The 115343-nt window shown below is 58.7% G+C and carries 102 protein-coding genes, 1 tRNA gene and 5 pseudogenes (1 of these 108 cut by a window edge); 59 read left to right on the top strand and 49 right to left on the bottom strand.

Annotated features, from left to right (window positions below):
• The 10 genes and pseudogenes from BLW22_RS14870 to BLW22_RS14825 form a co-directional block, all read right to left on the bottom strand.
• A protein-coding gene (locus tag BLW22_RS14870; protein WP_074846908.1) for a PIG-L deacetylase family protein crosses the window boundary here: on the bottom strand, nt 1-76 show its 5' end (the start). 683 nt of this gene lie to the left of the window's left edge; the window shows 76 of its 759 coding nt (coding positions 1-76); its start codon is at nt 74-76; its stop codon lies off the left edge, out of view.
• The gene (locus BLW22_RS14865) at nt 73-1071 is read right to left on the bottom strand and encodes an acyl-CoA dehydrogenase family protein (protein ID WP_065948302.1); all 999 of its coding nucleotides are present in this window, start codon (nt 1069-1071) and stop codon (nt 73-75) included. The genes BLW22_RS14870 and BLW22_RS14865 overlap by 4 nt, the downstream gene beginning before the upstream one ends.
• Nucleotide 1072: 1 nt before the next feature.
• Nucleotides 1073-3232 carry a glycogen debranching protein GlgX gene (glgX, locus tag BLW22_RS14860; RefSeq protein ID WP_074846907.1) on the bottom strand — a complete coding sequence of 720 codons (2160 nt, stop codon included), beginning with the start codon at nt 3230-3232 and terminating at the stop codon, nt 1073-1075.
• Nucleotides 3233-3362: 130 nt separating this feature from the next.
• The gene (locus BLW22_RS14855; RefSeq protein ID WP_065925222.1) at nt 3363-3632 is read right to left on the bottom strand and encodes a DUF2934 domain-containing protein; all 270 of its coding nucleotides are present in this window, start codon (nt 3630-3632) and stop codon (nt 3363-3365) included.
• A gap of 24 nt (nt 3633-3656) precedes the next feature.
• The gene (locus BLW22_RS14850; RefSeq protein ID WP_074846906.1) at nt 3657-6407 is read right to left on the bottom strand and encodes a malto-oligosyltrehalose synthase; all 2751 of its coding nucleotides are present in this window, start codon (nt 6405-6407) and stop codon (nt 3657-3659) included.
• Nucleotides 6404-8488 (bottom strand): 4-alpha-glucanotransferase, encoded by a 2085-nt coding sequence (gene malQ, locus BLW22_RS14845; protein ID WP_065948304.1) that lies wholly within the window; start codon nt 8486-8488, stop codon nt 6404-6406. The genes BLW22_RS14850 and malQ overlap by 4 nt, the downstream gene beginning before the upstream one ends.
• Entirely contained in the window at nt 8485-10230 is a 1746-nt protein-coding gene (gene treZ / locus BLW22_RS14840; RefSeq protein ID WP_074846905.1) for a malto-oligosyltrehalose trehalohydrolase, read from the bottom strand. The genes malQ and treZ overlap by 4 nt, the downstream gene beginning before the upstream one ends.
• Before the next feature lie 19 nt (nt 10231-10249).
• Complete coding sequence (gene glgA / locus BLW22_RS14835; RefSeq protein WP_074846904.1) at nt 10250-11806, bottom strand: glycogen synthase GlgA; 1557 nt, start codon at nt 11804-11806, stop codon at nt 10250-10252.
• A 467-nt stretch (nt 11807-12273) separates the two neighbouring features.
• Nucleotides 12274-13227, bottom strand: a complete 954-nt coding sequence (locus BLW22_RS14830) for a D-2-hydroxyacid dehydrogenase family protein (RefSeq protein WP_074846903.1) — start codon at nt 13225-13227, stop codon at nt 12274-12276.
• A 24-nt stretch (nt 13228-13251) separates the two neighbouring features.
• Nucleotides 13252-13521 (bottom strand): annotated as a pseudogene (locus tag BLW22_RS14825) (alpha/beta fold hydrolase); the annotation flags it as partial.
• Between the two features lie 74 nt (nt 13522-13595).
• Here BLW22_RS14825 and BLW22_RS14820 point away from each other — a divergent pair.
• From BLW22_RS14820 to BLW22_RS14725, 20 genes are all read left to right on the top strand, one after another.
• Nucleotides 13596-15203 carry a recombinase family protein gene (locus tag BLW22_RS14820; protein ID WP_074846902.1) on the top strand — a complete coding sequence of 536 codons (1608 nt, stop codon included), beginning with the start codon at nt 13596-13598 and terminating at the stop codon, nt 15201-15203.
• Between the two features lie 45 nt (nt 15204-15248).
• Nucleotides 15249-15836, top strand: a complete 588-nt coding sequence (locus tag BLW22_RS14815) for a hypothetical protein (RefSeq protein WP_074846901.1) — start codon at nt 15249-15251, stop codon at nt 15834-15836.
• Between the two features lie 655 nt (nt 15837-16491).
• Nucleotides 16492-17436 (top strand): hypothetical protein, encoded by a 945-nt coding sequence (locus tag BLW22_RS14810; RefSeq protein ID WP_074846900.1) that lies wholly within the window; start codon nt 16492-16494, stop codon nt 17434-17436.
• 59 nt (nt 17437-17495) lie between these two features.
• Complete coding sequence (locus BLW22_RS14805) at nt 17496-18332, top strand: hypothetical protein (protein WP_074846899.1); 837 nt, start codon at nt 17496-17498, stop codon at nt 18330-18332.
• Nucleotide 18333: 1 nt separating this feature from the next.
• Nucleotides 18334-18750 carry a hypothetical protein gene (locus BLW22_RS14800; protein ID WP_074846898.1) on the top strand — a complete coding sequence of 139 codons (417 nt, stop codon included), beginning with the start codon at nt 18334-18336 and terminating at the stop codon, nt 18748-18750.
• A 19-nt stretch (nt 18751-18769) separates the two neighbouring features.
• Nucleotides 18770-19219, top strand: coding sequence for a hypothetical protein (locus tag BLW22_RS14795; RefSeq protein ID WP_074846897.1), 450 nt, complete (start codon nt 18770-18772; stop codon nt 19217-19219).
• Nucleotides 19216-19683: a hypothetical protein gene (locus tag BLW22_RS14790; RefSeq protein ID WP_083381371.1), complete on the top strand. Its 468-nt coding sequence runs from the start codon at nt 19216-19218 to the stop codon at nt 19681-19683. The genes BLW22_RS14795 and BLW22_RS14790 overlap by 4 nt, the downstream gene beginning before the upstream one ends.
• Nucleotides 19680-19988 carry a hypothetical protein gene (locus BLW22_RS14785; protein ID WP_074846895.1) on the top strand — a complete coding sequence of 103 codons (309 nt, stop codon included), beginning with the start codon at nt 19680-19682 and terminating at the stop codon, nt 19986-19988. The genes BLW22_RS14790 and BLW22_RS14785 overlap by 4 nt, the downstream gene beginning before the upstream one ends.
• Before the next feature lie 131 nt (nt 19989-20119).
• Nucleotides 20120-20857 (top strand): phage baseplate protein, encoded by a 738-nt coding sequence (locus BLW22_RS14780; RefSeq protein WP_074846894.1) that lies wholly within the window; start codon nt 20120-20122, stop codon nt 20855-20857.
• Nucleotides 20858-21770: 913 nt separating this feature from the next.
• Nucleotides 21771-22775: a hypothetical protein gene (locus tag BLW22_RS14775; RefSeq protein ID WP_074846893.1), complete on the top strand. Its 1005-nt coding sequence runs from the start codon at nt 21771-21773 to the stop codon at nt 22773-22775.
• 1288 nt (nt 22776-24063) lie between these two features.
• Nucleotides 24064-24201: a hypothetical protein gene (locus BLW22_RS35130; RefSeq protein WP_218023881.1), complete on the top strand. Its 138-nt coding sequence runs from the start codon at nt 24064-24066 to the stop codon at nt 24199-24201.
• Nucleotides 24202-24302: 101 nt separating this feature from the next.
• Nucleotides 24303-24518: a hypothetical protein gene (locus BLW22_RS14765; RefSeq protein WP_143045139.1), complete on the top strand. Its 216-nt coding sequence runs from the start codon at nt 24303-24305 to the stop codon at nt 24516-24518.
• Nucleotides 24519-24558: 40 nt separating this feature from the next.
• The gene (locus BLW22_RS14760) at nt 24559-25146 is read left to right on the top strand and encodes a hypothetical protein (protein WP_074846890.1); all 588 of its coding nucleotides are present in this window, start codon (nt 24559-24561) and stop codon (nt 25144-25146) included.
• A 2-nt stretch (nt 25147-25148) separates the two neighbouring features.
• Nucleotides 25149-25385 carry a hypothetical protein gene (locus tag BLW22_RS14755; RefSeq protein ID WP_074846889.1) on the top strand — a complete coding sequence of 79 codons (237 nt, stop codon included), beginning with the start codon at nt 25149-25151 and terminating at the stop codon, nt 25383-25385.
• A complete protein-coding gene (locus BLW22_RS14750) occupies nt 25382-25726 on the top strand; it encodes a phage baseplate plug family protein (RefSeq protein WP_074846888.1) in 345 nt (114 codons plus the stop codon). The genes BLW22_RS14755 and BLW22_RS14750 overlap by 4 nt, the downstream gene beginning before the upstream one ends.
• Before the next feature lie 73 nt (nt 25727-25799).
• A complete protein-coding gene (locus tag BLW22_RS14745) occupies nt 25800-26090 on the top strand; it encodes a hypothetical protein (RefSeq protein ID WP_074846887.1) in 291 nt (96 codons plus the stop codon).
• Nucleotides 26091-26242: 152 nt separating this feature from the next.
• On the top strand, nt 26243-26620 hold the full coding sequence (locus tag BLW22_RS34495; protein WP_143045138.1) for a hypothetical protein: 378 nt from the start codon (nt 26243-26245) through the stop codon (nt 26618-26620).
• Nucleotides 26621-26685: 65 nt separating this feature from the next.
• On the top strand, nt 26686-27135 hold the full coding sequence (locus BLW22_RS14740; protein WP_074846886.1) for a hypothetical protein: 450 nt from the start codon (nt 26686-26688) through the stop codon (nt 27133-27135).
• A gap of 6 nt (nt 27136-27141) precedes the next feature.
• Entirely contained in the window at nt 27142-29451 is a 2310-nt protein-coding gene (locus BLW22_RS14735; protein ID WP_074846885.1) for a hypothetical protein, read from the top strand.
• Nucleotides 29452-30028: 577 nt separating this feature from the next.
• The gene (locus BLW22_RS14725; RefSeq protein ID WP_074846883.1) at nt 30029-30781 is read left to right on the top strand and encodes a Gp138 family membrane-puncturing spike protein; all 753 of its coding nucleotides are present in this window, start codon (nt 30029-30031) and stop codon (nt 30779-30781) included.
• Between the two features lie 33 nt (nt 30782-30814).
• Here the strand turns inward: BLW22_RS14725 and BLW22_RS14720 are convergent, their stop codons facing one another.
• On the bottom strand, nt 30815-31150 hold the full coding sequence (locus BLW22_RS14720) for a hypothetical protein (protein ID WP_074846882.1): 336 nt from the start codon (nt 31148-31150) through the stop codon (nt 30815-30817).
• A 216-nt stretch (nt 31151-31366) separates the two neighbouring features.
• On the bottom strand, nt 31367-32440 hold the full coding sequence (locus BLW22_RS14715) for a ParA family protein (RefSeq protein ID WP_224795902.1): 1074 nt from the start codon (nt 32438-32440) through the stop codon (nt 31367-31369).
• 1655 nt (nt 32441-34095) lie between these two features.
• Here BLW22_RS14715 and BLW22_RS14710 point away from each other — a divergent pair.
• From BLW22_RS14710 to BLW22_RS14695, 4 genes are all read left to right on the top strand, one after another.
• Complete coding sequence (locus BLW22_RS14710) at nt 34096-34803, top strand: recombinase family protein (RefSeq protein ID WP_074846880.1); 708 nt, start codon at nt 34096-34098, stop codon at nt 34801-34803.
• A gap of 784 nt (nt 34804-35587) precedes the next feature.
• Nucleotides 35588-36019, top strand: a complete 432-nt coding sequence (locus tag BLW22_RS14705; RefSeq protein ID WP_074846879.1) for a hypothetical protein — start codon at nt 35588-35590, stop codon at nt 36017-36019.
• A 198-nt stretch (nt 36020-36217) separates the two neighbouring features.
• Nucleotides 36218-36877 (top strand): hypothetical protein, encoded by a 660-nt coding sequence (locus BLW22_RS14700; RefSeq protein ID WP_074846878.1) that lies wholly within the window; start codon nt 36218-36220, stop codon nt 36875-36877.
• Nucleotides 36878-36890: 13 nt separating this feature from the next.
• Nucleotides 36891-37616 (top strand): hypothetical protein, encoded by a 726-nt coding sequence (locus BLW22_RS14695; RefSeq protein ID WP_074846877.1) that lies wholly within the window; start codon nt 36891-36893, stop codon nt 37614-37616.
• 23 nt (nt 37617-37639) lie between these two features.
• Here BLW22_RS14695 and BLW22_RS14690 read toward each other — a convergent pair whose 3' ends face one another.
• Complete coding sequence (locus BLW22_RS14690) at nt 37640-38311, bottom strand: hypothetical protein (RefSeq protein ID WP_074846876.1); 672 nt, start codon at nt 38309-38311, stop codon at nt 37640-37642.
• Nucleotides 38312-38372: 61 nt separating this feature from the next.
• On the opposite strand from BLW22_RS14690, the gene BLW22_RS14685 reads away from it, so the two are divergent.
• Complete coding sequence (locus BLW22_RS14685; RefSeq protein WP_074846875.1) at nt 38373-38654, top strand: hypothetical protein; 282 nt, start codon at nt 38373-38375, stop codon at nt 38652-38654.
• Between the two features lie 96 nt (nt 38655-38750).
• Here the strand turns inward: BLW22_RS14685 and BLW22_RS14680 are convergent.
• The 7 genes and pseudogenes from BLW22_RS14680 to BLW22_RS14650 all read right to left on the bottom strand — a co-directional run.
• Nucleotides 38751-39491: pseudogene (locus BLW22_RS14680) on the bottom strand (alpha/beta fold hydrolase); the annotation flags it as partial.
• Between the two features lie 44 nt (nt 39492-39535).
• Nucleotides 39536-39973 (bottom strand): YqaA family protein, encoded by a 438-nt coding sequence (locus BLW22_RS14675; protein ID WP_027606736.1) that lies wholly within the window; start codon nt 39971-39973, stop codon nt 39536-39538.
• 9 nt (nt 39974-39982) lie between these two features.
• Complete coding sequence (locus BLW22_RS14670; protein ID WP_065927328.1) at nt 39983-40429, bottom strand: DUF411 domain-containing protein; 447 nt, start codon at nt 40427-40429, stop codon at nt 39983-39985.
• An 81-nt stretch (nt 40430-40510) separates the two neighbouring features.
• Complete coding sequence (locus tag BLW22_RS14665; RefSeq protein WP_065948308.1) at nt 40511-40969, bottom strand: SRPBCC family protein; 459 nt, start codon at nt 40967-40969, stop codon at nt 40511-40513.
• 78 nt (nt 40970-41047) lie between these two features.
• Nucleotides 41048-43042, bottom strand: coding sequence for a methyl-accepting chemotaxis protein (locus BLW22_RS14660; protein ID WP_074846874.1), 1995 nt, complete (start codon nt 43040-43042; stop codon nt 41048-41050).
• A gap of 189 nt (nt 43043-43231) precedes the next feature.
• Nucleotides 43232-44794: a M91 family zinc metallopeptidase gene (locus BLW22_RS14655; protein ID WP_083381370.1), complete on the bottom strand. Its 1563-nt coding sequence runs from the start codon at nt 44792-44794 to the stop codon at nt 43232-43234.
• 164 nt (nt 44795-44958) lie between these two features.
• A complete protein-coding gene (locus BLW22_RS14650; RefSeq protein ID WP_065927331.1) occupies nt 44959-45954 on the bottom strand; it encodes an aldo/keto reductase in 996 nt (331 codons plus the stop codon).
• Between the two features lie 116 nt (nt 45955-46070).
• Between BLW22_RS14650 and BLW22_RS14645 the strand changes: the two genes are divergently transcribed.
• Nucleotides 46071-46982, top strand: coding sequence for a LysR family transcriptional regulator (locus BLW22_RS14645; protein WP_065927332.1), 912 nt, complete (start codon nt 46071-46073; stop codon nt 46980-46982).
• On the opposite strand, the gene BLW22_RS14640 is transcribed toward BLW22_RS14645, so the two are convergent.
• Nucleotides 46979-47884 (bottom strand): AraC family transcriptional regulator, encoded by a 906-nt coding sequence (locus BLW22_RS14640; protein ID WP_074846873.1) that lies wholly within the window; start codon nt 47882-47884, stop codon nt 46979-46981. The two genes, BLW22_RS14645 and BLW22_RS14640, sit on opposite strands and share 4 nt — an antisense overlap.
• Nucleotides 47885-47985: 101 nt before the next feature.
• On the opposite strand from BLW22_RS14640, the gene BLW22_RS14635 reads away from it, so the two are divergent.
• From BLW22_RS14635 to BLW22_RS14610, 6 genes are all read left to right on the top strand, one after another.
• Nucleotides 47986-48546 carry a carboxymuconolactone decarboxylase family protein gene (locus tag BLW22_RS14635; protein WP_065927334.1) on the top strand — a complete coding sequence of 187 codons (561 nt, stop codon included), beginning with the start codon at nt 47986-47988 and terminating at the stop codon, nt 48544-48546.
• 40 nt (nt 48547-48586) lie between these two features.
• Complete coding sequence (locus BLW22_RS14630; RefSeq protein ID WP_074846872.1) at nt 48587-49648, top strand: acyl-CoA dehydrogenase family protein; 1062 nt, start codon at nt 48587-48589, stop codon at nt 49646-49648.
• Entirely contained in the window at nt 49645-50448 is an 804-nt protein-coding gene (locus tag BLW22_RS14625) for an ABC transporter ATP-binding protein (RefSeq protein ID WP_074846871.1), read from the top strand. Before BLW22_RS14630 ends, BLW22_RS14625 begins: the two co-directional genes overlap by 4 nt.
• Nucleotides 50435-51634, top strand: a complete 1200-nt coding sequence (locus tag BLW22_RS14620; RefSeq protein ID WP_065941680.1) for an ABC transporter substrate-binding protein — start codon at nt 50435-50437, stop codon at nt 51632-51634. Before BLW22_RS14625 ends, BLW22_RS14620 begins: the two co-directional genes overlap by 14 nt.
• Complete coding sequence (locus tag BLW22_RS14615; protein ID WP_065927338.1) at nt 51631-52398, top strand: ABC transporter permease; 768 nt, start codon at nt 51631-51633, stop codon at nt 52396-52398. The genes BLW22_RS14620 and BLW22_RS14615 overlap by 4 nt, the downstream gene beginning before the upstream one ends.
• A gap of 180 nt (nt 52399-52578) precedes the next feature.
• On the top strand, nt 52579-52767 hold the full coding sequence (locus tag BLW22_RS14610) for a hypothetical protein (protein ID WP_027606724.1): 189 nt from the start codon (nt 52579-52581) through the stop codon (nt 52765-52767).
• 8 nt (nt 52768-52775) lie between these two features.
• Here BLW22_RS14610 and BLW22_RS14605 read toward each other — a convergent pair whose 3' ends face one another.
• Nucleotides 52776-53156 (bottom strand): fe2+ zn2+ uptake regulation protein, encoded by a 381-nt coding sequence (locus BLW22_RS14605; RefSeq protein ID WP_074846870.1) that lies wholly within the window; start codon nt 53154-53156, stop codon nt 52776-52778.
• Nucleotides 53157-53392: 236 nt separating this feature from the next.
• On the opposite strand from BLW22_RS14605, the gene pvdQ reads away from it, so the two are divergent.
• Complete coding sequence (pvdQ, locus tag BLW22_RS14600; protein ID WP_074846869.1) at nt 53393-55681, top strand: bifunctional acylase PvdQ; 2289 nt, start codon at nt 53393-53395, stop codon at nt 55679-55681.
• A gap of 212 nt (nt 55682-55893) precedes the next feature.
• Nucleotides 55894-55967: transfer RNA gene (locus tag BLW22_RS14595), tRNA-Cys, on the top strand.
• A 156-nt stretch (nt 55968-56123) separates the two neighbouring features.
• Here BLW22_RS14595 and BLW22_RS35375 read toward each other — a convergent pair.
• Nucleotides 56124-56273: pseudogene (locus BLW22_RS35375) on the bottom strand (tyrosine-type recombinase/integrase); the annotation flags it as partial.
• Nucleotides 56269-56997, bottom strand: a pseudogene (locus tag BLW22_RS14585) (DNA primase); the annotation flags it as partial. The pseudogenes BLW22_RS14585 and BLW22_RS35375, both read right to left, overlap by 5 nt.
• A gap of 201 nt (nt 56998-57198) precedes the next feature.
• Here BLW22_RS14585 and BLW22_RS34860 point away from each other — a divergent pair.
• Nucleotides 57199-57729, top strand: coding sequence for a hypothetical protein (locus tag BLW22_RS34860; protein WP_159440247.1), 531 nt, complete (start codon nt 57199-57201; stop codon nt 57727-57729).
• Nucleotides 57726-58115 (top strand): tail fiber assembly protein, encoded by a 390-nt coding sequence (locus tag BLW22_RS35595; RefSeq protein WP_083381369.1) that lies wholly within the window; start codon nt 57726-57728, stop codon nt 58113-58115. Before BLW22_RS34860 ends, BLW22_RS35595 begins: the two co-directional genes overlap by 4 nt.
• 124 nt (nt 58116-58239) lie before the next feature.
• On the opposite strand, the gene BLW22_RS14575 is transcribed toward BLW22_RS35595, so the two are convergent.
• The gene (locus BLW22_RS14575; RefSeq protein ID WP_268876190.1) at nt 58240-59109 is read right to left on the bottom strand and encodes an SGNH hydrolase domain-containing protein; all 870 of its coding nucleotides are present in this window, start codon (nt 59107-59109) and stop codon (nt 58240-58242) included.
• A 132-nt stretch (nt 59110-59241) separates the two neighbouring features.
• A pseudogene (locus BLW22_RS35365) lies at nt 59242-60219 on the bottom strand (acyltransferase family protein); the annotation flags it as partial.
• A gap of 238 nt (nt 60220-60457) precedes the next feature.
• On the opposite strand from BLW22_RS35365, the gene BLW22_RS14565 reads away from it, so the two are divergent.
• Together BLW22_RS14565 and BLW22_RS14560 are read left to right on the top strand one after the other, a co-directional pair.
• Nucleotides 60458-60883 (top strand): cell wall hydrolase, encoded by a 426-nt coding sequence (locus tag BLW22_RS14565; RefSeq protein WP_074846866.1) that lies wholly within the window; start codon nt 60458-60460, stop codon nt 60881-60883.
• Nucleotides 60883-61398, top strand: coding sequence for a lysis system i-spanin subunit Rz (locus BLW22_RS14560; RefSeq protein WP_074846865.1), 516 nt, complete (start codon nt 60883-60885; stop codon nt 61396-61398). The genes BLW22_RS14565 and BLW22_RS14560 overlap by 1 nt, the downstream gene beginning before the upstream one ends.
• Here the strand turns inward: BLW22_RS14560 and BLW22_RS14555 are convergent.
• Both BLW22_RS14555 and BLW22_RS14550 read right to left on the bottom strand, forming a co-directional pair.
• Entirely contained in the window at nt 61379-61735 is a 357-nt protein-coding gene (locus tag BLW22_RS14555; protein ID WP_074846864.1) for a hypothetical protein, read from the bottom strand. The genes BLW22_RS14560 and BLW22_RS14555 overlap by 20 nt on opposite strands.
• Nucleotides 61736-62569: 834 nt before the next feature.
• Nucleotides 62570-62854 (bottom strand): hypothetical protein, encoded by a 285-nt coding sequence (locus BLW22_RS14550; protein ID WP_065927382.1) that lies wholly within the window; start codon nt 62852-62854, stop codon nt 62570-62572.
• A 177-nt stretch (nt 62855-63031) separates the two neighbouring features.
• On the opposite strand from BLW22_RS14550, the gene BLW22_RS35000 reads away from it, so the two are divergent.
• The 3 genes from BLW22_RS35000 (at nt 63032) to BLW22_RS14540 (ending at nt 65402) form a co-directional block, all read left to right on the top strand.
• Complete coding sequence (locus BLW22_RS35000) at nt 63032-63190, top strand: hypothetical protein (RefSeq protein WP_162844265.1); 159 nt, start codon at nt 63032-63034, stop codon at nt 63188-63190.
• A gap of 281 nt (nt 63191-63471) precedes the next feature.
• Nucleotides 63472-64080, top strand: a complete 609-nt coding sequence (locus BLW22_RS14545; protein WP_065927383.1) for a LysE family translocator — start codon at nt 63472-63474, stop codon at nt 64078-64080.
• Nucleotides 64081-64394: 314 nt separating this feature from the next.
• On the top strand, nt 64395-65402 hold the full coding sequence (locus BLW22_RS14540) for a GlxA family transcriptional regulator (RefSeq protein ID WP_074846863.1): 1008 nt from the start codon (nt 64395-64397) through the stop codon (nt 65400-65402).
• Nucleotides 65403-66169: 767 nt separating this feature from the next.
• Here the strand turns inward: BLW22_RS14540 and BLW22_RS14535 are convergent.
• The 3 genes from BLW22_RS14535 to BLW22_RS14525 are packed head-to-tail and all read right to left on the bottom strand — an operon-like array spanning nt 66170 to nt 69338.
• Nucleotides 66170-67429, bottom strand: coding sequence for an FAD-dependent oxidoreductase (locus tag BLW22_RS14535; protein WP_074846862.1), 1260 nt, complete (start codon nt 67427-67429; stop codon nt 66170-66172).
• A gap of 3 nt (nt 67430-67432) precedes the next feature.
• On the bottom strand, nt 67433-68371 hold the full coding sequence (locus BLW22_RS14530) for a dihydrodipicolinate synthase family protein (protein ID WP_074846861.1): 939 nt from the start codon (nt 68369-68371) through the stop codon (nt 67433-67435).
• 40 nt (nt 68372-68411) lie between these two features.
• Entirely contained in the window at nt 68412-69338 is a 927-nt protein-coding gene (locus tag BLW22_RS14525) for a 4-hydroxyproline epimerase (RefSeq protein WP_065927387.1), read from the bottom strand.
• 211 nt (nt 69339-69549) lie between these two features.
• Here BLW22_RS14525 and BLW22_RS14520 point away from each other — a divergent pair, with 211 nt between their 5' ends.
• Both BLW22_RS14520 and treS read left to right on the top strand, forming a co-directional pair.
• Entirely contained in the window at nt 69550-70311 is a 762-nt protein-coding gene (locus BLW22_RS14520) for an AraC family transcriptional regulator (protein WP_027606712.1), read from the top strand.
• Between the two features lie 633 nt (nt 70312-70944).
• Nucleotides 70945-73008, top strand: a complete 2064-nt coding sequence (gene treS, locus BLW22_RS14515) for a maltose alpha-D-glucosyltransferase (protein ID WP_074846860.1) — start codon at nt 70945-70947, stop codon at nt 73006-73008.
• 47 nt (nt 73009-73055) lie between these two features.
• Here treS and BLW22_RS14510 read toward each other — a convergent pair whose 3' ends face one another.
• Together BLW22_RS14510 and BLW22_RS14505 are read right to left on the bottom strand one after the other, a co-directional pair.
• Nucleotides 73056-73751 carry a response regulator gene (locus BLW22_RS14510; protein ID WP_065946925.1) on the bottom strand — a complete coding sequence of 232 codons (696 nt, stop codon included), beginning with the start codon at nt 73749-73751 and terminating at the stop codon, nt 73056-73058.
• A 3-nt stretch (nt 73752-73754) separates the two neighbouring features.
• Nucleotides 73755-75173: an ATP-binding protein gene (locus BLW22_RS14505; protein WP_065927390.1), complete on the bottom strand. Its 1419-nt coding sequence runs from the start codon at nt 75171-75173 to the stop codon at nt 73755-73757.
• Nucleotides 75174-75287: 114 nt separating this feature from the next.
• On the opposite strand from BLW22_RS14505, the gene BLW22_RS14500 reads away from it, so the two are divergent.
• The 3 genes from BLW22_RS14500 to BLW22_RS14490 are packed head-to-tail and all read left to right on the top strand — an operon-like array spanning nt 75288 to nt 80955.
• The gene (locus BLW22_RS14500; protein ID WP_074846859.1) at nt 75288-76457 is read left to right on the top strand and encodes an efflux RND transporter periplasmic adaptor subunit; all 1170 of its coding nucleotides are present in this window, start codon (nt 75288-75290) and stop codon (nt 76455-76457) included.
• Between the two features lie 2 nt (nt 76458-76459).
• Complete coding sequence (locus BLW22_RS14495; protein WP_083381366.1) at nt 76460-79573, top strand: efflux RND transporter permease subunit; 3114 nt, start codon at nt 76460-76462, stop codon at nt 79571-79573.
• Nucleotides 79570-80955: an efflux transporter outer membrane subunit gene (locus tag BLW22_RS14490; RefSeq protein ID WP_074846857.1), complete on the top strand. Its 1386-nt coding sequence runs from the start codon at nt 79570-79572 to the stop codon at nt 80953-80955. The genes BLW22_RS14495 and BLW22_RS14490 overlap by 4 nt, the downstream gene beginning before the upstream one ends.
• Nucleotides 80956-80976: 21 nt before the next feature.
• Here the strand turns inward: BLW22_RS14490 and BLW22_RS14485 are convergent, their stop codons facing one another.
• The 10 genes from BLW22_RS14485 to BLW22_RS14440 form a co-directional block, all read right to left on the bottom strand.
• Nucleotides 80977-84300: an SMEK domain-containing protein gene (locus BLW22_RS14485; RefSeq protein WP_074846856.1), complete on the bottom strand. Its 3324-nt coding sequence runs from the start codon at nt 84298-84300 to the stop codon at nt 80977-80979.
• Between the two features lie 158 nt (nt 84301-84458).
• The gene (locus tag BLW22_RS14480) at nt 84459-85661 is read right to left on the bottom strand and encodes a dipeptidase (RefSeq protein ID WP_074846855.1); all 1203 of its coding nucleotides are present in this window, start codon (nt 85659-85661) and stop codon (nt 84459-84461) included.
• A 2-nt stretch (nt 85662-85663) separates the two neighbouring features.
• On the bottom strand, nt 85664-87952 hold the full coding sequence (locus BLW22_RS14475; RefSeq protein WP_065927396.1) for a TonB-dependent receptor: 2289 nt from the start codon (nt 87950-87952) through the stop codon (nt 85664-85666).
• 26 nt (nt 87953-87978) lie between these two features.
• Entirely contained in the window at nt 87979-89013 is a 1035-nt protein-coding gene (locus BLW22_RS14470; protein WP_074846854.1) for an ABC transporter substrate-binding protein, read from the bottom strand.
• Nucleotides 89010-90212, bottom strand: coding sequence for a cystathionine beta-lyase (gene metC / locus BLW22_RS14465; protein WP_143045136.1), 1203 nt, complete (start codon nt 90210-90212; stop codon nt 89010-89012). Before metC ends, BLW22_RS14470 begins: the two co-directional genes overlap by 4 nt.
• Nucleotides 90209-90886: an amino acid ABC transporter permease gene (locus tag BLW22_RS14460; RefSeq protein WP_074846853.1), complete on the bottom strand. Its 678-nt coding sequence runs from the start codon at nt 90884-90886 to the stop codon at nt 90209-90211. Before BLW22_RS14460 ends, metC begins: the two co-directional genes overlap by 4 nt.
• On the bottom strand, nt 90876-91619 hold the full coding sequence (locus tag BLW22_RS14455) for an amino acid ABC transporter permease (RefSeq protein WP_065946930.1): 744 nt from the start codon (nt 91617-91619) through the stop codon (nt 90876-90878). Before BLW22_RS14455 ends, BLW22_RS14460 begins: the two co-directional genes overlap by 11 nt.
• On the bottom strand, nt 91612-92409 hold the full coding sequence (locus BLW22_RS14450; RefSeq protein WP_074846852.1) for a transporter substrate-binding domain-containing protein: 798 nt from the start codon (nt 92407-92409) through the stop codon (nt 91612-91614). The genes BLW22_RS14455 and BLW22_RS14450 overlap by 8 nt, the downstream gene beginning before the upstream one ends.
• Before the next feature lie 98 nt (nt 92410-92507).
• The gene (locus BLW22_RS14445) at nt 92508-93167 is read right to left on the bottom strand and encodes a class II aldolase/adducin family protein (RefSeq protein WP_065927401.1); all 660 of its coding nucleotides are present in this window, start codon (nt 93165-93167) and stop codon (nt 92508-92510) included.
• An 18-nt stretch (nt 93168-93185) separates the two neighbouring features.
• Nucleotides 93186-95870, bottom strand: coding sequence for a TonB-dependent receptor (locus tag BLW22_RS14440; protein ID WP_083221149.1), 2685 nt, complete (start codon nt 95868-95870; stop codon nt 93186-93188).
• Nucleotides 95871-96270: 400 nt separating this feature from the next.
• Here BLW22_RS14440 and BLW22_RS14435 point away from each other — a divergent pair, with 400 nt between their 5' ends.
• The 8 genes from BLW22_RS14435 (at nt 96271) to gbdR (ending at nt 105552) form a co-directional block, all read left to right on the top strand.
• The gene (locus BLW22_RS14435; RefSeq protein ID WP_027606696.1) at nt 96271-97281 is read left to right on the top strand and encodes a ScbA/BarX family gamma-butyrolactone biosynthesis protein; all 1011 of its coding nucleotides are present in this window, start codon (nt 96271-96273) and stop codon (nt 97279-97281) included.
• Nucleotides 97278-97955 (top strand): HAD family hydrolase, encoded by a 678-nt coding sequence (locus tag BLW22_RS14430; protein ID WP_074846851.1) that lies wholly within the window; start codon nt 97278-97280, stop codon nt 97953-97955. Before BLW22_RS14435 ends, BLW22_RS14430 begins: the two co-directional genes overlap by 4 nt.
• Nucleotides 97955-99172: a cytochrome P450 gene (locus tag BLW22_RS14425; protein ID WP_141691310.1), complete on the top strand. Its 1218-nt coding sequence runs from the start codon at nt 97955-97957 to the stop codon at nt 99170-99172. The genes BLW22_RS14430 and BLW22_RS14425 overlap by 1 nt, the downstream gene beginning before the upstream one ends.
• A 14-nt stretch (nt 99173-99186) precedes the next feature.
• On the top strand, nt 99187-100734 hold the full coding sequence (locus BLW22_RS14420; protein WP_065927403.1) for an MFS transporter: 1548 nt from the start codon (nt 99187-99189) through the stop codon (nt 100732-100734).
• A gap of 228 nt (nt 100735-100962) precedes the next feature.
• Nucleotides 100963-101472 (top strand): sigma-70 family RNA polymerase sigma factor, encoded by a 510-nt coding sequence (locus tag BLW22_RS14415; protein WP_065927404.1) that lies wholly within the window; start codon nt 100963-100965, stop codon nt 101470-101472.
• A complete protein-coding gene (locus BLW22_RS14410) occupies nt 101469-102404 on the top strand; it encodes a FecR family protein (RefSeq protein ID WP_074846850.1) in 936 nt (311 codons plus the stop codon). The genes BLW22_RS14415 and BLW22_RS14410 overlap by 4 nt, the downstream gene beginning before the upstream one ends.
• Nucleotides 102405-103066: 662 nt before the next feature.
• The gene (gabP, locus tag BLW22_RS14405; protein ID WP_074846849.1) at nt 103067-104476 is read left to right on the top strand and encodes a GABA permease; all 1410 of its coding nucleotides are present in this window, start codon (nt 103067-103069) and stop codon (nt 104474-104476) included.
• Nucleotides 104473-105552 (top strand): choline metabolism transcriptional regulator GbdR, encoded by a 1080-nt coding sequence (gbdR, locus tag BLW22_RS14400; RefSeq protein WP_074846848.1) that lies wholly within the window; start codon nt 104473-104475, stop codon nt 105550-105552. Before gabP ends, gbdR begins: the two co-directional genes overlap by 4 nt.
• Nucleotides 105553-105619: 67 nt before the next feature.
• Here the strand turns inward: gbdR and BLW22_RS14395 are convergent, their stop codons facing one another.
• The 5 genes from BLW22_RS14395 to BLW22_RS14375 form a co-directional block, all read right to left on the bottom strand.
• Complete coding sequence (locus tag BLW22_RS14395; RefSeq protein ID WP_074846847.1) at nt 105620-107128, bottom strand: amino acid ABC transporter permease/ATP-binding protein; 1509 nt, start codon at nt 107126-107128, stop codon at nt 105620-105622.
• A gap of 106 nt (nt 107129-107234) precedes the next feature.
• Nucleotides 107235-108038 (bottom strand): ABC transporter substrate-binding protein, encoded by an 804-nt coding sequence (locus BLW22_RS14390; protein WP_074848160.1) that lies wholly within the window; start codon nt 108036-108038, stop codon nt 107235-107237.
• Between the two features lie 77 nt (nt 108039-108115).
• Nucleotides 108116-109183, bottom strand: coding sequence for an isopenicillin N synthase family dioxygenase (locus tag BLW22_RS14385; protein WP_065927451.1), 1068 nt, complete (start codon nt 109181-109183; stop codon nt 108116-108118).
• Between the two features lie 13 nt (nt 109184-109196).
• Nucleotides 109197-110048, bottom strand: a complete 852-nt coding sequence (locus tag BLW22_RS14380; protein ID WP_074846846.1) for a sugar phosphate isomerase/epimerase family protein — start codon at nt 110046-110048, stop codon at nt 109197-109199.
• Nucleotides 110049-110291: 243 nt separating this feature from the next.
• Nucleotides 110292-111332: a zinc-dependent alcohol dehydrogenase family protein gene (locus BLW22_RS14375; RefSeq protein WP_065946949.1), complete on the bottom strand. Its 1041-nt coding sequence runs from the start codon at nt 111330-111332 to the stop codon at nt 110292-110294.
• A gap of 143 nt (nt 111333-111475) precedes the next feature.
• Here BLW22_RS14375 and BLW22_RS14370 point away from each other — a divergent pair, with 143 nt between their 5' ends.
• From BLW22_RS14370 to BLW22_RS14350, 5 genes are all read left to right on the top strand, one after another.
• A complete protein-coding gene (locus tag BLW22_RS14370; protein WP_065927454.1) occupies nt 111476-111958 on the top strand; it encodes an Lrp/AsnC family transcriptional regulator in 483 nt (160 codons plus the stop codon).
• 139 nt (nt 111959-112097) lie between these two features.
• Nucleotides 112098-112637, top strand: coding sequence for a kinase inhibitor (locus tag BLW22_RS14365; protein ID WP_074846845.1), 540 nt, complete (start codon nt 112098-112100; stop codon nt 112635-112637).
• Nucleotides 112638-112642: 5 nt separating this feature from the next.
• The gene (locus BLW22_RS14360; protein WP_074846844.1) at nt 112643-113461 is read left to right on the top strand and encodes a helix-turn-helix transcriptional regulator; all 819 of its coding nucleotides are present in this window, start codon (nt 112643-112645) and stop codon (nt 113459-113461) included.
• Between the two features lie 130 nt (nt 113462-113591).
• Nucleotides 113592-114224 carry a hypothetical protein gene (locus BLW22_RS14355; RefSeq protein ID WP_074846843.1) on the top strand — a complete coding sequence of 211 codons (633 nt, stop codon included), beginning with the start codon at nt 113592-113594 and terminating at the stop codon, nt 114222-114224.
• Between the two features lie 227 nt (nt 114225-114451).
• Nucleotides 114452-114649: a hypothetical protein gene (locus BLW22_RS14350; protein WP_074846842.1), complete on the top strand. Its 198-nt coding sequence runs from the start codon at nt 114452-114454 to the stop codon at nt 114647-114649.
• 86 nt (nt 114650-114735) lie between these two features.
• Here the strand turns inward: BLW22_RS14350 and BLW22_RS14345 are convergent, their stop codons facing one another.
• Nucleotides 114736-115341 (bottom strand): cysteine hydrolase family protein, encoded by a 606-nt coding sequence (locus BLW22_RS14345; RefSeq protein ID WP_074846841.1) that lies wholly within the window; start codon nt 115339-115341, stop codon nt 114736-114738.
• Nucleotides 115342-115343 lie beyond the last annotated feature (2 nt).

Below are 115343 nucleotides of genomic sequence, written 5' to 3'. Positions count from 1 at the left end.
GCAGTTCGGCCATCAGCGGCGAGTCCTGCCAGCGCTGCAGGGGCGTGCCCTGGCCGACGATCGGGTTGGGTTTCATAACTGCCACCTCCCTGTGGGTTCCCCTGCGACCAGTTCGCCGAGGCCGGCCAGGTCGCGTTCGGCATGGCTCTGGCGGACATACACCGGCAGGTCCGCCATCAACTGGGCGAAGTGCGGATCCTTGCAGTACGGACCCGCGCCCACGGCTCTGCCCACGTGCCGCATGACCTGCTCGACGGTGTCCTCGATGCTCGCGCGCACCTGCTGGGCCAGGTGCCGGGCATCGGCCCTGGGGTAGCGGTCGATCTGCTCCGCACTGGCCCGCAGCACGCAGGCAGCGCTGTTCAAGGCGCTGTCGACCGCCCCCAGATGGGCGAGGGCGTGAGGCTCCGAGCGCTTGCTGCAGTGATCGCGCAACACCTCGGCCAGGCGTTGTGCCGCACCGTACCAGCAGGCGGCGATACCGATGCCGCCTTGCCAAAATCCGGGACGCCCGAGGTAGTCGCCGGGGCCGCCCACGGCAAGGCCATGGGCGCCGTCAAAGACGACCTCGACGCTGCCGGTGGCGGCCATGCCCACGGCATTCCAACCGTCGTGGGTGACCGTGATGCCCGGTTGGTCCATCTGCACCGCCACCAATTGCTGGCCGCCTTGTTCATCCCACGCCGTCAGCAAACCATGGCTGAGCACCGCCGCCCCGGAACACCAGGCTTTACGCCCGTCCAGACGCAGGCGATGGCCCTCGCAGCGCACCTGCACCTTGGCATTCGGCGGTTCTGCGGCCCACATGCCCCACAGACTGCCCAAAGGCGGCGCCGGGCTACGCAGCTCGGCAATGATGGCCAACGCATCGGTGTGGCCTTCGAACAGCTTGCACAAGCGCAGGTCATGACCCGCCACTTGCGCCAGGCGGCTGAACCGCCCCAGGGTGTCGCCGCTGCCAGGCAGCGGCAACTGATCGAGGCCTTCCTCCTGAAATGCCCTCAGGGCCTTGGCCAGGTCCTGCGTGTCCGCATAGCCCTGGAAGCCTTGAAGGAATCCATGCAGTGCCATGTCACACCTCGTCGTCACGCTGCAGTTCGAACAGCAGCAGCGAGCGGCCGGTCACACCGTACTCGTGGTCGAACTCGAAGCGTTCCTGGCCACGTACCGCCGGCTCGTTGGTGTCGAGCATGCAGGTCCAGAACTCACCCTCCGGCACCGGCGGCAGGCGGAAATTGACCACGTCGTGGTGGGCGTTCACCACCAGCAACAGGGTGGCGTCGGCACCGGCGCGGCGAATCCCGGTTTCCTGGGCGCGGCCATCCATCAGCATGCCCAGGCAACGGCCGTGGCTGTCTTCCCACTGTTCGGTGGTCATCTCGGTGCCAACCGGCGACAACCAGGTGACGTCCTTGACGCCGATGTCTTCGTTGTAGTCGCCTACCAGGAAGCGCCCACGACGCAGGATCGGGTAGGCCAGGCGCAGCTTGATCAGGCGCTTGACGAACTTGAGCAACGCCTTGCCATCCTCGTCCAGGTCCCAGTTGACCCAGCCGATCTCGCTGTCCTGGCAGTAGGCATTGTTGTTGCCGTGCTGGGTCCGCGCGAACTCGTCACCGGCCACGATCATCGGCGTGCCCTGGGCCAGCAGCAGCGTGGCGAAGAAGTTGCGCATCTGGCGCAGGCGCAGTGCGTTGATTTCCGGGTCGTCGGTGGGGCCCTCGACGCCGTGGTTCCAGGACAGGTTGTTATTGCTGCCGTCCTGGTTGTTTTCGTCGTTGGCTTCGTTGTGCTTGTCGTTGTACGACACCAGGTCATGCAGGGTGAAACCGTCATGGGCGGTGATGAAGTTCACCGAACTGTACGGGCGGCGGCCACGGTGGTTGAACATCTCGCCCGAGGCGGTCATGCGCCCGGCGAAGTCCGCCAGTTGGCCGTCATCGCCTTTCCAGAAAGCCCTTACGGTGTCACGGAAGCGGTCGTTCCATTCAACCCAGCCTGGCGGGAAGTTGCCCACCTGGTAGCCACCGGGGCCGCAGTCCCAGGGCTCGGCAATCAGTTTCAGCTGGCGCAGCACCGGGTCCTGGCGGCAGGCCACGAGGAAGCTGTGGCGTTCATCGAAGCCATCGCGGTAGCGGCCCAGGATGGTCGCCAGGTCGAAGCGGAAGCCGTCGACGTGCATCTCGTTGGCCCAGTAACGCAGGGAGTCGGTGACCATCTGCAGTACGCACGGGTGGCTCAGGTCCAGGGTGTTGCCGGTGCCGGAGTCGTTGATGTAGAAGCGCTTGTCATCGGGCATCAGCCGGTAGTACGAAGCGTTGTCGATGCCGCGCATGGACAGGGTCGGGCCGCGCTCGTTGCCTTCGGCGGTGTGGTTGTAGACCACGTCGAGGATCACTTCCAGCTTCTGCTCGTGCAGGTGCGCGACCATCTCCTTGAACTCGGCGATCTTGCCGCTGGCCAGGTAGCGCGGGTCGGGGGCGAAGAACGCAATGCTGTTGTAGCCCCAGTAGTTGGTCATGCCTTTTTCCAGCAGGTGCTGGTCGTTGACGAAGGCGTGCACCGGCAGCAACTCCACCGACGAGATGCCCAACTGGCGGATGTGCTTGAGCACATCATCTTCCATCAACCCGGCACAGGTGCCGCGCACGTCTTCGCCCACCGAAGGGTGGCGCATGCTGATGCCGCGCAGGTGGGTTTCGTAGATGATCGTACGGTCCCACGGCACCCGCACCGGCTGGTCGTTGCCCCAGGTGTGCGCCGGGTCGATGACCTTGCACTTGGGCACGAAGGGCGCACTGTCACGCTCGTCGAAACTGAGGTCGTCGTCCGGGTGGCCGATGGTGTAGCCGAACAGCGCTTCGGACCATTTGAGTTCGCCCACCAGTTGCTTGGCGTAGGGGTCGATCAGCAATTTGTGGTGGTTGAAGCGATGACCATTGGCCGGGTCATAAGGCCCGTACACACGGTAGCCGTAGATCAGCCCAGGGTGGGCGTCGGGCAAGTAACCGTGGAAAATTTCGTCGGTGTATTCGGGCAGTTCGATGCGCTCGAGTTCCACTTCGCCGGTGTCGTCGAACAGGCACAGTTCGACTTTCTCGGCGTTGGCCGAGAACAGCGCAAAGTTGACACCCAGGCCATCCCAGGTAGCGCCGAGGGGGAAGGGCAAACCTTCACGAATCCGCGACGGCTCGCTGCCCGGCGTCGAAGGGGTCTTATGGGGTTTGCTCATTGAGTTGCTCCTGCAAGGCTATTTTTTCGGGCCGAACGCGGCCGTGCTGACGAGTTTTCAGCTGATGATAAGAAGAGTGAAGTCACCTTTTGCCGACCGCGCCGGCAAAAGGTTGATGGCGCCGTGCGCGTTAAGCCTTGGGCTTTTTCGGCGCGGGTGGCTTCTTGGCCGCCGGCGGCGCCGGCTTGCTTGCGGCTGGCGCCGGTGGCTTGGCCTTCGCCGCCGGCTTGGGTGCGGTCTTGGGCTTCGCGGCGGGTTTGGGTTTGCTCGGCGTCAGCGCTTCGGCTTCGGCCAGCTTGCGCGCCATCTCCCAGTGGCGCGCGTCTTCCCCGTGGGGTTTGCCTTCAGACTCCCAGATCTGATGCGCCAGTTCGCGTATGCGTTTGTCTTCAGTACTCATCACAATGCTCCTCACAGAAAATTTTCAGCTTTCTTGATCATCAGGATTGATAAAGACATTGACCGGGAAATCCCCCAGGGCAGTGCTGATCAACAGCTCCTTGTCTGGTGTGACTGCGCCTGTATGAAAAAGTCCCTTCCAGTTTTGCGTTGGTGCGGCGAACGGTAATTTCACCCGTGTATCGCCCCAAACCCGCGCATTGATCTGGGGACGCACACCGTTTTCAAGCAGCTCATGGGACCAGCGTGGCACCACCACCAGCACGCGTTTGCCTTGGTGTTCGCGGCAGAATGCGACCACCCGCTCGGCGTGTTGGCCGACCACTTCCAACGCTGTATAGCGGCCGCTGCGGAACACCTGCGGATGGGCCTTGCGCAAGGCCAGTACGTGGGCAATCAAGGTTTGCTTGATACGCCCATCACGCCAGTTGAACAACAGTTCGCCGATGTCCGGCGGGGTATTGAGTGCCTGTTGCCGCGCGGTGAAATCCACCGGGCGACGGTTGTCCGGATCCACCAGGCTGAAGTCCCAGAACTCATCGCCCTGGTACAGGTCCGGCACACCCGGCACGGTAAGGCGAAGCAAGGTTTGCGCCAGTCCATTCAGTGCGCCGGCGGGGGCGATGGCCTGGGCTGCGTTATTGATCGCACTGCGCAGGGGCCGACCTTCCTCCGTGAGCAGCAGGCGCGTGAGGAAGGCCTCGACCCCCTGTTCATAGGCTTCGTTGGGCGCGCTCCAGCTGCTCTGCAACTTGGCTTCGCGCAGGGCTTTTTGTTGCCACTGCCACAGGCGCTGGTGATAGCCCTCGAAGTCCTCGGCCTGGTCCAGCGGCCAACTGCCCAGCAACACCTGGTACAGGATCAGTTCATCACCGGCCGACGGTGTGGCCGCGTCGTCGCGCAAGGGCGCCGCCAGGGTACGCCAATGCTCCACTTGCTCGACGTACCACGGCGCGCACTCGCTGAGCACGGCCAGGCGTGCCCGGGTGTCTTCGCCGCGCTTGTGGTCATGGGTGGCGGTGGCCAGCAGGTTGTCGGGGAAGGCCTGCAAGCGCTGTTGGTTGATGGCATGAAACTCGGCCAACGGCGCGCTGAACTGCTCAGTACTGAAGCCCACATCGTTGCGCGACAGCAGCACGGCCGAGCGGTAGAACGCGGTGTCTTCCACGGCCTTGGCCGCTGCCGGCGAGGTCAGTTGCTGGAAGCGCACACAGGCATGCTTGAGCATCTTGCGCTCGCGGCCCACCGGACGATTGCGCCAGGGCTGGCCGCCGAGCCAATTTTCCAGATGCTCGAGCACCGGCCAGTCGCCCTCGCCAAGGGTCGTGCGGGCGCCGTCCAGGGCCTGCTGGAACACCTTGTCGTCATCTGCGCTGCGACCACGGGCACTGATATAGGTGCGGTACACCGGGAAGTGCACGATCAGTTCCTGCAATGCGCGACGGATCGCGCCGAGGGTCAGGTCGCGGGTCATCACGTCGTCGCGGGCCACCTGCAACAGGGCCTGGGCCACGCTTTCAAAGTCGCCGCCCAGGGAGCCGTTGAGGATTTGCTGGCGGGCCAGCCGTGCCTCTTCGATAAACGCCGAGGGCCGTTCGCTGTGGCGTGTCCACACCTCGGCCAGCGGCGCAAAGCCCTCGGGATGGTGTTGCAGCAACGACAACTGGTTCATGAATTCGTAGCCGGTGGTGCCGTCCACTTGCCAGTCTTCGCGAAGGGTTTCCCCCTCGCCGAGGATTTTTTCGACGAAGATCGGCAAGTGCCGCTCGGGCGACAGCGAATCCACCCGACGACGCAGCTTGCGGCAGTAACCGCGCGGGTCGGCCAGGCCGTCGATGTGGTCGATGCGCAGGCCATCCACCAGGCCTTGGCTGATCAGTTCGAAGATCTTGCCATGGGTGGCTTCGAACACCGCCGTGCGCTCCACGCGCAGCCCGCCCAGTTCGTTGACGTCGAAGAAGCGCCGCCAGTTGATATCGTCCGCCGCCGTGCGCCAGCTGGCCAGGCGGTAGGCCTGTTGCTCGAGCAAGTGGTGCAGACGCTTGAAGCCCTCCGGCGTGCGTCCGTCGAACTCGGTCAGTCGGCGTTCGATAAGCTCGAGGACTTCGGTGGCACGCTCGGCCAATGCCTGCTTGAGCCAGGCGGCTTCGGCGTAGGCGTCATCCTGATACGCCAGGGCGCTGAAACGGTCGGCCAGGGGTTTAAGCAGCTCGTCGGCGCCGAGGATCGCCGCGTAATCCCGTGGGCAGATCGGGAAGCGATGTTCGTAATGCTCGACATGAAACGCGCCGTGGGCGGCATCGAAATGCAGCGTCAGCGTGCCGCTCTGCAAGGCTTCGCCGTAGTCGCTGCCGAGGAAGGGCATGAGCAATTGGCCCTTGAGCAGCGGGTCGGGGGAGTGCCACTGGATATCGAAGAATTCGCTGTAGGGGCTCAGCCGGCCCCATTCCAACAGGTCCAGCCACCAGGGGTTGTCGGCGCCGCCCACGGCCATATGGTTGGAGACGATATCGAGGATCAGCCCCATATCGTGCTCGCGCAGGGCCGCGACCAGGCGACGCAGGGCCGGTTCGCCGCCCAGCTCGGGGTTAACGCTGGTGGGGTCGACCACATCGTAGCCGTGCATGGAACCGGCACGCGCACTCAGCAAGGGCGAGGCATATAGATGGCTGATGCCCAATTGGGCGAAATACGGTACCAGGGGGACCGCGTCATCCAGGGTAAAACCTTTGTGGAATTGCAGGCGCTGGGTCGCGCGCAGGGGCAGGGCTTTCATCGGTCACGCTCATAGGCTTGGTTACGCGCGACGGCCAGCAGTTCAAGGCGGCGCGCGGCACCGGCGTTGTCGAGCAGGCTGGAGGCCTCGCCCGGCAAACGGCGGCGCCAATTGGGGTGGGTGTCGGTGGTGCCGGGCAGGTTGGCCTGTTCTTCCAGGCCCAGGGCGTCTTCCAGCGGCAACAACACCAGCGGCGCACGGGTGTGGCCGAGGTAGCGCACGCTGGCGTCGATCATGTGGTCGGTTTCATTGCGGATCTCATCGACGAAGTTCTGCGGGTCCTGGCTCAAGGCCTGGCGCAGCGCCTGGCGTTCACGCAGGCGGTGCTCGCTCCATTGCTCCACGGTGGGCGCATCGATCAGGCCCAGCTGGACGTTCCAGTCGATATCGCGGCTGTGCCACCAACCGTTGAGGGTCGGTAAGTCGTGGGTGCTGGTGGTGGCCAGGGCGTTGTCCGGCCAGTCGAGGATCGGCTTGAACTGGCCATCGTGGCCCTGTTCGAACAACAGCACGCGCATGCCGAGGATCGAGCGGGCGATGAGTTTTTCGCGCAGCCCATCGGGCACTGTGCCGAGGTCTTCGCCGAGCACGATGGCCTGGTGGCGGTGGGATTCCAGCGCCAGCAGGCGCAACAGGTCGTCCACCGGGTAATACAGGTAAGCGCCCTCACGCGGCGAGGCGTCCATGGGGATCACCCACAGGCGTTGCAGGCCCATCACATGGTCGATGCGCAAGCCGCCGGCATGGGCGAAGTTGGCCCGCAGCATCTCGATAAACGCGCGGAAACCGTTGCGCTTGAGACCTTCGGGCGAGAACGCGGAAATGCCCCAGCCCTGGCCGGCGCGGTTAAGGATGTCGGGTGGCGCGCCCACGGTCAGGTCGGCCAGCAACTCATCCTGGCGGCTCCAGGCCTGGCTGCCACCGCCGTCGGCACCGACGGCCAGGTCAGCGATCAAGCCGACGCCCATGCCGCTGCCTTTGGCGGCTTGTTGGGCGCGCTCCAGGCAACGGGCGATCAGCCATTGGCCAAAGGCGTAGAAGCCGATCTCGACGTGGTGCTCTTCTGCGAACGCCACCAGCGCCGGGCTTTGCGGCGAGCGCCACTCTTCAGGCCAGTGGCGCCAGTCAAGGTCCTCGCCTGCAGCGGCGCGCACTGCCTGCACGGCTTCGAAGCGACAATGGTTTTCCAGCGCCTCGCCACCAGCCTGGCGAAAGCTCAGGAAGTCGGCGTGCTGCGGGTGATGGCCGTGGCGGAAGTCTTCATACAGAACGCGCAACAGCCGTTGTTTGGCCCGCGCAGCGGCCGGCCAGTCGATCAGGCTGTGCTGTTCCAGCGCGTGCAGCTCTTCTTCCAGGCCAAGGGCTTCAATCGCGTTGCGCACCTCACGTTCACCGAGAATGCAGGCGGGCGAGGCATACAGGCTGTTGAGGAACAGGCGGCTGGACGGCGAGTACGGGCTGTAGCGCTCGGTATCGGCGCTGAACATCGCGTGCATCGGGCTGATCGCCAGGGCATCGGCGCCGCGTTCGGCGGCGGAACGGACCAGGTGTTCCAGGGCCAGGGTGTCGCCGAAACCGCCATCGCCCAAGCGGCGCAGTGAATACAGCTGGGCGCTCAGGCCCCAGGCGCGGGCGGGTTGGTTGTCCACCGCTTCGGCCACGCTGTAGCAATGGGTGGGCGCGACCGCCAGGGTAAAGCTCTGGTTGTCGATCTGCACCTGGTGGTAGCCCAAGGCGATAACCCCGGGCAGCACGGCATTGCCGTCGAGGCGCAGTTCCAGGCTTTCGCCGTCTTCGAGGTTGACCCGGCACAGGGTGTCGGGTTCGAAGTAGCGCGCCAGGTCGAGGCCTTCACCGCTGTCGACGGTCATCAGGGGCGGCAGGTGCTTGTCTTGTTGCACCCGCTCCAATTCAAGCAGGCTGGCGTTGATGTCGGCATCGCTGTCGGCCGGGTGGCCCAGGCCTTTGAGAACCGCGCGCAGGGCGTCGGGTGTCACTCGTTGCGGGCGGCCGTTTGCGTCGATCCAATCGACGGCCAGGCCCGCACGGCTGGCGAGGATTTCCAGGTTCGCTTCGCTCAAGGGTGCTCTCCAACAGGGGATAAGGTGACGCGGGCGCTGAAGGGCGGCAGTTGCGCACCTTGCAGGGCCGGCGTTTCAAACAGGACCGGCGCGGTGGCCGAGTGATCCAAGGGCGTGGCGCTCAGGTTCAGGTCGATCTGCAACAGGCTGCCGTTGCCCAGGCGCCAGCGCGCACTGACGGCGGCGTAGGCCAGCACCTGCGCGCCCAATGCCACGGCGCCAGGCAGGTGCGGCACAATATGGCGATGGCGCAGGCCCAGCAGTTGGCGGTAGAGCTCAGCGTGCGGGTTATCGGCGATCACCGGGGCCGATTGCGCGAATGTCGACAGCGCGTTCGGATCCGGGATGCGTTCACGGCGCTCGGGGTCATGGAACGCGGCGAAGTCGGCAAATTCATTGCGCCGGCCTTCGCGTACCGCTTCAGCCAGTTCACCGTGGTGGTCGGTAAAAAACAGGAACGGCTCGCTCGCGTTCGCCTCATCCCCCATGAACATCAGCGGAATCATAGGCGACAACAGCAGCAGGGCGGTTGCAGCCTTGAGCGCCTGGGGCGAGCAGAGCTGGTGCAGGCGTTCGCCCAGGGCGCGGTTGCCGATCTGGTCATGGTTCTGCAGGAACGCGACGAAGGCCGTGGGCGGTAAGTCAGCGCTCGGTTCGCCGCGCTCGTGGCCATGGCGAGTGGTGTGGCCCTGGTAGATAAACCCTTCGCCCAGGCAACGGGCGAGTTTGGTGGTGGGGTCCTGGGCAAAGTCGCTGTAATAGGCATCGGTTTCGCCGGTCAGTAACACGTGCAGCACGTTATGGAAGTCATCATTCCATTGCGCGTCGAAATCCTCCTTGAGCAGGCTGGCCTGGTTCAGCTCGTTTTCCAGCACCAGCCACACATGCCGACCGGTATCCACCTGCTGGCGTACCCGTTGCGCGAGTTCCTGGAGGAAGCCGGGGTTGTCGATGGCGTGCACTGCGTCCAGGCGCAGGCCGTCGAAGCGGTATTCGAGCAGCCACATCAGCGCGTTATCGAGGAAGAAATCCCGCACTTCACGGCGCTCAAAGTCGATCCCGGCACCCCATGGGGTGTGCACGTCTTCCTGGAAGAAGCCTTTGGCGTACTGGCCCAGGTAATTGCCGTCGGGGCCGAAGTGGTTGTAGACCACGTCAAGGATCACGGCGAGGCCGTGTTCGTGGGCGCTGTCGACCAGGTGCTTGAGTTGCTCGGGCGAGCCGTAGGAGGAGTGCGGTGCGTAGGGCAGTACGCCGTCATACCCCCAATTGCGCTCACCGGGAAATTGCGCCAGCGGCATCAATTCAATCGCGGTGACGCCCAGCTCGGCCAGGCGCGGCAGGTGCTTTTCGACTTCGGCGTAGCCCCCCATCGCGCCGACGTGCAATTCGTAGATCACGGCTTCGTGCCAGGGGCGGCCTTGCCAGTTGGCGTGACGCCAGGTGTAGGCGAGCGGGTCGACCACCAGGCTCCAGCCATGCACGTCCGAGGCCTGGGCCCTGGACGCGGGGTCGGGAACATCCATTTCCCCATCGATGTTATAGCGGTAGCGGGTGCCCGCCGGGCACTTCACTTCAGTCTCGAACCAGCCATCTGCCTGGGGCAGCATGGCGATGGATTTACCGTTTTCCAATTCAACGCTGACATAAAACGCGTCTGGCGCCCACAAGGCAAAACGCGTGTGTTGCGCGTCCAGCATGATTGCGCCGTGGGGCCAGGTTTCCAAAGTCCGTAACGGCATCTATGAAGACCTCCCTTGATTATTTAGTCGATTTCCCCAAGGCCTTGGCCACCAGTTGTTCATACAGCTCGGCGTAGGGTTCCACCGCCTGGCACCAGTTGAAGGGTTGGGTCATGGCACGGCTGCGCATGGCGTTGAGCAGGCCTTTATTGGCGAAGACCCGGAACGCACGGCTCAGGGCTTCTTCGTAGCTTTCTACGGTGGATTCATTGAACAGGAAGCCGGTGACGCCATTCTCGATGGTGTCCGCCAGCCCGCCGGTGTTGCGAGCCACGGGCAGCGAGCCGAAGCGCTGGGCATACATCTGGCTGAGGCCGCAGGGCTCGTAGCGCGATGGCATCAGCAGGAAGTCACTGCCGGCGAACATGCGCCGCGCGTCGGTCTCGTTGAAGCCGATGCGCACACCGACCTGGCCCGGGAAGCGCAGCGCCAGTTCACGCATGGCCTGTTCCTCTTCCGGCTCGCCTCGCCCGATAATGGCGATCTGGCCGCCGTTCTCGACGATAAAGCTCGCCACCGCTTCGGTGAGGTCGAGGCCTTTCTGGTAGACCAGGCGCGAGACCACCGCGAACAGCGGGCCGGTAGAGTCATGCAGGCCGAACAGTTCGCGCACGTGGTCGGCGTTGATGGCCTTGCCTTCCCAGTCACCGATATTGAAGTTGTGGGTCAGGTGCGTGTCGGTGGAGGTTTCCCAACTTTCATCGATGCCGTTGGGGATGCCACTGAGCAGGCCCTGCTGGGTCTTGGCGGCGAGGAAACCGTCGAGGCCGCAGCCGAATTCCGGCGTGGTGATTTCCTGGGCGTAGGTGGCACTCACGGTGGTGATGTGGCTGGAATACGCCATGCCCGCCTTGAGGAACGACATCTTGCCGTAGAACTCCATGCCTTCCTGCTGCAAGGCGTGGGGCGGAATGCCTAGCTCCGGCGTCGAGGCCAGGCTGACCACGCCTTGATAGGCGAGGTTATGGATGGTGAACAAGGTCGGTGTGCGTGACCCACGCCAGTGCATATAGGCGGGGGCCAGGCCGGCGGGCCAGTCGTGGGCGTGCACCAGGTCCGGGCACCAGTGGATCTGGGCGAGGTTGGCGGCCATGTCGGCAGCGGCCAGGCCCAGGCGGGCGAAGCGAATATGGTTGTCCGGCCAGTCGCGACCATTGTTGGCGCCGTACGGCGTGCCTTCGCGCTCGTAGAGCTCGGGGCAGATCAGCACATAGATGACCAGGCCGTCCTTGAGGTCCATGCGCCCGATCTTGCACGGCGGCAGTGCGGCGTGGCCACCCAGCTCACCGATGATATGGATCGGGTTGTCGCTTTCCATCACCTGCGGGTAACCGGGGATCAGGACGCGCACATCATGCAAGTGGGCCATGGCGCGGGGCAGGGCCGCGGACACGTCGCCCAGGCCACCGGTTTTCACCAGGTCGGCGAACTCGGAGGTGACGAACAATACCTTCTTTCGATTGGGATTATTACTCACGATCGGCCGCACAGTGTTGGGCAGGTCGGCCAGTGACGTTGGCCCCTCTGCCGCCTTACTAAAACGCTCTCCCTGAGTATCTACAGCGGCACTGATCATAGTTCTCTCCCAATGTTGGTTGGCTAATGGCCCGCTGCCACTAGCTCCGAAGACCGCATCCTGCGGCCAGGCGCACAAGCGCTATACAAACTGGCAAGGCTTATGCCAGTTGCACGGTCGGCTTAAATAGATTGGATGGACGGGCATCGGGTGTGAACCGCGTGCACTCGCCCTACCTTAAAACTGGACCTACGGCAGAGTTCGAAAGTTTAGATTTTTTGCGGGGTTTTTGTTTTGGAAGGGACCCATCGGTCATCAGTCTAGGACAGATTCCAGAGCCTGTAGGGTTTGTGCGGGACTTTTGTAGGACAAAAAACTTGTAACCATATGCAATTGAGGAAGGCGATAGGTTGTGGTGAGCAGGCTTGCGCCGGTTCAGGGCCGCTTCGCGCCCCAGCGCAGGGCAAGCCTGCTCACCACAAAAATTACGCTCACACCCTTAGTGCGGACCGCACCTGATTGGTGCGTCAGCCCAGCATCCGAATGGGCGCGCCCGTGGTCCAGGCCTGGATATCTTCAATCATCTGCTCATAGAACTGCCGGTAGTTCTGCTCACTCACGTAGCCCACATGGGGCGTGGCGAGTACGTTGGGCAAGTGGCGAAACGGGTGATCGACCGGCAGCGGCTCCTCGGCGAATACATCGAGTGCCGCGCCCGCCAGGCGACCAGTGGTCAATGCCTGCACCAGCGCCTGCTCATCCACAATCGGCCCGCGCGCGGTATTCACCAACCGGGCCGTCGGCTTCATCCAACTCAATGCTTCGGCATCGACCAGGCCACGGCTGCGGTCGCTGAGTACCAAATGAATCGTGAGAATGTCGGCCTGCTCAAACAGCTCGCGCTTGCTGACCCAGGTCGCCCCGGCCTGCGCGGCGCGCTCCGGCGTGAGGTTTTCACTCCAGGCAATCACCCGCATGCCGAATACCTGGGCAAACTGCGCGACCTTCTGGCCAATACTGCCCAACCCGAGAATTCCCAGGGTCTTGCCATGCAGGTCGCCACCCAGTCCCACCTGCCAGCCACCCGCGCGCAGTGAGTTGGCTTCGGTCAGCAGATTGCGCGTAGACGCCATGATCAGTGCCCAGGTCAGCTCCGGCGCCGCCTGCTTGTAGCTGTCGGTGCCGCACACCTGGATGCCCATGGCCTTGGCGGCGGCAATGTCGAGGGCGGCATTGCGCATGCCGCCGGTCACCAGCAACTTGAGGTTGGGCAAACCCTGTAACAGCGCTTGGTCGAAGGTCGAGCGTTCGCGCATGACGCAAATGACCTCGAACGCCTTCAAACGCTCGATCATCGTGGCGGTATCTGCCGGGTAATCGTGCAGGAAGTGCACCTGCCCAACCGCCTCCAGCACCGACCAATCCACCACGCCATTGGCCACATTTTGCCAATCATCAATGACTGCGATCTGTACCGACATGCACGCGTGCCTCGAAAAGTTGGATTAAAGGGCGCTCAAGCCCTGCAACAGCGCCTGGTGAAACTTCGCCGGTTCTTCCATCTGCGGTGCATGGCCCAGGCCCGCGAACTCCACCAGTGTGGCATGGGGAATCAGTTTGGCCACTTGCTTGCCCAGTACCGCGTAGTTGCCGATCCTGGCCTTGACCGCCGGCGGCGCAACGTCTTTGCCGATGGCGGTGGTGTCGGCGGTGCCGATGAGCAACAGGGTGGGCATCTGCAGATGCTTGAACTCGTAGTACACCGGCTGGGTCCAGCGCGCGGCAATGTGGGAATCAATGTTATGATGCCCTCAGACGGGGGCCAGCTCCAGCAAACACGGTGGTGAAAGTGAACAAAGCATACTCCTACATCCGCTTCAGCACCGGCAAGCAACTCAAGGGTAGCAGCGAAGAACGCCAACAAGCCATGCTCGATAACTGGGAAAGGGACAACCCCACCTTCACCCTAAACCGTGACCTGACATTTAAAGACTTGGGCATATCTGGCCGTAGTGGGAAGCACCTCAAGAACGGCTTTGGCAAGCTCTTAGAGGCAATCGAGAAAGGCGCTATTGGTGTTGGTGACGTTGTATTGGTTGAGGCTATCGACCGGGCAGGGCGGATGGAACCCGGCATCATGATTAGAGTGTTGACGGATATTCTTAACGCTGGTGTAGCTCTGGTCACTCTGGACGATGGACAGAAGTACACGCAGGAAGCGCTGAGGGGCGGGAGCTTGTACATCCTTGTTGGTAAGGTGCAAGCCGCCTTCAACTACTCACAGTCCCTCAGTGACAGGATGAAGGCCAGCTATAAGAGCAGGAACGTGTTAGCGGCCAACGGGGTAATTCCTAAGAGGTACACGCCTGTCTGGCTTACCTCAGAGGGTGAGTTGCTGGGGGAAATTGCACCATTCATCAAGCAGGCTTTTGAGGACTACGCGGCAGGGTTGGGAGAACGTCGAATCTACGAACGCATCCTAGAGGCTGGTGGTGATAAGCATGACTGTTTCATCAAGATGGCACCTAGCACCGTCAAACGCTGGATGAAGAACAAGACGGCCATAGGAGAATGGCAAGGCATACCAAATGTCTATCCCCGCGTTGTTGAACCTGATCTGTTCTACAGGGTGCAAAAGCGTTTGTCTGAGGGTTACGTACAACGCGCAGCCCCGACAAAACACAAGTACACAGGGCTTGTTGTCTGTGGTGAGTGTGGAAAGAATTTCAACACGAAAAGCTACAAGAACAAGGCGAACCCACCACCACCTGTAATGGAATGCTCCAGCCGTGCCCGTAGAGGCTCTACAGCGTGCCCTAACAGTAAGGGAATCCCAGAAGCTGTGATCGGTGTCGCGTTCCAACTGTCGTGCTGGGACCACATCTCAAAGGCATTGCAGGGGCAAGTGTTGACGGAGAGTATGAAAAGGGAGGTTGTGATCGACGGTCTGTTATCTGAGTTGAGCGTCAAGATTGCCAAGGTTGCTAGGGCTGTCGCTGAGGTTGATGACGTGGAAGAGTTGATCGTGGCCTTGCGGGCACTCAAAGCTGAAAAACTCTCTTTGGAAGGTGAGAAGAAAGCACTGAGCCATGAGCAGGCGACAGTCAAAGAGAAAATCCTCAACAGTGCGGAGATAATGAAAGACCCAATGAAGGCTAACGCCTTGCTGCAATCTGTCGGCTACAGAATTGTTTGCAACTTGGACAGGACGATACACACCCCCGTTGGAGTTTTCACTTACCAAGGGTGGGGGCGGGCAGAGGATGTTCACAAGGTGGTAACTCATGAAGGGGTGTTGTTGAAACTCCCAGTAGCAAGGCAAACACAAACACCGCGTAAGAGGGATAGCGTAAGAGTTGATGTTATGTCTGTGTTAGAAGGTAAGGTGTTTAAAGCGACTTTGGAGACACCACTTGGACATGCCCAGCTCCAGCATTGTAGAAGCAATGAGGGTTGAGTTTGAAAATACGCCTATTACTGAACTTGGCTGAGGTTTGACGAAATGGCAGTAGACGTAGTTAGTGCGGTTGCAATAAGTTCGATATATGCCGATATAACTTTCTATCTTAGTATTGCAGCTGCAACTGTAGCGTTGGCTACACTCGTAGTTGGCTACTCGCAGATGAGGATTGCCAGTGCAAAGGTTAAGCTAGACCTGTACAACAAAAGATTTGCTGTATATCTATCCGCTTTGGAATATTATCAGTGTACATGGGGCCAGAGAGACGGCACGAAAGAAAAGGCAGCTGAATTTATCAAGAGTTACAGGGAGTCGCAATTTTTGTTTTTTAGAAGTGATGGTATTTACGATACCCTTACTAGAATCAAAGATAATGCAAGCAGAGTGGTTAGTTATGACGAATCTAGGAAGGAAGGCGACGACAAGAAAAAACTAGAAGGTACATATTCACATACAGTGCATGAGCAAACGGAACTAGCAAGGCGTGAATTGGCAGAGGACTTATTACTACTTGAGGAGCAGATGAATGACTATATTGACTTCAAGGTGGTTGAAGGCTGGCACTTCTGGTGGAGACTACGCTGGCTCAAAAAACTATGGCGATGGGCGAAAAACAGGAAGAAAAAGTGAATCGCCCCCGCAGTAGTTTCAGCGAACCCCTACATCCCGCGCCGCGAGGGTCGACCAACTTTGATCCTCACTTGATTTCTGGTTTGTAAAAGCTGTTTTCAATCGAGAGCCATTCAATGACTCGCGAGGCTGCGAAACAGAAATCGCCAAAATCCTAAAAATAACGAGAGCGGTTATCAGCTGCGTGGGGTACGGCTGGGGAGAGTGTTGTGGTGTTGGGTAATGCCAGCTTTTATTGTTAGTTTTTATTGTCACAATTACAATAATAGCGCTTCCATTGTTACAATAAATGTGATATACTTACAGTAGATTGGTGGAGGTTAAATTCTTCCCATCTGTGTACTGGGCTTGTACAGGGCGAAAGCCCTTAGAGAGGCTGCCAATGGATTTGGTGGCCTTTTCTATGTCTGCCTTTTAGTACAGTTTAATCAAGTGTCACAACCCCCAAGAGGATTGCGTATGAACATTACAACAAGAACATGTCAGCACTGTGGCTGCTCTATGCCGTGCAAGACAGCACGCAAGACATACTGTACTGCCTATTGCAGAACAAACCATTACAACCAAAAAACCCTAATCCAATCCGTGAGAGACATGGCTATGACTATTTCTAAAGCCTTCACAACATCCAAGCCGAACAAGGAAAACAATCAATATGGCCGTTACCAGAGTATCCAATACGAAAAATCGCAAGTCTGAAAGAATCTATCAGCTAACCGTTGGCGACTATAACAACGGTAAAGGGTTTCAACTCACCAGCGAAGACACAGACCGCCCACTACAGATGACATTCACTGTAGACAAGGCAAGCGATAACAAGAAAACGCACACTGGCAACACAGCCAGTATTGAAGTGTACAACCTTTCCCCCGAACAAGAGCGCATGCTTGATAGTCGATTCATTGAGGCAACCCTCTATGTTGGCTACAAGGACGGCGACGGCCTCAAACTTCTATGTAGTGGCAACCTCACAGAATGCTCTACCACTAAACGCGGTACAGATTCGATCACTCAAATGGTGATTGGTGAGGGTTATGTCAATCTCACACAATCCAAGCTAAGTCGAATCCTTTCTCCCGGCCAAACTGTGCAAGACGTTCTCAATATCATCACCGAGAACATGCCCGGTGTTGCCCGTGGTCCTATGGTTGGAACAAACCTAAATAGTCCTTTGATTCATGGTTGGCGCCTCAACGGTACAGCCAAAGAAGAGTTGGACAGGATCACCAAAGCTTACAAGCTTGAATACAACATCACAGGCGACACTCTAACAGTCACTGATGTTAACGGTCCTTTTTCTAAGAGTGTTACCACTGTACCTGTAATCAGTGAAACAACAGGCATGGTTGAAGCTCCCTTCCGTACAACTGAGAAACTTAACCTCTCTAAGAAAGACAAGCGTGTTCGCTATGGCGTTCAAGTTAAAGTTTTGTTGGATGCTGCATTGATTCCCAGTCAAGTGATTAGACTTGAGTATGGTGAGTTGACAGGCTACTACCGTATTCGTGCTGTGCAATACACTGGCGACTTCCGAGGCAACAACTGGTATGCAGAGATGCAATGCAATGCGATGGAAGGCGACGATGTAACCGTTGTTTAAAAGAACCGTTGTTTAAAGAACAAACAAGCTAGCCCGGCTTACATAAAAAGGAATCCATTATGGCTATTCAAACAAAGAGAATCACCGTAGACGATAAGGTCTACAAGATCAAACAACACCCAGCAACCGAAGGCTGTGCAATCCTAGAGCGTTATGGTAATGCCGTTGTGGCGTTCGCCGTTGCTCAAGAACACATTATTGTTGATAACAAACTACCTTATCCCTTCAACAAACTGCCGCGTATGGTGATTGATGGCCGTTGGCTTGCTGTTAGCCAGTTCTTGGATAAGATTGCAGCGCCAGACGAAACATACGAACGCTTCATACAGCCTGACGTTGGCCCAGTTGGAAAGCTCACCGTACGTGAAGTGTTGGCAGGCAAGACGCTTGATGATCGTCATAGCGAAGCTGTAGAGCGTGTGCCGTCGCCCCTGTCCTACCTAATCGACTACAAGGCGACAGAGAAGCAAACAAGGGAGCTTGATGTAGAGACTGTGTTTGAAGAGTTTTTCAGATACATCACCTATAACGATGAATCTCTAGACGTTGATACCCTCACCATTCCAGAAGTGGCACACCTGCTGTCTGCTGTAATTGAATACAACTTCCTGCATCTGTGGACTAAGGAAAGGTTCTCTCTCAAAGAGGGTTACTCTGGTGCTGGTGCAATCCAGCCTCCACGCTCCCTAGATGGCATTGGTGACAAGTACAGCCAATCTAACGTTATCTACAACATTCTCAGATGCTCCCAGCCTCTAGCAACTCTCTCTGATCTTTCTACAACAATGAGTGTGTCTGATGCATTTGATGCAAATGAGACAGCATTGAGAATTTACTTTGAAGACTCTGAAATGAGAAAAGAAGCTGAGAGACAAGCGAAAACCAACGGAGGGTAATATGTCCCGAATTACAAGACACATCGAAGCCCTACAATCTAAAGGGCTTCATTCCGCTATCTACGAACTAAAGGAATCCGGGGGAGGGGGCAAGCCATCCTCTCAAGTTGACCTTAGACGATTGAGCCGACACTTTAACATGATGCTCAAGCGTAGACATTCCGATGTAACAAACTACCACTTCTTTTGGTTTCGTACAGGAACCACAATTACTGTTTGCTACTCCGGCTCTATGTTCCTGCTGGGAGCTGTAGAGGAGTTTATGACAAAGGCTGTTGAAATCGGCATTGCTGGTGAGGCTATCGAACTCTTTTACGGACGCAACAGAGAACTCTTCAATGGTGTTCTACAAGAACGCCTATCACTATTCAGTCCACAACCACTACAACGTTCTTACGGGGGCGCACATCTGGGCTAAACAAAGCAAGGAACAACACATGGATAATAACAAGCAGGGATGGTTTCAACTTCCCATCAACAGGCTACAGATGCTTATCATTGGGGTAGTGATGGGAGTTGCAGTAGCATCAGCTCCACTCTATTTCAGCGGTAAGGTGAAGGAATACGAGTACGATAACGTCAGAGTACAGAAAGATATTGTTGAAAAGCGTGTTAGCACTGTTGAAGACAACATGTACATCCTCAGGCAAAGGGTTGAAGACAGTGAATTCAAGATCAATGCTCAAGTTGCTTTCACTGACAAGGCAACTAGAAAGCTTGAAGGGTTGATGTATGAAGCCAACCCAAGGGCTATGAGTAAGCTGGCCCAAGCTGAGGCTGAGGAAGCTAGGGCAAGAGTTGAAGCCAGTAAGAGAACAAGCGTTATTCAGAATGCAAGCCCTGTAATCAACGTCAACCCAACAATCAACAACGGGGGCGGCAAATGATTACAACTACAGTTTCTACAAAGTTGGACATGAAAGGGTTTGCAAATCTTGCTAGGAGAGTAGCCAACCTAGCCAAGCTACAGGCAAAGGTGGGTTTCTTTGAAGACAAGTATGATGATGGAATGCCAGTTGCAACAGTGGCAGCTTGGAACGAACACGGAACAAGGTTTCACCCTGAGCGCCCATTCATGAAAGAGACAGTTAACAACGCCCAAACAAGACAGGCGATGGTGAGACTGTTGATCAAAGCGGCTCAAGCCTCTATCACAGGAAAGGGTAGTGCCCGCTCTATCATGTCTATGGTTGGTAAGTTGTTGGTTGGTGAAATGAAAGCCACCATTGCCAGCTACCCCGGCTCTAACTCCTTGGCGACGATTGCGGCCAAAGGCTTTGACCGTCCGTTGTACGACACAGGCAAGATGCTTGAGAGCGTCAAGTTCAAGTTTGCTGGTGACAGGGTATGACAGACATTCTTATTGATGATGTAGCAAAGCCTGTGGCAGAGCCAACACCAACGCTTACAGAATCGCTTATGAGCCTTCTTGAGCAACACCATGAGGGCTTGTCTACCCCAGCTAGAGAACGTGCCGCTAAGGCGTTTGTACGCTCTCTGGGATGGATGGAAGCCAACCCCACGCTGTGGGAGATTCGCCACATCAAGCCAAGTCACTACATTGAACAACTGGACAAGCCAAGGACCGTAATTGTTCGTGGGCGTCCTGTAGACATGTACAAAGCTCAGACGATCAATCATAGCGAAGTTGTCTGAGTTCTCACCAGAGGCCGTATAAGCCTCTCTAGCAACACACCCCTCACATTGCCTCTATTACAACCCTAACGCAGCTCCAGCGAGCTTGCGGGGCTTTGTGCACACCAAGATTCAATACAAGGAACTTAACTATGGCCAATTACGGTGCAAACATGTTCGCTATTATGCGAGCAAACAACGATGTGATTTTCTTTGATGCAATCACACAACTGACAGAGAAGTATTCCGCTAGTGTCTCTAAACACCCAATGGCAAGCGGTGCTTTTGTCACAGACCATACAACTTTCGACAATCCTAGATTTACAGTCTCTGGGGTTCTGTCTGATGCTGACTTCAACTTGTCCCGTCCGTTCATCAGTGATGCTGTGAATAGAAAGGACTATATCAACAACACTCAGACAGTTTATCCTGTTGGAATTATCGAGCAAGGCGGCATCAACAAGTTTTTGCCAGAGGTCATTGCACAGTTCACAAAGGACAGCATCCCTCAAGCTTTTGTAACTCCACAAAGCAAAATCAAAACAGCCAGAGCTGTTAAGGAAGAACTGGTTAGAATGATCACCAGTCGAGAAGAGTTCACGTTCTTTGAGTATGATGGTGGTGCTATCCCTAACAGCTGGACTAACTGTGTGTTCACTGGTGTTGACTTCAAGGAAGACGAAACTACAGGTGAAGGTATTTTTCCAAACCTTGAGTTTGAACAGGTGTCGTACGCTGTGATTCAGAACATCAACGTGAAGATCAGAAGTAAGGGTAAGCAGAATGGGAAGTCTACAACCACACCGGCCAAGGCAAACCCAGCTGACGCACCATCGAGCTACACCGGCAAGAGTGCTACAGACTACAGAGCCAACGGTAGCAACGAGTAAGCAGAGAGCCCGCCATGAGCGGGCTTTCTTGTGGGCGGAATTCTAGCTCCCGTAGAACACACCAACTCATTACGGTTGGTAAGTTTTTAGCGGTTAAGGTCAATGTTTATAGGGGGTTGTCAGATTTGCTTTGTATAAGAAACTTCTCAAGGAGGGTTACTCCAAGGGTTTTGCACCAACCCAGAGGATCAAGAGCGAAAGCTCTTAGAGTGATTGAATGTAGTTGGGTTTTATCTTGAAAACTCCTAACACAACAATCCTCTTGAAAGGTACGCACAGACCGAAGGTCTAAGAGTGATCCTCTACACAGAAGTAATACCCGTATGGCGAAGCCATGAAGAGTTCGCACCTACAAGAAGAGACTTTACAGGGGTGATCTGTTCAAGGAGTAACAACACAAAACCTATCACAAGAACCAACAACCCTAAAAAGAAAAGCCCTTGACCTTCTGATCTGGTGCAAAACCTTAGACCGAAGGTCTGAGAAGTAACCCTTCTTTTATTGGGGGAATTGTTATCACAATTTATTTTCCCCCCAAACTCCCTAAGCTGTATCCCTCTCAGTGGTTCCCACTGGTGCTAACGTCCTAACGTCCCAACCTAAGTAATATGGTTCGCTCGGCTGGGACAGTCAGTGTTTATTGGGTTTGGTGTGATTGACTGGGGCAGAATGTCCCGTGTCCCAACCTACATATATGGTTCTCGCAAGCTGGGACAAAACGTCCCTGTGTGAAGTTGTACCAGAAAATGTACCAATAATGTCCCAATATCACAATTGTCACTTGACAACTGGACAGCCTGTGATATTATATGTGTAGGTAGGGGGGAAAAGAATTCTCTCTCACAACAACCACCACTGAGGTAGGCCATCATGAGTATGGGATACGGACAGATCAAGCTAGAAGGAAAAAATTATGAAGGTCAAGATCACACAGGAACAAACAGCAGCTAACATCGCCAAGGTTGTAGAACTGCGTCAGCAAGGAAAGAGCAGAGCAGCCATCATGGAAGAAACCGGCTTCCCAGAGCGCTTTGTACGCACACACATGAAAGACGTAGCAGTTATCACCAAGGCAATTACAAGCCAGTTTGACCTAGCAGTATCCCGCGTCTACCCACTGGCTGTACGTCCACAGGGAATCAAGGACTACGAACTACGCAACATCTGCTTTGAAGTCTACGGCTCCAAGCTGGATGAAGAGAAGGGCGTGTACGTGGTCAACTACGGCAAAGATAACCTCTACCGCATCAAAGAGCGCTGCAAGGTGTTGGCCGCTGGTACAACCTCTGTCCCAATGTTCGTAATGGATTGGGTCTGTGATGAAGCGCCTACAGCATCCCGTGTCACCCTTGAAACTCTGGCCCTTGAGCTTGGAGAAGCGATTCAAGAGAAAGTGAACACTTTCATGGAACTGTACGCCACTGGGTACGACGCCAACCAGACAGAAAGCAGCGAAGCCCAGCGTAAGCAACAATACGCAGCCCGTCGCCACATCCTGAAACTGGCAATCAAAGAGTACAGCCCAGAACACACAGCTGTATTGCTAGAGCGCTCCCTGAGCCTCACAGACGCTCTTGATAGTGCAATTGATGCTGAGCTACCAGTTACAGTACAACGCTACCAACAACGCACTGTAGAGCCTCACGCAGGTGTAGAATCCTTTGACGCACTCTACGATGCTGTAGAACAAGCTGAGAGAGAAGTTGTTAACACATCTGATAGCGCAATCGTAGTGAGAAAGCCAGCGGTTGTGATTGACAATGTACCAGTATTCAACGTACAATTCACACCTCAACCAGCCCCTCAACACACAGAAGAGTTTGATGATATGTTCACCAACGTCGCCAACTACAGCCTAGGAGGATTCAATGCAGTACATCAACACAGCGACCCTCAACAACACAGCTTCCACGCCTAAGCCCAATACCACCATCACAAACGGTGTTATTGGAGTTATGCAGGGCAGCCTTTCACAAGCTCTCTCAGATCGTGTACAGCACTGTGTGGGGCAAATCCTACACTCTCGTAAGCTTGGGGCTGTAACGCGGCTCCTACGTTCTCAGAACGAGCTTAAAGCACTTGTCAGCAAGTGGGGCTCTGTAGAGGTGGACAGGGTTTGTCGTGATACTGGCGTTCAATCTTGTGATTTGTTCTGATGTGGGGTGTAGTGCCCATCAACAGAAAATCCATGACAATTGACATGTGAAATAAAATAAATACAAAAATATCACAAAAATTGTGACGCCGCTATTGACAGTTGTAACATCCGTGTTATACTAACAGTACGAGCTAGGGAAGAAAGAGATGTGTGGTTCTTACAACTTTCCACACGTGTTCTTCCTGCTTCCTCATGTACGGCCTCACAACTAACCATGAGAACCAAAATTCTAAGTCGGGAGTCGTTACCCTGATGTGTTGTTGATCCTCCTTTGAGACAACACCCTTTTCCAGTTTGGTTAGATAACTGGCCCCATTCCAAGAATCATCTGTAGCGGCCTCACTCCTGCTTTAGATGCCATGTGAGCAACTGTAGCGTGATCATCCCCTTGATCCCTACGCCCTCCAAAGTTCTGACAGTAGCTGCTCAACACTGTCACACATTCTAAAACTACTCTCTACGGAGTATCGCAAAGCCTTACAGCTTGTTGCAGTACCGTGGGTTGCTGGCGACCACTCACAATTAATTATACAAATTCACCGTTCGGTGTTTCTCCCGCAGGGTTCTCATGCCCGGAACAGTACCATCAAGTTGCTGGCGATTACTTGAACGCACGTCATCACGCTTAGCTTTGGCCTCTGTTGATGAAAGAACCACTTTGCAGTGTGGTGCGGTTACTGCTTCTATTTCTGATGTTCTACCTTGAGCCACGCTCGGTAGCCAATCACACAATATTCCTTGCTTGAACAGCGACTGAGGCGAAAGCCTCTTTTTCTGTGCCCGTGAGAAATAACGTCACAACTAACGTAACAACATAACAGCCCAGATACACAACTCAAGTACAAGGAAAACGATCACTATGGCAACGCCAACAAGAAAGACATGCATTGTATGTCAACGAGGCTTTCTAGCTTCCCGCTCTAACCACGTTCACTGCTCTACAGCATGCCGCATGAGGAAGCTGAGAGCTAAGACGTTCATTGTCGAACACTCCACACCAACTACAGTAGCTGACTTTGTTGAAGCTGCATCTGAACACATGTTGAACATGATCAACAAACTCACTGATACAGAAAAGATGGGTGCACTCGCCACACTCTGGCTTGAAACCCCAGAAGAGTTTGCAGCACGTAAACAATCCATCCTGTACACACTCCTAAAGAAAAAGGAAATGAAGAATGTTTGATCCAATCACAGTAGCTGCTCTCTGCTTTGCGTTCTGTGCAATCGGCTTTCTAGTTGGTGTTGTCGCCAGTCGCAAATTTGACTGAGGGTTTTGAAATGACAATGACTAGCCTAGAAACACAAATCGACATTGGAACACTAACAACTCTGTCCGATAAGCAGTGGCGTACAGACTTCCTAGCCAGCCTCGATAGCGATGGTGGTGTGGGACATAACGCAATGCTATTTATTCGTGACAACCGTTATCCCGACGATAATGAGGATGACAAGTTGCTTGATTACCAAGAACTCTGCCACAGCCAGAACATCCCGTTTTAAACGTACACAGCCCAATATATTCATACAAGGAAAAGAAATTATGACACAGCTACAAATCAAGAAAGCAGACAAAGCAGAACTAGTCCAACTTATCGAATGGGAAACATTGGCCTACAAAGGCCGCTTCTCTGGTAATGACTACGACTACGATGCAAAGCCGAATGACAACGGCCAGTATCCACGTAAGCACTTTCACGGTGCTGTAGAGCAAATTACGGAGCGTAGTTTGATTGTTGCTATGGGTGTACTGCAAGCCAAGCTAGCAGAAGGTTACACAATGTTCCTGTCTAACACTCTAACCCCGGAGGTTACTAGCACAGGTGCTGCAATGCTTTATGTAAAGAAGCCAGAGGCACCAACCAGAGACGACAAAGGAAATTATGTTCGTATTGAGGGTGTTGAGTATCAGTGTGATGAAATCTCAAAACTTACTGCAGAAGTTACAGCCACGTATGAAGCAAGCATTGACGCACATAACAACCTTGTCTTTGAACAAGAAGCCAAAGCCCTCAAGGTTGAGGAAGATGCAGCACGCAGGGCTCTAGCATTGGAAGATGCAGCCAAACAACAGGCTGAGTTTGAGAAGCGTGTTCAAACTCGTATTCGTGGCTTGAGAGCAGGTAAGTAATTATGGAATACAACCCAAGCGCTATTGAGACTCTACGTGAGTCTCTTGGCATTACAGACCTTGCCGCTGGTGAGTTCATCTATCAGCTTCTAGAGCTGGGACAGACAGTCTCTGTTGAATCTGTACAGAAGGCCATGAACGCGAGCGCTCCCAAAAGAGTGCACGCCCCACAGGAAGCCAAACAAGAAACCGACATTGAACGTACAACAAGAATCCTACAACAGAAGTATGGAAAATGACACAGACAGTATCTATTGAAATGCCTCTATACACTGATTCTAAGTACAGGTATGGCATCGCCCTTGAGGGACAATCTTGGCAGTTTACCTTCTATTGGAATGAGCGTTGTTCACAGTGGCAGATGGACCTTAGAAAGGATGACCAAACACCAGTACTCCTAGGGTATGCACTTGTCCCTCAGTTCCCTATGTGTGTTGACTACAACCTAGAAGACTACGGCCTAACAGGCTACTTCCTGCTCTTGCCAATCAACGCAACAATCAGCGGCAAGATTACAGATGGCTCTAGCATCATGCCAGAGTTCTTTAGCTTGTTTTACCTCTACGACACAGACGACTAACAGCCTAAGGCATTTTGCAAACGTACACAGCCCAGCAACCAACAACCTATTTGAATTCCACAAGGAGCTAAAAATGACATTGATTCAAGAGACACGTAAAGCCCTGTTCAATTCCCTGTTCACAGAACAGCCTGAGATTGTTGAAGCTCTATATAAAGTAACTGATGGTTATGATTCTCAGAGCTTTCAAGCTGTGTACAAGTTTGCAGCCTCTCAACGTACAGCACTAATCAACCTGTACGCTGATGGTAAGACTATTGATGACGCTCAAGTGGTGGTGACAACGATGGGTGGAAGCCCTGTACAAAGTACAGCCTCTTTCGCCAGAACAGAAGAGATTCTAAAGGAACGATATAAGAAATGAAAACAGGTAACACAGCCCAGTGTATCTACAAGTACGACACAGATGAATGGGGCGATAAAGAGACACGCTCTAAACCAAAACACAAGAACAAAGAACGTGGGAACAGAGACAGCAAACGTGGCTATGACAGTCCCCAAGAAGAGGATTGAGATATGCCAGCCAATAAGCCCACCGCCGAACAAGAACTAAGAATCTCTGCCACTCCCTACAGAAAAGCGATCAAGCCACTAGAAGAAATGCTAGTGAGTGCAATCCGTTGTGGGTATCCAGAAGAACACATACACATGCTTGAGCATCTTATTGAAGTTGCTAAGGCCGTAGCAGAGTTCAAGACAAGAGATTTGCCAATCGTACCACGCAAGAGTGGACGCCCCCGCAAAGATGACCCAACTGTTAAAGATAAGTGTAGAGAAATCTTTGAGGCATTCACGCCACGTTACATCCCATCTAAAACCCGCATCAAGAAACAAGTTGATGTACAGGGTAGGGTGAAGCCACAAGAAGGTTTCACATTCAACTTCGCCAAATGATATGAGGATGCAGAGGAAACAATAATTCCTCTGTCTCTTCTGTGCCCATTACAGAGGATACAGATATGACCAACACAAAAGATATAAACTCTACAAAACTAACCCGTACACATGCAGCCTACTTTGAGCAGTATGTTGAAGACTTGTTCCGCCGTGCACTAACAGAAGTGTGTGAGGTTGACGCTAATGTAAATGCCATGCTCGCCCTAATCGATTTCAAAGAATACGGAAAGCGCTTTGGTGAGGAAGTGTTTAAGCACTGCTCTTATCAGGATTTGAAATACGCTGAAAAAGCATTGGCTGATGAACGTGTAATCCGTGCAACAGAAGCCATCAACCAAGCTGTAGCAAACATCAAGGTCTCTAAGGACGACGGCATTAACCATGAGGTGGATGCACGTTTCATTATCTCTGGTGCGTTCTCCCAGTCTGACATGGTAGATGCACTGTCCGAATCGAGCCAAGAAGTACAAGCCAAAGCCATTGAAATCCTACTAACCCAAGCAGCGGAGTAATAGCTAATGAATGAACAAGCTATTGCAGAGTTGTTTGCAAAGATTGGTTTCAAAGTTGATGGCTCTGGTATCAAGCATGCACAACAGTTGCTCAAAGGGTTGGAACGTCAAGCCCAAGCAGCAGGCAAGGCCATGCAGAAAGCTCTAGGAGGGCAGGGGATCGGTGGTAAGCAGGTCGCCCAAGCTCACCAAGCAATGAACAAGGCCCAGTTTGACGCAGCCCTACAGGGCGCCAAGCTTCAAAAGATTCACCAACAAGGAGCCGCTACAGGGCTCAAGACACAGCAACAACAACTAAAGGTTCAACAGGATCAAGCCAAGCTAGCTGCCATCCAAGCGAAGGCCGCTCAAGCTGCTACAGCGGCTCAGGCTAAACAGAACATCAACAACGCCCTCCAACACATGAACCTTACTAACCGTGCTGCTAGGGCACAACAACAGGCTCAGGCACACGCAACAAGGCAGGCTCTGGCTCAACACAGGCTCAACAAAGCCCTCACTAACCCTGCTGGTGCACACAGACGTACCTCTAGTGGTCATGGTGGTGGATTGGTTGGCCGTGGAGCGGGCGCCCTGCATCGCTTTGGGGGTGCTGGTGGCCTAGTTGGTAAGGTAGGGGCGGGTAATCCTCTGGGAGCCATTGAGGGGCTTTCCAGTGGCCTTGGGCGTGCGTCTATGGGCTTGGGTGCTGTTGCCGGGAGTGCTGCTCTGGTGGTTGCTGCCTTCGCTGCTGTGTCTGCTGCTGCCGTTGCCTTCTCCCGTGAAGCTGAGAGAGCTTCCAACGTACGTAATCAACGTATTGGACAGTTTGAGGCTGTTGGTGATCGCACACCAGAAGGTGCCAACCGTATTAACAACCGCTTTGAATCCTTTGCTCAAACAGAGGGCTTCGATACAAAGAGTATGGGTGCTGACTACGCCAAGATTGTTGGTGGCTTGGCTCCTAAAGTTGGAGTTGATAAAGCACAGGACACAACAGAAGGCATCTTGAGGTATGCCAAAGCTCAACACTTGTCTAACGAAAACATCTCTAAAGTGTCTCTGGGTTTGCGTCAAGCTTTGGGTAAAGGTCAACTTTACAGCGAAGAATGGACAGGCCAAATCTCTGAGCACTTGGGGGCTCATGCTAACAGCTTGGGTGCTGAGGCATGGCAACGTGCTACAGGTGGTAACAAGACTGGGGATGAAGCTCTAAAAGCGTTTAACCAAGATCGCAAAGACAAGAAAATCTCTGGTGATGCTTTGATCAAGTTTGTCACAGAGCTTGGTAGTGTTATGGATCGTCGTGCAAATGATGGTGGCTTGCTGGATAAGGGCCGTATGACTCAAGACTCTTGGGACAACCGTATTCGCAACCAATACCAATCTAACATGGCGAAGTCTTACGACAACACAGACCTGAAAATGTCTATGGTGGGTAATAACGGATTGTACGACAGCATCACAAAGATGATGAATGAACTACAGCCTCAGTTCCTAGCCACTGGTAGAGCCGCCGCAACTATAGTTGATGGCCTGTCTTCTTTGATTCAAAAGTTCACCCAGATGACAGCCTTCTTTAATAATGGTGGAAGCTACCTTGATCCTAAGTTTATGGGTGAACTAGGCGGGGCATTCAAAGAACTGGGAGTTGCCTTTAGCACTCTCTGGACTACGTTGTTTGGTAATGGTGGTTTGACAGGTGGTGTTGATGTTCTAAAGATCACCCTTGAAGCCATTGTAGGTGTAATCACTTTCGTTGTTGATGGCCTAACTGCTTTTGTAGATGTTCTAACTTGGATTGGCCGTAAGGTTCAAGACATTCAACACTACTTTGGTAATATCAATGATGAAGACTACGACAAGATTGTTGCTCAACGTGCATCTGATGACAGTGATAGACAGTGGCAAGTTGACCAGCGTCAAGCAAACCTCTGGATGGCTGGCAAGAAGAAAGATGACCCGGACTACGCACCTAACCAGCTGGCGTTGCCTTCTACAAATGGAAACATCCTTGGTTCTGGTTTGTCCGCCCCAACAGTCAACTTTGATGCAGCCGCTGCAAGTGTACAGAACAAGCTTGCAACTCTGAGCAACCCTCCAATCACCCCATTCCTACAGCCACAGGTTAACGGTCAAGCTGCCAACAATACTACGAACAGTAATGTTCAAGTGACTATTGGTGATACGACAATTAATGGTGCAACTGATACTGATGCTTTGAAAGCTCAGATGGAAGAGCATAACGCCAAGCTAGTAGACACAGTTAAAGAAGCTCTGTCTAAGAATAGCCCCGCCGTTGCTGCTGGAACAATGGTAAGAGCCAGAGGTAATTAATGAAGATCACGAACACGCCACCTCTTTGGGGTTGGCTGTTTGGGTTCTGTCTGATTCTGTTGGTTGGGTGTTCAATCCTAGCGGTTGACGCCCACAACACAGTCAATGAGTACAAGGCCATGAGGGCCAATGACTTGAGGATGATCAGACAAGAGATTGTTAACCACTCTCTATCTCAAACAAACCAGCTTAGAACTCTACTCAACAACAACTCAGAGCAACTCAAGCAGTATGTTGACGTGCAAATTCCGAGGCAGGTGCACAACTCTATCTCTTCTTACACGCCAATCACCATCAATCAAACTGCTAACCCGGCAATAAATGCCAACCCAACACTCAATAATTCCAACAGCCCAGTAGGAGAACGCAATGCACCCCGTACAATTCGATAACATCCAATACCCTTGTTTCTTTGATAGTAAGGCTGATGCTGTACATGCAGCCACAGACTATCTTGATGAACACAGCACACTCTCTGTCCACAAGTTCACAGTAGTGGAAGCCTACATCAACCACAAAAAGAAGTGGTTCATGGTTCACCGTAATGGAAAAGCTCTACCCTTGAAAGGAAACGCTCATGCACACTGATACTCAACAGATTGAAGGCGGATGGATGAGCGTCATTGATAACGCCATCTACAACAACAGTGAGAACAGCCGTACAGCATACCCAGCAAGAGTTGTGGGTGTTAATGGTCGATTCAGTGTCACTGTTGAAATCTCTAATCCACGTCAAGCTGATGACGGCTCTAACATGGATGACACGCACGTTATTAACGTCCCTATCGCTCATATGAGAACTGGCAACAGTGCGTTCCTCTTCCCAGTTAACGTGGGTGACACAGGAATGTGTGTGGTGATGGATAACAACACGGACAACTTCAAGATTGCAAACAACACAGCACCAATCATGACATACGATAACCGTATGAAGGATGTTCAAGATTCTGTGTTTGTTCCCGGCTTGGCTCCTTTCTCAGTAACCACACAGCAAATCAACTCCCTGAGTTTGAGCAATGATCCAAATGATTTGGTGATTGTGCATAACACTGGGACAGGTCAAGAGACACAGTTTGTTCTCAAAGCTGATGGTAATGCTGTAGTTGAATCTCAGTTCACAGTTAAAGTGATCGGCAAAGATATTGAGCTTGAAGCTTCCAATAGCATCAGCTTGAAGGCCAACACAATGAATGTTCAAGTGGCTAACACAAACTGGACAGGCAACTACACAATGACAGGTAACGCCACGTTTAATGGAATTCTGTTTGATACTCACAAACATACTGGCGTTACACCGGGTAATGGTGTGTCTGGTTTGCCTACAGCTTGAAAATCCGGTGGTGTTAGTCACCGGATAATTCATTTACTTTTTCTTGTAAAGTTCTCGGGTAAACGCTTTGTATTCTCCGTCAACCTTTCTAACTACACGGCTAATGACTTCTTTGTTTCCCAGTTGAGCTACATAGTAGAGTTCTTTTATCTTTAGCTCTTTAGCTGATGTTTTAAAAAACGACGCTATATAGTTCTTTATTTTCTTGAAATGTTCTTCGTCTTCATGGTCGTGCTTGGGGTATGTCAGAGTCCAAACGGTATCAACATCATTTAGCTTCTTCCAGTTCTGCTTTTCTATCAATTCATATAGATCGTCACGCCGATCTTCTGAGTCAATCAAGTCTAGTGACAGTAGTACTCTAATCATTCCTTGCGTCCTTTCTTAGTGTGGCTCAGTTAACCGCGACGTGCGGTGTAAGCATTATCTTGGGGACGAATGATGGCTTTTCAATGGCCCTACATGCCAGTCACTAGAAAATTCGTCCCTTCACCTCAGTCGTCGTATGCATCCTGCTGGTAGTCATCTATCAGCACCTGAGTTGAAGAATAACCCGCCGAGGCGGGCTTCTTGTTTGTATGGGGTCTACAGTTTTGAAACAAACTTGATTAAGTGCTTTAGGGATTCTTTGTAGTTTGACTTCGGGATTCCCACCGAGTCTCCATTGGGCATGGTGTAGTTGTTATGTAGTGGTAGTCGATGCAAAGGTATGCCGAGGCTTGCTGATACTTTGCCCGCAGTATGGAAGTCTTTTACATTAGATACGAAAAGCTTTTCCCACTCTTTTATCGTTGTTGGTGGTACATCGCATGGATAAAATATTGTTGGGTCTGTGGCGTATTGCTTCCACGCATAAAGGATCAGCTCCTCTCTTACAGAATCGAAAGCTGTTGCTACACCCAAATTTGTTGTGAAGTTGTTGAATGGAAGTTCCCATATCTTCGGTAGCTCAAGGCCGTATTGCTCGACTTGTCGGCTGAAGGTGACAACCTTGGCTGCATAGTTCTTTGTGGCCGATGATGGGTATTTTCCATACAGCAGCATCAGAATTCCTTTGATACCTTCCAGAGAGCTGAAATCTGCCATCATTGGTACGATCAAGGCGTCGGAGGATACCAGCGCCATTTGTGTGTACACAGAAAAGCTCGGATTGCAGTCTACAAAGACTGTCATATCATCGTATTCAGAATTTTGTAGCTCGATTTCACACAGCCTGCGAATGGCGGTCACGTACTCCTTCCACGCAAAAATGTTTGCCGGATTCATTGTGGCAAAGTTCAGTGCAAGGGTTAGCGACTCTAAAAACGAGTCTCCAGCTATGAGGTGAAGGTTTTTTGTGACATTCGGGTTGTGCGGGTTAACTTGCGTCAAATAGCTAGTGGGCAAGCTCGTGAAGCCAGAGTTGCCGCCTAGCATCCAGTCCATGAAGCCGACAATGTTACGGCGAGTGGCGGTGGATTGAAGGCGTTGATTGGCCTTGTACCCGACATGTCCACCCCCCAAGAGGAACTGAGAAATGTTTGCCTGAGGGCACAGGTCAATCACCAAAACAAGCTTTTGAGGATTGTTTTCTGCGTAGAGGCAAGCTGCGTTTTGGCAGAGTGTGGTTTTGCCAACCCCACCCTTATTGTTATAGAAGGCGTATATCTTAGTGGTCACTGGTCGGTTCTTCCTTGTCTTGTGTGCACGCATAATGACTCCGCAGTGATGGCATTTCAACAGCAGCGCTACGGCGAGACGCGCGCGGATGGCTCGAAATGGGTGATTTGATGCTCCGCGCCCTATATTCTGTTTGGACTGATAGGTGAGGGGGTGAGGAGCAGTGATAAATTTGTTGAAGCAGCTAGCAGGGATTGCTTTTCAGGCTACGGTTGACGAATGGCTCAAGCCCTCGACTAAGGAAGCGCCTAATGAAGCGCGTGATGGGCCCCGTGAAGTCAATCAGGGTGGCAGTCGGGATGTCCCTAAAAAACAGAAGCGCCCTAGCAAGCCACGATACGTACTCCACGCTGCATCAAAGGTGCACCATAATGACGTTCTCTACGTAAAAGGAGAGTGGCGGTGGATTACGAAAGTTGTCTACACGGGAGGAGCGAGGGTGTACATGGAGACTCAGTGTGGACACAAGTTCTCCCGTGCGTGGGATGACATGGTGCGCGTTCGCTGCTGAGGTGTATCAGTTTTACACGTTCCTATTAAAACTTTCGACCGCTGTCACCTACGCAGAGTGATCTGTCTGGAAGTGATCTATTCTACGTCGAATGTCCCAGCCCCCGCGAACCATATCTATTACGTTGGGACGTGGGACAAAATCACCCCAAAAGCTTTTGCACCAACCTTAGAGCGTAAGCTCTGAGAGTGATCATACTAAAATATATAAAACAAATACCCCACTAAAGAATGGTAGCTCTTTCTAACAGGGTAACTCTCTGACCTTCGGTCAAAGGTTAATCATCTTGTAGAGTGATCCTCCCAGACCTACGGTCTAAGAGTTTTGCACCAATAGAGCCCAAAGGGCTTAGTGTTCTTGTTAGGAGTGATTTGTTTTAGATGTGATGTGTTAGAAAAGTCTGTAGGCTACAGAAGTCTTAAACAATAAAATCCATACACATAAAACCCTACCAAGATTCTTTCCCTTTCTCCTACGGAGAGCCTGTATCACTCTATGTCGTTTACGACATGTTATTACCCTCTAGCAGATTCAATCTCTGTGTAATGGTGTTCTATATGTATAGGAGGCTAATCATTAGCATACCATCTATTATCGGAAAGTGTTGTGCTGTATCAATAGTTGTGTCTGTTTGTGGGGTGATGACTCTCAAGGAGTGATGTTGCTGAGAGGGGTGTTCTGTCCAAGGAATGTGCTACTGGTGACAAATCCTGTGGTGTGGGACACATAGCGTTTTGTTAAGCAGGATGTTTTCGCTTTGTCAGCTCTCTTTGCACAATAATTTCAATAATGCTCACATCATCAGCAGAAACACAAAGTATGAACCTCTTTCATCACAATAATTCACCCATTGATAGATGGCAAGCTCTAATGGGAATCATTCCTCTTTCATGCGAAAGGGTGAAGAGCTTCAAATAGGAGACTCACCTAAGGGTGTTGTACGCCCACAAAGGGTTTTCCTTGTCAACAACAATCCTCCAGCAATAAACATATAGTGCACAGTCTATTGACATGTTCATAGCTTCTCAGATTGTAATAATCGCCAATATCACAATTTACATTCTCTAAACGGTCGTGTAGATGTTGTGATGTGCCAACGCTATATGTACAATGTGCCAACACACAACAACTCTGGTGCACAATCATGAATGTCATTGCCTACTACCGAGTTTCTACAAAAGGCCAAGGTGACTCTGGTCTGGGGCTTGAGGCTCAACGCTCCTATGTAGAGCAGGCAGCTAAGGCTAATGGCTGGGTTGTGGTAGGTGAGTACACTGACACGGTGTCTGGCTCTATCCCTCCTGCAGAGCGTCCAGCATGCTCACAGGCGATTGCACAGGGCTTGCCAATGGTTGTAGCCAAGCTAGACCGTTTGAGCCGTGATGTTGAGCACATCGCCTCCCTAATGAAGCGTGTCACCTTCAAGGTTGCGACAATGCCTCAGGCTGATGCTTTTCAGCTTCACTTGTTTGCGGCCCTAGCAGAGCAAGAACGTAAGTTCATCAGCCAGCGTACAAAGGACGCCCTCAAGGCTCTACAGGAACGTGCTGACAATGGATGTGAGGAAAGCCTAGCCAAGGTGGGGCGTAGGGCTGCTAACGCTGCTGTAGCACGTCAGGCGAAGGCTGACAGGGCACAATCCCCAGAGGTGAACACCCCTAAGGTGAACACCCACCACAAAGAGATTGCCCCTCACGTGAAAGCTTGTCTGTTCGAAGGTGCCAACACACTCCAATCATTGGCTGATTGCCTCAACTCCAGGGGTAAGCCCACCTCAAGGGGTGGCATGTGGAGCCCTACAACAGTCGCTAGGCTGATGGCTGCTATTGGGGTTGCCTTCTCCAAGGGGTGACACTCCCTAGAGCGTATGCCTCAGTGCAGGGGTTATGTGGTATGACACAACACATTCAACACACTCTCAAAGGAAACACCCAGCCCCCGTGATCTATCCCCAAGGAGTTGCCATGCCTCCAAAGCTCTACCCATCTGTAAGGCTTTGTGGTGGCGCTGGTGGCTTTTGTTGGCATGAGCCTAGGGGTCATAGGTAATGAGGGAGGGGCGCTCTCAAGTGAGCTTACATGAAGGGCCTTTATTGATAGGGCAACACTATTCAGTGTGGCACTTCCTATAGGTGTTCTCTATTATTTTATAATTAAGAGCGTTTCCCATTTGGCCTCTTGTTTGTTGTTAAGACGCTCCCACACAAAACCGGCTTTTCCAAACCCCACAACACCCATCAACACACCCATCAACACACCCATCAACACACCTCCCACCACACCTCCCAACACCCCCACATTATATTTTCCAGCCAGAAAACAAAGCCCCAACACAAGTGAACCTTATTTTTGGGGGCGGAATTTGACACCCTGTAGAAAATAGCCCCTTTCCCACGGTGATTGTCGGTATACAAACAAGAATGTACTCCAGACAATTGGATTGGTGATGGCTATCATATGAATGCGTTTGTGCTGATAACATGGGCGATGTTATGGTGGTGTGGAGTACAGAGTATTCGGGTGGAAGCCCATCTACAGCAAGTGGCACAATTTGAATACAGAGACGTTCTGAAAGAAGCTCTGAGCGACGTTCTGAGAACACAGCTTCAACACATCACGAACATTGGAGATTGAGACATGGCCGGTAAAGGCGTTGAGTACACAGCTGAAATGCAAGAAATGCTGGTGAAGGAGTGGATTAAGAGCGGTGAGGCTGCCACGTCATGGTGTGGTGCTGATGATAACCGTCCACACTACAACACCTTCAAGAACTGGCCTGCTGTTATAGCTCACCGTGCCACAACAGGGCGTGGATACAAACGCTCTACTCCCGCAAAGCCTCAAGGGATCAGAGTTAGTTCCAAGCCACTGGTTGACGACATTGATAGCCAGTTTGAAGAGTGGTATGCACAAGAGTGTGAAGCCAAGAAGGCTGCTGCATACGATAGGTGGCTGTCTGAAAACCAAGAGGCTATTGAACAGCGTGCTTTGGAAAAAGTGAGGGCTGAGCTAGCTTCAAAGCGTGCCAAGATGGCTGTCAAGCCTGCTGACGTAGGTGAGGATTTATAAGGTGTTGTTTAAAGCGTCGTTGGTTTCTGTTTTTCTCGACTCTGGCGGCATCCCCGTAGAGAAGATGTGGGCAGTTTTTATGGATATGGACGTGTGCAACAACGTTGCCGGCCTGCTCACCACTTAAAACATAAGTAGGGCTAGAGGCTTGTAGCGTGCGTGAATTCACAGCGTTTTCGTTTTATATATAGGTGTGTCATGAAATCCAAGGGAATATGGGGGCTCGCGATAGCTGGAACGTTGGGTTTGCTTGCGTTGATTGGGCCTCCATTAGCTGACTCGCTGGTGAAGGAAGGTAAGCTGCCTGATTGGCTAGCTCCCAAGGTAGATGGCTTTTTGAGATTTTTTTTGTTGACTACCCCGTGGGCGTTATGGGAGCTGATGTTAATAGTCCTGTTCATCGGCGGAGTAGCCATATTCGTTGTTCATCGAGACAGCCGGACTATCGCACTTCAAGCCAATCGAATTTCTAGCTTGAGCTCTGAGCTAAAGCATCGTATACAGCGATGCGCTTTGCTGGAAACAGCCAATGCAGACCTTGAAGCATCTGCCAGCAATCTAAAAGAATCCAACACAGCTCTAGAGCAGCAGCTTAGTGCACTAAGTCCGGCTTATAAGGATGTAGAGTTGTCTGCTGTCGTCTTTGACATGCTTGCAGCTGTTGCCATGTTCGCTGATAAAGATATTCGAGCGACATTGCTTACAATTAGCTCTGTGATGGCAATCGGGAATGTAGAAGCTCACGCTGCTATTGATGTGTTAATGGAAAGGAAGTTTTTGGCTAGGGGAGGAGGAGTGCGTGGGGAGTATTTCCAGCTTACGCCCGCCGGTCGTGCCTATTACCTAAAGCACAAGTGATGGTGTCCATGTTATGAGCCCGCATCCGTGGAAGCACTCCGTTGTCGATGTGTATGCCAATAACTATGGCAACGTTGTACAGGATTATTTGGAGCTTGTTGTTCGGCCTTCCTTGCAAGCCCTACAGTGTCGGCGGGATGAGTTGATTGCACGCCCTGATATAGATGACTTCATCAAATCTCTTCAAGCGCTTGACCACTATGTACTGGAGCAGGGGACAGCTATGGCATTTTGTCTCGGCATCCAGTCTTTATGGGAGCAGCAAATACGCACATACATGTCTGGGTGTGCACGGCAGTTCGTCACCCTTGGGGTGCCAAATGATCAGGCACCCGATACGATTGGAAAGGCGATAGAGAAAGCAGAGAAAGCCCTTTGGGGAGCGGAGTTCAATGAGCTTTTCTTGAGGGTTCGAGGTTTAGAGCTTCCACAATTCCAGTCGTACCCCCAGCTCGACCTGCTTATGCTTTTAGGCAACGTGTGTCGTCATGGTGAAGGTAAAGCTGCTCGGGCTCTTCGGAAGAGGAGTCCAGAGCTTTGGCCTGCTTCGTCTCATCTCCTTGAAGAGCATTATGGTGTGCGTCCTGTGACCGATCTGATGCTTTCATTTGAGCTGCTTCGCTCGTTGGTGCATGCGGTTGTACTGTTTTGGCGAGATTTAGAGCGTCAGGGCCTTTTTACGATCATGGACAGGGAGATTGTTGAAGCTCGCTTGTCTAATCGTGTCCGGGAGTATTAGAGACCTCTGGCATTGCCATTATCTCAGTAACTGGCTCTGCCAATAATTATGCGGTCATAGAATTTTTGTCCAAAACTATTTTGTTCTAAAGTGTGTGGTATTCCAATTGAAACCCGTGCCAATACGCCCTCGGTTTCTAGTTTAATCAGGCCGTAGTTTGCTAGGAGATTTGCTGCTGGAAGGTCCATGGCTATCATTCCTTTAACTTGGTAGGCTTGTTTCATCTGCTGCAATATATACGGGTTCATTATCTTGATCGCGTGGCAGTAGATGTCAAACTCATGTTGACTTATCTCTCCAATTGTCAGTAAAGCAAACGCCCTGCCTAACATGGTTGCAAGGCGTGGATGGTCGATTTTATCAAGAATCATCAGTGCTACCTCACCGACATTTTCGACACCTTCCTCATTTGCGCAATTTTTATCTAAAAACTCTATTCTTTTTGCTGCGGGAACCTTGTCCACCTCGAGGAGGAACGCCAGCATATTCTTGGCAAAGAAATAAGCTGTCACTTTATTACCTGCCCTATATAAACTGACTGCGACGTTAAGAATTGGGATGTCTTTTAGAGCCCCGTCCACACCAAACTTGTCAGCCAAAATGGCATCAATAGCCACCTCACCCATGTCTTTGCCTAATTCTAGCGCTTGCTCGCTGTTTCTGATTGTGGTAATGAAATTCCCGGTAATGCTCATGTTTATCTCTTAATTAAAGTATCTGAGTGCTAAGATCGTAACTCAATGACATGGAGAGCGAATGATGGCGAATGTAGAGGAAGGTCTTGTTCAGCAGTACGTAAGCGAAATTCAAGCACTCACTGTTAAGGCTTATCACGGTGAGGACGTTAAGACCAGAGTGCAGGATTCGGTAGCTCAGGCCGTGGCGCACTTCAACATCATCGTAGGCAGCGATCCAAAGGCGAATGTAGCGGCATACCGTGGCAGGTTGAAGCTATACGCCGATCTCACCCATGAATCGCAGCCCGCAGTGAGGGAAACCCTCCTATACGCTGCCTCGGTTTGCCCTGAGAGCGTATGAAGTCTGAGCCACACTGATGTGACTGATACTGTTGCCTGAGCCCGCCAAATGCGGGCTCTTTTATCCCAAAGAAGCAGATGTATATATTGCAGATTGTTGTGTGAAGATCATGTCGTAAATCAACGCCGAGTTCCATGCGACCAGCGCGTGGCCGGGGCCATTGCTCAGGCCCGCATACATGTCTACCCAGCGCTCGTACTCCGGCTTCCAGCGTCCGACGTAATAGGTATTGAGCTGGTACTTGCGAATCCCCTCGGCGCTGACTTTCTGTTCTCGCGCATACCATTGGTCGACGCTGAGCGTGGGCACGCCCAGGGCTTTCCAGTCTTCCAGGCCGATGGGATTCACCAGCCCGAGCTGCTCGGTCTGCTCGGGGTACATCAACGCGTAACGGGTGGCGAGCATGCCGCCGGTGGAATGGCCTATGAGCGTGGCCTTTTGAATGCCGAGTTTTTCCAGCAATTGATGGGTGTTGAGGGCCAATTGCTGGAAGCTGTACTGGTAGTGGTCGGGCTTGCTGGCACTGCAGAAACCGATCTGGTCCGGTGCAATCACCCGATAACCGGCGTCGCTCAGGGCCTTGATCGTGCCTTCCCAGGTTGCGCCGCAAAAGTTCTTGCCGTGCATCAGCACCACATTGCGCCCGTTCGGCTGGCCCTTGGCCGGCACGTCCATGTAGCCCATTTGCAGGGCTTTGCCTTGGGATTGGAATTGGAAATGTTCGAGGGGATAGGGGTATTGGAAACCTTGCAGCTCAGGGCCATAGCTGGCGGCGAACGCCGGGGCGGCGCCGGCCGTCAGCAGGCCGGCGATGCAAAAAACGCGGGATAGAGGCATGGGCGGGGCTCCGGACAGAATGCTCGGATGCTGTTTGCGCGGGATTAACGGGGGATTAACACCCATTGCAGGGTCACGGCGGCGAGCACCGCGTATCGCAGGCCCTTGGCCAGGGTCACCAGCAGCAGGAACCGCCACAACGGTTCACGCATCACCCCGGCCACCAACGTCAGCGGGTCGCCAATGACCGGCAGCCAACTGAGCAGCAGCGTCCAGTGCCCCCAGCGCTGGTAATGATGGCGGGCCTTTTCCAGCTGCTTATCGCTGACCGGAAACCAGCGACGCTGCTTGAAGTGCTCCACCCAGCGCCCCAGCCACCAATTGACCAGCGAGCCGAGGACGTTGCCCAGGGTGGCGATACCCAGCAGCAGCCACAGGCTGTAGTGCCCGCTGATCAACAGGCCGACCAGCACCGCTTCCGATTGCAGGGGCAGTAACGTCGCCGCGCCGAATGCGGCAAGAAACAGCCCCAGGTAACCCATCGGCACCGATCAGTGCGCCGGGTAGTCCGCCAACACCACATCCTGGCCATCGCGGGTCAGGCCGATGACTTGATAGGCCTCGGCATGGCCGTCCATTTCCATGCCGGGCGAACCCATGGGCATGCCCGGTGCGGCAATACCCAGCAGGTCGTCGCGCTTGCGCAAGGCCAGTACCTGCTCGGCGGGCACATGGCCTTCGACGAACTTGCCGTCGATCACGGCGGTATGGCACGAGCCCAGGCGCGGGGCTACGCCCAGCCGTTGCTTGACTGCACTCATGTCGGCTTCGACATGGTCTTTGACCTTGAAGCCGTTGCTTTCCAGGTGGCTGATCCACTTTTTGCAGCAGCCACAATTGGCGTCGCGGTGCACATCGATGGGGATCAGGTCGGCGGCCTGGGCCAGGGTGGTGGTGAACAGCACTGAAAGCAGGGCCAATCGCAATGGGATTTTCATGGAGGTCTCGTCCAATACCGGGCAGTAAGCCGGGCATTCTCCGTGCTTTTATCCGTGGGACGTCGGGTTAATGTTTCAAAATTATACGGAGAGCGAGTTTTCCATCCGCTGCTTGAGCCGGTCCAGTGCAATCGCCGACAGCGCGATCATGCGTTCATGGAGGCTGGCCAACTGCAATTCGGTTTCATAGGTCAGCACGCGCTTGAACAGGGTGCCGTCGCGAAAGGGCTGCAAAAAGTAATGAATCGAGCCGTCGACGGCCAGTGAGGTGAACACCGTCTTGAACTCGTCGGGACGCCGGGCGATCTGCACGCGGTAGCTCATGGGCACGCGCACGCCCAGCAAGTCGATCATTTCGGTAAAACGTGCGCCGGCGGGGAGGGGGCCGCTGGTGCCGGTGTCGGCACCGAGGGAGGTGGGGTGCCATTCGTGCCAGCGATCCGGTTGGGTCACATAGTCGTAGACGGCATCGATAGGCGCCTGGATAAAACGTTCCTGACTGATCCGATCCAAGCGGACCGACTGCTCGACAGCGCGCATGGCACACCTCCTGTGTGGCTGTGAACTGTCAGAATAGTCCCACTCCCGCACATTGCACGGGAGTGTTTCAGCCATTTATCAGCGCACCTTGAACCGGCCCATCAACGCAATCACCCGGCCATTGGCGTCCAGCAGGCTTTGTGTATTGGTTTGCGTGGCATGGCCGCTCTGCACCAGCTCTTCGACCATATGTCGGATATGCACCATGCTGCGGTTGATCTCCTCGGTCACCGCGCTTTGCTGTTCGGCAGCGGTGGCGATCTGGGTGCTGAGGTCATTGATATGGCTGACCGAACCGGCCATCTCGTCGAGGCCGGTGTTCACCCGTGCCGTGGCATCCGCCGCCGACTGACAACTGGCCTGGGTGTTTTCCATGGCCGCCACCGACGAACTGACACCGGTGGTCAGGCGTGCGAGCATTTCATTGATCTGCGAAGTGCTGGCCTGGGTACGCGCCGCCAGGGCGCGGATTTCGTCGGCCACCACCGCAAAACCACGACCCTGCTCGCCGGCCCGCGCGGCTTCAATCGCGGCGTTGAGGGCCAGCAGGTTGGTCTGGCCGGCAATCGCGCCGATCACGCCGAGGGTTTCGGTGATGCGCGCGGCGTCCTGGCGCATGTTCTCGACGGTGTGAGTGGCACTGGCGACCTCGCCGATCAGCGCACTGACGCTGGTGGACGCTTCACCCACCACCACGCGGGAGCGGTCGGCGTGTTCGTTGGCGCGCTGGGTGAACGAAGCGGTTTGCGCGGCGTTTTGCGCCACTGTGTCGGCGGTGGAACTCATCTCGGTGATGGCGGTGACGGTCTGGTCGGTCTCCGAGGCGTGGCGCACCAGGATGCTGTTGGTGTGGGCCGAGGTGTGCTGCAATTGCTCAAGGCCCGATGACATGGCGCCAGTGGCCTGGGTCACTTCGCCGATCATGTCTTGCAGGTAGACGATAAAGCGGTTCACCGAATGGCCGATGGCGCCCAGTTCGTCTTCGGCGCGGATGGTGATGCGCCGCGTCAGGTCGGCATCGCCGGTGGACAGTGCGTCGATGTTGGTCTTCAGGATTTTCATGCGCTGCACCAATTGGCGGATCGCATACACCGCCAGCAGCACCAGCAGCAACACCATGGGGATCTGCAACAGGGCCAGGCTGCCGAGTACGTCATCGCGCTGGGCGGTGATCAGCGAGGTGGGCAGGGCGGTGGCGAGGAACCACGGCGTGCCTTCGATGGGGCGCATGTAGAAGGTGCTGGCCACGCCCTGGTTGTCGAACTCGTTGCGCTGCAAGGCTTGGTCGCGATGGGCCAGGGCCTTGCTGACCTGGGCGGCAAAGGCCGAGGTGCCGGTCAATTCACTGATGTTCTTCAATACCACCGGGCTGCTCAGGCGCGTGCTGTTGCTGATGATCTTGCCATCGCCTTCGACGATCAGCATTTGCCCGCCGATGTCCTTTTCCTTGCTGGCTACCAGTTCGTTGAAGAAGCCCAGGGTCACGTCGATGGTGGCCACGCCGTACGCCGCGCCGTCACGCTGGATCGCCATGGCGCAGTTGGTGCGCGGCTCCTGGCTGGCGTCGTCCTTGTAGGCCGCGGCCCAGGCACATTGGCCGCGTGGCGATGCGAGACCGCCCTTGTACCAGCTCTGGTCGTAATAGTTGGGGGCGGGGTCGCTGTTCCAGAAGGTGTTCACTGCCAGCTTGCCCGAGGCATCGCGGTGCCAGAAGGTGCTGTGCTTGTTGCGACCCGGCGTGCGCTGGTTGGGCAGCGGCCAGATACCGCCGCCGAAGACCTTCAGCTCACCATATTGGTCGACCAGGCCCGGCAGGACCTTGTCGATGGCATCGCTGTCGAGCAGGGGAATGGTCTGGGTGATGGTGCGTTGCTGGGACTGAACCTTGTTGAGTTCGCCCTGGATCTGCTCGGCCACCTCACTGATGCGGTTGAGCACCACCTGTTCCTCGGTATGGCGCAGCGTGGGCGCGACCAGTTGGCCGATGCCGACGACCGTCAACACGAACAACACCAGGACGAACAGCACCAGGAACAGGGTATAGCGGGCTTGGATGGAACGCAGTGGGGGCATGGGGGTCGTCCTTACGAAGCGTTTATTATCGACGCGGCTATTTTGGAGCTTCGTAGGGCTATCGGCTTGGCGAGGAAGAGCTTTAGGTACGGAGGTGCCAAATCAGGTTTTTGACATGGCGAGGCCAGCAGTTGCCTCGCCATGGGGATTACCGCTTATCGAATCAATGCCTGGCTTACCGGCGCTGTATCACTCGCCGCGACCTTGAGGGCTGGGTGTCCATAAGTAGGACTGCCTCAAGGGTTTGCCCATTTCTGCATTCAGGGCGTTCTCGGTGAAGTGTTTCGGATTGGTTACACGCGCTGATGTCGAGGGAGGGGTGCCGTCCTCGGAAGGTTCTTCAACGTAGGGTAAACCGATGACTTGACGTTCACCATTCTCGACAAGGCCGTCGTCCCCCGGCGCTTCGCGGGTGTACCCATGTTCGGTTGTACCGGTTGCGTAGGTGTAGGCGTGGTTTATCTCATGGGCGAGACCGGTTACGGGCACAATTGTGTGGGTACGCTCGGCGTTTTCGATAATAGATGGCGAGTCATAGTGAATGATGCCGCGAGTGACGCGGAAACCGGGAACGCCATCCGTGATATGCCCGTAGGTTCCGGCTTCTGCGCTTTCGCGCTCCTCGGGCGTCAATTCATCCAGTTCACTACTGCCAGGAACGTATTGGGTACCGCCGTTACCGATCGGCTTGATGGTAACCTTGCCGCCATTTGCCACCGCGAGCTCATCCATTTGTTTGAGTGCTTGTTGCCCTATGGGTGAACTGCGCAGAAATTCAAAATCGTCGGCGACGCGCTGCTTGAAAGCCTGTGCGTCCTCCTCCGGGGTCTCAGGGGGAGTTTCTACACTGAATCCCAGGTTGCCGGCATTGCTTGGCTTCACTTCGGTGAAAGTCGAACCCCTGGTGCGGTCGAAACCATCCCTGGCCTTGGCGTAGATAAGGTCCTTGGGCTGGTTGTTCCAGATAGTGTCGTTTCCTTTGCCGGTGTAGAAGGTCGTGCGCTCGTACCCTGCAAGGACGTCATCGCCATTGCCCCCATGTGCAACGGTATGTCCGCTGCCTGCAAGAAGTACATCGTTGTCGTCGCCACCGTCCAGATAGGTCTGCCTGGTGGAGGGGCCAAAGCCTGCAATGAGCAGGTCCTTGCCTTTATTACCGTACATTACGCCATTGCCGGGACCTCCCATGATTGTGTCATCGCCGTCGTTGCCCTCGGCATAACCCAGGCCGCTGCCCACCTGCAGGATATCGTTGCCAGCCCCTCCGAAAAGCCTGCTGCGACCTCCGCCCGCCTGGAGATAATCGTTGCCGTCGCCGCCTTTCACGCTCACGCGAAGCTTGACGTCATCGTCGATGATGACCGTGTCGTCACCGCCGTGGCTGTCGATGAAAAGCTCGTGCTCGCTTCTTTCCTTTGTATTGATATCGACTAAATGCGGTTTATCGTTGATGAAGATCTGCAGCTTGTCCACCGACCAACTGCGCACGTGGATACGGTCGGCGGCATTACCGGTTTCCACGTGGAGATAACTGGTCAGGATCTTCGGTCCCTTGAGGTCATCTGGGTTCCAGTCAACGACCCTGCTGATTTTGGTGTCACCGTCGACAAGCAGCGTGTGGGTGCGGCGGTTCACGATGCCTGGCGTCAGGTCGGTGGGAGGGGTGAAGTGCGAAGCGTTTGTTTCAGCGAAAGGCTGGGGGAGTTGGGCGTAGAGTCCGGATGTCAGGGAATGGGCAAGTGCAGATAGCATCGGCATGTCCTCTTGGGTGTGCGTGTAAGGGCACCCTGATTACGTATCAGGGTTGCTATTACGTGGAACTCCGACTGAGAAGGTTCCCCGCCCCCGGAGGGGCTTTAGTGCTAAACGTGTTGGCGTCGGAGCACCGCAAACCGGGTGCCCCTTGAGCTTGGCCGTCAGATATCCAGCATGGCCATCACCTCTGCGGGATAGCGCAGGCCGGCACTTGCATCGGCCGGAAAGATCCTCTCCAGTGCCGCCAGTTCAGCCGCGCCGAGTCGGATCGACACGGCCGCCACGTTCTCCTGCAGGTACTTGCGCTGCTTGGTGCCAGGAATCGGAATAATGAAGTCGCCTTGTGCCAACACCCACGCCAGCGCCAGTTGCCCGGCAGTGACGCCTTTGTCTGCCGCGAGGGTTTGAACCTGCTTGACCAGTTGCAGGTTCTTCGCGAAGTTCTCGCCCTGGAAGCGTGGGTTGGCGCGGCGGTAGTCATCGGCATCGAAATCCTCCGGGCTTTTCAGTGCGCCCGTCAGGAAGCCTCGGCCCAGCGGGCTGTAAGGCACAAACGCAATCCCCAGGCGTTGGCAGGCCGCGAGGCAGCCGTTGCTTTCCTGGTCGCGGCTCCACAGGGAATATTCGCTTTGCAGGGCGCTGATCGGGTGCACCTTATGGGCGCGCTCCAGCGTGGCGGCGGATGCTTCGCTCAGCCCCAGGTAACGCACCTTGCCTTGCTGCACCAGCTCGGCCATGGCACCGACGGTTTCTTCGATGGCCACCTGCGGGTCGATTCGGTGCTGGTAGTACAGGTCCAGGGTGTCCACGCCCAGGCGCTGCAAGGTACCGTTGATGGCATCGCGAATGTACTCGGGGCGACCGTTCACTCCACGCACCGCCGAATTGGCCGGGTCACGCACAATGCCGAACTTGCTCGCCAGGAACACTTGGTCACGTTTGCCGGCAATGGCTTTGCCGATCAGTTGCTCATTGGTGTGGGGGCCGTACATATCGGCGGTATCCAGAAAATTGACGCCCAACTCCAAGGCGCGATGCAGGGTGGCAGTGGCCTCCGTGGTGTCGGTGCCGGGGGTATAGAAGTCACTCATGCCCATGCAGCCGAGGCCGATGGCACTGACGTGGGGACCGTTCTTACCGAGTTGACGAGTGTGCATGGGTGCAGCTCCTGATGAGGTAGGACGCCATTGTTACCCTCGACAAAACCTGGATAAACCGGCTAAAAGCACTATCACTATTGGTAATTTCTAAATAATCCTCCTGGAGTCGGCCCTTGGATCGTTTTAACGCCATGCGTGTGTTTACCCGGATTGTCGAGTTGGGTGGATTTGCCAAGGCCGCCGACAGCCTGCAACTGCCGCGCGCGTCGGTGACCATCCTGATCAAGCAACTGGAAGCGCACCTGGGCGTGCAGTTGCTGCAGCGCACCACGCGCCAGGTCAGCCCGACCCTGGACGGCGCTGCGTATTACCAGCGTTGCGTACAGCTGCTCACCGATCTGGAGGAAACCGAGGCGGTGTTCTCCACCCGCCGCCAGAACCCACGCGGCACCTTGAGCGTGGATATGCCCTCGGGGATCGGGCGCTTGATTGTGATTCCCGCGTTGCCGGCGTTCACCGCGCGCTATCCGCAGATCGAATTGGACATCGGCCTGAACGACCGCCCGGTGGACCTGATCCGCGAAGGTGTGGATTGCGTGCTGCGCGGCGGTCCGGCCCTGGATGAGTCGCTGGTGGCCAGGCCTTTGGCAATGATGGACCAGTTGACCCTGGCGAGTCCTGTGTACCTGGAGCGCATGGGCATACCGGCGGGCCTCGACGACCTGGCCAATCACCAGATGGTCGAGTATGTCTCCACGGCCAGTGGCAAGCGGTTCGGCCTGGAGTTCCTGGTCGACAACGCCGTGCACTCGATCCAGTTGCCCAAGCGCGTGGCGGTCAACAGCTCCGATGGTTATTTCGCTGCGTGCGAAGCCGGCTATGGCCTGATTCAGGCGCCGCACTATCATGCGATGCGGCAACTGGCCGAGGGCCGCCTGGTGCCCGTGCTGGCGCAGTTGCCGGTGCCGAAAATGGCGCTGACGGCGCTGTATCCGCCCCATCGCCAGTTGTCACAGCGGGTGAGGGTGTTTGTGGATTGGCTGGTTGAGCTGTGTGGTCGGCCGGGCACCGGTTTGCAACGCTAGGCCTGGGCCTTGCGATAAGCGCCGGGTTGCTGCCCGGTCACTTTGTGGAAGGCTCGGGTAAACGCCGCCACAGACTGATAACCCACCGCCACTGCGACATCCGCGACCGTCTGGTCCTGCTTGAACAATTGGCAGGCGTGGCGCATGCGCATCATCAGCAGCACCTGGCCGGGCGACTGCCCGCACAATTCAGTGAAGCGCTTGAAAAACGCCGAGCGCGACAAGCCGGTGCAGCCCGCCATGCTTTCCAGGGTCCAGGCGTCTGCCGGGCGAGCAATCAGGTGTTCCAGCAGGTTCGCGAATGCCGGCTGGCGACCCAGCGCGGCCAGGCCACCGAGTTGGTTGTTATCGAGCACTTGCTGGCGCAGTACATACAGGAACAACAGGTGGCACAGGCGCTCGAGCAAGGCCGCGGAAGGCGCCGGGTCGCGCTGGCACTCCTGCAGGATCAGCTCGAACAGGTTGCGGGCGGCCGTCAGCGAGGGGTCGCCGGCCCGCAGGACGATCCACGCGGGCAGGGTATCGACGATCATCGCCGACAAGCCCGACTGGAAGTGAAAGAACCCGCACACCAGCCCCACGCCGTCACTGGCGCTGCTGTCCAGGGGCAGCATCGGGCGTCGCGGACATTCCCGCGCGCCGGCCGCCGTGGCTTCTCCGGACAACCGATACTCAAGGTCACGGAGCAGGAACACCGCGTCGCCGTTGTTCAACTCGACGGGCGTGGGTTCGCCGGCGATATGCAGCCAGCACTCGCCCTGCACGATCAGGTGGAAACTCGCTCGCGCCAGGCCGTGGGTGCTGGCATGCCAATCGCCGCAATAGCGCCCGACATGGAACAGGCTGGTGTTGAGTTCGAGGCTGTCTAATAACCAATCGACAAGGGCACTGGAAGAATTCATCTAATGGAAAGACTCAAGAGCAAGTAATCGCTACTTTAGCCTATTGAGAGGATTTCTTATAACCAACAGACTGGATACACGACCCCTCAGGAGACCGCTCCATGTCCCGTGTACCGCTGCTCACCCCGCAAACCGCGCCACCCGCCGCCAAGCCGCTGCTGGAAAATGCGCTGAAAGCCTCGGGTTTCATCCCCAATCTGCTGGCCGTGTTGGCCAATGCCCCGGCGGCGCTGGAAACCTACATCACCGTCTCGGGCCTGAACGCCAAGGCCGAGCTGAGCCTGGCCGATCGCGAAGTGGTGCAGTTGATTGCCGCCACCACCCACGGCTGCGATTTCTGCGTCGCCGGCCACACCGCCGTGGCGCGCAACAAGGCCAAGCTGCCGGAAGAGGTGATCGACGCCCTGCGCCAGCGCGGCGAATTGCCCAATGCCCGTTATGAGACACTCGCTGCCTTTACCCGGGAAGTCATTGCCACCCGTGGCGATGTCAGCGATGCCGGTTTCGAGGCGTTCCGCGCCGCCGGTTACACCGAAGGCCAGGCCCTGGAAGTTATTTTGGGGGTGAGCCTGGCAACCCTGTGCAACTTCGCTAACGTGTTTGCCCGTACCCCGCTGAACCCGGAGCTGGCGCAATACCGTTGGGAAAAACCGGCCAGCTGAAGGGCAGGTGGCCCTGCTGCTTTGACAAGGAGAAACATGAATGCTTGACCCGATCTTGAGCCGTTGGCTCGATGTTCAAGCGCAGGCCCTGGATGTGGGCAGTTGCGATCCCCAGGAAGTGCTGCCACGGCTGGCAGAGGCCAACATACTGCGTATCGGTGTGCCAAAAGCCTTCGGCGGCTTGGGCGGCGATGTGGCCGGCGCCGTCGAGGCCATCGCCAATGTCGCCAGCCATTCGTTGGCCGCGGCGTTTGTGTGCTGGGGCCAGCGCTCGTTTATCGAGTATTTGCTGCAGAGCCCGAATGAGCGGCTGCGCGAGCAATTGCTGCCGGACCTGCTCAGCGGCAGGCTGGCGGGGGCGACCGGTTTGTCGAATGCGATGAAGTTCCTGTCGGGCATCGAGACGCTGCAGATCAGCGCCGAGCCGAACGACCATGGCTGGACCCTCAACGGTCGCCTGCACTGGGTGACCAACCTGCGCAAGAACGGCTTTGTCGCGGCAGCGGCGGTGGAGCATGCCGGTGGTGGCGCGCCGTTTATCCTGGCGATTCCGGATTCGGTGGCGGGCCTGCAACGTTCCGGCGACCTGGAGCTGCTCGGCCTGCAATCGAGCAACACCGCAGCCCTGGGCCTTGAAGGTGTCGAGCTGAGTCGCGAGTGGTTGCTGCATGAGGATGCACGCAAGTTCCTGCCGGCCGTGCGCCCGGCGTTCCTGGGTTTGCAGTGCGGTATGTCGATCGGCCTGGCCCGGCGCTCGCTGGCGGAAGTCGCCCATCACCTGGGCGCGGCCCGCACGGTGTTGCGCGAAGAACTCGAAGGGTTGCGCGGGACCTTGGATCACCTGGTGACCGAGCTGCAGAATGGCCTGCTCGCCGGGCGCTTCGCCGCTGAGCCGGTGGCGCTGTTCAAGTTGCGCATCGGCCTGGCCGAAACCGCCGCCAGCGCGGTGCAGCTGGAACTGCAGGCCAGCGGCGGCAAGGCCTACCTCACGGCCCATGGCAGTGGGTTTGCGCGGCGCTGGCGGGAGTCGGCGTTTGTGCCGATCGTTACGCCCAGCCTGGTGCAATTGCGCACCGAGTTGCAACGCCAGGCCAACCTGTGAGCCCGGTGGTATTGAGTGCCCGGGGCATTGGCCTGGGGTACGCCGGCGGCCCGGTGCTGCAAGGCTTCGACCTGCAATTGCAGCGCGGTGAAGTGGTGTCGATCCTGGGGCCCAGCGGGGTCGGCAAGTCCAGCCTGTTGCGGGTGCTTGCCGGCTTGCAGGCGCCCCAGGATGGCAAGGTGCAGGTGTTGGGCGAGCCGTTGAACGGACCCCATCCACGTGTCGCCGTAGCGTTCCAGGACCCCAGCCTGCTGCCCTGGTTGAGCCTGGAAAAGAACGTCGCGTTCGGCCTGGATTTCGCCCGCCAGCCGCACCTCGGCGCTGATGAGCGCCTCCGGCGCGTCGACCACGCCATCGCGGCGGTTGGTCTGGAGCACGCCCGCCAGCAATTTCCGGCGCAGCTGTCCGGCGGCATGGCCCAGCGCACCGCGTTGGCTCGTTGCCTGGCACGCCAGCCCCAGGTGCTGTTGCTGGATGAGCCCTTCGGTGCGCTGGATGAAGTGACCCGTGCCGATATGCAGCACCTGTTGCTCAAGGTCAACCGTGAGCAGGGTTCGGCGGCGGTGTTGATCACCCATGACATCGACGAAGCGCTGCTGTTGTCCGACCGCATCCTGCTGCTGGGCAACCGCCCGGCGCGGACGCTGGGCGAATGGCGCATCGACCTGCCGCAACCACGGGAAGAACAGGTGGAAGCCATCGGCGCGCTGCGCATCGAGATTCTTAAAACCCTACGGCAGGCGAGCCGCCCTCAACCCCAACCCCTTGACCTGCTGGAGCCCAGCCATGTGCCTGGATGACCTGACCCACTCGCGCCGTGACTTTCTCAAACTTTCCGCAGTCCTCAGTGCCGCCGGCGCCTTGCCGCTGCTGAGCAGCCTGCAGGCCCGCGCCGCCAGCGAGCCGGATGCGCCGGTGCGCATCGGCTACCTGCCGATCACCGACGCGACGCCCTTGCTGGTGGCGCATAACAACGGCCTGTTCGAAGCCGAAGGCATCAAGGCCGAGCGCCCGGTATTGCTGCGCAGTTGGGCGCAGGTGATCGAGGCGTTTATCTCCGGGCAAGTCAACGTGATTCACTTGCTGTCGCCGATGACCGTGTGGGCACGCTATGGCAGCCAGGTGCCGGCCAAGGTGGTGGCGTGGAACCATGTGGGCGGTTCGGGGCTCACCGTGGCACCAGGCATTACCGAGGTGAAGCAACTGGGCGGCAAGTCGGTGGCGATCCCGTTCTGGTATTCGATCCATAACGTGGTGGTGCAGCAACTGTTCCGCGACAACGGCCTGACCCCGGTGGCGCGTGCCGCCGGCAGTGCGATCGGCGCCAATGAGGTCAACCTGATCGTGCTGCCGCCTTCGGACATGCCGCCGGCCCTGGCCAGCCAGCGCATCGACGGCTATATCGTCGCCGAGCCGTTCAACGCCCTGGCGGAGAACCTCAAGGTCGGGCGTGTGCAGCGGTTTACCGGCGACGTGTGGCGCAATCACGCGTGCTGCGTGGTGTTCATGCACGAACACGACCTGAACAATCGCCCGGAGTGGTCGCAGAAAGTCGTGAATGCGATCGTCAAGGCCCAGGTGTGGACCCGTGATAACCGCGCAGAGGCGGTGAAACTGCTGTCCAAGGACGGCCCGAACCGCTACACGCCACATGCCGAGCCGGTGTTGAGCAAAGTCCTGGCGCCAGCCGCTGCCGACCGCGCGGCCTACCTGGCCGATGGCGCGATCCGGCATGCCGACTGGGACGAGCACCGCATCGACTTCCAGCCCTATCCATTCCCCAGCTACACCGAGGAATTGGTGCGACGTTTGAAGGACACGCTGATCGAGGGGGACAAGAAATTCCTCGCCGATCTGGACCCGGCCTTTGTCGCCAAGGATCTGGTGGATGACCGCTTTGTGCGCAACGCCATCGAAGCGGTGGGCGGCATGGGCACCTTCGGCTTGCCCGAGGGCTTTGAGCGGACCGAGGAGATTGGCGTTTGAACAACCGCAGAGTCCCGGGCTGGTTGCTCGGGTTGAGTGGCCTGGCCGGCCTGTTGTTGCTGTGGTGGCTGGGGGTGAAGGTGTGGGGCGATGGGGGCGGCCTGGCGGCGCGCTTTTCGCTGGCCGCCACCTTCAGCAGCCTGTGGGAATTGCTGGGGCGCGGTGAGCTGTATCTGCATATTGTCGTGAGCCTCAAGCGCATCTTCGTCGGGCTGTTCCTGGCCTTGCTGGTGGGGGTGCCGCTGGGGCTGCTGGTGGGCAGTTCGCGCAACCTGGAAGCGGCGACCACGCCGGCCTTCCAGTTTCTGCGGATGATCTCGCCGCTGTCCTGGATGCCCATCGTGGTGATGCTGATGGGGGTAGGGGACCAACCGATCTACTTCCTGCTGGCGTTTGCTGCGGTGTGGCCGATCATGCTCAACACCGCCGCCGGCGTGCGCCAGCTCGACCCGCGCTGGCTGCAGTTGAGCAGCAGCCTGAGCGCCACGCGCTGGGAAACCTTGCGCCGGGTGATCATCCCCGGCGTGGTGGGGCACGTGCTGACTGGCGTGCGGCTGGCCATTGGGATCCTGTGGATCGTGCTGGTGCCGTGCGAAATGCTCGGGGTCAGCGCGGGGCTTGGCTACTACATCCTGGATACCCGTGATCGCCTGGCCTATTCGGAACTGATGGCGATGGTATTGCTGATCGGGCTGCTGGGGTTTGCCCTGGATGCGCTTGCACGCGGGTTGCATCAGCGGTGGGTGCATGGGGGGAGCCAGTGAAGGCATGGCCTGAGCCCGGCGGCCCACCGCCGTCGGGGTGAGCGGCACACCGGAGGAGCCAAAGCTTTTCATCACCTGTAACATAAGACCCTGTCGACCCCGTGCATCCCGTCGCCGGGTATGTGCCTGGCGTGTTCGGCGATACACAGTGAATACATTCTTCCGGTTCAGGAACCCGTCATGACCCAAAAGCAACGCTTGAAATACTCGATCCTGATCGCCCTGGCGGTACTGGCGACGATGTTTGGCCTGTCCTACCTGCAGAACATCGGGTTTATCAGTGAGAAGACATTCCAGACCATCGCCATCGCCGTCGCGGTCGTCGTGGTGGTGATCAACGGCATCATGCGCCGCAAGGTCAAGCTTTAAGGTCCGCCTCAGCTTCGAGCGTCGAGTACCTTGGCAGCCTCTTCATGGAGGCTGTAGCTTTTATCCGCGTTAAGGGTGATCACGCCTTCGCTGCACAGGCGCTTGAGCACCTCGCGCACACTCAGGAACGACAACGGGATCCCCAGCTCCAGCAAATGGCTGTGCACGCCACGTACCCCCAGGGTGCGCTGGTTGTTGGCGGCGGTGAGCAGGGCGTCGATGACCTTTAGCCGGATCAGGCTGGTGCGCAGGCCGAAACACTTTAGCAGGTGGCGAATACGCTGGTTGCCTTGCTGTTCGGGGGTTTTGCCGAACGCTTGGGCGCCGTTGCCAAATTGGCTGTCGGCTGCGGGTGAATGTCCGTCCGTGGGCACTTGCGGGTTGTACATGCAAAAACTCCTTATCAGAGCCTGATCAGGAAAATGATGGCGCTCTTAGTCAATAAGACGAACGAGCGTGCAAAATCATGAAGGGTGTGATGTAGAAAATTTGTCGGTATCGGCTTTGTCACATCTGCAGCGCCTCGGATAAACCCGCTCCAGGGTTAAATTTCTCCCGGTTTTTTGCGTCTTTACGGTGGGGTGGTTACCCCTGTGAGGGTGTTCAATTTGACTGCGGAGTCTGTGTGATTATTTCCAACGGGTTGGCCAAGGTGTGCGTGACGGGGCTGTTGCTGGGGGCGAGCCTGGCTGCAACAGCACGGGAATCGACAACGCAGGCGTCGGCGGATATCCGCCGCACCAGTTTCGGCGTGCCGCATATTCGCGCCAATGACGAGCGTGGCCTGGGCTTGGGGATCGGTTATGCCTATGCCCAGGACAACCTGTGCCTGCTGGCCAATGAAGTGGTTACCGTAAACGGCGAGCGGGCCCGGTACTTCGGCCCCGAGCAGTCGACCCTGGAAGAGCGCAACAACCTGGCCAGCGATGTGTTTTTCACCTGGCTGAATACACCGGGCGCGGTGGCGGCTTTCTGGAAGGCGCAAAGCCCGCAGATCCAACAGCGCATGCAAGGCTACGTGGCCGGCTACAACCGTTACCTGAAAGAGCAGGGCGCACCCGCCCAGTGCCAGGCGGCCTGGGTGCGGCCGCTGGTGGTTGAAGACCTGGTGAAATTGACCCGCAGATTGTTGGTGGAGGGCGGTGTCGGCCAGTTCGCCGAAGCTCTGGTCGGCGCCGCGCCGCCTCAGGCCTCCGCGAGTGTGCAACCCAGCGCCAAGGCATTCGAATTGGCCGCCGCCAATCAACAGCGCTTCAGCCTGGATCGCGGCAGCAATGCCGTGGCGGTGGGCCGCGACCGCTCGTTCAATGGCCGTGGCATGTTGCTGGCCAACCCGCATTTCCCGTGGGTGGGCGGCATGCGCTTTTATGAAATGCACCTGACCATCCCCGGCCAGCTGGATGTGATGGGCGCCGCGCTGCCCGGCCTGCCGGTGATCAATATCGGCTTCAACCAGCATGTGGCGTGGACCCATACGGTGGACACGTCCAAGCACTTCACCCTGTATCGCCTGACGTTGGATCCCAAGGACTCCAAGCGCTATATGCTGGATGGAAAATCCATCCCCCTGGAGAAAACCTCGGTGACGGTCCAGGCCAGGCAAGCGGACGGCAGCGTGAAGCCGGTAACCCACTCGGTCTACAGCTCGCAGTTCGGCCCCGTGGTGCAATGGCCCGGCAAGCTGGATTGGGACACTCACCACGCCTTCAGCCTGCGCGATGCCAACCTGGGCAACGACCGCGTCCTGCAACAGTGGTACGCCATGAACCGTGCCACGAGCCTCAAGGACCTGCAAACCTCGGTGCACACCCTGCAAGGCATCCCGTGGGTCAATACCCTGGCCGCCGATGACCAGGGCCAGAGCCTGTACATGAACCTGTCGGTGGTGCCCAACGTCAGCGCGGCCAAACTGGCGCAATGCAGCGACCCGCATGCCGGCCTGCAGATGATCATGCTCGACGGTGCCCGCAGTGCCTGTGCCTGGGACGTCGACCCGCGTGCCGCCCAGGCCGGCATCTTCCCCGCCGACCAGTTGCCGCAGCTGGAGCGTAGCGACTACGTGCAGCACTCTAACGATTCGGCGTGGCTGGCCAACCCCAAGGCGCCCTTGACCGGCTTCTCCCCGGTGATCAGCCAGGACCACATCGGCCTCGGCCCGCGCGCACGCTTCGCCCTGCAACGCTTGCAATCCCTGGAGGCGCAACCGATCAGCGTCGCCGACCTGCAAAACATGGTCATGGACAACGAGGTGTACCTGGCCGGCCAGGTCATGCCCGACCTGCTGGAATTCTGCGCCAAACACCTCGGCACCGACGCGACTGCGCTGAAGTCGCTGTGCACCAGCCTCAACGACTGGGACCGACGCGCCAACCTCGACAGCGGCCTGGGCCTGGTGCACTTCATCAACCTGTTTGAGCACCTGCAGCAACTCCCCGATGCCTGGCGCGTCGCGTTCGACCCGGCCCAACCCTTGACCACCCCACGGGGCCTGGCCATCGAGCGCGCCCCCGTGGCCAAGGCCCTGCGCGAAGCCATGCTGGCCTCCAGCGCAGCCGTGGCCAAACTCGGCCTCAACTCCGACAGCAAATGGGGCGATATCCAGGTCAGCGGCCAAACCCCGATCCACGGCGGCCCGCAAGCGCTGGGGATCTACAACGCCATGCAAACCGTGCCCCGGGCCGACGGCAAGCGCGAAGTGGTCAGCGGCAGCAGCTACCTGCAGATCGTCACCTTCGACGACCAGGGGCCTCACGCCCAGGGCGTGCTCGCGTTTTCCCTGTCCAGCAACCCGGCATCCCCCTACGCCAAGGACCAGACCCAAGCCTTCGCGCAGAAAAAACTCCGCCCACTGCCGTTCACCGACGCCCAGATCAAGGCCGACCCGCAGTACCAGCAGCAGCTCATCAAGGAGTAGGGCAGACGCGCAACCCCTTGATGCCAATACGAAATATTTTTGAAATCAAGGGGTTGCAGGCAAAAGCAAATGAGTACATAATGGCGCCCATCGAACGCAACGAAGCATTAAAAACTTCAATGTATTCAATGAGTTAGAGTAGAGGCAGGGCTCTATGGCCCACTCAAGTTTTTATACGGTGAATGCCAGTGGCAAGGGCATTGATCGTTTGAGGCCGAGTAGCAAAATGGTTATGCAGCGGATTGCAAATCCGCCTACGCCGGTTCGATTCCGACCTCGGCCTCCACTCTTAAAGCCCCGTAGATCAATGATCTACGGGGTTTTTTATTGTCTGCGATTTAAGAAACGTTCCGCAACTTTTGGCATGCGTTCCGCAACCCCCTGCGATTTTGTTCGCGGCGGGGTTGCGGTTCGGTACCTGGTGGCGTGGGTGTGGCGCGGGTTATTTCGTGGGTTTTACAATCTCACCCACTCGTCGATAGACCTTCTTGGTCATCTCTTCGGTGGTGTGTCCAAGCAGGCGGCTGGCGTGGGTCAGCTCAATCTCGCTTGCCGCTTTTGGGCGGATGTCCTTGAACTGGAACTGGCGGATCCAGGTTCAGCGCACCGCCCTTCTTGCCCGCCATCTTCCGGGCCTGCTCGATCTCCTTAACCTTGTCATCAGAGATCAGCTTTTTACTGGTGTCGTCGACCCACTGTTTCGCCAATGGTTTGCCAACGCGTGCTTCAAACGCGGTTTTCTTCATCACCCGCGCCTTATCGAGATCCCACACTTGCGTGGTTCCTTCGACCAGCACGTAGCGCCGCAGTACCTGCTCATAGGTCAGCACCTCCCCCGCGCCCCCGTCAGCAGCAGGAGCGGCCTCACCGGGCGCCGCACTGGAGTTCTGCTCGCTGGCATCCGCCGATGGGGCCGGGGGAAGATCTTGTGGGGCCGGGCGCGCCGCGTGCTGCATACCCAACATGCGAGCCGCGTCCTTCACTGCCTTCGACTGGTCGCCATCGTGATCCAGCAGGCAAAACACCTCAAACGCGTCATTCTGGTGACCGTTGGCCAGCGGATCCGCGCCGTGGTGCGAATAGACCTTGCGGTCGGTGACCGTCACACCCGGTAGCCCGGTGCTGCTGTGTGGATACAGCCACTTGTTACCGCGTTTGATGTAATCGTGGGCCCGCAACAGCTCTTCAACATCGTGGCATCGGTTGAACTCATCAATCACCGACGGTTTACCGTCAGCGGGTGGGGCGCGCTTGATGGGTTTCGCGGCGGGCTTCTTCGGTTTCGGTGCCCAAGGGCACGCGGCCTCGGCGTACCGAGTGCTCGGGCAGAAGAGCGGCACCGATGAAGAGTTCGGCGCCGCAGCGGCTGAGGTTTCGGCAAAGGTTACTGATTCCCGAGTTACTCGCCGGCGGGTGATGGTGATCCAGCAGTCTGGCCAGCTTACGACTGAGCTAAGGGGGGGAAGCTTATCAAGCAATACGACTCACTCGGCGCGAAGATACCGGCGGTTTACGTCGTGGACCAGTTGGGTGACATCGAATATGACGGGACTGATTTTGTCCTGCGCGATCCATTGCCTGGCAACTCGCAGGCGACAGAGGCTGTACTCGGTAGCGTTAAAATCGCAAGCCAGGCGACTACCAACGCAGGCCTGAACGACACGGATGCAATTACGGCGCTCAAGTTCGCGACACTCCGCGCTGCAAGCACGATTGCATCCACGGCTGTGACCATGACGTCAGCAGGATCGATCTCGCTGGCAAATCCATGGGGCACCGCGCCATCTTCGATCAAACTGGTCCTGACCTGTCAAACTGCTGATCTTGGTTTTTCGGTGGGCGACCGAGTGTTTTGTTCATTTGCAGGGAGTGCCGATGATGGGACTTCTTCGACAAGCAGCCCTATCGTTGTATACGAGGATTCGGCTCACACGGCGGTTGGCGCAAGGATTGGCGCGCTTCCTACAAAAATGTCTAACAAATCGTCTGGCATTCAATCAAATTTGACTTTTGCAAACTGGAAAATTTCACTGGAGATCACGCGATGAGCGAAGTTGATGATGAGGTGTCGACACCGACAATGGTTCCGATGTATCTATTTGATGATGCAAATGGTGTATATCTCGGAGCATTCAGCAAGCCATTCCCGGAAGGGTTCCCGCCACTGGGCGCGGTTGAGGTTTCAGAGCCTCACGATATCGCGCCATCTCCTGCTCAGGTACTGGCGATGGCAAGCGCCAAGCTCGATGAACTGCTGACTACGGCGGCGCTCCGAATCGCCCCGCTCCAAGATGCTGTTGATCTCGGCGACGCGACTGATGCTGACATGGCCAGCCTGAAGGCGTGGAAACAGTACCGGGTAGCAGTTAATCGAGTAAGAGAGCAACCTGGTTTCCCAGCATCTATTGACTGGCCAGAGCCGCCAGAGAAGTGAAGTGCATGAAAACGCGATAGGGAGCAAAGGAGCCCAGCGCCCTGTACGCGAAGGCACTGCAGGTGCTTCCATGACCAGCCTGAGTAAAAAAAGGGATGCATTATTTAGCATCCCTTGGCTCAGTTTATTTGATGGACTCTATGGCCTTGGAAAACAAGGGGACAAGATATGATGCTCCGTGCTCACTTAGGTGATCGTCATCGTAATAAATAGGAAGACCATCCTTGGAGCCCTTGCACCACTTCTCATCGCAGAAGTAAGGGGTAGGATCTAATATCTTTACGCCGCACTGTTCGGCGGCTGTATCTTGAGCGCTCCGTGCAAGTTTTTGTCTTTGTGTGTATTCATCAATCGATAGCATTACTTCTGGGTTTCGGCCTAGAAGCAGGGATTTGCCCATTGATTTCGGGACGAGAACGTGCATCTCTGGAATTGGACGTACCATAAAGACCGGTCTCGTCTTAGATAGCTTGCAAGCAGTGCTAATAATTCCATCTGTTAGTTCTTTATTGAATTCCGCCGTTCTGGCCTCAGATTTTTTGCTAATGTAATAGCTTGGCTTTTTTATCTCGGCCTCAAGCCCTGTCTCTGTTGGGCCAACAAGATAAAGAGAGAGCCTGTTCATGATGATTATCGGTGCCTTGCGATCTAGATGTTCTTGCTCTTTTACAGCCCAAGAAACAAAGTCCCCGCATCGGTAACCATCAATTTTGTCGTTGTGAATTCCTTCAATCGTTGGGCATTCGCTCAAGCTCCAGTCAAGTACATATAAATCTTCTGACGGTAGAGCCTTTTCAACTGCACGCATTATCGATGCTGAGTGACTGTCTCCTATGACGATGGCCCCTAGTTTTTTATCTCCACCGTATCTGCATTGTGGTACGGGCTTCGCTCCGTCAGCGAAGCATTCGGAGAATCTAGGGTTCTTATTTTCTGATTCATGGAAGACACTATCAATATATGGGTCTATCCTGTTTTGTATCCCCTTGTTCAACCATATAACAAGAGCGGGAGCAGCTACTAGCAAGGTTGCTGTTGATAGTATAATGGCTACATTTTTATTAGTTTTATTGGTTATTTTGTTTGTCAAAAATATTTCTATAGTGGTATGCGATATGAAACCGAGTAAGAAAGATATCAGTAAGCCGAAGACGATGGCGGCAGGCTCGCTCTGGAGCTCAAGATATCTAATGAGCACAATGACCGGCCAATGCCAAAGGTAGAGTGAGTAAGACAGGTTTCCCGTCAGTTGAAAGATAGGTGTGGATGACAGTCTCGAGTTCTGCATAGCCGATATGATGACCAGCGCAGCCCCGGCTGACGGCACTAATGCCCTCCATCCCGGCCATGAGCTTGATTGATCAAACATAAGTATGGATGCTGCAATCAGTGCAAACCCCAAAACCTCCAGCAATCTTCTTATGTTGCCTGGCAGTGCTTTCGGGTCAAGAAAGAAAATTATTCCACCTAGCAACATCTCCCAAGCCCTTGTTGGAAGCATGTAAAACGATGCTGCTTGTTTTATGGGTGTTAGGTATATGCACAAGGCCAGTGAAAAAAGTAGTCCTGCAGCGGAAGATAAAAGTATTGCCTTCCTATTACTTTGCAGCTTCCAGATAATGCTTAGGGCTATTGGTAGTATTAAATAAAATTGCCATTCTGTCGAAAGAGACCAAGTGTGAAGTAATCAGTTATATTTTGAGTCTTCAAAGAAATAACCGGTCTCTCTCCAAAATTTAATGTTTGACGTGAAGGTGAGGGCGGTAATTGTATTGATGCTTAAGGTGCTATATTCACCGGCTGGCAGTAGAGACCAGCCAATAAAAACTAGTGCTGCGCACAGTGCGATTAATGCTGGTATTATCCTGCGCGCTCTCGCTATGTAAAATGATGAAATTGAAAATCCGTTTTTGCTTTCTAGTCCTTTGATTATTATTCCCGTCATTAAGAATCCGGAAATGACAAAAAAAACGTCTACGCCGACGAATCCACCGTTAAAGCCTGGAACTCCAAAGTGATACAGAACGACGCAGATAACTGCCCAGGCTCTAAGCCCGTTTATGTCGCGCCTGAACTCAGTTTTGTTTTGATTTTTAAGTGACAAAATTTGCGAATCCTAGATGCTAGTTTAAATATCAAATGGATATATGGATTGCAGCTTTCAGGCGATAGTTTGCCGATTTAAAAAGCGCTTTTTGCATGAGTTTGTGATGTCAAATAGATATTGCTCGATATTCTACAGGGAAATAGCAAAAGGTGTCATTTCTGATGCATTCAGGTTCATCTGCTTTGTGAACTCAACCCCCCGCCATTAGCGGGTATTTTTTTGCCTGGAGAAAAGCATGAACGCAAACGAGAAAGACCGTGATGTCCTGGCGCGCACGCTTTGGGGTGAGGCCCGCGGCGAAGGCCTGGCCGGACAGATCGCAGTTGCCTGGACCGTCCGCAATCGGGTGTTCGACGGCAAGGCCAAATCTTGGTGGGGCGAGGGCTATGCCGGCGTTTGCCTGAAGCCCTGGCAGTTCAGTTGCTGGAACAAGAACGATCCAAACTACGCCTACCTGAGCGGCGCTAAGCAGATCCCGGCCGCGCAGTTCGCCCAGGCGCAGAAAGCTGCTGACCTGGTGATGTCCGGCGCGGTGCCCGATCCAAGCGGCGGCGCCACTCACTACTACGCTACGACCATGCCGAAGCCACCGGCATGGGTGGCGGGCGCCAAGGAGACAGTCCGCCTTGGGCACCACATTTTCTTCAAGGATGTGCCGTGATGACGCCGGTGCAAAAGCTGATCGGCCTGGGGCTGGCATTCGTGCTAGCGCTGGCCGTTGGCTTTGGCGGGGCCTGGCAGGTGCAGGATTGGCGCATGGGAGAGAAACTCGCCAAGCAGGCCGGACTGCACAAGGATGACTTGGCCGCGATCAGCAATGCCGCCTCCGCTCAGGCCCGCGCCGAGCAGGGTAAGCGCGTGGCCACCGAGCAGCAGCTCGCCAAGCAGGACCAACAACACACCAAGGAATTATCTGATGCCAAAACCAATCAGGCTCGCCTGCGCGATCGCCTTGCCACTTCTGATCTGCGGCTGTCAATCCTCCTTGCCGAGGCCCCAGCCAGTAGCTGCAACGTGCCTGCCGCCTCCGGCACCGTCGGCGTGGTTCATGGAGCCGCGCGAGCCCAACTTGACCCAGCGCATGCTCAACGAATTCTCGCCATCACCGACGACGGCGACCAAGGACTGATCGCGCTGCGGGCTTGCCAGGCCTATGTCAGGGCTGTGGCCCCCTGAGGACTTTCAATTCCATCAACAGCCGCTGATTCTCCCTAAGTAGGTGATCGCGCTGACCGGTAACTAAATCGATGGGTCGAAAGCTCATATTGTCAGGTGCTTCATCATTCATGTCTGAGTTGCGCTCAAGTGCTCGCCTGAGTGCAGCCTCTGCTGATGCCTTGCCGGTGGCGAGCAGGTCATTCATCTGCACCAGACCGGCTACATTGGCGCGCGCCTTTCTGAGCATCGCCTCAGTCTGGATGAGCTCGTCCTCGAGCAGGGCACACTGGTGTTGGTACATTTCGAGGGACGTGGGGCAACCAAGCCACTTGGAGGTGTCTTCGTCGATGTTCATTGTGGGTAAGCTCAGTAACTGTATGCGCATACAGTAATCGAGGTTGTCAGCTAGTGCGACCTCAGGCGACGAAGCGTAGAAAATCCATTCCGCAATGGAAATTAAACCGCACGGTTTCAGCGGGCTACAGCCTGCATAAAATGCTATAGATGCGGAATAGAACTATGCATAAGCTATTGATAAAAAGCGATATTTTCGTGGATTGCAAATCCGCCTACGCCGGTTCGATTCCGACCTCGGCCTCCACTCTTGAAAACCCCGTAGATTAACGTCTACGGGGTTTTTTATTGGGCGGAAGAAAAGGCCCGGGTGCCAACCTCTCGAGCAGGCCGATCTACCTTCCTCCGCATCCGCCTGTGCAGGCGCCATTCCCTTCCCGTTGTGTACAGCGTTGTGCCGTGTCCCTCCCGCGCTCGAAGGTTTTTTCGACGAGTGACGTGTCTAGATCAAGGGTCAGGAGGCTTTTAAGGTTGTCATGGCCCGTGTTGACGACTACCCTGAAAATGTTCGTATTGTTACGAATAATTTCGGTTGTGGCTGTTTTCAAGTCACGCTACTTCAGGATGAGGAACGAAAATGTTTTCACACGAAGGTCCCGCAATAGAGCTGCTGCTATTCATTTTTGGTCTGGCGATGCTACTTTTGGTCGTTTGGTTTTTTCATCATCAATACGAGCGGAAGACGGGGAAGGGTGTTAAAAAACTACATGATCTCGACGAGAAACGCTCAACCTGACGCTGCTGTCGAATGACCTGATCGAGTCGGCTCCCGCTGGCTCGCACTATTCGCTGACGTAAAGATCGAGGGCTGGCTACGATTTCCGAGTCGAGGCCCTCATTCTTGAGCGTACTGAACTCTATCTTCAGCGCCAGTCTCTGACCTGCTGATGCGCTGCGCCTTCACTTCACCCGCGTACCTGGCGATTTTATCCCGCTGAGTTGCCAGCAACGTGCCGATCTTCATTAGCGCCAACGCCTCACTCGGCGTCCTGCTGCTGTTTGCCAGGGCTGTCAGTTCAACCACGGACCAGCCAATGACTGCAGTTGCATCTTCCAGGTCATAAAACAATTCCTGCTGGGCAGTTCTGGGTCCATCGAGGCCCTGTATCAACTCTTTCATCTACTTCTCCCTTTGGTGCTGATCAGGTAGCGAAGTTGGCCTTACTCGCATCAACGAATGACGTGTATCCACCCCAACACAAACCCTACCAAGACGTTACACGAAACTCATGACGGACTTCATTTACCGAGGTCTTACTTGACGTACACCCAACCTTGTAAAGCAGAGAGCGTTGTCATGAAGTTGAATTACCTAACCAAGGCGGCTGTTGTTGTCGCGCTGTTGTCGACCTTGTCGGGCTGCTGGATATTCATGCCGCCGGGCGGTGGCGGGGGTGGTGATCACGGCGGTGGTGGTCATGGTCAAGGCGGTGGCCCAGGCGGTGGTCCGCGTTAACCGTTAGTCAACCAGAGGTGGGCCATGAATTATGGCTCACCTCTTTTTTTGCCCCGGATAAATCCCAGGCAAAGAAAAGCCCGCGATGGGGAGCACGGGCTAAAAGGGATGTTCATTAGGAGCTGGGTTCACCATAAGGCCGCGTCTGTGAAAGCTTTGTGAAAACGCCGGAGCCATCTGAACCTGAAGTGTATGCCTCGATCCGTGCCTGGCTGTACGGGGCGCCGGGCGGCATAACCCACTACTGTCGCAGGCCTACCACACTGCTCGGATGCCGCACCATGTCCATGTCTACCAGCCTGCTGTCAGCCTTTGTGCTGTTCGCCTTCGTGTCCTCGATCACCCCAGGGCCGAATAACACCATGTTGCTTGCCTCGGGGGTGAACTTCGGGTTTCGTCGCTCGATGCCCCATGCGCTGGGGATCAGTATCGGCTTCATGCTGCTGGTGATTTCGGTCGGCCTGGGCCTGGGCGAAGTGTTCAAGGTATTCCCGTGGGCCTACACGGTGTTGCGCTATGTGGGCGCGGTGTACTTGCTGTACCTGGCCTGGAAGATCGCCACGGCGGGCGGCATGTCCGATAGCAATGATGAACACGGCAAACCCATGACGTTCTTGGGCGCGGCGGCGTTTCAGTGGGTGAACCCCAAGGCGTGGATAATGGCGCTCGGGGCCATCACCACCTATACGCCGGCTGAGGGCTATGTCACCAACGTGCTGGTGATTGCGCTGGTCTTTGCCGTGGTCAACCTACCCAGCGTGTGCGTGTGGGTCGGGTGTGGCAGCGGCTTGCGTAATGTGCTGCGCGAGCCGCGCTGGTTGAGGCTGTTCAATTGGTCAATGGCCGGGTTGCTGGTGCTGTCGCTGTACCCGATGTTGTTTGCCGGCTAGGTGCTAAACCGGCGAGATGGTCGCCAGCAGGCCGATGCCGATGGTCAGCACCAAAAAACCGAACAGGAAAATCGCCATCTTGGTCATAAGGCCTCCGAAGGAAGGGGGTGGGGATGGGGGTCATTGTCCGCCCAGGCGGCGTTTCAATACAGGCGCAGATAGCAAAGAAAAAACCGTATCAGATGCGTCGGCGAGGGTTCTGCCACGGGCTTTTGGCGCCCGTGGTTTTTTCAAGATCAGTGCCTGAGACAGCCAGCGTTTTTCCCCCTAAGATGGCGCCCATTGCATCAACAATAAAAGTGGGCCAATCCTCGATGGAAAGACGCCAGTTCAGCGGTGGCATGAAAGGCAAGAACCTGCGCTACCTCAACGAAACCTCCCAGCCGGCATCGGTCACTCGCGTCGGCTTCCTGCTGCTCGAACATTTTTCCCTGCCGGCATTCACCCAGACCCTCGACACCGTGGTCACCGCCAACCTGCTGCGACCTGATCTGTTCGCCACGCGCACCTTCGGTTGTGACGACGGGGAAGTCATCAGTGACCTGGGCCTAGTGATCCGGCCGGATGCGCGTCTCGATGCGCCCGCGCTGCAAGGCCTGGATCTGCTGGTGATCTGCGGCGGCTTTCGCACCGAACTCAAGGCTGACGACCAACTGATCCAACTGCTGCGTAGTGCCGCCGAGCAGGGCGTGAGCCTCGCGGGGTTGTGGAACGGCGCATGGTTCCTCGGCCGTGCCGGCCTGTTGCAGGGCTACCGCTGCGCCATCCACCCCGAACACCGCCCGGCCCTGGCGGAAGTGTCCAAGGCCACCCACGTTACCAGCGAGCCCTACGTGATCGACCGCGACCGCCTTACCGCGTCGAGCCCCTCCGGCGCCTTCCACATGGCCCTGGACTGGATCAAAAGCTTGCACGACAAAGCCCTGGTCGAAGGTATCGAAGACATCCTGGCCTTCGAGGAATCGCGTTACCGGCGGATCAAACCCACTGAAAACGTCAGCGTCAGCGCGCCCCTGCGCGAAGTGGTCAAGCTGATGGATGCCAACCTCGAAGAACCGCTGGAACTCGACCAACTTGCCGTCTACGCCGGCCGCTCGCGCCGCCAACTGGAGCGCCTGTTCAAGGAGCAACTGGGCACCACGCCGCAGCGCTACTACATGGAACTGCGCGTCACCGAAGCACGCCGATTGTTGCAGCACACCGAACTGTCACAGGTGGAGGTGCTGGTGGCGTGCGGGTTTGTCTCGCCAAGCCATTTCAGCAAGTGCTACAGCTCGTATTTCGGATATCGCCCCTCCAAGGAGAAGCGGTTGGTCAAGTAAGGTGCGAAGAAATCCAAGGCATGGCGGATGCCCTGTTGGCTGCTTCGACCGGTAATCTCGTTCAGTGAAGTCAGTACAAATACGGGAGGTCCCGCTGAATCTTCGGCTTAGCGCTGTCGCACAGCAAACGGTAACCCCCGTGGCGAGGGAGCTTGCTCCCGTTGGGCCGCGAAGCGGCCCCAAAAAGGGGACTGCTGCGCAGTCCAGCGGGAGCAAACTCTTATAAAACTTAAAATAACTTAATGATTTTAAAGGGTTAAATTTTCACACTGAAGTCTTGAGCCCTGCATAAATAATTTCAGGCGAGCGCATTCTTGTGGTGAGCGGGCTTGCTGTGGTGAGCGGGCTTGCCCCGCGCTGGGCTGCGAAGCAGCCCCAATCAGGCTCCCTGTGTTCTGTCAGGTAAACCGCAGCGCCTGGTTTTGGGTCTGCTGCGCAGCCCAGCGCGGGGCAAGCCCGCTCGCCACAGGTTAGGAGTAGTCCTCGATCACGTGGGGCGTGGAGGTGCAATCTCGAATGGGTTATCGGGTGAGCCTGCGCAAGCTTATTGTGGTGAGCGGGCTTGTCCCGCGTTGGGCTGCGCAGCAGCCCCAAAACCAGGCGCAGAGGAGTGTCTGCTACACCACATTTGTCTTCATCAGGGGCGCTTCGTACCCCAACGCGGGCGGTGCGACGATTCGACAAGCCCGCTCGCCACAGAGGTCCCAGTTTGCTGCGCGACAGCGCGGCGCCGAAGACGGGGTGGGGCCTCCCTCACCACAAGAACCTCAAAACCGCCCCAGTCGATACGGCCCTAGCGCCGGCAACCCCGAAAACGCAGGCGCCCCCGACGCCAATTGCCCCACCATCTCCGCCGTCACCGCCGCCTGGGTCAGCCCCAGATGCTGATGCCCGAACGCAAGCAGCACCTTCCCGTCACACACCCGATCAATAATCGGCAGCGAATCCGGCAGCGACGGTCTGAAGCCCATCCACGGGGTCGCGTCCTCTGCACTCAAATCCTCACGAAACAACCCCTGGCTCAACCGATGCAACTGCCACGCCCGCGCCATGTTCGGCGGGCGGTCGAGGCCGGCGAATTCCACGGTGCCGGCCAGGCGCAGGCCGCCTGTCATGGGTGTCATGATGAACTTGCGCTCCAGGGACGTGACGGCAAACGGCAGGCGCTGATGTTCATGGGGCAGCATCAGGTGATAGCCGCGTTCGGTATCCAGCGGGACTTTTTTGCCGGTCAGGGCGGCGGTGAGTCTGGCCGAGTGGGCGCCACAGGCGATCAGCACCTGGCGGGCGGCAAAGGTGCCTTGATCGGTGCTCACGGTGACGCCATCGCCTTCAACCCGCGCATCCAGCACCTGGTGTTGGAGGAACTGCACGCCACTGGCCTTGGCCGCCTCCACCAATTCGCAGACCAATCGGTAAGGGTCGAGGAAGTGCCCTGTTCGCGGGAAAAACAGGCCGCCCTGGATCTGGGCGCCCAATTGCGGGGCAATCCCTCGAATGGCATCCGCCGACCAGAAATCCACCGGCACGTTTTGCGCCTGCACGCGCCGTTGCAAGCCATCGATGGCCGCGCGGGAGTCTGAACGTTCGAACACCAGCAGCGAGCCATCTTCGCGCAACAGCTCCGGGCGCTGAATACTGGCCAGCAACCGTTGCCAGGCGCCAAAGCTCGCTTCATTGAGCGCGCGCAGACCCGTCACCGTGCCCTGGTAACTCGCCGGGCGCAGGTTCAGCAGCAGGCGGATGAACCAGGGCAGGGCGCGTGGCAGGTATTTCCAGTCCAGGCGCAGCGGGCCCATGGGGTCCATGAGCATGGCGGGCAAGCGCTTGAGGATCGACAGGTCGGCGATCGGGAACACTTGCTCGGTCGCCAGGTGCCCGGCGTTGCCGTAGGAGGCGCCCATGCCGGGCGCCTGCTGGTCGATCACCCGCACTTTCCGCCCCTGGCGCGCCAGCTGCAGGGCGCAGGCAACGCCAATGATGCCGGCTCCGATTACGGCGATATCCGCGGGGTCAGGGTCGTGCATCAGCTACGCCTCTCTCGACCAGTTGGCATACCACTGGCGAAACAGCGCGTACTGGGTTTCGGCGTAACGCCGCTGGGCATCGCTGAGCACGTCGGTCTCGTTGAAGTGCAGGGCGTAGCCCGTGTCGCCGTTAAGCACCATCAGGTGCTTGTAATACAGCACCAGGTCACAGCCTTCATCGAAGGAAGACAACACCGCCAACGCCGCTTCCAGTTCCCGCGCCAGGCGCCGGGCCTTGGCATCGCCCTTGGCGGCTTGCTTGCTCAGGGCCACCAGGTGCAGCACTTCGCGGGGCAAGGCATTGCCGACGCCGGTGATCGCGCCTGTGGCGTTGCAGTTGACGAAACCGTGCACCACCTGGGTATCGACGCCGACCATCAGGGTCACGCTGTCGTCCTGGGAGGTGATGTGCTCGGCGGCATAGCGCAGGTCGGCAGCGCCACCGAACTCCTTGAAGCCGATCAGGTTCGGGTGTTCGCGACGCAGTTCGAAGAACAACTCCGCGCGAGTGGCGAAGCCGTAGTAGGGGCTGTTGTAGATCACCGCCGGCAGGTTGGGCGCGGCCTTGAGGATCGCCGAGAAATGCGCCTTTTGCGCGGTGGCCGAAGCACCTCGGGACAGCACGCGCGGAATCACCATCAAGCCCTGGGCGCCGACCTTGGCCGCGTGGGCGGCGTGGGCCACCGCCTCGCGGCTGTTCACCGCGCCGGTACCGACAATGGTCGGCACGCCGGCCGCCACCAGGCGCGCCACGCCTTCCTGGCGCTCGGCTTCGGTGAGTAACGGCCAGTCGCCCATGGACCCGCAATACACCACGGCGCTCATGCCGATATCGATCAACTCGCGGCCCTTGGCGACCAGCGCGTCGAAGTCCGGCTTGCGCGCGGCGGTGCATGGGGTCATCAGCGCGGGGACGCAACCGGTGAAGATGTTGTCGCTCATTGTCCTGGCTCCTTGCAGCGTTCAATCAAAGGGGTTGGGCTCAGATGCCCCAGGCAAACGGGTCTTGCTCGTCGATCAGCAAGGTGCTGTCGGCGGTCATGTAGGCGCGGCCGGTGACGAAGGGGATGACACGTGTGCCGTCCCATTCATATCGGCCTTCGAAGCGGCTGCCGGTGATGCTGGCTTGTACCCAGGTATCACCGGGGGCGAGTTTCCCATCGGCGGCCAGGCACGCCAGCTTGGCGCTGGTGCCGGTGCCGCAGGGCGAGCGGTCGTAGGCTTTGCCAGGGCACATGACGAAGTTGCGGCTGTCGGCGTGGGCGTCGTCGGCGAACAGTTCGATATGGTCGATCAGGGCGCCGTCTGCGCCGTGGATGCCCTGGGCCTCGAGGGCCTTGAGCATCGCCCAGGTGTAGTCGGTGAGAGCATCGACGTTGCTCATCTCCAACGCCATGCCATGCTCGCAGACCAGGAAGAACCAGTTGCCGCCCCAGGCAATATCGCCCTGGACTGCGCCATGGCCCGGTACATCCACCGTCACCTGCTGGCGATAGCGATAGGCAGGCACGTTGCGCAGGGTCACGGCACCGTCGTCGTGCAAGGTCGCGGCCACCGTCCCCACCGGGGTGTCGAGGGTGTGCACGCCCGGCTGGATAAGCCCCAAGTGCTGCAGGGACGCCACCAGGCCGATGGTGCCGTGGCCGCACATGCCCAGGTAACCGGCGTTGTTGAAGAAGATCACCCCGCAGGTGGCGCCCGGGGTGACGGGCGCGCAGTACAGCGCCCCCACCAGTACGTCATTGCCACGGGGTTCCAGCAAGCAGGCGCGGCGCCATGGGTCGTGCTCCGTGCGCAGGTTTTCCAACTGGTCGGCGATGCTCGCGCCCTTGAGCGCGGGGAAGCCGGTCATCACCAGGCGCGTGGGTTCGCCGCCGGTGTGGGAGTCGATCACATGCAGTCGCTTCATAACGTGCTCCATCAATAAGAGCTGTGGGCTGCCTTCTTGTGAGTGTAGGGATAGGCATGCAGTGGCCCTATCGTGAACGCGCAGGCTGGGCGGCGATTGATGTTTTTTGCCGACATCGATGACGAAATCAGCACAGTTCGCCCTGCTCGACAGCACCCCAGGCATGGGGCAATCTGCTTGCCATCAAGGTGACAGCCGGGGAGAGACACTCATGCTTCAACGCGCGTTTGCGAGCCTTTGCCAAGGGGCCAGCCCTCCCCACAGCATCGAGCAGCTACTGGCCGGTGTGGCGCAGCTGCTGCCAATGCTCGACGTGATCCCCAATGCCGCCATCTTCATCAAGGACCTGGAGGCCCGTTACGTCCTCGCCAACCGCACCCTGGTGCAGCGCTGCGGCCTCAAGCAGCTGCAACCATTGCTGGGCAAGACCAGCGCCGACGTCTTTCCCGCACCATTGGGACCGGGCTACACCGAGCAGGACCGGCGCGTGCTGCAGCAAGGTTTTGTGCTGGAAGACCAACTTGAACTGCACCTGTACGGCAGCCGCGAACCCGGCTGGTGCCTCACCCACAAATGGCCGCTGTACAACCACGAAGGCCGCATCATCGGCCTGGCCGGGATCTCGGTCGACCTGCAATCGGCCAGCCAAACCCACCCGGCCTACCAACGCCTGGCCGCTGTGGACGAGCATATCCGCACGCACTTCAACCGCCGTGTCACCCTCGGCGAACTGACGCGCATCGCCGGGATTTCCGTGGCGCAACTGGAGCGCTACTGCAAGCGCGTGTTCCACCTGACACCCCGGCAGATGATCCAGAAAGTACGCTTGGAACACGCCCATCGGTTGCTGCACAGCGACATGCCGATTACCGAGGTCGCGCTGCAGTGCGGCTATACCGACCACAGCGCGTTCACCCGGCAGTTCAAGGCATCGACGGGGTTTACGCCTAGGCAGTATCGGGAAACCTGCTGAGAGCCCGACTCGATTCCCTTGCTGTCGAGCCTTGGCGAGGCTGCGTCAGGCGCGCTGCCGACTCAAGCTCGAGCCGCGGCCGACGCAGCCTCGCCGGGGCTCGACAGCTGCTACGAAAACCAATCCACCTCACGGCCCCACCCCCGTAGCAGCTGCCGAGCGCAAGCGAGGCTGCGTCAGGCGCGCTGCCGATTCAAGTCCGAGCCGCGGCCGACGCAGCCTCGCCGGGGCTCGGCAGTTGCTACGAAAACCAATCCACCTCACGGCCTCACCCCCGTAGCAGTTGCCGAGCGCAAACGAGGCTGCGTCAGGCGCGCTGTCGACTCAAGTCCGAGCCGCGGCCGACGCAGCCTCGCCGGGGCTCGGCAGCTGCTACGAAAACCAATCCACCTCACGGCCCCACCCCCGTAGCAGCTGCCGAGCGCAAGCGAGGCTGCGTCAGGCGCGCTGCCGACTCAAGCTCGAGCCGCGGCCGACGCAGCCTCGCCGGGGCTCGACAGCTACGGATTTGTGCGGTGTTGGACAAGACGGTATCTACACCCGTTCAGGCACGCCACATTGCAATGCAACGAATGGCCCACCGAGCCCTCATATGTTCACGAGTAATGTTTAACCACGACAGGTACCAAGCTTATGACCGCGGCTGAAAACAACCATGTGAACTGGCTGGTGGAACAATCGATGCTGCACGCGGCACGCCAGCGCGCCAAGCTCTATTCGGGCCAGGGCCGGTTGTGGCAACAGCCGTATGCGCAGACCCGGCCCCGTGATGCCTCGGCCTTGTCGTCGGTGTGGTTTACCGCCTACCCGGCGTCGATTGTGACGCGCGAGGGCGGTACGGTGCTGGAGGCGTTGGGGGATGAGACGCTGTGGCATGCACTGTCGAAAATCGGCATCCAGGGCATCCATAACGGCCCGCTGAAGAAATCCGGTGGCCTGACCGGCACCCGGCACACGCCGACCATCGACGGCAATTTCGACCGCATCAGCTTCGAGATCGACCCGCAGTTGGGCACCGAGGCGCAGTTGCAGGCGTTGACGCGCATGGCAGCGGCGCACAATGCGGTGATCATCGACGACGTGATTCCGTCCCACACCGGCAAGGGCGCGGACTTTCGCCTGGCGGAGATGGCCTACGAGGATTACCCCGGCCTTTACCATATGGTGGAGATCCGCGAGGAAGACTGGCCGCTGCTGCCCGACGTGACCGAGGGTCGTGATGCGCAGAACCTCAGCCCGGCCCAGGTGGACGCCCTGCGCGACAAGCACTATATCGTCGGCCAGTTACAGCGGGTGATCTTCTTCGAGCCCGGCGTCAAGGAAACCGACTGGAGCACCACGCCGGTGGTCATCGGCGTGGATGGCAAGCCGCGTCGCTGGGTGTACCTGCATTACTTCAAGGAAGGCCAGCCGTCGCTGAACTGGCTCGACCCGACCTTCGCCGCGCAGCAGATGATCATCGGCGACGCCTTGCACGCCATCGACGTGATGGGCGCGAAGATCCTGCGCCTGGACGCCAATGGTTTCCTCGGCGTGGAACGCACCCTCGATGGCACGGCCTGGTCCGAGAGCCATCCGCTGTCGATCACCGGCAACCAACTGCTGGGCGGGGCGATTCGCAAGGCCGGTGGTTTCAGCTTCCAGGAGTTGAACCTCACGGTGGATGACATTGCGTCGATGTCCCATGGCGGCGCCGACCTGTCCTATGACTTCATCACCCGCCCGGCGTACCAGCACGCGCTGTTGATGGGCGATGCCGAATTCCTGCGCCTGATGCTGCGCGAAATGCACCGCCAGGGCATCGACCCCGGCTCGCTGATCCATGCCTTACAGAACCACGATGAGCTGACCCTGGAGCTGGTGCACTTCTGGACCCTGCATGCCCACGACACCTTCCTTTACCAGGGGCAGACATTCCCCGGCAATATCCTGCGCGAGCACATCCGCGAGCAGATGTACGAACGCCTGGCCGGCGAGCATGCGCCGTATAACCTCAAGTTCGTGACCAATGGCGTGTCCTGCACCACCGCCAGCATCATCACGGCCGCGCTGGGCATTCGCGACCTGGAGGCGATCAGTGCTGCCGACATTCAACAGATTCGCCAGATCCATTTACTGCTGGTGATGTACAACGCCATGCAGCCCGGGGTGTTCGCCTTGTCCGGCTGGGACCTGGTAGGCGCGCTGCCGTTGGCCGCCGAGGAAGTCGCGCACTTGATGCAGGATGGCGATACCCGCTGGATTCATCGCGGCGCCTACGACCTGGTGGACCTGAACCCGGACGCAGAATTGTCGGCCGGCCAGATGCCGCGCTCGAAAAGCCTCTACGGCAGCCTCAACAGCCAGTTGCAGGACCCGGACTCGTTCGCCTCGCAACTGCAAAAGATCCTCGCCGTGCGCCGCGCCTACGACATCGCCGCCAGCCGCCAGATACTGGTGCCCGACGTGCAGAACCCCGGCCTGTTGATCATGGTCCACGAATTGCCGGCCGGCAGAGGCACGCAAATCACCGCGCTGAACTTCGGCGCCACGCCGATCACCGAAACCCTGAACCTGCCGGATATCGCGGCGGGGATGGTGGTGGACATCATCAACGAACGGGTGGAGGGCGACCTGACGGCGGAGGGCGAGTTCACCATTACCCTGGATGCGTACGAGGGGTTGGCGCTGCGGGTTATCAGCAGCACGCCGATGTAACCTCAATCTTCCAAGCACCGAAGAACCCAATGTGGGAAGGGGTGTTGTCAGGCCTGTGGCTGCTTTTCAGCCAACTGAAACCGATACCCCACCCCATACAACGACTCAATCGGCGTTTCCCCCGGGCATACCTGTTCCAGCTTGCGCCGCAGGTTGCGGATATGGCTGTCCACCGTGCGGTCGGTGACCACGCGGTGGTCGGAGTAGAGGTGATCCAGCAACTGGTCGCGGGAAAACACGCGGCCGGCGGCGCGGGCGAAGGTGTTGAGCAGGCGCAGTTCCAGGGGCGTGAGGTCCAGCGCGATGCCGTCCAGCGAGGCCTGGTAGCGGGCTTCGTCGATCAGCAGGCGCGGCGCGCCGGTGCCGAGCAGCTGCGGGCTGCGGCGCAGGATGGCCTTGACCCGGGCCACCACTTCACGGGGGCTGAAGGGTTTGCAGATGTAGTCGTCGGCGCCCACTTCCAGGCCGAGCAGGCGGTCCACTTCTTCGACACGGGCGGTGATCATGATGATCGGCACCGCGCTGAAACCACGCAGGTCCTGGCACAGCTGCATGCCGTCACGGCCGGGCAGCATCAGGTCGAGCAGGATCAACCTGGGCTCGTGGGCGCGCACGGCGGGCACCACGTGCAGGCCATTGTCCAGGCACCGGGTGGTATAGCCGGCGGCCTCCAGGTAGTCGCGCATCAGGGCGGCGAGCTTGGGTTCGTCTTCGACGATCAGGATCGGCGGTTCATCGTGCATGGTTCACAGGCTCCGGGGCAGGCGCAGGGTCAGCCACAGGCCGCCGTAGGGCGAGTGGTCGGCAACCAGGCTGCCATCGTGGGCGTTGGCGATGCTGCGGCAGATTGCCAGGCCCAGGCCGGCGCCGCCATGCTCGCGGTTGCGCGATGACTCGCCACGGTAGAACCGCTCGAACAAGCGTGGCAACTGGCTTGCGGACACGCCCGGCCCGGAGTCGAGAAAGTCGATACGCACCGTGTCGCGATCGCCCCCCACACTGATGCGCAACCTGCCATTGACGTCGGTGTAGCGCAGCGAATTTTCCAGCAGGTTGGAAAACAATTGCTGCAGCCGACTGGCATCCGCCAGCAGCTCCACGGGCTCGCGCGGCAGCTTCAGGTCGAGCTGCAACTGGCGGGCGGTGAAACGCTCCCGGTAGATCGCCAGGCTGTTTTCGAGCACGTCGTTCAGCAGGCATGGGGCCTTGCGGTAGGTCAGGGCGCCCACGTCCGCCAGCGACAGTTCATACAGGTCATCCACCAGCTTGCTGAGCATGCTGACTTCGCCTTGCAGCGACTTCATTGAGCTTTGATCCAGGCTGCGCACACCGTCCTCGATCGCCTCCAGCTCGCCCCGCAGCACCGACAGCGGTGTGCGCAGTTCGTGGGAGACATCAGCCATGAACTCCCGGCGCATTTTTTCGTTGCGCTCCAGGGTATAGGCCAACTGGTTGAAGTCGCGGGCCAGTTGGCCGACTTCGTCGTGGGAGGCCACGGCCACGCGGCTGCTGTAGTCGCCGCTGGCCAGGCGGTGGGTGGCGGCGGCCACGCGCTTGACCGGCTCCAGCAGCGTGCGGGCGATCCACCAGGCAATCAGCATCGCCAGCAGCAACGAGAACACGCCCATCACCAGGCTGGTGCGCAGCTGGTATTGCTGGAAGCGTTCGCCACCGGCCTCGGTCACGCTCTGGAACGGGGTCACGGCCAGCCAGCCCACGGTTTCGCCCGCGACCACAATGGGGCTCACCAGCGCATCCTCACCAATCGCGGTGTAGCCGGTGACGCGCTTGCGGTCCTTGTCGAGCAGGGCGATGCGAAACAGCGCACCCGTCAAGTCCGAGGCCAGCGGTGTACGCAGGTCATGGGTGACCCGTTCTTCGTCGGGGTCTGGGCGCATGATGTCGAACCAGCGATCCGGGCGGTTGCGCATGAACGCCCAATTGCCTTCGCGCGCATAAGCACTGGCCAGGCGCGGCACCACTGTGGCCATGCGCTCCAGCGCCTGTTCATTGATATAGCCAAGAAACCCGCGGCCAAAACTCCAGCCGGTGGCCAGGCCCATGCTGAGGATGACCAGCAGCACACCGGCCGATACGGCGACAAACAGTTTGGTGGAGATACTCAACTTCATGAACAAGGGCCGTAAAAGAGTGGACCCGCCCATTTAGGGCTCCATGGAGGAAAGATTCAACCGAGGCGGGCAATCTTCAATTTTCCTGCACATTTGCCGAGCAGCATGACGGTAAGGCTTGCACCACCCCGTCTTGCAGAGGCAACTATGTCGACCAAACTTTTCGCCAAATACCTGGTAACCGCCGCGGTTCTCCTGTCGTTCGTCATTCTGGTGCTGCTTGGCGGCTGCTCGGCCGGCGACCCTGCGCCGGCAGTCGCCACCCCCGTGGTCTCGGTGATCACTGTGCAGCCCAAGCGCCAGGTCATGACCACTGAGCTGGCCGGGCGCACCCAGGCGTTTATGGTCGCCGAGATTCGCCCGCAGGTCGGCGGTATCGTGCAGCAGCGCCTGTTTGTCGAAGGCGCCGAGGTCAAGGCCGGGCAGGCGCTGTACCAACTGGATGCGGCACCCTACAAGGCGGCATTGGCTGAGGCCCAGGCGAGCCTGGCCAAGGCGCGCGCCACCTTGAAGTCGGCACAGACCACCGCCGCGCGTAACGCCCGGTTGGTGAAGATCGACGCCATCAGCCAGCAAACCAACGAAGATTCCCAGGCCACCGTGCTGACCGCCGCCGCTGACGTCCAGGTGGCCCAGGCCGACCTCGACACTGCCCGCATCAACCTGGCCTACACCCGCATCAGCTCGCCGGTGGCCGGGCGTATCGAGACGTCCACGGTCACCCCAGGCGCACTGGTGGTGGCCAACCAGGACACCGCACTCACTACCGTGCAGCAACTCGACCCGATCTATGTGGATGTGACCCAGTCCACCACTGAATTGCTCGCCCTCAAGCGCGACCTGGCCCGTGGCGTGTTGCAGGCCAACGGCGACGGCGAGGCCCGCATCAGCCTCAAACTGGATGACGGCAGCACCTACAACCACGACGGCCGCCTCAAGTTCAGCGGGGTCAGCGTCAACCAGGGCACCGGCACCGTGACCTTGCGTGCGGTGTTCGACAACCCCGAGCATGTGCTGCTGCCCGGCATGTACGTGCGTGGCGTGTTGGAGCAGGCCCGGGATGACCAGGCGATCCTGATCCCGCAAAAAGCCGTAAGTCGCAGCGCCAGCGGCGTGACCTCGGTGTTGCTGGTGGTTGACGGCAAGGTCGAGCAACGCGTGCTCAGCGTTGACCGCGCCGTGGGCAACCAGTGGTGGGTGACGGCGGGTTTGCAGGCCGGTGACCAGGTGATCGTCGAAGGTGGCCAGAAAGTCCGCATCGGCGCCGTGGTCCAGACCCAGGCCGCCGATGCCGGCGCCCTGGCGCAGGAGGGTTGAACATGGCGCGTTTCTTTATCGATCGACCGATTTTCGCCTGGGTCATCGCCATCGTGATCATGCTCGGCGGCGCGTTATCCATCAGCCAGTTGCCGCTGGAGCAGTACCCGGACATCGCGCCGCCCACCGTGCGTATTTCCGCCACCTACACCGGCGCGTCGGCCAAGACCGTCGAAGACTCGGTGACCCAGGTCATCGAGCAACAGATGAAAGGCCTGGACAACCTGACCTATATGTCGGCCTCCAGCAGTTCGGCGGGCAGCGCCAGTATCAGCCTGACCTTTGGCGCCGGCACCGACCCGGATGTAGCGCAGATGCAGGTGCAGAACAAGCTGCAACAGGCCGAGTCGCGCTTGCCGCAGTCGGTGCAGAGCGAAGGCCTGACCGTGACCAAGGGCGGCTCGGACTTCCTGATGATTGCCGCCCTGGCCTCGGATAATCCCAGCGTCACCGGCACCCAGATCGGTGACTACATCTCCAGCACCTTGCTCGACTCCATCAGCCGTATCGACGGCGTGGGCGACGTGCAGACCCTCGGTTCGGGCTACGCCATGCGCATCTGGCTGGACCCGGCGCTGCTGGAAAAATACGCGCTGATGCCGTCGGATGTGAGCACTGCGCTGGAGGCGCAGAACACCGAGGTCTCAGCCGGCCAACTCGGCGCATTGCCGGCGGTTAAGGGCCAGCAACTCAATGCCACCATCAGCGCGCGCAGCAAACTGCAGACGGCCGAGGAGTTCCGCAATGTGGTGGTCAAGTCCGGCAGCGACGGCGCGGTCGTGCTGCTCGGCGACGTGGCGACCGTGGAGTTGGGCAGCGAGAGCTATGACATCAACTCGGCCCTCAACGGCAAGCCGGCTGCCGCCATGGGGGTGCAACTGGCGGCGGGCGCCAATGCGCTGGAGGTGGGCGAGGCAGTCAAGGCCAAGCTCAAGGAACTGGCGCCGTTTTACCCCACCGAAATGCAATTGAAGAACGTGATCGCCTACGACACCACGCCCTTTGTGAGCCTGTCCATCGAGGAAGTGGTCAAGTCCCTGGGCGAGGCCATCGTGCTGGTGGTGCTGATCATGTTCCTGTTCCTGCAAAACCTGCGGGCCACGCTGATCCCGGCGATCACTGTGCCGGTGGTGTTGCTGGGCACGTTTGGCGTGTTGGCGTTGTTCGGCTACTCGATCAATACCCTGACCATGTTTGCCATGGTTTTGGCCATTGGCTTGCTGGTCGACGATGCGATTGTGGTGGTGGAAAACGTCGAACGGGTGATGGCCGAGCAGGGCTTGTCGGCCCTGGCGGCCACGCGTCAATCGATGAATGAAATCACCAGTGCACTGGTCGGCATCGCCCTGGTGCTGAGCGCGGTGTTTATTCCCATGGCGTTTTTTGGCGGTTCCACCGGGATCATCTATCGGCAGTTTTCGGTGACCATCGTCTCGGCCATGGTGCTGTCGGTGGTGGTGGCGATGACCCTCACGCCGGCACTGTGCGCCACGCTGCTCAAGCCGGGGCACGCGGTTCAACGGGGCTTCTTCGGTTGGTTCAACCGTTCCTTCGAACGCTGTTCCAGCGCCTATGAAGCGTTGGTCGGCGCTGTCCTGCAACGCTCATGGCGCAGCCTGGTGGTGTATGTGCTGATCGCCGCAGCCATGGCGGCGGTTTATGCCAGCTTGCCTACTTCGTTTTTGCCGGATGAGGACCAGGGCATTCTCATGGCGCAAATCCAGCTGCCGGTGGGCGCTACCGACAGCCGCACCCAGGCGGTGTTGCAGCAGTTCGAGGCGTACATGCTCAAGCAGCCGGAAGTCGAGGCGATGATCAGCATCAGCGGCCTGGGCATGGGCGGCAACAGCCAGAACACCGCACGGGCGTTTATTCGCTTGAAGGACTGGAGTGAGCGCTCGGACGATGCCGCCACGATTGCTCAACGTGCCACCTTGGCCCTGGCAAGCATTGGCGATGCCGATGTATTCGTGATGCAACCGCCCGCCGTGCGTGGCCTCGGCCAGAGCTCGGGGTTTGATTTGCAGCTCAAGGACCTCGCCGGTCTTGGCCACGACGCATTGGTGGCGGCGCGCGAGCAGTTCATCGCGCTGGCCAGGCAAGACCCGCGCCTGCTGGGCGTGCGCAGCAATGGCCTGGACGATGCACCGCAACTCAAAATCAGCATCGATGACCGCAAGGCCGGGGCCCTGAGCCTGAGCACCAGCGACATCAACAGCACCTTGTCCACGGCGCTGGGCGGCACCTATGTGAATGACTTCCTCAACCAGGGCCGCGTGAAGAAGGTCTACGTGCAGGGTGAAGCCAGCACGCGGATGCAAGCGGCCGATCTGGACCACTGGTTCGTGCGCAACAGCAACGATGAAATGGTGCCGTTTTCGTCATTTGCCAGCAGTGCCTGGAGCTATGGCTCGCCGTTGCTGGAGCGCTACAACGGCACATCCTCGCTGGAAGTGGTCGGCGACCCGGCGCCCGGTGTGAGCTCCGGCACGGCGATGGACGCGGTGGAGGCGATTGCCCGGCAACTGCCCGATGGCATCGGCTACGAGTGGACCGGCCAGTCGTACCAGTTGCGTCTTTCCGGGTCCCAGGCGCCGTTGCTGTATGCGGTGTCCATCCTGTTTGTGTTCCTGTGCCTGGCCGCGCTGTACGAGAGCTGGTCGGTGCCGTTCTCGGTGATCCTGGTAGTGCCCCTGGGTATCGTCGGCGCGGTGTGGGCCACACGCTTTACGGGATTGAGCAATGACGTGTACTTCCAGGTCGGCCTGCTGACCACCGTAGGGCTGGCAGCGAAGAACGCGATCCTGATCGTCGAGTTTGCCAAGCACCTGCAGGAGCAAGGCAACAGCCTGCGCGAGGCGACGCTGATCGCCGTGCGCCAGCGTCTGCGGCCGATCCTGATGACGTCCCTGGCCTTCATGTTCGGCGTGCTGCCCCTGGCCGTGAGCAGTGGCGCAGGTTCCGCCGGGCGCCGGGCCATCGGCACCGGTGTGCTGGGCGGCATGTTCAGCGCCACGGTGCTGGGGATCTTCTTTGTACCGCTGTTTTTTGTGTTGATTCGCCGCCGCTTTGGCCGAGCCGGCACGACGCCCATTGTCGAAAAAGGTGACGCATGACCCGCTTTCTCTTCCCGTTAGTGGCCGCAGTGGTCTTGAGTGGCTGCATCAACCTGGCGCCACACTACCAGCAACCCGAGGCACCGGTGCCTGGCGAATGGCAAGCGGATGTGCAGGGTGAGGTGCCGGCCGACATCCAGTGGCAGCAGTTCTTTACCGACCGCCGCCTGGCACACCTGCAAACCCTGGCCCTGGCCAATAACCGCGACCTGCGCCTGGCCAGCCTGAATATCGAGAAGGCCCAGGCGCAATACCGCATCCAGCGCGCAGCGGCGTTCCCGACCCTCGACGCCAGCGTCAACGGTACCCACAGCCGCACGCCGGGCTCGCTGTCCAGCAGCGGCACGGCCGTGACCAGCCACGACTACAGCGCGCAATTGGGCCTGAGCAGCTATGAGGTCGACGTGTTCGGCCGCGTGCAGAACCTGCAGGACGAAGCGCTGGAAGACTACCTGGCGCTGACCGAAACCCGGCGCAGCACGCAAATCAGCCTGGTGGCCGAAGTGGCCACCGCCTGGCTGACCCTGGCCGCCGACAACGAGCACCTGCAACTGGCCGAAGAGACCCTGGCCAGCCAGCAATCCACCTACGAACTGACCCAGCGCAGCCACACCCTGGGTGGCTCCACGGCGTTGGCCGTGGCCCAGGCGCAAACCACCGTCGAATCGGCGCGGGTCGATGTGGCCGAGTATCAGAGCCAGATCCTCCAGGACCGCAACGCCCTGCGCCTGCTGGTCGGCAGCGACATCCCCGACGCCTTGCTGCCCGACGCCCACCTGCGATCGGCAGCGGCGTTGGTGCAAGTGCCGGCCGAGCTGCCGTCGAGCCTGTTGCAGCGGCGCCCCGACGTACTGGCGGCGGAGCACAGCCTCAAGTCCGCGAACATCGACATTGGCGCGGCCCGCGCGGCGTTTTTCCCCAGCATCAGCCTCACCGCGAATGCGGGCTCCGCCAGTGCGTCACTGTCCAGCCTGTTCAAGGCCGGCAGCGGCGCGTGGACCTTCGCCCCGAGCATCAGCGTGCCGATCTTCGATGCCGGCAGCAACCGCGCGACCCTGGATGCGGCCAAGGTCGAGAAAGAGATCCAGGTGCAGACCTACCAGCAAACCCTGCAAACCGCATTCAAGGAAGTCGCCGACGCCCTGGCCGTGCGCAGCACCCTGGACCAGCGCCTCACCGCCCAGCAAGCGCTGACCGAGGCGAGCCAGAAGAGCTACGACCTGTCCGACGCGCTCTACCGCGCCGGCTCGCAAAGCTACCTCGAAGCCCTGGATTCCCAACGCTCGCTGTACAGCGCCCAACAGGACCTGATCACCCTGCGCCTGGCGGAGCAGAGTAATCGGGTGAGTTTGTATAAGGTGATGGGGGGCGGGTGGCAGTAGCGGTGAAAACGGGGAGCCCAGTTATTCCTCTGCCTGTTCGACTAGCGAGAGCGTTGTTTCATTCACGACAACGTGTTCTGTGTCAGTGACGCGTATCAGAAGGGTGTCGTCGGCACCCACAATGAGCTCACAGTTATCAAACACCTCCATTTGAATTGGGCAGCCTTTGGAGAACCAGTAACGGACCAAGGCGGTATTCAAACATTCATTCAGTTCCGGGAATTCAAGGCGGTGTCTGATGAGTAGGAACAGTTGTTCAAGGTTGTCCAGGAGCTGTTGTGAGTCCTTGAGCCCTATGCCAACGGCTGCAAGATAGGTAGCCTTAAAAAGGCAAGCGCACCGGCTTGCTCCCGTGGTCCGTGCCGTTAAATGTTCGGAAAACCGGGCCAGGCATGCTTCTGCGACAGACAGCCCATGCATGCCTTCACGCAGTGACAGCAGGGCACGCGTAAAGTACTCGATGATATTTCCAGCATCGCTGAGCAGCGGGTAGATCGAAAACAGCTTGTCACAGATGACGAGAAAACTAGTCGGGTCCCCGTTTTCCACACACAGTTCCAATGCTTGGCCCCACACCACCAGGCTCGATTGCAGAGCTTCAATTGAATACGGTGCATTGACGTCGGCCCTGAGTACGGATGCAAGCGCTATGGCGGCAGGTACTTTTTTTTGCGACAGATACGCCGCTTGAACATAGAAAGTCATTTCCCTGCTCATGGTGAGGGCAGGGCCAGGGGCAATGACTTTAGCCAGGGAACGCTCTAAAACCGGCTTTAGCTCCAATACCGGCAGTGGCATGGCGAGTTTGGTGAAGGCAAACATGATATCCACCATCGCCCGCGTCATGCGCACGTGATCGGCCTGATTCAACCCAGGAAGATCAATGCCTTTCTTGATCTGCGCGGTGAGGGCAGGCAGAAAACGCACGGCGAGCGGTATGATTTCACACTTGATCGCACGGTTGTCTTCATCAGCCGTTGACAGGTCATTCGCGATTTTTAAGTAGAGCATTGCCAATAAGGCATTGACGTCGGGAGACATACCAAAATGCTCCTGAACAAGCCGGGTAGACTCCAGCACCTCAGCCAACCTATCCGGATCACGCTCCTCCATTGCCCCTCGTGTGACGATGTCGATGGTGTCGACCCAGAACAGCTCAAATCTGTCATTTGGGTACTGTTTGAATTCGTTGAGGAACTGCGCGGCCTCAACGTTGACTGACCGCGCTAGCTCATCATTGATCTCTTTGGATGACGGGTCAGTGATCAAATGTGTATGCGCTTTGTGCAGTCTGTAACCCACCTCCTGATCCGTCGGAAAACGTTGTGCCAACGTCGCTAGCAACGCGTATGCCTGCTGGGTATGTTGAGGCGCAGATTTTTCAGTGCCGAGCTTGATCATTGCGTTGTAAAGCAAGCGTGCCAGCATGTACGGTGCCGATTTGTTTGGGGCTGGAGACTTGCAGGCGACCGAGGTAAGCATCGATAACAAACGCAAATAACCAGGGATATTAGTGGTGGTTTTTTTCAACGCATCAAGGGTTTGAAGCAGGTTGTGAGGGTTGATGGACCACGCCGATGTCAGGATGGCTTCAAGTGAAGGATCGGTCAGCACCGGCAACCCGCTGGGTCGCCTGGAGGCCTGGGCGAAAGGCATTTGAGTGCGCCACAGTTCATCGATAAAGAATTCACCGATAAGGTCCGGTTGCAGGACGCCTCTGGGAGGGCATTCTTCCAAGGCCCGTTTGATCGTAGGCGCCAATTGGTCGCTGGAAATCAGGGTAGCCAAATCTTTCCACAGCTGTAGTTGTTGGCTGTTCAACTGTTCGAATAGCTGCTCGTCGGACCTCAGTTCTCCAACGGTCGGCAAGCGAAACTTCTGGGATGAGTCGTCCTTGATAAGGAGGTACTTTTTTTCTTCCCCATCGAGCTGAACCACTATTTGATGATTCTCTTGAAGAATGTCCAGTCCGCGAGTCAGTGTTGCCAGTGCGATTAGTTGGACCAGTCCTGGAAATTGTTGTTGATCGGCGCACTTGGTTTCCCAATGACGCGCCTCGCGGTCCAGTACCGGTAGCAGCAGCTCCCGCAGGGCGGGGACTTGAGTTTCATGGGGCGCTCGGCTGAAAGCCCCTGCAATCAGTGCAATCAGCAAGGGTCGGCCCTCGCTGACCTGCTTGACTTGTGACCAGAATGGTGAGGAGGGTGGCGGCAGGGATTCCACTACCTCCGGTGCGCCTGCCTGCAACCATGTGCGTAACAGCGCAGTGGTATGTGTGTTCAGCGCATTTAATTCAAGCGGCGCTCGATAACAATGGTTTCTGATTAAAGTCGCGTTGAGACTTTCACCACCGACCAGCTCGTTCCACCAGTCAGCACTACCGTTGGCCTCGCGCTCCAGCAGCAAAACACGCAGTTTCGTCGTCCGGCTTTCGCTCAGAGCGCAGCAATTGTTCAATAGTGACTTGAGAGCCTTAGCGTCTCGCGCCGCATAGTCGAAAATCAACAGGGTGGGGCGTTGCAACTGTTGCAGTTGCTCAACCTTCGGGAGATTCTTTGCGTCGGTAAATCCGCAATACCAGACGTCCCGATATTTGAGCTCCAACTCATGGGCCAGGCGCGTCTTGCCAATACCGGCGGGACCACATAGCGTCCACCACCTGAATGGCGCTGGGTCCGCCATAAAGACACCCAGCGCATCTAAGTCAGCACTACGCCCCAGCAGCGGAATCTTGCGTTCCGCAAAAAACAGCCAGCGAGGTGTAAACGGGGCACTTTCTGCCAGTGAAGTTTCCGTTCTGATCAGCCATGTCGGCCGCTGTGCGGGGTCTTCGGACAGCCGATAGCTTTTGAGCAGTTCCAACACGGCCCGGACTTTGGCGGGCTCAAGCTTGGCGACTTTCTTGAGCAGGTCCTTGTAGTCGAGCACATCCTTCTTGCCGTTGAAGGTCAATCGGCTGCCCGTCACTTTATCAATGGAGGCCTGTTTGTAGCTGCGCTGCTTGTCGGTCAAAACATAGACGATGACCCGTTTGTAGGTGTCGTCCAGATCGTGTTTCAGGAACGTCTCCAGCGTGCCCTTTACCTTTTCAAGGTCGGTGGTACCGGTGACCTGGATACCGATGTGTTCGACGTCGTCCCCCAGATCAATGGCCGGGAAGCCCTCTTCCTCTTCATTCAGATTACGCAGGTCAGGCCAGCCCATGATGGTCTGGAACAGCGGAAGCACTATTTTCTCTGCGATCCGATGGATGTCGAACAGGCTCATTGCGGCGCTGGACTCGACACTTCTCACCAGCCAGACAAATTCCTCTCTGACCTCAAGCAGCAACTTCTGGTGATCCATAGAACGCCTTCATCCTTGAAAAATAGGGTGTGTTTCGACTCTGTAAGCGAGGCGAATCTACCGTTATCACACGTTGCTCTCAAGTCGTAGGACGAAGGGGGCTGGAAAAAGCCGCCCTAGGCGGCTTTTTCCAAGAGGTTGGATACCCGCGCGTTGAACTATGGTCGCTTCTGATCCTGCGCCGCCTGCAACACCCGCAACAAATTCCCACTCCAGATATTCGCCACCTGGTGCTCGCTATACCCGGCATCCAGCAACCGCTGGGTAATCACCGGCAACTGGCTCACATCGTCCAGCCCGCTTACGCCACCGCCGCCGTCCCAGTCGGCACCGATGCCGACGTGATCCGGGCCGGCCACTTCCAGCAGGTGCAACAGGTGCTTCATGAACACGTCGAGGCTGGCTTTGGGTTGGGCGAAGCGTTGGTTGAGGGTGTCGCGTTCCTGATAGAGCGCCTTGACCTGTTCCGGGCTGAGGGCGGCGAGGTTGTGGAAGCGTGCGCCGAGCGCGGCCATGGCTTTGTTGCGATCCGGGTTGGGCGTGAGGGGGATCAGGTAGTCGCTGTAGGCGTTGACCTGGATCACCCCGCCCTTGGCCGCCAGTTGGCGCACGCGGTTGTCGTCGAGGTTGCGCGGGTGCGGGTTGACCGCGCGGCTGCTGGAGTGGGAGGCGATGAGCGGGGCGCTGGACAACGCCAGCATCTGGTCGAACACCGCGTCGCTGGCGTGGGACACGTCGAGCAGGATGCCCAGGCGGTTGGCCCGTTGCACCAGGTCGCGGCCCTTGGGGCTCAGGCCTTTCCATTCCGGCAGCGCGGTGGCCGAGTCGGCCAGGTCGTTGTTCATGAAATGCACCAGGCCGAGCATGCGCAGGCCTTGGCGGTAGTAGGTGTTGAGCAACTCGGGATCGGAGCTGAGTGGATCGGCGTTTTCCATGCTGATAAACACCACGCGCTTGCCTTGGGCCGCAATACGCCGGGCGTCGGCGGCGGTCAGGGCCAGGGCGAAGCTGTCGGGGTTGCGGTCGATCACATCGCGGATGCGGGTGAGGGTGGCCAGACCATAGGCGCTGGCGTAGGCGCGGCCTTCCTCGGTGCGTGGGCCCTGGGGGGTGTAGACGGCGAAGAAACCCCCATCCAGGCCGCCTTCGCGCATGCGCGGCAGGTCGACCTGGCTGCCGTCCTGGCGGTAGTCGTGGCGCTCGAGGATGTTCCAGCCGGGACGGGTCAGGGTCAGCGGCGTGTCCAGGTGGCTGTCCAGTACCAGCAGGCGTTGGTGCAGGGCCAGGGTGGCGGGGCTGACGGCGGTGTCGGCGTGGGCCAACAGTGGCAGCAAGGCGAGCAGCAGCAGGCGCGTGTTCATGTTCAGAACTCCATGCTCAAGGTGCTTTGGAAGGTGCGCGGCGAACCCGGGCGGAACACGGCGGGGCCGCTGGTGCTGGTGAGGATGTAGCCGAGGTAATCCTTGTCGAACAGGTTGTCGACATTGAAGCGCACCTTCACATTCTTCAGTGGGCCGTAGTGCAGGCGCTCGCCCCCCAGATCCAGGTAGGCGTTGTACAGGGTGTAGCCGGGCACCGATTCACTGTTGGTGAAGTTGCTGTAGCGCTCGCCGATATAGCGTGCCGAAAAGTTCAGCAGTGCCCATGGCGCCAGCTCATAGGTAACCCCGGCCTGGGCCAGCCAGCGCGGGCTGTCGGGCACCTCGTTGCCTTTGATCGAAAGGCCGCCGGCGTCGTTCCGGAACGTGGAGGTGTTGTAGGTCAGGTTGCCGTTGAGCACCACCTTGTCGGCCAGGACCGGGGGTTTCCATTGCCCGCTCAGCTCGGTGCCGTAGGCCTGCACCTTGCCGACGTTCTGGTAGTACGTTTCCACCTGGCTGCTGCCGGGCACGGCTGAGGCGAAGGCTTGCAGGCGGTTATCGAAGTCGGTGCGGTACAGCGCCCAGGCCGCGTTGAAGGTCGGGCGGTTGATGCGATAGCCCACCTCGTAGTTCTTCGCCCGCTCCGCCTCCGGTGGCGGCGCGCTGGGGCTGGCCGCGCGGAAGATGTCGTCGGCGCCACGGGGCAGGGCCATGTTTTCCGAATAGGAAGCAAATACCTGGGTGTCATCGGTGAGGTTGTAGACCAGCCCGGCCTGGGGCAGGAAGGCGTCGTTCCACTGGGTGGCCAGGCGCGGCTGGCGGTCGTTGATGTAGTCGCCGGCGTTGCGATAGCCCTCGATGCGGTACTTGAGGTGCAGGCTCTTGAAGCCGAACTGCAGGCGCAGGCGGTCGTCGAGCAGGGTCCAGGTGTCCTTGAGGTGGTACTGCAACGAATTGCGCGTAGAGCTGAAATCCCCTTGCAGGTGCACCGGCTCATTGAACAGCGGCTCGCCGGCCGGGCTGCCGTCGGTGAGGTTGTAGCGCGCCTGCTGGCGGTTGAACACATCGGTCTCGGCCCACACCCCGGTGTCGATCTGGTGCTGGCCGATGTCCCATTGCAGCCCGGTGCGCCCGCCGAAGCGGTGGCCGCTGAGGGACGACAAACCGTATTGCACGCCCCGTGGGGCAAACAGGCCATCCACCGTGTTTTCGGCATTGTGCAGCGCCAGGGAGGTGGCGTAGGCCTCCGGGGACACGCCAAAGCCTTTCTTGGCCTCGTAGTAGAGGGTGGTGTAGTTGAGCAGGTCCGGGCGGATCTCGAACTGGCCGCCCAGGCTGTACAAGGTGTCGCGGCGCTGGTTCACCGCCTGTTTGTAGAACTGGTTGTAGTTGGTGTTGCTGTAGCGCACGCCGGGCACGCTCTCGGGTAAGTCGGGCAGGCTGCCGAGGTAGGCGAAGTAACGGCCCGAGCGACCGAACGGGTCATTGGCGCTGCCGTCGTACTGGGCGCTGCTCACGTAGGGCGAGTCGTAGTCGTAGAACGCGTTGTGCACGGCGCGCAGCCACACCTCGTCACGTTCACCGAAGCGATAGCGCACCTTGGCTTCCAGGTGTTCACGGTCGATGGTGCCGGGGCCGCGCCATAGGTCGCCGTCGATTTTCGAGCGGCTGAAATACGCCGACAGGCCCTGGTATTCGCCGCTTTGCAGCTTGACGAAACTGCGCCGCAGGCTGTCGCTGCCGAGGGTGTAGGACAGGCTGGCGCCCGGCTCGAGTGTGGGGTTGCTGGTCTGGTAATCCACATACGGGCCCAGGGACGCATAGCCCGATTGCGACACGTCGCCCGCGCCGGTGGAGGCGGTGACCCGCTCGGTGTTTTCATTGTCGACGTAGCGATAGATCGGGCTGCCGCCGAACTGATCGGTACGTCCCAGGGGCACACCGTCGATGGAAAAGCCGATCTGCTGCAGGTTGAAGGCGCGCACGAATACCGAGTTGCCGAACTCATACAGGCCCAGCGCATCGTTGACCTGCACGTTGAAACCGGGCAGCGCCTCGAGCATTTTCAGCCCCGAAGTGCCGGCCGGCGCCGACAGCAACGCCTGGTGCGAGATGCTCAGGGTATTGCTGATCTTGTCTTCGCCAATGGCGGCGCTGGCTTCAGTCACGCGGGCACCGACCACCTCGACTTTGCTCAGTCGGGGTTCGGTGGAATCGGCGGCCTGCGCCGCCCAACTTGAATCGGCGACCAACAGGCTGGCCAGCAGGGTCTTGCGGTACTGAGCAATCATTGTCTGTCCTTGGCAAGGGTGTGGCGTTAAAGCCCGGTGTGGGCTTGGGCGAGAAACTCGGGCTGGGCCCACTCGTGCACGCTGAAGTCGTTCTGCAGGAAGCCGCGTTGCACCAGGAAGTCCTTCTTCAGTTCCAGGGCCGCCAGGTTCTGCGGCGCCAGGTTCGGCACAAAATCCAGCTCGGCAATGGCGCGGCGGATAAACCCGGCGTCCGGCAGGAAGGTCACGCGGGTGAACAGCTCGGCGGCGGCATCGCGGTGCTGGTTGATCCAGCGCCCGGCGCGGATCGCGGCGCGCAGGAACGCCACGACCACCTGGGGATGCTCTTCGGCAAAGGCACGGTTGACGGTGGTCGCGTAGGGGCCGTTGTGGTTTTTCAGGGTCCAGTCCGGGTAGCGTTCCAGGTCTTCGATTACCGTGAATTCACCGCTGGCGAGCAGCGCCGGCACATGTCCGGCCGCGACATGCAGCGCATCCACACGGCCTTCGGCCAGGGCCTGCACCTCATGCCCGGGTTGGCCATGCAGCCCATGCAGTTGCGACCAGAACGCCGAAGGCCGCACGGCCGGCAGCAAGGTCTGCGGATCACCTTCATCCTCCAGCTCGATCAGGCGTACTTGCGACGGCTCCAGCCCGGCCAGTTGCAGGGCATTGAACAGGCCATGCTCGGCCAGCGCCTTGAGCACATCGACCCGCGCCGTGTTGCGGCTCACCGGTACGCCGATGCGCTTGCCGAACAGGTCGGCGACCTGGCGGATACGCCCCTCGGCACGCACCAGGATCTGCCCGGCGCGTTGGGTGGCGGTGCTGGCCACCAGCAACGTATCGGCCTGGTCGGCGCGCGCCCACAAGGCCGGCACCGCGCCGCCGTCGCGAATCAAGCGGGCTTCGCCATGGGTGAAGTGCGGCAGCCAACCGAGGTTGTCGGGCAGTGAGCGCAGGTAGATCGCGTCGGCGCCGACGCGTTGGTATTCCTCGTCCAGCCAACCGAGTTCAACGGCAATATTGGACGCAACCAGCAGCGGGCAAATGCTGTAGTGGGTGGGCAGTGTTTGGCTCATGGCAGACTCCTTGGTGAATGGGGGGTGGCGCTCAGGCGTTCGAGGCCTTGTTGCAGGTCGGCGAGCAGGTCCTCGACCGCTTCCAGGCCCACGTGCAGGCGCAGCAGCACGCCCGCTTCAATCTGTGCCGAAGGGTGGCGTTGCTGTTGGCGAATCAGGCTCTCGAAACCGCCCCAGCTGGCGCCCATGGCGAATAACCGCAGGCTTTCCAGGAAGGCCTTGGTGTGGGGCTCGAAGCGCGGCTTGAGGACCACGCCGAACAGCCCGGTGGAGCCGAGGAAGTCACGCTTGAACAGGTCGTGCCCGATGGCCCCCGGCAGCGCCGGGTGCAGCACCTGGGCCACTTCGGGACGCTGTTGCAGCCACTGCGCGACGGTGAGCGCCGAGCGCTGGTGCTGGCGCAGGCGTACACCCAGGGTGCGCAGGCCACGCAGGCCCAGGTAGGCGTCGTCGGCGCTGGCGATATAGCCCAGTTGGCGGACGGTCTCGCGCACCGTCGAATACAGGGTTTCAGTGGTGACGATCACGCCGAGCATGGCGTCGCTATGGCCCACCAGGTACTTGGTGGCGGCATGAATCGAGATGTCCACGCCGTGGGCGAACGCCTTGAAGAACAGCGGCGTGGCCCAGGTGTTGTCGAGCATCAGCAGTGCGCCGTGGGCATGGGCGACGCGGGCCAGGGCGGGAATGTCCTGGACCTCGAAGGTGCTGGAACCGGGTGCTTCGGCGTACACCAGGCGCGTATTCGGGCGCAGCAAGCCGGCGATGTCGGCACCGAGCATCGGCGCGAAGTACGTGGCCTCAATGCCATAGCGCGGCAGGATCTGGTCGAACACCTGGCGCGCATGCCAATAGCAATTGTCGGTCACCAGGATATGGTCGCCGGCCCGCGCCACTGCCAGCACCGCGCCGACAATCGCCGCCAGCCCGCTGGGCATGATCAGCCCGCGAAAGCCGCCTTCCAGCTGCGCCACGGCGTCTTCGAAGGCGGCGGTGGTGGGGTTGCCGTTACGGCCGTAGATATGCCCGCGATAGTGCGGGTCGGCGGCCTGTTGCAGGTGGTTTTCGAGAGTGCCGGTGTCGGGCCAGATAAAGGTCGAGCTGCGATACACCGGGGTGTTGACGCTGCCTTCGTGGCTGGCGGGGTCGCGTCCCAACCGGGTCAGCAGGGTATCGTCATGCATGGGGTCAGTGCTCATGTGCGCTCCAGCCGTTTGGCCAGGCGGGAGAGGGGGTAGATGTAGACAAAGAAGGCGATGAACACCAAGCCGTAGGCGGGCAGCAGCAGGTCGTTGCGCAGTTGCGTGGACAGGTGCGATTGCACGGTGGTCATCAGCTCTTCCACCCCCAGCAGGTTGGCCAGGGAGGTGGACATGGTCACCGCGCAATACAGGTTCATCCACGGCGCCACCAGGCTGGGCAGGGTCTGCGGGATGATCACGTGGCGCAGCGCCTGGCCGTGATGCATGCCCAGGGCCTGGGCGGCTTCCCATTGCCCCATCGGCACCGCGCGTACGGCGCCGCGCACGATCTCCGAGACATAGCCGACAGCGGGCAGGGCCAGGCCCAGCGCGACCTTGAGCCAATCCGGCAATTGCCACCAGCGCCCGGCCCAATGCACTTCATAGGGCAACAGGTAGGCCACGTAGAACATCACCACCAGCCACGGCAGGTTGCGCAGCAGGCGGCTCAGATGCCCGGCACCACGACGCAGGCGCGGCCGGGCGCTGACCTGCAGGCTGCCGAGCACGACACCGGCCAGCGTGGCCACCAGCATCGCGGTGACGCCCATGAGGATATTCAGGCCGAAGCCTTGCAACAGTGCCGGCGCCCACTGCCACAACAGCACGGGCCAGGAGGGTTCAGGCAGCATCGGGCAACTCCTGGCCTGGCAGGCGCAGATGGTTTTCCAGGCGGCGCAGCAGCCAACTGCTGGCGCCGATCAGCAGCAACCAGACCAGCAGCAAGACCTGCATCATCTCGGCGACGTTGAAGTTGTCCGACCAGATCCGATTGCTCGCATAGAGCAATTCCGGCACCGCAATCGCGTAGGCAATCGAGGTCGACTTGATGGTTTGCACCACCGTATTGCCCATGGCCGGCAGGCTGTTGCGCAGCGCCAGCGGCAGCACGATATGGCGCAGTACTGTGGCGCCCTGCATGCCGAGGGCGGCGGCCGCGTCGAGGGTGGCGCGGGGCACGGCATCGATACCGGCGCGCAGGTTCTCGGCCTGGAACGCGCCGCTGTGCAGGGCGATCACGATGATTGCCCATTGCGTGCCGTTGAGCAGCCGCACGCTGGTGTCGTCCGCCAGCGGCAGCCAGGCGCCGACGCCGAAGTAGAAAAAGAACAGTTGCACCAACAGCGGCGTGTTGCGAAACAACGCGACGTACCCCGCGCTCAACCGGCGCCACAGCAAGCGGCGCGAACCCAGGCCGGCAGCGCCCCACACGCCGATCACCAGGGACAGGGCAATACTCGCCACCGACAGCAACAGTGTCAGGCCCAGGCCGAGCAGGAAGCGCTGGCGGTCCATCGGGTCCCACAGGATGCTCAGCGACAGGCCATGCTGTTCCAGCCACAGGCGCAGGTTGGCCTCACTCATGGCTGGCCCGCGCATGCTGCTGCGCTACCCAGGCATTCGGCGCCAGGCCGTAGCGCTGTTCCAGGCCGATGATCACGCCCTGGGCATGCCAGCCTTCGACGATACTCGACACCGCCGCCAACAACGCCGGCTGGCCCTTGCGCAAAGCAATGCCCCACGGCGCCGGATCCTGGCCCGGCAGCTTGACCTCGTAATCGGCCCATTCCGGCTGGCGCGCCAGGGCGCTGTACAACGCATCGTCACCCATCGCCCCCAGACAACGGCTGTCGGCCACCGCCTTGCGCACTTCGGCCGTGCCGTTGAACGAGGCGAACTGCACGCCGTAGCGCGTTTCAAACGGGCGCACCCACACACTGGTGGCGGGCGCACACAGGGTCTTGCCGCGCAGGCTTTGCCAGTCCGGCACGGCGGTGCTTTTCGGCGCAAACACCGTGGCGGCCGAGCTGTAGAAACCGGGGCTGGCGAAATCCACTTCGCGCCGCCGTGCGGGGGTGTCGAGCAGGGACGTGACCAGCACTTCACAACGGCCCTGTTCGAGAAACAGCAAGCGGTTGAGCGGATTGACTGGCACAAGTTGCAGCTTGAGCGGCTGGCCGACCTTGGCAGACAACTGGCGTTGCAGGTCGACGATCAGGTCCAGGATCAACCCGCCGGGCTTGCCTTGGGCATCGAAGGTCTTGAAGGGGGGGAATTCGTCGCTGGTGCAGACGTTGAGGGTGCCACGGGATTGGGCCCGTTCCAGCAGGGGTTCGGCGTGGGCGTGGAGTGCGCCGAATGCAAAAATAACCAACAGCGCCCGCTGCCAAAGTGACCTGTCGTAAGGGCCGGAGGCAAGTCGAATCGTCGCACCGCCCCTTCCACTTTTATCAGGGCGATGAGCGAGCGCACTCATGTCGCACTCCAGCCCAGGCGCGACCGCTGCGCCGCGCCGCTGGGAAAGGGCTGCGGCGTACCGAGCTGCTGCGCCAGGAAGGTCAGGTAGGCCGCTTCTTCCAGGTTCACCAACAACCGCGTCGCCGCCAGCACGTCCCGCTCCGACCACGCAAACGGCCCGTGATTGGCCAGCAACGCCGCCGGCGCACGCGGATGCTCGCGTAACGCCGCCACCACCGGCTCCGGCGCATACCGCGGCCCCCACGCCGTCAGCGGCACCTCCTGGTCTTCATCCAGAATCCCCAGCAACTGCGTGGCATGGGGGCGCAACGCTCGCCCGGCAATCGCGAAGGCGGTGAGGTACGGCGAGTGCGTGTGAATCACCGCATTCACCGAGGGCCGCTCGCGGTAGATCGCCACGTGCAGCGCCGCCACTTCCTTGAGGTTGTCGGTGAGGCTGCCCTGGCTGTGTTGCAGGTCGAAGTCGACAATCGCCGCCACGCCACTGTCGGCGCCGCTGAGCGAGGCAATCACCAGCCGTGCTTCGCCGGGAATACGCAGGCTGATATTGCCCGCCTCATTGCTCGACAACACCTGGTGCTTGATCAGCAGTTGCTTGGCCAGGGCAAAGTCGTGTTCGAACACTTGGGTAAAACGCACAGGATCAAAGCTCATGGGAACTCCTTGGTTGAGTCAGAAGCGGTAGTCGGCTTTCACGTAGTAGAAGGCGCCTTCGGCACCGGCCGGGGAGATGCTCTGGTAGGCCACGCGCCCGCCGACAAAGCGGTTGGCCACGTCGATCTTGTCCGGGTAGCTGTCGAAAATATTGTTGCCGCCCAGGGTCAGGGTGAGCGCCTGGCTGATGTCGTAGGACAGGCTGGCGTTGCTCACCCATTGCGCCGAAAAGGTCTGGTCGCGGGCTTCGCCGAGGTTGGAATCGAGGGTGTAGGTGCCGTAGCGAATCGTGTTGACGCTCGCCTGCCAGGCGCCCTTGTGCCAGTCGGCACCGAGGATCAGCTTGCTGTTGGGCGAGGCGCTTTCCACATAGCTCAGGGCTTCGCGATTGATCAGGGTGATGCCGGTGCCGGCCAGCGGGCCGGGGTTGTCCTTGATGTCGGTGACCTGGGTCTTGCTGTAGTTGAAGGCGCCGTTGAGGGTCAACTGGCTGGCGTCGGCCAGGTCCAGGCGATAGTGGGCGGCGAGGTCCACGCCGCTGGTCTTGGTGTCGAGTGCGTTGGTGAAAAAGCTCACCCCGGAGTAGTTGCCATAGCCTTGGTTGGCGAGGATCTGGCTGACCTGGGGGCCGCTGAGGGTTTCCGACAGGGCAATGCGGTCCTTGATGCGGATGTGGTACGCATCGAGGCTGACACTTGCACGCTCGAGCGGCTGCCAGACCACGCCGAGGGACAGGCTGGTGGATTTTTCCGGCTTCAGGTCACTGGCGCCCAAGGCGCGGGCGACCGGGGTGTTCACGCTGACGGTGCCGACCTGGTAGGCGGTGGGGTCGCCGGCCTTGAACTCGGTCTGGGTCGCCGAGGTGCCGATCTGCCCCAGGGTGGGCGCGCGGTAGCCGCTGCTCAGGGTCGAGCGCAGGCCCCATTGCGGGGTGAAGTCGTAGCGCGCGGAGAACTTGCCGGTGCTGGTGGTACCGAAGTCGTCGTAGTGCTCGCTGCGCCCGGCCAGGCCCAGTTGCAGTTTGTCGGTGACTTGCTGCTCCAGGCCCAGGTAGCCGCCGAACACATGGCGGGCATAACGGCCTTCGTCGCTGTCCTGGGTGCCGGGGAAGCCCTGGGCGCCGCCGGCACGGGCGGGCAGGGCGCTGCCGTGGGTCCAGGAGGCGAGGTCGCCGGCGATCACTTCATAGGCTTCGTTGCGCCACGCCAGGCCGCTGGAGAACACCAGCGGGCCTGCGCCCCAGCCGACCTTGAGTTCCTTGATGTGGTCCAGCCCGACGTTGGTTTGCTCATTGACCAGCGCCCCGGCATTGAAGCTCGTCGGGCTCGCGGCGCCGAGGCTGGCGTTGAGCGAATCGCTGAGGTGATAGTCGATGCGGTTGCGCCCGTAGTTGGCACTGAGGTCAAAGCTGCCAAGTTGCTCATCGCGAATCTTCACGCCGCCGGTGACCGAGGCATCCCGCGAGCGCACGTCGAGCAGTGGCAGGAAACCGTTGGGGTACACGGCCACCAGGTTGTTGGGGTCGATGGGGCGGCGAAAGGTTGCCTGGGATTCGCCGGTACGGTCCTGGTAGGTGGCGAAGCCGTACAGGTCGACCGTGTCGCTCAGGGACAGGCCGCTGTTCAGCGCCAGGTTCCAGTCTTCAAGGCCCGGCGAGCCGTAGCGCCAATGGCGGTCGGCATCCGCTTCACGGGCGTCGCCGCTGGGGTAGAACTGCCGGCCATCGGTGCCGCCGGTGGAGGTGCGTTCGCTGCGCAGGCCTTCGCCACTGAGGGTGAGGAAGCCATCGCCGGGCAAGGTGAAACCGCTCCAGCCCCCCACCGACCGGCGAAAGCCATCGCCCTTGGTGTACTGGCCGAAGGTGCTTTGCACGGCGCCGCCGTGGTCCTGCTCCTTGAGCACGATATTGACCACCCCGGCAATCGCATCCGAGCCGTATTGGGCCGAGGCGCCATCGCGCAGCACTTCGATATGGTCGACGGCGCTGACGGGAATCGTCGACAAGTCCACCGCCTGTGAGCCACGCCCCAGGGTGGCCTTGGTGTTGACGAACGCCGAGGCATGCCGACGCTTGCCATTGACCAGCACCAGCACCTGGTCGGCGGCCAACCCACGTAACGACACCGGCCGCTGCGACGACACGCCATCGGTGCCGTTGACCTGCGGGTAGTTCACCGACGGCACCAGGGTTTCCAGGGCCTTGGCCAGGTTATCGGTGCCGGCGCGCTGCAGTTGCTCGCTGCTGATCACATCCACGGGGGCCGCGCTTTGCAGTGCGGTGACGTCGCTGCGCCGGGTGCCGATCACCTCCACGGATTTCAGGCGTGGCGCCAGCGGTTGGCTGTTGGCCGCCGCTGCAGGGTCGGCCAGTCGATGGATCAATACCGCACCGCTGGCCGTCTGGCTGAAGCCCAACGGGGAGCCGCCCAAGGCAATGCCCAGCGCCTGTTCCTGGCTCAGTCGGCCCTGGATCGCGCGGCTCCCACGGCCTTCCACCAGCGGCGGGTCGAAGGCGATAGGGTGGCCGCTTTGCTGGGAGATGCTCAGCAGCACCTCATCCAGGGGGCCTGCGGGGATATTGAAGTCAATCACCCGTTGTACCGACGCCGCGTCGTTTTGCGCCAACGCCAGGCTTGGCAGCGTCAGCCCGCCCATGGCCAATGCACACGCCAAAGGCGCCAGGGTGAATCCTGTTTTCAACATGTGAATCTGCTCCGGGTCGTGATGTTCTTTACGACCTTGAGCAACTTCGCGTGTGGATTTTCACTACTAAGTTAGAACGATTAGTTGGGTGTCTAGATGATTTAGTTGCGCTTATAAGCTTCGATCAAATGGGTCTAAGTGCGCAGTGAAAATATAAGGGACTATCTGCACAAGGGTACTGACAGCCAGAACGGGTTGTCCGCGCAAAGCATACAACGTTCACCGCGATGAACGTGTACGGCGGTCTGCACGCTTACGGAGAAGCTCATCAGGAGACAGATACCCATGTCTGAAGTGCAAGTTCTACAGGTTCATGTCCAACGACCTAGCCGTTCGGTCAGTTGTGGAGAAAAAACGTTTCAGCTTAGCCTTCTCGCGGTAATCAAAGGAGGAGATTGCTATGTCTGAAGCCCTGGCTATTCGTTGCGAAAACACCGTGCCGCGCAGCATGGTGCACCGTGCCGCCGTCAGCGAAGTGTTCCTGACCGGCGCGGAACTGGTAAAGGAAGGACACTTTCGCTGCAGCGCCCAACTACCGCGTACCCACAGTTACTTCAGTGAACATACCCACCGCGCCGCCCACTACGACATGCTGTTATTGCTGGAAGTATTCCGCCAGGCGTCAATTTATATCTCCCATGCGTTCCTCGACGTCAGCGCCCAGGACAAGTTTATCTACCTGGACAGTGTGACCCGCGTGACCGACCGGAGTTTATTGGTGGTGGGGGATCGTCCGGCATCCGCCGAAATCGATGTCTACGTGGTGGATGAATACCTGCGCCACGGCGAGCGCAGTGGCGTGACCCTGAACATGTCCCTGAGCATCAATGGCGAAGTGGCTGCACGCCACGAACGCATGAGCATTCGCTGGATGAGCGGCGCGGCCTGGAACAAGATGCGTGCCCGTGGCCTGGCGGCGATTCCCGCCAACGCCGACCCATTGGCACAGTTGCCGCCACCCTTGAGTCCATCCGCCGTAGGGCGTCACTGGCTGAACAATGTGGTGCTCGGCCGTGAACTGGAGCAGGGCGCCGCGACGCTGGTGGCGCCGCTGATCGTCGATCTGAACAATCCGGCGATCTTCGACCACCCCCTCGACCATATCCCCGGCATGCTGTTGCTCGAAGGCTTCCGCCAAGTGGCGCTGGTGGCGGCGGACCGGCAGTTGCAGGTGGGCCCCGAGCAGTTGCTGTTATCTCGCTGCCATGTGGTGTTCACCCGCTTCGGTGAGTTTGGTTTGCCAACCCAGGTCCGTGCGGACCTGACCTCCCTGGCCCGCGACGAACACGGTCGCATCACCCTGGCGCTGGAGGTCGAGCAGGGCGGCGCGGTGATTGCCACCGCTGAGCTGGAGTTGCTGCCGCTGGTCGCCAGCCAACCCTTGGCCCTGGTGGCGGGAGGTGTGCGATGAGCGACCTGCAATTTATCTGGTTCGATTTCGGTGGCGTGCTGTCGCCGCCGATTCCGGCGCTGTTCGAGCAATACCAGGTCAAGACCGGCCTGGCTCCACACGTGCTGCAACAGGCCATGGGCGATGTGGCCGATGAGTTGGGCGTGCCAATGCTCGCGCCGGTGGAGAGTGCCTTGCTCACCGAGCGCGAGTGGGGCGAGCGCCTGGCGCAGGCCCTGCGTCGCCGTGACCCGCAGGTCGATTTATCCCGCGCTCACCTGCACACCTTCGGCGCGCAATGGTTCGCCGGGGTGCCGGCCAATGCGCCGCTGGTGGCCGCCGTGCGCGCACTCAAGCGTTCCGGTTTTCGCGTCGGCATCCTCACCAACAACGTGGTGGAGTGGGAGCGGCATTGGCGGGCGATGGTGGGCCTGGATGAGGTGGTGGACCTGATCGTCGATTCCAGCCAGGAGCGCAGCCGCAAGCCGGAGCCGGCGTTCTTCCAGGTGGCGACCGCGCGCTCGGGCGTCGCGCCGCAGCACAGCCTGTTGATCGACGACGTCGCGGAAAACATCGACGCCGCCGCCGCGCTTGGCTGGCAAGTGCTGCACTTCATCGACAACCACCAGGCGCTCGCCCAGCTGCAGCGCCTCACCGCTGTCAGCCTGTTGCAACCTGCCGTGGAGCCTGCCTGATGAATATCGCCGTGATCGCCAGACCCGAGGTCACCGTGGCACGCATCCCGCAGTTGGATGCACCGCCGGCCTATCAACCCGCCAGCCCCGCCAATGGCCTGCCGAGGATTCTGCTGCCCAGCGGCCACCTGGCCTTTCACCTGACCCGTTACGAACACGTGCAGGCGTTGCTGCTGGATAACCGCGCGATACGCGCCCCGTGCAACGAAGAAGACGGCGCGAGCTTTTTGCCGACCATCACGCCGCCTGAACTGCTGCTCAACAATGACATCCCCGACCATGGTCGCCTGCGCAAGGTGGTGGCCCGGGACTTCAGCCCCAGTGGCGTGGCGTTGCTGCGCGACAAGGTGGAACACGCCACCCATGAACGCCTCGATGTATTGCAGCACCAGGCGCCCGGTGCCGATCTGTTTGCCCATGTGCTTGACCACATCCCCGCCACCGTGGATTGCCAGTTGCTCGGCATCCCCTTGAGTGACCGTGAGTATTACCGGCCCCTCAGCCACACCGTGCAGGTGGCGTCGGATGCGGATGTACCGGAGCTGCTGAACCAGTTCTGGGGTGTGTACAACTACCTGACAGACCTGGTCACCGGTGCGCGGCCCACCGATCCCGATGGGCTGATCCAGCGCTTCGTCGCGACCCGTGCCGACAGCGAGCCGCCGCTCAACGACAAGGAGCTGGTGGGCATCCTCCTGGGGGTATTGATCGGCGGCGACCAGAACATCCTCACGGTGCTGACCAAATCGGTGTACACCCTGTTGGCGGCCCCTGAGCTGTGGCAACAATTGGTCGACGATCCGGCGCTGATCCCGGAGGCGGTCGAAGAACTGCTGCGCCTGATTCCCCTGGGCACCATCTCGACCTTCCCGCGCCTGGCCAGCGTCGACCTGGAAGGGCCGTGGGGGCTGATTCCCGCAGGCAGCATCATTTACGCCGATGCGTTTGCCGCCAACCGTGATCCGGCGGCGTTCCCCGAGCCCCTGGCGATCCGCCTGGACCGCAAGGGTGCGCGGCATTTGCAGTTCGGCTACGGCATGCACAACTGCATGGGTGCCGCCCTGGCGCGCCTGGAAATCACCACGGTGTTGCAGATCCTCGTGCAGCGCTTCCCGAACCTGCGCCTGGCGGTGCCGGCGGACCAGGTGCCCTGGGTCGACGGCATCATCCTGCGCCGTCCTGCCCGCTTGCCGGTGCACGGCTTCACTTCAACCTGACCTTGGAAGGACCCATGAAAACGACCTTTGCCGATACAGCTCTACTGACCATCATCCTGCTGGCGATCTTCGTCGTGCCCAGTTCCATCTCGGGTACGGCGCTCGCGTTGCCGGCCATCGGCGCCGACATCCAGGCGCCGTTGACCAGCCTGCAATGGGTGGTCAATGCGTTCAACCTGGCGTTTGCCTGCTTCACCCTGGCGTGGGGCGCGCTGGCGGATCGGCTCGGGCGCAAACGCTGTTTTGTCGCCGGCGCTTCGCTGTACGTGGTGGCCTCGGTGCTGTCCGCCGTGGCCGAGAGTGCCTGGCTGCTGGATGCGGCGCGGGGGCTGGCGGGCATCGGGGCGGCGGCGATCTTTTCCTGCGGCATCGCGATTTTGTCCACCCACTTCAGCGGCCCGGCGCGGCTGCGCGCGTTTGCCCTGTTCGGCACCGTTGCCGGCCTGGGCGTGAGCCTGGGCCCGACCTTGTCCGGCCTGCTGCTGGACAGCGTCGGCTGGCGCGCGATTTTCTGGGCCCATGGGGTGACCCTGGTGATCGTGCTGCTGGGCAGCCCGTTGATTACCCGCGATGGCGTGCTGGCTGAACACACCGCGCGCTTCGATGTGCCGGGTGCGACGCTGTTTGTGCTGGCATTGTTGGCGCTGATGGTGGCGATTGTGCAGGGCTCGCAATGGGGCTGGAGCAGCCGCGGTGTACTCGGCCTGGTGGCGGTCGCCGTGGTGCTGTTGGCGGTGTTTACCTGGCAGGAGCGTCGCCACCTGCAGCCAATGCTCGACCTGTCGCTGCTGGCGCGCGGGCCCTTTGTCGGCCTGGCGCTGGTCACCGTGGCGGCGTCGTTCGGCTTTGTGACCTTGCTCACGTACCTGCCGAGCTACCTGTTCGGCGTGCTGCAATTGAGCGCGACCCATGCGGGCCTGGCGATGTTGCTGCTGACGGTGCCGATGCTGTTTTGCCCGATCCTGGCGGGCAAGTGGGCGGCACGCGGGGTGTCGGCGATCGGCATTCTCAAGGCCAGCCTGATTGCGTTGTTGGTCGGTGTGGTGGCGTTGGCGCTGGTCAGCCAGGTCGGTGTGGCGCTGTGGCAACTGGCAGTGCCGCTGTTGCTGGTGGGCATCGGCATGGGCCTGTCGGCCGGGCTGGTGGATGGCCTGGCGCTCAAGACCGTGCCGGAGCAGAAGGCCGGGATGGCGGCGGGCCTGCTCAACACCTTCCGCCTGGGCAGTGAGGCGATTGCGGTGGCCTTGTATGGCTCGCTGCTGGCGACCTTGCTCGACAGCCAGTTGCGCGGCACGTTGAGCCGCCTGGCGCCCGACCCGGCGACCCTGCAACGCTGGATCGACGACGTCGCCGCCGGCAATCTCACCGGGTCCCTGCAAACCCTGGGCGCGGAGCAGGCGGGGGCGGTGCACAGCCTGTTTATCGGCGGCTATGACAGCGCCTTCCACGGCGTGCTCTGGGCGCTGGCGGTGATTCTGCTGGTGCTGACCGTGGTGGTCACCTGGCTGGTGCGCCCCCTGCGCGAACAGGAACGCAGCGAGGCGCAACTGGCCACGCACTGAGCCACGCGCCGTACCGCCTGCGACAGCCGCAGGCGGTACTTTGGCGTGCCCGTAAAAGCGCCGAAGGTTATGCAAAAAATGCAGCTTGATGGCTTTTTTTATTCTTTTATCTGGTGAAGCCCCCTGGGGCAAACTGGACTCACCTGCCCGGACGCAGGTCTACCTCAAACCGACAGGCCCACCACCACTTGTCCGCTGGCGTGTGCAGTCCATGAAGATTATGGACCTATGGACCCGAATGCTTTGCTCAAGACCCGCCTTATCGGCCAGATTTTCCAGCAGCACTACAGCTGGTTGTGCGCGCGTTTGTCGTACCGCACCGGTTGCAGCCACAGCGCCGAGGACATCGCCGCCGAGACCTTCCTCAAGGTCTGGATGCTGCCCGACCCCACGGCCATTCGCGAACCGCGCGCGCTGCTGACCACCATCGCCCAGCGCCTGATGTACGAGAGCTGGCGCCGACGCGACCTGGAAAAAGCCTACTTGCAGATCCTGGCCGACGTGCCCGAACACGTGCACCCATCACCCCAGGAACAACTGATTCTGATCGAGAGCCTGTTGGCCATCGACCGGCTGCTGGACGGCCTGTCGGGGCAAGCCAAGGCGGTGTTCGTGCACAGCCAGTTGGACGGCATGACCTACACGCAGATCAGTGAACGCCTGGGCCTGTCCCTGGGGCGCATCCACCAATTGATGACCCAGGCCCTGCGCGCCTGTTACCTGGGGTTGAGCGAGTGAGCAAACAGCCTTTGAACGACCCGGTGGCCGAGGAAGCCATCGGCTGGCTGGTGCAGATCCAGTCCGGCGACTTCAGCCCCGCCCAGCAGCAGGCGCTGGATGAATGGCGGGGCACCTCGGCCCATCATCGCCAGGTATATGCGCAACTGCTCGCCGGTCTCGATCAGCTCAAGGCCTCACCCTGGCGCGGGCGCTCCAGCGCGCAGTTGCTGCGCAGCCTGGAGCAACCCAACAGCCGTCGCGCATTTCTGCGTACCAGTCTGTGTGCGCTGGGACTGGCGGCCGGCGCGGGGTGGGGCTGGCGTTTTGAAGACGCGGGGCAGACCTACGCCACCGGCACCGCCGAGCGTCGCACCTGGCAACTGGCCGATGGCAGCACCCTCAAGCTCAATGCCCGCAGCGAGGTGGTCTCGACGTTGGCCGGGGACGCGCACAGCCTTGAACTGCGCACCGGCGAAATGCTGGTGAACCTGCTGCGTCCGCTGCAGGTCAAGACCCGCGCCGCCCATATCAGTGCCACCACGGGCCGCCTGATGCTGAGTGAACAGGACGGCGCGATGCGCCTGGTCACCCTGGATGCCGATGCGGTGCTGCACTTCGACGGCGGTGCGCAGCAACGGGTGGCCATGCACCAGAGCACGCTGTTCGACCACCAGCGCATCCTCACCCAAGTGCCCATGGCCGCCACCGAAACCGCCTGGCTCGACGGCTGGCTGGTGGTGCGCAACCAGACACTGGCCAGCGTGGTGGAAGCGATCCGGCCCTACCGCAAGGGCATCGTGCGCCTGGATGCCGCGGTGGCGCAGCTGCGCGTGAGTGGCCGGTTCCCGCTGGATGATGCGCGCCAGACCCTGGAGGCCTTGGAGCAAAGCTTGCCGATCAGGGTGACGCAGTGGGGTGGGGTGCTGGTGTTGATTGGGGCGCGGGTGTAGGCGAGGGTAATGCCCTCTTTGTGGGGCGCCTGTGCGGTGCGGGACTGTTGGGTTTCCATGCGTTGGTGCTCCCCTCGATATGCATCGGTATCGTAGTAGTCACCCCCGGTAACCACGATGCGAAGCGAGCCGCCCTTGATCTTGCTTTAGATCTTGATCTCAGGCGCCCCGTTAAACCACGCTGGCCGGAATTCGATAGTGATTTGGGGGGTAAACCGGCAGGGATGCCGGTTTAGCCGCCGTAAGGGCGGAACCCATAGCCGCCGTTACCGAAGCAACGGATATGTACTCGGTCTGATCCAACATCCTGGTCGGCCCAGAGGCCGCCGTCGGAGGCAAGTCGAATCGTCGCACCGCCCCTCCCACATTTAGGTAGCGGGGCATCAGTTAGATTGGCGTCGGCTCCCTCGCCACAGGTCCAGGGCCCTACCAACATTGTGTAGATACCCATGCCCTGATCTGAGGACATACGGAGCGGGCGAGGCTCTGAAAAGCGGCTAACCAGCCCCGGCTCGATGTCGATATCAGGCGACTGAGTGCCGTTATCAGGCTATTTTCGCGGCAGGGATGCCGCGTACTGTGACCCGTCATTAAGAAACGATGATCGCCTGACCTTCCAGTCAGTACGTCTTAACGTCGATCACAGAGAATAAAAAACAACGATGAATAGCCTGATTTCCAAGGACTCCAACGGCCAGCTGGCGCAGGGCTTCAAGCCGCGTCATGTCACCATGCTCTCCATTGCAGGCATTATCGGCGCAGGGCTGTTTGTCGGCTCCGGGCACGCCATCGCGGCGGCGGGGCCGGCCGTGATGCTGGCGTATCTGTTTTCCGGCCTGTTGGTGGTGCTGGTCATGCGCATGCTGGGGGAGATGGCGGTGGCCAACCCCGACACCGGCTCATTCTCGACCTACGCCGACCAGGCCATCGGCCGCTGGGCCGGGTTTACGATCGGCTGGCTGTACTGGTGGTTCTGGGTGCTGGTGATTCCCATCGAAGCCCTGGCCGCCGGGCATATCCTCAACCAGTGGTTCCCGCAGATCGACGCTTGGCTGTTCGCCTTGTTGTCGATCTTTTTGTTGGTGGTCACCAATTTGTTCAGCGTCTCCAAGTACGGTGAATTCGAGTTCTGGTTTGCCATGGCCAAGGTGGTGGCGATCATCGGCTTTATCGGCCTGGGAGGCGCGGTGCTGATGGGCTGGATTCCCGAGCGGGAGGCCAGCGGCTTGAGTCGCCTGATGGAAGAACACGGTGGTTTCGCGCCTAACGGCCTGTCGGCGGTGGTCGGGGCATTCATCACCATCATGTTCAGCTTTATCGGCACGGAAGCCGTCACCATCGCGGCTGCCGAGTCCAATAACCCGGCGCAAAATATCGCCCGGGCCACGCGCTCGGTGATGTGGCGCATCGGCGTGTTCTACGTGTTGTCGATCTTCGTGGTGATTTCCGTGGTGCCGTGGAATGACCCGCTGTTGGCATCGGTAGGCTCTTATCAGCGCGCCCTGGAGCTGATGAACATTCCCCATGCCAAGTTACTGGTGGACGTGGTGGTGTTGATTGCCGTGGCGAGCTGCATGAACTCGTCCATCTACATTGCTTCACGCATGCTGTATTCCCTGGGCAAGCGCGGGGATGCACCCTCGCTGATGAAAAAGACCTCCGCCGCGAGTGTGCCGAGGGCCGCCGTGATCGCCAGCACGATCCTCGGGGCTGGCGTGACCTTGCTCAGTTACTTCATGCCGGCCGGATTGTTCCAGTTTCTGCTGGCCAGCTCGGGCGCCATCGCCTTGCTGGTGTACCTGGTGATCGCCGTGTCGCAACTGCGCATGCGCAAGGTCCTGCAACGCCGCAATGTCACCCTGACGTTCAAGATGTGGCTGTTTCCCTGGCTGACCTGGGTGGTCATCGTCTTCATCTGTTGCGCATTGGCGGTGATGCTGTTGACGCCCGAGCACCGCTTTGAGGTGTCGTCGACCATCGGCCTGGCCCTGCTGATTTCCCTGGTCGGCGTGATCACGGCGCGGCAGCCCGACCGCACCCAAAAATCGATCCCCCTGGCTTCGCGCCCATGAACCCCCGGCCGGTCACCGGTTTGGTATTCGTGCTGCTGGATCAGTTCACCCTGATCTCGTTGGCGTCGGCGGTAGAGCCGCTGCGCATGGCCAACCAACTGTCCGGCCAGGAGTTGTATCGTTGGCACACCGCCAGTGTCGACGGTCATCCTGTGTGGGCCAGCGACGGCATGCCCATCACGCCGGACTGTTCCATAGCCGCTGCGCCCTCTGCGGATATCGTCGTGGTGTGCGGCGGCACGGGTATTCAACACACCCTGAGCGACGAGCTGATGAAGTGGCTGCGGACCCAGGCGCGTTATTCCAAGCGCCTGGGTGGTATTTGTACCGGCAGTTGGGTATTGGCCCGGGCGGGGCTGCTCGACGGGTTTGAATGCAGCGTGCATTGGGAGTGGCTGGCGGCCATGCAGGAAGCCTTTCCACGGGTGAGCCTCAGCGCCAGCGTGTTCACCCTCGACCGCGATCGCCTGACCAGCTCGGGCGGCACCGCGCCCATGGACATGATGCTGCACCTGATCGGCCGTGAGCATGGGCATGAGTTGTCGGCGGCGATTTCGGACATGTTCGTGTACGAGCGCATGCGCAACGAGCAGGACCATCAGCGCGTGCCGCTCAAGCATATGCTCGGCACCCAGCAACCGAAGCTGCAGGAAATCGTCGCGCTGATGGAGGCCAACCTGGAAGAACCGATCGACCTGGATGAATTGGCCGAGTACGTGGCCCTGTCACGCCGGCAGCTTGAGCGCATGTTCCAGAAGTACCTGCACTGTTCGCCCTCGCGCTACTACCTGCGGTTGCGGCTGATCCGCGCGCGCCAGTTGCTCAAGCAAACCCCCATTTCGATCGTGGAGTTGGCCTTGCTCTGCGGGTTTGTGTCCACGCCGCACTTCTCCAAATGCTACCGCGAGTACTTTGGCGTGCCGCCCAGCGACGAGCGCCTGGTGACGGCGGGCGAGCAAGCCGGCATGTTGAGGCCGATGATTCGCGCCGTACCGGTGCCGATGCCAATGAGTGCCCTGGAGCAGGCGCGGGGGGAGTCGACCTTTGCCAGTGTCCGGCTCAAGGCCAGGCGCTGAGAGTACGGTGAGTGGCGCTGATCAGCGACGCTTGCGTTTCGAATTTCAGGCCCCACTCACGCTGGCTTCAAACCCGCATGAACGCCTTGATTCTCTCGCCGCACTGATCGGCACGAATCATCCCAGGCGCCGCATCCAGTGCAACCAGGCCGTCTTCCATGAAAATCACCCGGTCGGAAATGGACAGGGCGAAGTCCATCTCGTGAGTCACGATCAGCATGGTCATGCCTTCTTTGGCCAGGTCGCCGATGACCTTGAGCACGTCGCCTACCAGTTCCGGGTCAAGGGCTGACGTCGGCTCATCAAACAGCATGATATGTGGATCCATGGCCAATGCGCGGGCGATTGCCACGCGTTGTTGCTGCCCCCCAGACAACTGATGCGGATACTTGTGCGCGTGAGCCAGCAGTCCGACCTTGTCCAGCAGGGCGTAGGCGCGCTGCTCGCTGATGAGCTTGTCGCGGCCGTGATAGCGCGGCGCGAGGGTGACGTTGTCGAGAATGGTGCGATGGGGAAACAGGTTGAAGCCCTGGAACACCATGCCGATGTGCTGTACCCCACGGCGTACTTGTTGCGTGTTGGTGTTATCACCGGCGTGGATATAGCTTTCGCCGAACAGAATGATCTCGCCTTGGTCGATGCTTTCCAGGGCGTTGACGGTGCGGATCAGCGAGGTTTTTCCCGAGCCCGACGGGCCGATGATGGAAATCACCTGACCCGCATTTACATCAAGGTTGATGCCCTTGAGCACAGCGTGCTGGCCGTAGCGCTTGTGAATGTCGACCAGTTGCAGGGCGGGTGCCGAGCCAGGCCCGGAGGTTTTCCGAGCGCTTGCCGAAGGAGGGGCGGGTTGTGATGCGCGTAGGCGCCCCATGCTGGTGTCATCCAGCGTCTGGGGGGTGCGGTTGTTGAGTTCCAGGTGGTGCTCCAGCCAATGAAACAGCCAGCCGAGCACGGTCACGATCAGCACGTAATACACCGCCACAACCGATAGGGTTTCCATCACCAGGAAGTTTTGCGCGTAAAGGCGCTGGCCCACGGTCAACAGTTCGGTCAAGGAAATCACCGAGACCAGTGAGGTCAGTTTCACCACGGTGATGTATTCGTTGATCAGCGTCGGCAGGGAAATGCGGAACGCCTGGGGGATCACGATCAGGCGCTGCAAACCGATCAGGCCGATGCCCAGCGCGCGGCCGGCCTCTTTTTGACCTTTGGCCACGGATATCAAGCCACCACGGTGGATTTCCGCCATATAGGCCGCTTCGGTGACCACCAGGGCCAACAGGCCGGAATAGAACGGGTTGGACAGGACGCCACGGGTGACCGGGAACATCTGCGGCAGGTTATAGACGAACACCACCAATACCAGCAGCGGCACGCTGCGAAAGAACCAGATATAAATCGACGCCGGCACGCTGATCCAGCGCGCGGCCGAAAGCTTGGCCGAAGCCAGCAGGAAGCCCAGCAGCATGCCGATGAACCAGGCCAGCGTGCTGAGCTCCACCACCGTAATGCAGGCTTTCCAGAAGTCCGAGAGCGAAAACAGAGAAAAAAAGTAAGGCCATTCAAATTGCATGTGTCTCTCCAACTGCTGGCGTCGACACAGGCTTTACCTGGGCCGGGCAGTCAAGCGAAAGCCGCCGACTGTGGGAGCGGCAGCGCTCCCACAGGGCTGCACCGGGTCAGTTAGTCGGTTCTTCGAGGTTGTATTTCTTCAACAGGGCGGTGTATTCACCGGAAGCCTTGCTCGCCTCAAAGGCCTTGAGCAGTGCCTGATAGAGCGCGTCGTTGCCTTTCTTGACGTAAATCCCCAGCGTCTGCTGATAGATCGAGTGCTCGGTGCTCACCACGACGCGGCCCTTGGTGCGTTCTGCGATCATGCCGGCGGCGCCGTCGATCTCAACCTGAGCCTGCACATTGCCGGAGAGCAGCGCCTGGGTTACCTCCGGTGCGGACGGGAACTCGCTGACCATAATCGCGCCCTTGTTATTCGGGGTGCAGTAGTCGGTCGAGAGTGTGTTGAACTGCGTCACCCACGTGGTGCCTTTTTCCAGGCCGACTTTCAGGCCGCAGAGGTCTTCCGGTACTTTCGGTTTCAGCGGGCTGTCCTTCAGCACCATGATCGCTGCGCCGGTCTTGGCGTAGGGGATGGTTTGCGCTTGCGTCTGCCGCTGGGGCGTGATGTACATGCCGGAGATGATCGCGTCGTAGTGGCCGGCGTTCAGGCTGAGGATCAGGTTGGAAAACTTGGTGTCGACGAAGTCGGCCTTGAGGTCCAGGTGCTTGGCGAGCAGGTGCGCCAGCTCGGGGTCGGAACCGACGACGTTTTTATGTTCGTCGTATGACTCAAAGGGCGGATAGGTGATTTCCATGCCGATCTTGAGTACGCCGGGCGTCACCGTCGTTGCTGCATGGGCGCCGGCCGCACCAAGGAGTGCGACGGCCAGCAGGGTCAAGCGGACAGCATGATTGATTGGATTGCGCATCATCGATGACTCCACGTCGGTAAAGTAGGGTTGGGCGGGTGGTTAAACAGGGCGGTGTGACCAGGCTGAGGGTTGCATCAGGACGCGTCCTGCGCCTGGCTCTTCAAGTGACCGAAACTCGATGGCTTGCGCGCTTTCTCGTACAGCGTGAGTTCGCCCTGTTCGACTTTGCGGCGCAGGTACTGATAGGTCTGCAACGCTTGGCCGAACATGTGCTCACCGATGGTGATTTCCTGGTAATCCCTAGCGCCTTCAAGAAAAGCGCCTTCAAGAAACTGTGGCAGTGGCTTGATCTGCGTATGGAAGTCGCACGCGTAGAAGAGTGGGAAGGCGTAGCGCTCTTCGCTGACGGTTCGCACTCGGTGAGCCGTAGCGACAAACGTACCCGCGGTCATGACCTCCAGCATGTCGCCGATGTTGACCACAAAGGCACCGTCCACGGGTGGCGCATCAATCCATTGGCCTTGATCGTTCATCACCTCGAGACCTGGCTTGTCGGCAAGCAAAATGGTGAAGCACTCGTAGTCGGTATGCGCACCAATGCCGGGTGCGTCTTGGGCGGCCAGGTCAAAGGGGTAGTGAATCAGGCGCAGTTTCGACGGTGGGCGGGTAACCAGTGCCTCGAAATAGTCCTCTTCCAGGCCTAATGCGAGCGCGAAGCCCTTGAACAGGCGACGCCCCAGCGCAAACACCGCAGCGTAGTACGCTTCGACGGCGGGACGGAAACCCGGCAGGTCCGGCCATTCATTGGCCCCGATCAAGGGGGTCCCGGCCCTGACCAGCGGATCGTCTTCGCCTACTTCAAAACCGATATCGAACGCCTCCTTGTGGTCCGGTTTGCCTTTGGCATAGACCTCTTCGCCTTCAGGCACAAACCCCTTGTGGCTGCGGGAGGTGCCGATGTAATGCTGCATCTTGTACGCAAGGGATTGCGCAAACAGGTCCTTCGCCGCGTGACGCACGCCGTCGATCAACGACGACTCGATGCCGTGGTTCTTGATGTACAGAAAACCCACTGCGCGGGCGGCGTTACCGAGTTCTTCGGCCACTGCCTGGCGCTGTGTGATGTCGTCGCTGTACAGCCCGGCGATGTCCACCAGCGGAATGCGATTGAAGTTGGCGGCCTTTGGCGTTTGGTCAGGCATGAAGTAACGCTCCTTATCGGGTTGAGGCGCCGCTGAAACGCCGGAAATGCTCGCGCTCGGTATTTGCCATCCACACATTCAGCGACCACAGGTCGGCCACCGGCACATTGGTGAAGGGCAGGTGATGCAGGTAGCCGTCGGCACCGAACTCCGGTGTCAGCGTGCTGACCTGATAGCCGCGACTTTCCTGGGATCGCCAGATGGCCTCCCAATGCTGCTGATGGAAGGCCAGCGCTTGGGTGTACTCGGGAGCGGCGGGGTGGGGAACCTGGGGCCCCTGGTCATAACCGACCCGGGCTTGAATGTGGTGAACGCGCTCGACGAAAGCGCTGAGGTCATCTTCCGGATCGTTGAGCAGACGCTCGCAGGTGACGACCCAATGACTGATGTCGCTGGTGAAGCGCAGGTCCGGCAGTTGACGGATCAGCTCGAGGGTGACCCAGGGGTTGAACAACGAGCGCGCACGATGGGTTTCAAAGGCGCACACCTGGCCGTGCTTGCGCGCGACGTCCATCGCGCGGCCAAAGAAGTCGACTTGCTGTGCCAGTGGCCAGCGGTCGTTACCAGCCAGCAGGTTGATGAAGCGCGGCGGCAATTCAGCCGCCCAAGCGAGTTTTTTATCGAGGTCCAGAAGGTGTTCGTCGACGCTCGCCGATTGTTGCGGCAGAACATCGTAGGCGCTGAAGACGGTACTGATATAGCTGACATGGTTGGCGCGTAGAAAGGCTGCGAACTCGGCGCGTTCGCTGGCGGTCATGGGCAGGCGGGCTTCCATGCCATCGAACCCGGCTTCAAGCAACTCTTCGAGCGCTTGTGCCTTGCTTGCGGTGTAGCCCCACAACGTTCGGAATACTTCCAATTTCATCGATCTGCTCCAAAGGTGCCTTCGCATGATTGACACAGCGGCGTTTCGGCGTGGACCGAAACGCACAAAAAACGGCAGTGACAATCAGAAAAGGCAATCTTCGGGCCCCATCTCTGTGGAAAGGCTCCTTTGTTGCCGCCAATAGTAGGGAGGGGCGCTTGGCGGAAAGAATAGGGAAGTGCAAATAGATAGTTCAGAGATTTCTAAACTATTGTTCAGTGCGGCTCAGCGTCGCGTCATGGGTCAAAACTCGGTTATGACGGTTACCCCTGCCGTCTCGAAGCGGTCCATGTTCGTCAACGCGTCGATGGACTGTTCCAGGCTGATGGTTTTACCCACGAGTTTTTCAGGCGCCAGCTTGCCTGAGGTGATCATCTCGATCATGGCGCCATAGCGATGCGCCTGCATGCCGTGGCTACCGTAGATCTCAAGTTCATGGGCGATAACCTTGCTCATGGGGATGGCCGGCGTGGCGTGATCAGCGAGCATCAGCCCGACCTGGACGTGCTTGCCGCGACGGCGCAGGTTGTTGATGGAGTTGAAACAGGTGGTTGGGTGGCCCAAGGCGTCCAGCGAGACGTGGGCACCGCCCTGGGTGATTTCCAGCACGGCTTCGGTGACGTCTGCGACGTACTGGGCATTAATGGTGGCGACAGCGCCGAGGGCGCGCGCCAGATCGAGTTTTTCCTGGGAAATATCGATGGCGATCACGTTCGCGCCAATGGCCTGGGCGATCATCACCGCAGACAGGCCTACACCTCCGCAGCCGTGAACCGCGACCCACTGACCGGCGCTGACGTTGCCTTGGTCGACGACTGCACGGAACGAGGTGGCGAAGCGACAACCCAGGCTTGCGGCGGTAGCGAAGTCCATGCTCTCAGGCAGCGCGACCAGGTTCAGATCGGCCTGGTGGATGCCGACGTACTCGGCAAACGAGCCCCAATGAGTGAAGCCTGGCTGGAATTGCGTGTGGCACACCTGCTGATTGCCGCTGTTGCACTGCGCACAGGCACCACACCCACCCACGAACGGCACGGTCACCCGGTCGCCGACCTTCCACCGCGTGACGCCGTGGCCCACCTCGGCCACGATGCCCGCCAGCTCATGACCCGGTACATGGGGCAGTTCAATGTCGGGGTCATGACCTTTCCAGCCATGCCAGTCGCTGCGGCACACCCCGGTGCCAAGCACCTGGATCACCACGCCATGACGTTCCGGGGATGGATCGGCCACGTTCATCAGGCGCGGCGGTTTGGAAAAGGCTTCGTAGACGACTGCTTTCATTCAAATTACCTCGGCTTGGAGGGGCGATTCAGGCATTGCCATTATGAATGAGCGCCTTGAAATTACCTTTCAAGTTGCAATTGACCGAGCGCAAGAATTGAAATTAACCTTCATTTTTAAGCCTGAATTTGAGGGGTTATTTCATGGTTGAGCAGCTCGATAAAGCGGACATTGCAATATCGGAGCGTTTGCAGCGGGACGGCAAGCTGTCGAATGTCAAGCTGGCCGAGCAGCTGTCCCTCAGCGAAGCGTCCTGTTGGCGCAAGCAAAGACGGCTGGAAGAATGCGGGGTAATCGAGGGATACCAAGCCATTCTCAATCGAAAGAAACTCGGGCTGGGCCTGAAGGCGTTTGTCCAGATCTCCTGCACGGATCACAGCGAAGAAGCCACGGCAACGTTTGAAAAGATTATCCAGGCAGCCCCGCAGGTATTGAGTTGCCATAACACAACGGGGGAGGCGGACTTTCTACTTGAGGTGGTTGCACGGGACCTGGACAGCTATAGCCGCTTTGTCGAAACAGTGCTGAGGAAGCTCCCTGGGGTTTCAAGTATTCGCTCGAACCTCTCCCTGCGGGAGATGAAGACCACTCATCGACTGCCCGTCAGCGAGCTCTTGAGCATCTGAAGGCTGTCGGGCACGTCGAGAACCATCGTTCGTCCGGACAATCGAGCATTTCGGCACTGTTATCGAGCATTTCGGCACAGTCTCCCGGTTTTGTTCAACCTAGACTCGAGCTTCACTTCAAGACTCAGCTGGAGCCGCAATGAACATCAGATCAATCCTGCCTGCACTCTCCATGGCCGTCACACTCAGTGGGTACGCTGCGGATTTCTCACTGACCAGCCGGGATATTGCTGACAACCGCCCGCTGACCCGTCGCGAAGTGTTCCAGGGCTTCGGTTGCGAAGGTGGCAACACGTCTCCTGAGCTTTCGTGGAAAAACGCCCCCGCAGGGACTAAAAGCTACGCGATCACCGTTTACGATCCCGATGCCCCCACCGGCAGCGGTTGGTGGCATTGGACGGTGGTCAACCTGCCAGCCTCCACCCATAGTTTGCCCAGCGGCGTGGGGGCAAACCTGCCTGCGGGTGCAGTACAAGGGCGAACCGATTATGGCCAGCCGGGGTTCGGTGGCGCTTGCCCTCCTGTCGGCGATAAACCCCATCGCTATCAATTCACCGTGTGGGCCTTGAAAGTCGATAAGCTACCGCTCGACAACCAGGCCAGCGGAGCCTTGGTCGGTTACATGCTCAACGCCAACGTCCTGGCCAAAGCGACCATTACTTCAACTTACGGACGTTAAGAACCATGCGCCCTTGTGACGGCATACAGCACCGGGAAAATATTATCGATGCCTGTGTCATACGGGCGCGACATGCCCTTACCTTGCCCAGGGTGCCGGTGTTCGTGACCACCTTGTGTCGAGTGCGGCAGGGGGAAAAACTGTTGCAATGGGATGACCGGGAAATGCGCGCAGGGCCTCGGCATCTGATTCTGATGCCGGCCGGGCGCGAGCTTGGTATCTCAAACTTCCCCGGCCCTCAGGGTCACTACATCGCCGATGCGGTGACCTTTCCCGTCTCGACATTGCGTCAATTCAGCAGCCGATATAGCCAGCAGATCAAGAGTGGTCGCGGTGCACTGAAGAGCGATCTATGCGTTCCCCTGGACAGGCACACGACCCAGGCATGGGAGCAGTTGCTGGTCGCCATCCATGCAAACGCCCCGCAGGCACTCTGCACACATTATGGGGAAGCGGTGCTGCTGAGCCTAAGCCTTGGCGGCCAGGCCGGACCTCTGCTGATGGGGCGCAACGATCCCTTGTGCGAGCGGGTGCAGCAGCTGGTAATGGCCAGCCCGGAGAGAGACTGGACGGTTGCGAGCATCGCACAGCACATGAACCTGGGGGAGTCGACCTTGCGTCGCCAACTGGCGAACGAGGGGAATAGTTTCAGGAATATTCTGGAGGGCGTTCGACTGTCGACAGCATTACAACGGCTGCAAACAACGTCTCGCCCGATCGGTGAAATTGCCGGCGCCTGCGGCTACGCCTCGGCCTCACGTTTTGCCGTGCGCTTTCGCTCACACTATGGCCTGTCACCCCGTGAGTTGCGGGCAGCGATTTGAGCATTTGCGGGAGGGCTTTCCCTAGTCTGCCGGCCGGCAGTGCGAGCCATGTGACGTTTATCGGTGGGTACCGGACCAGACTGTCTGGCGATAGTGCTACTGTCTACGCAGCACCCCCGGAGCCTGCTGGATGACTCATCAAACTTCAGTTCACCCCATCGCAACGCCTGCAGCCGGGTCAAGCACTGAAAAACCGCGCGTTCACCCACCTATGTGGCATGGCAATCCGGACTTACCCACCCTCGGCAGCACTGGGGCGGCCATTTTGGGTTTCTGCGTTGTGCTGCTTATGTTCCTGCCGGTCATAGGGGTGATGGTGCTGATCTTTTTCGGCCTAGAAGCGATGCAAGGCGCATCGTCCAGCGATGGGGCGAGTCTCACCACGTCGCCTCTCATCCTGTTCATGCTTGGTTTTGTTGTGCTCATGGGGCTGGTTTTCGCGTGGATGTTCTCTGCGTCCAGAGTGCTGGCCTTCACCTTTGACGAAAACCGGCAACTGCTTACTCTCACCGTCACCCGTCGCGGCCGTAAACCCGCCGAAGTGCAGGTGCCCTTTAGCGATATCATTTGTATCAGCCCTTACCTGCTCGCCAGTTATGACCGCCATGGACATTTCAGCGTCGTGTATCAAGGGCCGAGGGGCAAGGAGTTCGAATATCGATTGGCTGAGGGGACCTCTCTGGAAGACATGGAATTTCATGCTGCATGGCTGCGCGCAATAATAGGCGAACGGATGCATGAACCAATGAATCTGGACAAATGAACGAAGCACCTCCGAGCACTATCACCTTTCAATCGCATCGATAATTGCGCCGCCGTCAGCGCCATCCAGCAAATACCCACGGCGTCGAATGGATCGAAACACGCACCGGCAGTGTCACCTTGTGCCAGTTTGGGCGCGTCCATTCGTCTGTTGCCCGGCACTCTGGGGGGCATGGTGTTTCTCAACCTTAAGCACGGATATCCCGAGCCCAAGAACGGAGAGCCAGCATGGAAATCAATGAGAATGCCCCGGGCAACATTTCACAGCAGGCTGTTACGCGCGGCACGGACAACGAGACAGGGCACGACCCGAAGTGTGATGAGGATAAGATCCCGCTGCCGCCGGACGACGATGCACCCCTTGAGGAGGATATGTCTGATGTGGACGCTGCCGATTCAGTGGCGAGCGAGCACCCTGACAACTGAGGTGTTTCAGATCAACGAACCCGGCCGGGGTGTCGCAGGTGGCTGGGAATCCGAAGGCGGCTGTAAAGCCGCCTTCTGGGCGATGGCTACCGGGCGTTCAGCCCGTCGAGAAACTCGGTGTGTTGCAACGTCCTGGAAAACATCTGCAGCGTGAAGCGTTCTGCGGCCTGTTGTTGTTCGTCGGTGAAGGTCGCGGTGCAATCGATCAGGGTCACCACGTTATAGCCCTTCTCATAACCTGATCGTACCGTGCCTTCGACACAGCAATTGGTCAGGAAGCCCGCCACCACCAGGGTCTGGATGCCGTTGTTGCGCAGCACCAGGTCCAGGCCCGTGGTGGCGAAACCGTCCAGCCCGCGCTTGCCCTCCACGAGGATGTCGCCGTCTTCCCGGGTAATCGCCTCGCTGATGTCGGCACCCCAACTGCCGGTGCGAAAGGCGCTGCCATCGGCAACGCCCTTGAGAATCCCGTAGTCGCGGGTGGTCAGCTCCGGGTAGCCCTCGGCGAACTGGATCGGCAGGTGGATGATCTTCACGCCGAGCGCGCGCGCCTGTTCAACCGTGGTGGCGGTGTTCGCGAGCATATTGGACGTGTGCATGACGTCTTTGACGGCGTCATGGAACACGCCGCCTTGGGTGGTGAAATCGTTCTGGTATTCGATCAGGACCAGGGCGGTGGTGTGTGGGTTCATGT

This window comes from Pseudomonas marginalis (assembly GCF_900105325.1).
Taxonomy (GTDB): domain Bacteria; phylum Pseudomonadota; class Gammaproteobacteria; order Pseudomonadales; family Pseudomonadaceae; genus Aquipseudomonas; species Aquipseudomonas marginalis.
Note: the sequence above shows the minus strand (reverse complement) of the source record. Positions and strands in the feature narration are given on the sequence as shown.

Excerpts from the sequence above, each read along its gene's own strand:
- BLW22_RS14865 (WP_065948302.1), bottom strand. The coding sequence starts at position 1,071 with ATGGCACTGCATGGATTCCTTCAAGGCTTCCAGGGCTATGCGGACACG.
- glgX (WP_074846907.1), bottom strand. The coding sequence starts at position 3,232 with ATGAGCAAACCCCATAAGACCCCTTCGACGCCGGGCAGCGAGCCGTCG.
- BLW22_RS14855 (WP_065925222.1), bottom strand. The coding sequence starts at position 3,632 with ATGAGTACTGAAGACAAACGCATACGCGAACTGGCGCATCAGATCTGG.
- BLW22_RS14850 (WP_074846906.1), bottom strand. The coding sequence starts at position 6,407 with ATGAAAGCCCTGCCCCTGCGCGCGACCCAGCGCCTGCAATTCCACAAA.
- treZ (WP_074846905.1), bottom strand. The coding sequence starts at position 10,230 with ATGCCGTTACGGACTTTGGAAACCTGGCCCCACGGCGCAATCATGCTG.
- glgA (WP_074846904.1), bottom strand. The coding sequence starts at position 11,806 with ATGATCAGTGCCGCTGTAGATACTCAGGGAGAGCGTTTTAGTAAGGCG.
- BLW22_RS14830 (WP_074846903.1), bottom strand. The coding sequence starts at position 13,227 with ATGTCGGTACAGATCGCAGTCATTGATGATTGGCAAAATGTGGCCAAT.
- BLW22_RS14815 (WP_074846901.1), top strand. The coding sequence starts at position 15,249 with ATGGCAGTAGACGTAGTTAGTGCGGTTGCAATAAGTTCGATATATGCC.
- BLW22_RS14810 (WP_074846900.1), top strand. The coding sequence starts at position 16,492 with ATGGCCGTTACCAGAGTATCCAATACGAAAAATCGCAAGTCTGAAAGA.
- BLW22_RS14805 (WP_074846899.1), top strand. The coding sequence starts at position 17,496 with ATGGCTATTCAAACAAAGAGAATCACCGTAGACGATAAGGTCTACAAG.
- BLW22_RS14800 (WP_074846898.1), top strand. The coding sequence starts at position 18,334 with ATGTCCCGAATTACAAGACACATCGAAGCCCTACAATCTAAAGGGCTT.
- BLW22_RS14795 (WP_074846897.1), top strand. The coding sequence starts at position 18,770 with ATGGATAATAACAAGCAGGGATGGTTTCAACTTCCCATCAACAGGCTA.
- BLW22_RS14790 (WP_083381371.1), top strand. The coding sequence starts at position 19,216 with ATGATTACAACTACAGTTTCTACAAAGTTGGACATGAAAGGGTTTGCA.
- BLW22_RS14785 (WP_074846895.1), top strand. The coding sequence starts at position 19,680 with ATGACAGACATTCTTATTGATGATGTAGCAAAGCCTGTGGCAGAGCCA.
- BLW22_RS14780 (WP_074846894.1), top strand. The coding sequence starts at position 20,120 with ATGGCCAATTACGGTGCAAACATGTTCGCTATTATGCGAGCAAACAAC.
- BLW22_RS14775 (WP_074846893.1), top strand. The coding sequence starts at position 21,771 with ATGAAGGTCAAGATCACACAGGAACAAACAGCAGCTAACATCGCCAAG.
- BLW22_RS35130 (WP_218023881.1), top strand. The coding sequence starts at position 24,064 with ATGATCAACAAACTCACTGATACAGAAAAGATGGGTGCACTCGCCACA.
- BLW22_RS14765 (WP_143045139.1), top strand. The coding sequence starts at position 24,303 with ATGACTAGCCTAGAAACACAAATCGACATTGGAACACTAACAACTCTG.
- BLW22_RS14760 (WP_074846890.1), top strand. The coding sequence starts at position 24,559 with ATGACACAGCTACAAATCAAGAAAGCAGACAAAGCAGAACTAGTCCAA.
- BLW22_RS14755 (WP_074846889.1), top strand. The coding sequence starts at position 25,149 with ATGGAATACAACCCAAGCGCTATTGAGACTCTACGTGAGTCTCTTGGC.
- BLW22_RS14750 (WP_074846888.1), top strand. The coding sequence starts at position 25,382 with ATGACACAGACAGTATCTATTGAAATGCCTCTATACACTGATTCTAAG.
- BLW22_RS14745 (WP_074846887.1), top strand. The coding sequence starts at position 25,800 with ATGACATTGATTCAAGAGACACGTAAAGCCCTGTTCAATTCCCTGTTC.
- BLW22_RS34495 (WP_143045138.1), top strand. The coding sequence starts at position 26,243 with ATGCCAGCCAATAAGCCCACCGCCGAACAAGAACTAAGAATCTCTGCC.
- BLW22_RS14740 (WP_074846886.1), top strand. The coding sequence starts at position 26,686 with ATGACCAACACAAAAGATATAAACTCTACAAAACTAACCCGTACACAT.
- BLW22_RS14735 (WP_074846885.1), top strand. The coding sequence starts at position 27,142 with ATGAATGAACAAGCTATTGCAGAGTTGTTTGCAAAGATTGGTTTCAAA.
- BLW22_RS14725 (WP_074846883.1), top strand. The coding sequence starts at position 30,029 with ATGCACACTGATACTCAACAGATTGAAGGCGGATGGATGAGCGTCATT.
- BLW22_RS14720 (WP_074846882.1), bottom strand. The coding sequence starts at position 31,150 with ATGATTAGAGTACTACTGTCACTAGACTTGATTGACTCAGAAGATCGG.
- BLW22_RS14710 (WP_074846880.1), top strand. The coding sequence starts at position 34,096 with ATGAATGTCATTGCCTACTACCGAGTTTCTACAAAAGGCCAAGGTGAC.
- BLW22_RS14705 (WP_074846879.1), top strand. The coding sequence starts at position 35,588 with ATGGCCGGTAAAGGCGTTGAGTACACAGCTGAAATGCAAGAAATGCTG.
- BLW22_RS14700 (WP_074846878.1), top strand. The coding sequence starts at position 36,218 with ATGAAATCCAAGGGAATATGGGGGCTCGCGATAGCTGGAACGTTGGGT.
- BLW22_RS14695 (WP_074846877.1), top strand. The coding sequence starts at position 36,891 with ATGAGCCCGCATCCGTGGAAGCACTCCGTTGTCGATGTGTATGCCAAT.
- BLW22_RS14690 (WP_074846876.1), bottom strand. The coding sequence starts at position 38,311 with ATGAGCATTACCGGGAATTTCATTACCACAATCAGAAACAGCGAGCAA.
- BLW22_RS14685 (WP_074846875.1), top strand. The coding sequence starts at position 38,373 with ATGATGGCGAATGTAGAGGAAGGTCTTGTTCAGCAGTACGTAAGCGAA.
- BLW22_RS14675 (WP_027606736.1), bottom strand. The coding sequence starts at position 39,973 with ATGGGTTACCTGGGGCTGTTTCTTGCCGCATTCGGCGCGGCGACGTTA.
- BLW22_RS14670 (WP_065927328.1), bottom strand. The coding sequence starts at position 40,429 with ATGAAAATCCCATTGCGATTGGCCCTGCTTTCAGTGCTGTTCACCACC.
- BLW22_RS14665 (WP_065948308.1), bottom strand. The coding sequence starts at position 40,969 with ATGCGCGCTGTCGAGCAGTCGGTCCGCTTGGATCGGATCAGTCAGGAA.
- BLW22_RS14660 (WP_074846874.1), bottom strand. The coding sequence starts at position 43,042 with ATGCCCCCACTGCGTTCCATCCAAGCCCGCTATACCCTGTTCCTGGTG.
- BLW22_RS14655 (WP_083381370.1), bottom strand. The coding sequence starts at position 44,794 with ATGCTATCTGCACTTGCCCATTCCCTGACATCCGGACTCTACGCCCAA.
- BLW22_RS14650 (WP_065927331.1), bottom strand. The coding sequence starts at position 45,954 with ATGCACACTCGTCAACTCGGTAAGAACGGTCCCCACGTCAGTGCCATC.
- BLW22_RS14640 (WP_074846873.1), bottom strand. The coding sequence starts at position 47,884 with ATGAATTCTTCCAGTGCCCTTGTCGATTGGTTATTAGACAGCCTCGAA.
- BLW22_RS14635 (WP_065927334.1), top strand. The coding sequence starts at position 47,986 with ATGTCCCGTGTACCGCTGCTCACCCCGCAAACCGCGCCACCCGCCGCC.
- BLW22_RS14630 (WP_074846872.1), top strand. The coding sequence starts at position 48,587 with ATGCTTGACCCGATCTTGAGCCGTTGGCTCGATGTTCAAGCGCAGGCC.
- BLW22_RS14620 (WP_065941680.1), top strand. The coding sequence starts at position 50,435 with ATGTGCCTGGATGACCTGACCCACTCGCGCCGTGACTTTCTCAAACTT.
- BLW22_RS14610 (WP_027606724.1), top strand. The coding sequence starts at position 52,579 with ATGACCCAAAAGCAACGCTTGAAATACTCGATCCTGATCGCCCTGGCG.
- BLW22_RS14605 (WP_074846870.1), bottom strand. The coding sequence starts at position 53,156 with ATGTACAACCCGCAAGTGCCCACGGACGGACATTCACCCGCAGCCGAC.
- BLW22_RS35595 (WP_083381369.1), top strand. The coding sequence starts at position 57,726 with ATGAGCGAAGTTGATGATGAGGTGTCGACACCGACAATGGTTCCGATG.
- BLW22_RS14565 (WP_074846866.1), top strand. The coding sequence starts at position 60,458 with ATGAACGCAAACGAGAAAGACCGTGATGTCCTGGCGCGCACGCTTTGG.
- BLW22_RS14560 (WP_074846865.1), top strand. The coding sequence starts at position 60,883 with ATGACGCCGGTGCAAAAGCTGATCGGCCTGGGGCTGGCATTCGTGCTA.
- BLW22_RS14555 (WP_074846864.1), bottom strand. The coding sequence starts at position 61,735 with ATGAACATCGACGAAGACACCTCCAAGTGGCTTGGTTGCCCCACGTCC.
- BLW22_RS14550 (WP_065927382.1), bottom strand. The coding sequence starts at position 62,854 with ATGAAAGAGTTGATACAGGGCCTCGATGGACCCAGAACTGCCCAGCAG.
- BLW22_RS35000 (WP_162844265.1), top strand. The coding sequence starts at position 63,032 with ATGAAGTTGAATTACCTAACCAAGGCGGCTGTTGTTGTCGCGCTGTTG.
- BLW22_RS14545 (WP_065927383.1), top strand. The coding sequence starts at position 63,472 with ATGTCCATGTCTACCAGCCTGCTGTCAGCCTTTGTGCTGTTCGCCTTC.
- BLW22_RS14540 (WP_074846863.1), top strand. The coding sequence starts at position 64,395 with ATGGAAAGACGCCAGTTCAGCGGTGGCATGAAAGGCAAGAACCTGCGC.
- BLW22_RS14535 (WP_074846862.1), bottom strand. The coding sequence starts at position 67,429 with ATGCACGACCCTGACCCCGCGGATATCGCCGTAATCGGAGCCGGCATC.
- BLW22_RS14530 (WP_074846861.1), bottom strand. The coding sequence starts at position 68,371 with ATGAGCGACAACATCTTCACCGGTTGCGTCCCCGCGCTGATGACCCCA.
- BLW22_RS14525 (WP_065927387.1), bottom strand. The coding sequence starts at position 69,338 with ATGAAGCGACTGCATGTGATCGACTCCCACACCGGCGGCGAACCCACG.
- BLW22_RS14520 (WP_027606712.1), top strand. The coding sequence starts at position 69,550 with ATGCTTCAACGCGCGTTTGCGAGCCTTTGCCAAGGGGCCAGCCCTCCC.
- treS (WP_074846860.1), top strand. The coding sequence starts at position 70,945 with ATGACCGCGGCTGAAAACAACCATGTGAACTGGCTGGTGGAACAATCG.
- BLW22_RS14510 (WP_065946925.1), bottom strand. The coding sequence starts at position 73,751 with ATGCACGATGAACCGCCGATCCTGATCGTCGAAGACGAACCCAAGCTC.
- BLW22_RS14505 (WP_065927390.1), bottom strand. The coding sequence starts at position 75,173 with ATGGGCGGGTCCACTCTTTTACGGCCCTTGTTCATGAAGTTGAGTATC.
- BLW22_RS14500 (WP_074846859.1), top strand. The coding sequence starts at position 75,288 with ATGTCGACCAAACTTTTCGCCAAATACCTGGTAACCGCCGCGGTTCTC.
- BLW22_RS14495 (WP_083381366.1), top strand. The coding sequence starts at position 76,460 with ATGGCGCGTTTCTTTATCGATCGACCGATTTTCGCCTGGGTCATCGCC.
- BLW22_RS14490 (WP_074846857.1), top strand. The coding sequence starts at position 79,570 with ATGACCCGCTTTCTCTTCCCGTTAGTGGCCGCAGTGGTCTTGAGTGGC.
- BLW22_RS14485 (WP_074846856.1), bottom strand. The coding sequence starts at position 84,300 with ATGGATCACCAGAAGTTGCTGCTTGAGGTCAGAGAGGAATTTGTCTGG.
- BLW22_RS14480 (WP_074846855.1), bottom strand. The coding sequence starts at position 85,661 with ATGAACACGCGCCTGCTGCTGCTCGCCTTGCTGCCACTGTTGGCCCAC.
- BLW22_RS14475 (WP_065927396.1), bottom strand. The coding sequence starts at position 87,952 with ATGATTGCTCAGTACCGCAAGACCCTGCTGGCCAGCCTGTTGGTCGCC.
- BLW22_RS14470 (WP_074846854.1), bottom strand. The coding sequence starts at position 89,013 with ATGAGCCAAACACTGCCCACCCACTACAGCATTTGCCCGCTGCTGGTT.
- metC (WP_143045136.1), bottom strand. The coding sequence starts at position 90,212 with ATGAGCACTGACCCCATGCATGACGATACCCTGCTGACCCGGTTGGGA.
- BLW22_RS14460 (WP_074846853.1), bottom strand. The coding sequence starts at position 90,886 with ATGCTGCCTGAACCCTCCTGGCCCGTGCTGTTGTGGCAGTGGGCGCCG.
- BLW22_RS14455 (WP_065946930.1), bottom strand. The coding sequence starts at position 91,619 with ATGAGTGAGGCCAACCTGCGCCTGTGGCTGGAACAGCATGGCCTGTCG.
- BLW22_RS14445 (WP_065927401.1), bottom strand. The coding sequence starts at position 93,167 with ATGAGCTTTGATCCTGTGCGTTTTACCCAAGTGTTCGAACACGACTTT.
- BLW22_RS14440 (WP_083221149.1), bottom strand. The coding sequence starts at position 95,870 with ATGTTGAAAACAGGATTCACCCTGGCGCCTTTGGCGTGTGCATTGGCC.
- BLW22_RS14435 (WP_027606696.1), top strand. The coding sequence starts at position 96,271 with ATGTCTGAAGCCCTGGCTATTCGTTGCGAAAACACCGTGCCGCGCAGC.
- BLW22_RS14430 (WP_074846851.1), top strand. The coding sequence starts at position 97,278 with ATGAGCGACCTGCAATTTATCTGGTTCGATTTCGGTGGCGTGCTGTCG.
- BLW22_RS14425 (WP_141691310.1), top strand. The coding sequence starts at position 97,955 with ATGAATATCGCCGTGATCGCCAGACCCGAGGTCACCGTGGCACGCATC.
- BLW22_RS14420 (WP_065927403.1), top strand. The coding sequence starts at position 99,187 with ATGAAAACGACCTTTGCCGATACAGCTCTACTGACCATCATCCTGCTG.
- BLW22_RS14415 (WP_065927404.1), top strand. The coding sequence starts at position 100,963 with ATGGACCCGAATGCTTTGCTCAAGACCCGCCTTATCGGCCAGATTTTC.
- gabP (WP_074846849.1), top strand. The coding sequence starts at position 103,067 with ATGAATAGCCTGATTTCCAAGGACTCCAACGGCCAGCTGGCGCAGGGC.
- gbdR (WP_074846848.1), top strand. The coding sequence starts at position 104,473 with ATGAACCCCCGGCCGGTCACCGGTTTGGTATTCGTGCTGCTGGATCAG.
- BLW22_RS14395 (WP_074846847.1), bottom strand. The coding sequence starts at position 107,128 with ATGCAATTTGAATGGCCTTACTTTTTTTCTCTGTTTTCGCTCTCGGAC.
- BLW22_RS14390 (WP_074848160.1), bottom strand. The coding sequence starts at position 108,038 with ATGCGCAATCCAATCAATCATGCTGTCCGCTTGACCCTGCTGGCCGTC.
- BLW22_RS14385 (WP_065927451.1), bottom strand. The coding sequence starts at position 109,183 with ATGCCTGACCAAACGCCAAAGGCCGCCAACTTCAATCGCATTCCGCTG.
- BLW22_RS14380 (WP_074846846.1), bottom strand. The coding sequence starts at position 110,048 with ATGAAATTGGAAGTATTCCGAACGTTGTGGGGCTACACCGCAAGCAAG.
- BLW22_RS14375 (WP_065946949.1), bottom strand. The coding sequence starts at position 111,332 with ATGAAAGCAGTCGTCTACGAAGCCTTTTCCAAACCGCCGCGCCTGATG.
- BLW22_RS14370 (WP_065927454.1), top strand. The coding sequence starts at position 111,476 with ATGGTTGAGCAGCTCGATAAAGCGGACATTGCAATATCGGAGCGTTTG.
- BLW22_RS14365 (WP_074846845.1), top strand. The coding sequence starts at position 112,098 with ATGAACATCAGATCAATCCTGCCTGCACTCTCCATGGCCGTCACACTC.
- BLW22_RS14360 (WP_074846844.1), top strand. The coding sequence starts at position 112,643 with ATGCGCCCTTGTGACGGCATACAGCACCGGGAAAATATTATCGATGCC.
- BLW22_RS14355 (WP_074846843.1), top strand. The coding sequence starts at position 113,592 with ATGACTCATCAAACTTCAGTTCACCCCATCGCAACGCCTGCAGCCGGG.
- BLW22_RS14350 (WP_074846842.1), top strand. The coding sequence starts at position 114,452 with ATGGAAATCAATGAGAATGCCCCGGGCAACATTTCACAGCAGGCTGTT.
- BLW22_RS14345 (WP_074846841.1), bottom strand. The coding sequence starts at position 115,341 with ATGAACCCACACACCACCGCCCTGGTCCTGATCGAATACCAGAACGAT.